Raw genomic sequence first — 114,469 nt, 5'->3', positions numbered from 1 at the left:
AGGCCGGCACCCGCCATTGGCTGCTGGGTGCGTTCTTGTATGTGTCGTATAACATCGTCGCGGGTGCGCCGATCCTGGCTATTCTGGGCGGTTCGGCCAAGGGCGAGAAAGCCGCGGTGTGGGGAGGCCTGCTCGGTGGCGCGGCGCTAGGCGGCCTGATGCTGGTGATGAGTGCCGGGCTGCTGTCGCGCCTGGACAGTGTGGCCGACCAGCCGATGCCGATGCTGTCGATTGCCAACGAAGTGTCACCACTGCTGGGGCTGGTGATGTGCCTGATCATCTTCGGCATGATCGTCAACACCGCGGTGGGCACGCTGTTTTCCTTCCTCTCGCGGCTGTTGCCGGCGGGCACGACGAAGTTCCGCTGGGGCTCGGTGGTGACCGGGGTGGTGGCGCTCGGCTGTAGCCTGGTGGGGTTCATCAGCCTGGTGGGTGAGGTGTACCCGTTCTTCGGTTACCTGGGCTTTGTGCTGATGACGGCGGTATTGCTGGCCTGGGTACGGCGGGGCAGGGCTGCGAAGGCGGTGGCTGCATAAGGGCTTGGTACAGGCGACAACAGGCATAGGCTGTTGCCGCCTGTACCCGGCGTTTAAATCCGGAAGCTGCCCACCAACTGCTTCAAACGCCCAGCCTGCTGGGCCAGCTGGTCGCAATGACGCAGGGTCTCGTTGAGGTTCTCCACCCCCTGCTGGTTCAGGGCGTTGATCTGGGTGATGTCCAGGTTGAGGCTCTCGACCACGGCGGTCTGTTCTTCGGTCGCTGTCGCCACCGACTGGTTCATGCCATCGATTTCGCCAATGCGCTGGGTCACGCTGGCCAGGCGTTCGCCGGCCTGGTTGGCCACCTGCACGGTCTGCTCGCTGGAAACCTGGCTGGTGTTCATGGTGTGCACCGCTTCGCGCGAGCCCACCTGCAGGCTGGTGATCATGCGGTGGATTTCTTCCGCCGACTCCTGGGTACGGTGCGCCAGGTTGCGCACCTCGTCGGCCACCACGGCAAAGCCACGGCCGGCTTCACCGGCACGGGCCGCTTCGATGGCGGCGTTCAGTGCCAGCAGGTTGGTCTGCTGAGAAATGCCCTTGATCACGTCGAGGATCTTGCCGATTTCGTCGGTGCTGGCGTTGAGCGTTTCGATCTGCGCGCACGACTCGCTGATCCGTTGCGACAGGGCAGTCATGGCGCTGATGGCTTCTTCAACCACTTCACGGCCACCGTGCGCCTGTTCGCTGGCACCGCTGGCATGTTGTGAAGCATCCGCGGCGTTGCGGGCGATTTCCTGGGTGGCGGCGCCCAGTTCGTTGATGGCCGCAGCGACGCTGTTGGTGCGCATGCTCTGTTCTTCAGACCCGATGATCGACGCATTGGACGCGCTGACCACTTTCTCCGAAAGGTCATGCACCAGGCGGGTGGCCGAGGACACTTCGCTGATCGAGGCATGGATACGTTCGACAAAGCGGTTGAACGAGGTAGCCAGTTCGCCGAACTCGTCCTTGTTCTGCACGGCCAGGCGGCGGGTAAGGTCACCTTCACCCTCGGCGATGTCGCGCATGGCGCGGCCCATGGTGGTCAGCGGGCTCATCAGCACCGGAATCAGCAGGCCGAGCAGGCCGGCGATGGCGGCCACGGCAATCAGCATGGCAATGATCGCCGAGGTGCGGAACTGGCTGAGCGCGGCATAGGCCTTGTCCCTGTCGATCGACAGCCCGATGTACCACTGCGCCGAAGGCAGGCCGGCCACCGGGGCGAACGAGATGATGCGGTCCTGGCCGTCGAGGGTGACATCCTGCATGCCGGCGGCAACCCGCAGGTTGCTGCCTGGGTAGATGTCCTTGAGGTTCTTCATCACCTGGTCTTTATTGGGGCTGACGATCACCTGGCCATTGGCGTCGGCCAGGAAGGCGTGACCGATGCCGCCGAAGTCGACCGAGTTGATGATCTCGACGAGGGTGTCGAGGGTCACGTCACCGCCGACCACACCGATCAGTTCGCCATTGCGCTTGCTCTTCACCGGCGTGGCGATGGTCACCATCAGGCCACCGACTGCACCCTGGTACGGGGCGGTCAGCACGGTCTGCCCGGCGTTGGCGGCGGCGCCATACCAAGGGCGCTGGCGCGGGTCGTAACCGGCGGGCATCTGGGCATCCGGGCGCTGGGTGAATTCGCCGTTGGCCTGGCCCAGGTAGGTGAACAGGAAATTACGCGTGTAGGACGGCTGCTCGATCAGCCCTGCCAGGGTGTCGCCGGCGCCTTGCTGGCCGATGTCCTGGGCCAGGTTCTCCAGCACCAGAATGCGCCCGCTCATCCAGTTCTGCACACTGCTGGCGGTCAGTGCACCGGACTGCTGCACCGAGGCTTCGATATTCTGGCGGATGGTATTGCGTTGCAGGTAGTCGTTGTAGAGCGTGAACAGGGCAAATGCCAAAACCACGACGCCGCAGGCGCTGAGCAGGATCTTGTGGCGAAATTTCAGGTTCATGTTTCGAGACCTTGAGCCAATGAGGGGAGGGCGCAGCGCGCTCATGACGCGATGCGGGGCCTATCGACCGAGATATCGGCTTGAGGGGTAAAAGATTGAAGTGCTTAGGGAAAATTCTTACAGACGTTTCGACGGACGGCAGTCACGGGTCAGCCAACTGCTCGATCAGCAGGCGTGCAGCCTGCTGCAGCGGCTGTTGTTTGCGCCACAGGATATGCACGGGCAGTTGCAATTCGTTGCGTGTATTGCGGAATGCCAGGCGCACCAGACGCCCGCTGGCCAGCAGCGGGGCGACCCGCGACAACGGCAGATCGCCCCAGCCCAAGCCAGCTTCCACCATTTGCAAAGCCAGATCGAAACTGTCGGTGGACCAGTGTGTGGCGCCGATCAGTGGGCGAGGGTCCGCCAGAGGCAGGTCGCGGCTGCGCACCAGAATCTGACGCACCTGGGTCAGGTCCTCAAGGTCGTGGATACGCCCCTCACGCAGGGCCGGGTGGGCCGGCGACAGGGTGGCTACCAGCGACTCCATGCCGATGTGCTGGAAGCCGCGACGGGCATCGACCTGCAGGCCGGCAAAGGCTATGCAGAGGTCGACACGGCCGCTGTCCAGCAAGTGCAGGGCTTCTTCCTGCGGGGCGCTGAGCAGGGCAATGTCCAGCAACGGGTGGCGCTTACCTAGGTTGGCGATGGCCGCCAGCAGCGGGCGGTGATCGATGTCGGGTACCACGGCCAGGGTCAGGCTGCTCTCCAGCCCTTGGGACAGCTCCAGGGCATGAACCTGCAGCAGCCCCAGTTGTTCGGCAATCAGCCTGGCGTGTGGCTCCAGGGCCAAGGCCTGTGCGGTTGGGCGAACTTCACGCGGGCCACGTTCGAACAGGCTGTAGCCAAGTTCTGCTTCAAGGTTGCCAATGGCCATGCTCACGGCTGAAGGCACCCGCTTGAGGGCGCGCGCGGCGGCAGAAAACGAACCGTGGTCGAGCACGGCCAGAAACAGCTGGATGTTGTCGCTGGAAAAGTTCATGGCAGCCTCCTGTCAGTTGATCTGACAGCTGCTGACTTTTGCTGTCAAGTACGTTGAAGCATGATCGCCCCGTCGCTATTTGTCTTTGGAGGTAACCTGGGTGCAGGGATTGAAACGCAAGCTGGTCTACGTGACTTTCTATGAACTGATCGGGCTGTGCATGTCGACCCTCGGGCTGGCCTACCTGTCAGATACGCAGGCGTCGCATACCGGACCGCTGGCGGTGATGATCACCACCATCGCCATGCTCTGGAACCTGATCTACAACACCCTGTTCGAGTACTGGGAGAGCCGCCAGGCCAAGCGGGGACGCAGCGTGGCGCGGCGGGTGGTGCATGCCATCGGCTTCCAATTGACCCTAGTGGTTTACTTGATTCCGCTGATTGCCTGGTGGCTGGACATGACATTGCTGGAGGCGCTGCTGGTGGATATGGCGTTCATCATCCTGGTGCCGTGCTACACCTTTGCCTACAACTGGGCGTTTGATCGTGTGTTTGGCTTGCCAAGCTCTGCCCTTGCCACAGCTTGATACAGCCTTGCGCTGCGAAAACGCCGGCACAGGCCGCCACTAAGGTGGCAGGCGAATGATCAAAGGCGCCTGCTGCTGCTCGACCTGCTGCTCCACCGGCCGCGGCGCACTGGCCAGCAAGCTGTCCTCAACCTGCCCCGACAGGTAATAGACCCCCGCCATGGCCCCGCTCTGGCGGTTCTCCATCAACTCCTGCCATTCCTGGTTCAACGCCACGTTCAGGATCACCCGCAGCTGTTCGACCATCTGCGGGTGATCACGGTCATGGGTCATCACCCCGTAACCGGCTGCAGCAATCGAAATCATCGCCCCTGCCACCTTGCCCACTGCCGATGCCACGGCACTGGCGATACCGCGTGGGGCCAGGGTGGCGCCAAGCTTTTCGCTGGCCTGGGTGGCCACCGAGTTGAGCCCGACATCGGTCCTGCCAGGGCCTTTGCTGGCCTGCTGATGCAAGTGCTGGCGCATGGCTTGCCAGGCCGGTTGTTGGTCCAGTGACTTGGCCCGCAGCAGCTGATACAGGCTGGCATTGCGCGCATCCGGTGGCCCCAGGGCGATGGCGGGGATACGGTTGAGGCGCTGGCTGAACTGCTCGGGCGGCGCGTTGTACCGGCTGATGATCGCCGGCAGTTGCTGGCCGAGCAGTTGCAGGTACAGTTCGCAGGCGCGGTCGCGGATGCCCTCTGGGTTGATCTGCTCGGCTACCGGCTCAATCACCCGCGCGTGATACTGCTCCTGCAGGTACAGGGCCAGGCGTTTTTCTGCCGGTTCCCGACCCTCACCACTGTCGAGCTTGTACCAGGCCACCTTGAGGGTCAGCCACTGCTGGGTCCAGTAACCCGTGAACCAGGGGATGAAGTCGCTTTCGGTGCGTTGCTGCACTTGCTCCTTCCACACCCGCATGGAGCGCCGGGCATAGTCGTTGGCCGAGCCGGCGGCACCGACCGAGGCATCGATCAGTTCCTGGTCGATGCGTTGCCAGGCCGCGGGGGTGAGTATTGCGGGCGGCGGCGGGGCAGGGGGGCGCTTGCTGGCACAACCGCCGAGGGCCAGCAGAAGGCAGAGCAACAGGAGGACTCGAGAACTCACGCGACCGCCTCCCTGGTAGAGGCTGGGGGGGTTCTCGAAGTATAGGGTGGGGTTATTGGGGCTGCTGTGCAGCCCATCGCCCGCTCAGCACAGATGCAAATGGTTGTGTGAGCGCGGCCTGGGGGGGAGCGATCGCGTCCGTTTGGTCGGGTTATTCCAGGTCGAGCTTTTCTTCCAGACGGTCAAGGTGCCTGTGCATCAACCCCAGCGCCGCTTCGGCATCACCTTGCTCCACGGCATCGATGATTGCCGCATGCTCTTCCCACGCGCAGTGATCGCAGCACGGCGATTCGTAGAGAGCGATGATCAGCGAGGTCATCGGCACCAGCCCATTGAGAAATCGCGCCAGTGGTGCATTGGCCGCCACCTGCGCCAGTTTCAGATGGAACTCGCCGCCCAGGCGGATCGCCGCGCAGCGTTCGCCACGCTCATGGTGCTGGCGCTCGCGCTCTACCAGTTGCCGTAACTGGCGTACCTGCGCCGGCCGGGCGCGTTGCGCAGCCAGGGTGATCAGCGTGGTTTCGGCCAGACGCCGGGCACTGAGCACCTGACGTGCCTGGACCGGGTCAGGCGCAGCCAGATGCGCGGTGTGGCTGGGGCGCTGTACCACCACCTGCTGGTCGGACAGGCGCCCGAGCACACGGCGGATCACCGTGCGGCTGACACCAAAGGCATGGCCCAGCGCCTGTTCGGGCAACAGACTGCCCGGCGGCAGGCGCTGTTCGAGAATGGCGTCGAACAGCCGCGGATAAATCTGCTCGGCCGACAGGCGGGTTTCGCCGGCCGCGAGCAGGGTAGGCAAGTGGGGGACGGCGTTCATGGGCACTCTCCTGAGGTCATGGATGCGGATGTTCGTCCGGGATATTCAGCGCGATGCCCATGCGCAGCCCTTCGGCCACGATGTGCTGACGCATCTGGGCACTGGCCTGGGCGCTGCTGCGTTCGCGAATGGCGCGCACCACCGCTTCGTTTTCCTTCAGCCGCGCGGCCAGGTGCTCGGGCGAGTTGCGCAGCATGTCGGCGCTTTGCTTCAGGGCATTGCCGGTCTGCTGCACCACGCTCTGGAAAATCGGGTTGGTGGTCAGGGCGAACAGCGCCTCATGGAAGGCAATGTAGGCTTTGACCCCGGCCTCGCTGTCATCGGCCTCCAGCGCTTCGCGCATGTCCATCAGGGTCAGGCGCAACTGGCCGATGTCCTGGCTGTTGGCCGACTGCGCCACCAGGCCGACGATGAACGGTTCGAGTGTGTAGCGCAGTTCCAGCACGTCGGCCAGGCTGGCCGCAGCGCTGGTTTCCACGCCCAACGGCTGGGCATCGGCATCCAGCACCAACACGCCCTTGCCGGGTAACGAGCGCACCAGGCCCAGTGTTTCCAGCACGGTTACCGCTTCGCGCAGGCTGGGGCGGCTGATGCCCAGTTGTTCGGCCAGTTCGCGCTGGCCTGGCAGCATGTCGCCGGTGCGCCATTGGCCGCGGGCCAGGGCCTGGCGGAGTTTTTCCACCACTGAGTTGACGACGGTTGATGAGCTGATCACGGTTCGCTCCTGGAAGGGCCGGCGTCATGCCGGCCACGTTCGCTCAGAATTCCTGTTGATGGGCGTTGGGTTGCTTGCGTGGCGTGGGGGCAAAGCCAGGCTTGCCGTCGAGCACGTTCTGCGCACGTTCCAGGTCAATGTCCTTCTCCCAACGGGCAATGGCCACGGTGGCCACGCAGTTGCCGATCAGGTTGGTCAACGCCCGGCCGATACCCATGAACCAGTCCACCGCCAGCACCAGTACCAGGCCAACCACAGGGATCGCCGGTACCGCAGTCAGGGTGGCGGCAAGAATCACCAGTGCCGAGCCTGGGATGCCGTGAGCCCCCTTGGAAGTCACCAGCGACACCAGCAGGATGGTCAGCAGGTCGGTCATTTCCAGTGGCGTGCCGGTGGCGTTGGCGATGAACACGATCGCCAGGGTGAGGTAGATGGAAAAACCATCGAGGTTGAACGAGTAGCCGGTAGGGATCACCAGGCCGACCGTGGAACTGCCGATGCCCAGGTGCTCAAGCTTGCGCATGATCTGTGGCAGTACGGCGTCGGAAGAGGCGGTGCCCAGGACGATGGTCAGCTCTTCGCGCAGGTACTTGATCAACGGCAGCAGTTTCAGGCCCGACAGGCGCATGACGGTGCCCAGCACGATCAGCACGAAGCCGGCACAGGTGAGGTAGAACAGCGCCACCAGCCCGCCCAGGTGCTGCAGCGACGCCAGGCCGTACTTGCTGGTGGTGAAGGCGATGGCACCGAACACGCCGATCGGCGCCAGGCGCACGATCATGCCCATGATGCGGAAGATCACATGGCTCAGTTCGTTGATCAGTCGCGAAATGCCGGCGGCCGAGTCACCTACCAGGTTCAGCGCACTGCCGAACAGCACCGAGAACAGCAGCACCTGAAGAATGTTGTTGTCGGCGAAGGCACCGATCACCGAGGTGGGGATCAGGTCCATGAAGAATGCCGTGGCGCCATGGATGTGCTGGCCGCGCTCGGCCAAGCCGTTGGCATCGGCGGCGGACAGTTGATCCAGGTGAATGTTGGCACCGCTGCCAATGCCACTGGTGAAGGCGAACACCAGGCCGATCACCAGCGCCAGGGTAGTCAGCACTTCGAAGTAGATCACCGACTTCAGGCCGATGCGCCCGACCTTTTTCAGGTCGCCCGCACCCGAAATGCCGCTGACCACCACGCAGAACACGATCAGGCCGATGAGCATCTTGATCAGCTTGATGAAGCCGTCGCCGAGGGGTTTGAGTTGCAGGGAGAGGTCGGGGAAGCTCAGACCGCAGGCGATGCCGAGGGCAAGGCCGAGTACGACTTGCAGGAAAATCGAACGCGAGCACCATTTGAGCATGGGAGGAGTCTCTGATCGGTGTCCTTGCTTCGGTAGCCGCACGGGGCGAAAGAGCGCAGGACTTAATTATTGTGGTCTTACCGGTTTGTTCAGCGCGAGGCCATAAAAGCGCGAAAAATCCCTGATTGCAAGGATTTTTGGCCTTACCGGTCTGACCAGTTGTGGGGCAATCCGGCCTGCCATGCTCTAGTTCGGTGCGTGCCGTGAAAGGGGGCGCGTGAAATAGCTCAGGGCTTGGCCAGTGCCTGGTCCACCGCTGCAATCAGCTTGCCAAGATCTTTGGGCGGGGCGTTGTGGATGACACCGAACAGGTAGGCGCGCTGCTCCTCTTCGTCGTCCGGTTCAGCGAAGAAGTCCTTGGGCTTGACGCCCAGCACCTGGGCAAACGCCATGATTGCATCGATGCTGGGGGTGTAGGTGCTGGTTTCGAAACGGCTGACGGTCTTGGGGTCGAAGCCGGTCCGTTCGGCCAGTTGTGCCTGGGTCAGGCCCGCCAGCTTGCGGTAGCGGCGCAGGGCGATACCCAAAGCTGATCTCGTCATCGCTTAATTCCCATTTAGAATCAAGAACTTAACGATATCTATCAATGTGGCGCAACGCCATGATCGATCACCTTTGTTTTATTTATGTGATGAATTTCGTAGAATTCATGGCTTGACCGGTCAGTCATCGTCACCTTCCTTGTACCGTTCGGCCTCGTGCCGCAACGGCAGGAAGCGCTTTTGCCCATTGGAACGGATCCTCATGAATCGGTTCCGAAGGCCGTCGATGAACTGGGTGCCGGCTTGTCATTGAATGGAGTCTCATCGTGCGCCTCAACTTGCCGGTAACCCCGGTCGAGCAACGTTTTCCCCCCCATCAGCGGCTTATTTCTGCTACCGATACCGCCAGCCTGATCACCTACTGCAACCCAGAGTTTGCCGCCATCAGTGGCTACAGCGAGGCCGAACTGATCGGCAGCCCGCACAACCTGGTGCGCCACCCGGATATGCCGCCGGCGGTGTACGAGTTGATGTGGCGCTACCTGAAAGCCGGCAAGAGCTGGATGGGTATCGTCAAGAACCGCTGCCGTAACGGCGACTACTACTGGGTCAATGCCTACGTCACGCCCATCCTCGAAGGTGGGCGGGTAGTGGGTTACGAGTCGGTGCGCGTATGCCCTACGCGCGAGCAAGTAGCCCGTGCCGAAGCCCTGTATGCGCGGCTGCGCAACGGCCAGGCGGCATTGTCGGCGCCGCGCCGGCTGAGCTTGCTGGCGCAGGCCTTGGCCTTGCCACTGGCCGGTGGGCTGCTGGCGGTGGGGGCCAACCAGCTGTGGCCTGGCCTGGTGGGGCAGGGGCTGACCCTGGGGCTGTTCGTGGCCTGCGGCCTGTGGGCGCGCAATGCCCTCGGGCGGCAGCTGCAGCAGATTGTGCAGGGTGCCGAAGGTGCCTTCGCCGACCCGATTGCGGCCTTGACCTACAGCGACCTGTCGGGTGCTGCCGGGCAGTTGCAACTGATGCTGATCAGCGAAGAGGCACGCCTGAAAACCGCCTTGACCCGGCTAAGCGACCTGGCCGGGCAAATGGCCGTGGCCGCTCGCGATGCCGGGCAGTTGTCGCGCAGCACCGAGGCGGCATTGCTGGAGCAGCGTGCCGAAACCGACCTGAGCGCCACTGCAATGAACCAGATGGCCGCCTCCATTGGCGAAGTGGCCAACCACGTGCAGTTGACCGCCGCCGAGGCACACACGGCGCACCTGCTGGCCGAGCAAGGTAGCCAGGTGGCCGATGCCAGCGGTGCGGCCATTCGTAACCTGGCCAGCACCGTGACGCAGATCAACCAGGCGGTCAGCCACCTGGCGGGTCAGACCGGCGCCATCGCCGAGGCCGCCGGGATGATCCGCGGCATTGCCGAGCAAACCAACCTGCTGGCCCTCAACGCCGCCATCGAGGCTGCCCGTGCGGGCGAGCAGGGCCGGGGCTTTGCCGTGGTCGCCGACGAGGTGCGGGCACTGGCCGACAAGACCCGCCAGTCCACCCTTCACATCCAGGCCATCATCGATGCCCTGCGCAGTGGCGCCGAGGAAGCCGTGGCGATCGCCAGCCGAGGCATCGACGGTGCCGAGCAGGGCGTTGCCCAGGTGCAGGAAGCCCGGCAGGCGCTGCATGGCATTCGTGACGCGGTACAGCGCATCAGCGATATGAGCCAGCAGATGGCCACCGCCTCGCAGCAGCAGTCGGCGGTGGCAGAAGACGTTTCGCGGCAGATCAACGGCGTAGCCGGTATTGCCCAGCACAGCGCCCATAGCGCCAACGCCGCCGCCTCGCGCGGTACCGAACTGGAACACGTGTGCGCCGGATTGCGCGCCCTGGTGGAGCGCTTCAACCGCTAAGGCAGGATGCTTTATGGATGATAACTATCGCGCGGCCGTGGACGCGGCCGCGATCTTTTCGGAAACCGACCTGCGTGGGAACATCACCTACGTCAATCAGCAGTTCTGCAGCATCTCGGGCTACAGCCGTGAGGAACTGTTGGGGGCCAACCACCGCATCCTCAATTCCGGGCTGCATGAACCGACGTTCTTTGTCGGCATGTGGCGGGCGTTGGTCGCCGGGCGGGTGTGGAAGGGCGAAATCTGCAACCGGTCCAAGGACGGTTCGTTGTACTGGGTCGACAGCACCATGGTGCCACTGGTCGATCCGCTGACAGGCCAGGTGCGCAAGTATGTGTCGATCCGCTTTGACGTCACCGAGAAGCGCCAGCTGCTGCATACCTTGCAGTGGCGGGTGGGGCACGATGTGCTCACCGGCCTGCCCAACCGCGCCTACCTGTCTGATTTGCTGAACCAGGCCTTGGCCTACTCGCGCCGCGAAGGCATCTCGCTGGCGGTGTGCATGCTCGACCTGGATGGTTTCAAGGCGGTCAATGACGGCTACGGGCATGCCGTGGGTGACCTGCTGCTGGTGGAAGTGGCGCAGCGCCTGAAGAGTATCCTGCGTGGTGGGGATGCCGTGGCGCGGCTGTCGGGCGACGAATTCGTGCTGATCCTGCGCGACGTCGACGATGAGCACCAGCTGCATGCAGCCCTGCAGCGGGTATTGCGTGCCTTGGCGGCACCCTGTGTGGTGCGTGAGCATACGCTGTCGCTCAGCGCCAGTATCGGCGTGACCCTGTACCCGCAGGATGACGAAGATGCCGACACCCTGGTGCGCCACGCCGATCAGGCCATGTATGTGGCCAAGCAGCGCGGGCGCAACCGTTACCATCTGTTCGACGTGACGCAGGAGCAGGAGCTCAAGGCCACCCACCAGACCGTGGCACGCGTGCGCCGGGCGCTGCGCAATGGTGAGCTGTGCCTTTACTACCAGCCCAAGGTCAACCTGCGCAGTGGCAAGGTACTGGGCTTTGAGGGTTTATTGCGCTGGCAGCGGCCAGGCCGTGGTGTGGTGCCGCCTGGCGATTTCCTGCCCTGGGTAGAGCAGACCGACCTGATCGTCGAAATCGGCGAGTGGGTGATCGGGCAGGCGTTGAGCCAGTTGCAGGCCTGGCAGCGCCAAGGGCAGCCCTGGTCGCTGAGCGTGAATATTGCCGCGCGGCATTTGCAGCGCAGTGACTTTGCCGAGCGCCTGCAGCAACTGCTGGCAGCGTACCCGGCGGTGGACCCGGCGCTGCTGGACCTGGAAATCGTCGAGTCGGTGGCCATCGACAACCTGCAGCATGTCAGCCGTTGCCTGGATGCCTGCCGTGCGCTGGGTGTGCGTTTCTCGCTGGACGATTTCGGCACCGGTTATTCGTCCTTGAGTTACCTGAAACGCTTGCCGACCCAGACGATCAAGATCGACCAGTCGTTCGTGCGTGACATCCTTCATGACCAGGACGACCTGGCGCTGACGGAGGCAGTGATCGGCCTGGCCCGGACGTTTGGCCGCGAGGTGATTGCCGAGGGGCTGGAGAGTGTCGAGCACGGCCGGGTACTGATGGGCCTGGGCTGCGAGCTGGCGCAGGGTTACTGCATTGCCCGGCCGATGCCCGCCAGTGACGTGCAAGCCTGGGCACAGGCCTACCGGCAGCCAGTGCAGTGGCGTGACCCTTGAAGGTCATCAGCGGGCCGTGGTCTTGACCTGCACGGGGGGGGCGCCAGCTGCTTGTCGATCAGGGGTGGCTTCGAAAACCTGCTGTGCGGCGCTTCAGGGCCAATCGATTCATCGCCCACGCAACCGCTTGTACAGTGTGGTGCGGCTGATACCCAGTCGGCGGGCCACCGCCGACAGGTTGCCATTGGCTTGCTCGACCAGGCTCTGCAGGTCCGTCTCTTCAGTCGCTATCGGCACCGGTGTTTTCGACTCGGCCAGAAAACCCGCAGGAAGGTGTTCGACGCCGACCGGCCCGTTGGCCGCCAGGGCCAACGCGACCTGTAGCACGCTCACCAGTTCGCGCAGGTTGCCCGGCCAGGGGTGTTGATCGAACAGGTCGATAATGGCCGGGGGCAGCCGCGCAGGTTGCCCGGGCTCGCGGTAGCGGGCATGCACCTGCTCAATCAGCTGGCGCCGGTCAGCGCGTTCGCGCAGGGGGGGCAGCACCAGCGTCAGGCCGGCGATGCGGTAGTACAGGTCCTGGCGAAAGCGCCCGGCGCGCACTTCTTCGGCCAGGTTGCGATTGCTCGCCGACACCACGCGGATATCCACCGGCACCGGTTCGCCACTGCCCAGCGGCTGGATGCTGCGCGACTGCAGTACGCGCAGCAGGCGGGCCTGGGTGGGCAGTGGCATGTCGCCAATCTCATCCAGAAACAGGATGCCGTGGTCGGCCTTGCGGATCAGCCCCGGGTTGCCCTTGTGGTGGGCGCCGGTGAACGCGCCTTTGTCATAGCCGAACAGTTCCGACTCCACCAGTTCGGCCGGGATCGCCGCACAGTTTACGGCGACCAGCGGCTGCCTGGCGCGGCTGCTGGCCCGGTGCAGGGTGCCGACGAACACTTCTTTGCCTACGCCTGTTTCGCCCTCGACCAACACCGGGATGTCCTTTTCCAATAGCAGGCGGGCTTGTATCAAGGCTTTATCCAGGCGCGGCTCGGTACTGCCGGCTTCGGGGCGGCGAGTGGTTTCGCGTGGGGGGTGCCACTGGCAGTGAAAGCGGTTGCGCCCGGTGGCCTGCAGAGCGAAGGGCTGTTGTCGGGGATGGCTGAGCAGCTGTTGCAGGGGTAACTGGAACAGTTGCTCGATGTTTTGCTGCAGCGGGTTTACGCCAAGCAGGCTATCGGCCCGGTGATTGGCGGCCAACACCTGCCCGCGTTCATCGAACACCAGCAAGCCGGCCCAAGGGCTGTCGAGGTTGTCGGAGGCGCTGTTGAAGATCAGTTGTGCATGCTGGTCAGCATGTTCGGCGAGGATCAGGCGGTTCTCCAGGCTCTGGCCCATCATGCGCACCAGCCCAAGCGTCTGGCTGGCCGGCAGGTAGCCGTCGCTGGCTACGTCGAGCGCCCCGACCAGCTGCCGTGCGGCGTCGAACAGGGGGGCGGCGGCGCTGGACATGTAGCGGTTCTGGCGCAGGAAGTGTTCGTCCTGGCCGACGTGAACCGCTTCGGCGCAAATCAGTGTGGTGCCCAGGGCGTTGGTACCGACGCCACGTTCGTGCCAATGGGCGCCGGCGCTGAAACCATGGTGCTGGCGCGGTTCGATGAAACGCCGCGAGCCCCAGCTGTCGAGCAGGCAGCCACTGGCATCGGCCAGCATCACCAGGTAGCTGGCGTTACCCAAGAGGTGCGCATAGTGCGGTAGCACTTCCTCGCGGGTCAGGCGCAGCAGGTTTTGGCGCCGCTCCAGCAGGGCACTGAGCTCGGCGCGGGACAGGCAGTCAAAGTCTGGCGCATGCTGCGGCTGCAGGCCGTGGGCGCGGCAGCGGTCCCAGGACGCCTGGATCAGTTGGGTGTGGGTCGAAGTGGATGCGGCCATGGGCCTGTCCTGTGTGATTGTTGTCATGGGTCGACCGCCGTTCAGTGTTGTTCACGGCTGTTCATTGTCAAACTGGCCAGTGTCCAGCTGTGCAGTGATTGTGTTCACGTGCGAGCCCGCGATTTGCCAGCGCTGCCACCCAGGCCCCGAACCAGAGCATCGGGCACGGACTGGCACGGAACTGGCTGTACCCGGCAGACAACAATCACAAAAAGGCCACGCCATGTCCCTGGTGCTGGAGGAGGTCAGCCGTAGCGTCGACAACCAGCCGTGGATCGTCGATGCGTCACTGCGTTTCGAGCCCGGCTCGTTCAATGTGCTGCTGGGTCGCACCCTGGCCGGCAAGACCAGCCTGATGCGCCTGATGGCCGGGCTGGACCGTCCGGACCGAGGGCGGGTGCTGATGGATGGCCAGGACGTCACCGGTGTGCCGGTACGCCAGCGCAATGTGTCGATGGTGTATCAGCAATTCATCAATTACCCGACCTTGAGCGTGTACGAAAACATCGCCTCACCGCTGCGCCAGGCGCGCATGGCCGAGGACCAGATCCGACGGCGGGTGCAGGAAACTGCCGAGATGCTGCGCATCGAAACCTACCTGCAACGCCTGCCACTGGAGCTCTCCGGCGGCCAGCAGCAACGCACGGCGATGGCCAGGGCATTGGTCAAGGATGGCTCGTTGATCCTCTTCGACGAGCCATTGGTCAACCTCGACTACAAGTTGCGCGAAGGCCTGCGCCAGGAGCTGCGCGAGCTGTTCGCGGCGCGCCATTGCATTGCTGTGTACGCCACCACCGAGCCCAACGAGGCGCTGGCGCTGGGCGGCACCACCACCCTTGTGCACGAAGGCCGTATCGTGCAGAGCGGGCCCACCGCCGAGGTCTATCAGCGCCCCAGCAGCGTGCTGGCTGCCGAGCTGTTTTCCGAGCCGCCGATCAACCTGGTGTCTGGCCGTATCACGGGTAACGAGGTGAGCCTGGCCCAGACCGTGCACTTTGCCCGCAATGCCGACCTGGAGCCGCTGGCCGAGGGTGACTACCGCTTCGGCGTGCGCCCCAGTCATATCGCGCTGGTGCCGGCCCACGACGATGACCTGGAGCTGGCGGTACTGGTGGAGTTGGCCGAGATCAGTGGGTCAGAAACATTTCTGCATGTGCGCAACGAATACTGGCGCATGGTGCTGCACCTTCCCGGGGTGCACGAGTACCAGGTGGACACGCCGATACGCGTGTTCATCCCCACGCACAAGCTGTTCGTTTTCGACAGCGCCGGGGTGTTGGTGCAGGCTCCGGGGCTGCGCCAGGCGAGGAGAGGGTGATGGCCGAAATCCGCCTGCGCCAGCTGGCGCACAGTTACAGCCGCCAGCCCGCCAGCGAGGCAGACTATGCCCTGCACGCACTCGAACATGTGTGGGAGCAGGGCGGTGCCTATGCGTTGCTCGGGCCGTCGGGCTGCGGCAAGTCGACCTTGCTCAATATCATTTCCGGGCTGCTGACGCCGTCTCATGGCGAGGTGCTGTTCGACGGCAAGCCGGTCAACCAGCTGTCCCCGCAGGCGCGCAATATCGCCCAGGTGTTCCAGTTCCCGGTGGTGTACGACACCATGACAGTGTTCGACAACCTGGCCTTCCCCTTGCGCAACCAGGGGCTCGATGAAGCCCGGGTGCGTGCCCGGGTGGAAGAAATTGCCGAAGTGCTCGAGCTGACTGCCGTGTTGCGCAAGAAAGCACGCAACCTCACCGCCGATGAAAAGCAGAAAGTCTCCATGGGGCGTGGCCTGGTGCGCGATGACGTGTCGGCGATCCTGTTCGACGAGCCGCTGACGGTGATCGACCCGCATCTGAAGTGGAAGCTGCGGCGCAAGCTGAAGCAGATTCATGAGCAGTTCAACATCACCATGATCTACGTCACCCACGACCAGTTGGAGGCCTCCACCTTCGCCGACAAGATCGCGGTGATGCACGGCGGACGCATCGTCCAGTTCGGCACCCCGCGCGAGCTGTTCGAGCGACCGCGGCATACATTCGTTGGTTATTTCATCGGTAGCCCGGGCATGAACTTGATCGACGTGCGTGCCGAGGCGGGCGCGGTGGTGTTCGGCGATGTCCAGCTGGTGCTGCCCGATGGCCTGTGCGAGCGCCTGGCCTCACTGGCGGGCGGGCGGCTGCAGGTGGGCATTCGCCCGGAGTTCGTGCAGCTGTGGGACAGCCCGTTCGAGGGGGCCTACCCGGCGCGGGTGCTGGACGTCGAAGACCTGGGTACCTATCGCATCGTCACCCTCGAACTGGGCGGTGTCGCGCTCAAGGCGAGGCTGGGCGAGGACCGCCCGTTGCCTGTGGACCAGGCCTGGGTCAGCCTGCCGGCGCAGTGGCTGATGCTGTATGTCGACGATGTGCTGCTGGAGACCGGGCCATGAACAACAAGGTGCCGAACAACAAGGCCTGGTGGCTGGTGCTGCCGGTGTTCCTGCTGGTCGCGTTCAGCGCGGTGGTGCCGATGATGACGGTGGTCAACTACTCGGTGCAGGACATCTTCGACCAGTCCAGCCGCTACTTCGTCGGTGCCGACTGGTACCGCCAGGTACTGCGCGACCCGGCGCTGCACGATGCATTGCTGCGCCAGTTCATTTACTCGGCCTGCGTCCTGCTGATCGAAATTCCATTGGGTATAGGCATCGCTCTGGCCATGCCAACCAAAGGCCGCATGGCCTCGGTGTGCCTGATCGTCATGGCTATCCCGTTGCTGATCCCGTGGAACGTGGTCGGCACTATCTGGCAGATTTTCGGCCGTGCCGATATCGGCCTGCTCGGCGCTTCCCTGGCCAAGCTAGGGGTCAGCTACAACTACGCCGGTGACCCGTTCGACGCCTGGCTCACCGTGCTGGTGATGGATGTGTGGCACTGGACTTCGTTGGTGGCTTTGCTGTGCTATTCGGGGCTGCGTGCGATCCCCGACGTGTACTACCAGGCCGCGCGCATCGATCGGGCCTCGGGCTGGGCGGTGTTTCGCCATATCCAGCTGCCCAAGCTCAAGAACGTGCTGGTGATCGCGTTGATGCTGCGCTTCATGGACAGTTTCATGATCTACACCGAGCCGTTCGTGCTGACCGGCGGCGGGCCAGGCAACGCGACCACGTTCCTCAGCCAGACCCTCACGCGTATGGCCGTAGGGCAGTTCGACCTGGGGCCGGCGGCAGCGTTTTCACTGGTGTACTTCCTGATCATCCTGCTGGTGTCGTGGCTGTTCTACACAGCCATGACCCATGCCGACAAGGACTAGGCCATGAGCACACGCAAATCAATGGCCCTGCTGCTGTACTTCTTCTTCCTGCTGGTGCCGATCTACTGGTTGCTGAACATGTCGTTCAAGAGCAACGCCGAGATCCTTGGCGGCCTGACCCTGTGGCCGCAGGCGTTCACGCTCGACAACTACCGAGTGATCTTCACCGACGCCAGCTGGTACAGCGGCTACATCAACTCGCTGTACTACGTGTGCCTGAACACGCTGATTTCACTGCTCGTGGCGTTGCCCGCGGCCTATGCCTTCTCGCGCTACCGCTTTCCTGGCGACCGCCACCTGTTCTTCTGGCTGCTGACCAACCGCATGGCGCCACCGGCGGTGTTCCTGCTGCCGTTCTTCCAGTTGTACTCGTCGATCGGGCTGTTCGATACCCACATTGCCGTGGCGCTGGCCCATTGCCTGTTCAACGTGCCGCTGGCGGTGTGGATCCTGGAGGGTTTCATGTCGGGCGTACCAAGGGAAATCGACGAAACCGCCTACATCGACGGCTACAGTTTTCCGCGCTTCTTCGTGAAGATCTTCATTCCGCTGATTGGCTCCGGCATCGGCGTCACGGCGTTTTTCTGTTTCATGTTCTCTTGGGTCGAACTGCTGCTGGCGCGCACCCTGACCTCGGTGAATGCCAAGCCGATTGCCGCGGTGATGACCCGCACGGTGTCGGCATCGGGCATCGACTGGGGTGTGCTGGCGGCGGCGGGGGTGCTGACCATCTTGCCGGGCATGCTGGTGATCTGGTTCGTGCGCAATCATGTGGCCAAGGGCTTCGCCCTGGGCCGGGTGTGAGGAGGGCAACGCATGGAGTGGATGGCCTGGACCCTGCCGACAGCGCTGTTCTTCGCCGCTGTGGGCCTGTTGCTGCTGGGCATGACCCTGCTTGAGCTGCGTCGCCCCTGCGTAGAGCGACGGGGCTTTTTGCCGCTGGTCACCAGCCGTGGTGACCGTTTGTTCATCGGCCTGCTGGCCAGCGCCTACCTGCACCTGCTGGTGGTCGGTGTCAGCGACTGGCCGTTGTGGGTGGCCTCGCTGCTGTCGCTGGCGTGGCTGGCGGTGGTGTTGCGCTGGGGCTGAGCGAGCGGCCCTGTGGGATAACTGAAACGGGAGATCACAATGTTCGACAACAAACACAACAGGCGACATTTGACCCTGGCCGCGTTGCTGGTACTGGCCAGCGTGCAAGGCACAGCCTGGGCCGACCAGTACGAAGAGGCGGCAAAGAAATGGATCGGCAGCGAGTTCAAGCCTTCGACCCTTACCCCCGAACAGCAGTTGGCCGAATTGCAGTGGTTCATCAAGGCAGCCGAGCCGTTTCGCGGGATGAAGATCAACGTTGTGTCGGAAACCATCACCACCCATGAATACGAATCCAAGGTGCTGGCCAAGGCTTTCAGTGAGATCACCGGCATCCAGCTGACCCACGACCTGCTGCAGGAAGGCGACGTGGTGGAAAAACTGCAGACGCAGATGCAGTCGGACAAGAACATCTATGACGGCTGGGTCAACGACTCCGACCTGATCGGTACGCACTTTCGCTACGGCAAAGTGGAATCGATCACCGACCTGATGGCCAACGAGGGCAAAGCCTATACTTCGCCGACCCTCGACCTGAAGGACTTCATCGGTATTTCCTTCACCACCGCGCCCGATGGCAAGGTCTACCAACTGCCCGACCAGCAGTTCGCCAACCTGTACTGGTTCCGCGCCGACTGGTTCGAACGGCCGGAGTTAAAGGCCAGGTTCAAAGAGAAGTACGGCTATGAACTGGGGGTGCCAGTGAACTGGTCGGCGTACGAGGACATTGCCAAGTTCTTCACCGAAGACGTCAAGGAGATCGACGGCAAGCGCGTCTACGGGCACATGGACTACGGAAAGAAAGACCCGTCACTGGGCTGGCGCTTCACCGATGCCTGGTTCTCGATGGCCGGCGGCGGCGACAAGGGCCTGCCCAATGGTTTGCCGGTCGATGAATGGGGCATTCGCGTGGAGGACTGCCATCCGGTGGGTTCCAGCGTGACCCGCGGCGGCGATACCAATGGGCCGGCCGCTGTCTATGCCACGCAGAAATACGTGGACTGGATGCGTGCCTACGCGCCCAAGGAAGCGCAGGGCATGACATTCTCCGAAGCCGGCCCTGTGCCGGCGCAAGGCAACATTGCCCAGCAGATATTCTGGTACACCGCGTTCACCGCCGACATGACGAAGCCCGGCTTGCCCGTTGTGAATGCCGACGGCACGCCGAAGTGGCGCATGGCGCCTTCACCGAAGGGGCCTTACTGGGAAGAGGGTATGAAACTCGGCTACCAGGACACTGGCTCGTGGACCTTCTTCAAGTCCACCCCCGAGAAGCAACGCTTGGCGGCGTGGCTGTACGCCCAGTTCGTCACCTCAAAGACCGTATCGCTGAAAAAGACCATCGTCGGCCTGACGCCGATTCGTGAGTCGGACATCAACTCCCAGGCCATGACCGAGTTGGCGCCCAAGCTCGGTGGGCTAGTGGAGTTCTATCGCAGCCCTGCACGGGTGCAGTGGACGCCGACCGGCACCAACGTACCGGACTACCCGCGGCTGGCACAGCTGTGGTGGAGCCATATCGCCGAAGTCGCCAGTGGCGAAAAGACCCCGCAGGAAGCCCTGGATGGGCTGGCCCGCGACCAGGACCGCATGATGGAGCGCCTGCAACGCTCCAATGCCCAGGCGACGTGTGCACCCAAGTTGAATCCGGAGAAGGACGCCCAGTACTGGTTCGACCAGCCGGGTGCGCCGAAAGCCAAGCTGGCCAACGAAAAGCCCATGGGCGAGACAGTCAGCTACAACGAACTGCTGAAGTCCTGGGAGGCGGCCAGGAAGTGATCGGCTGAACGCCGGGGTGGTTTCACCGACCGCGCGGGCCGTGCAACCGCTCGCTCGCGAAGAGTCCATTAGTCACGGGCAAAAAAAACGGCACCTGCAAAGGTGCCGTTTTCGCATCACGCGGTATTACTTGTGCAGCTCTTCTGCCGCATACAGCGTGTTCTCCAGCAGGCACGCCCGGGTCATCGGCCCGACGCCGCCCGGCACCGGTGTGATCCAGCCGGCGCGGGGCAGGGCAGTCTCGTAGACCACGTCGCCGACCAGCTTGCCGTCTTCCTGGCGGTTGATGCCCACGTCGATGACGATGGCGCCTTCCTTGACCCACTCACCCTTGACCAGGCCCGGCTTGCCGGCAGCCACGACCACCAGGTCGGCACGCCCGACGTGGCCGGCCAGGTCCTTGGTGAAGCGGTGGCAGACGGTCACGGTGCAGCCGGCCAGCAGCAGTTCCATGGCCATCGGGCGGCCAACGATGTTGGACGCGCCGACGATCACCGCGTTCATGCCGTACAGGTCCTGGCCGGTGCTTTCCAGCAGGGTCATGATGCCTTTCGGTGTGCACGGGCGCAGCAGTGGAATACGCTGGGCCAGGCGGCCGATGTTGTACGGATGGAAGCCGTCCACATCCTTGTCCGGGCGAATGCGCTCGAGCAGCAAAGAGGCGTCCAGGTGTGCCGGCAGCGGCAGTTGCAGCAGGATGCCGTCGACGGCCGGGTCGTCATTGAGACGGTCGATCAGCTCGGTCAGGGCTTGTTGCGTGGTCTCGCTGGGCAGGTCGAAAGCCTGCGAAATGAAGCCGACCTCTTCGCAGTCCTTGCGCTTGTGCGAGACATAGACTTGGGAGGCGGGGTCGGTGCCGACCAGGATCACTGCCAGGCCCGGCGTACGCAGGCCTTGCTGGCGACGCTCCACGACACGTTGAGCGATCTGCTGGCGCAGGCTGGCGGCGATAGCCTTGCCATCGATTAGGTGTGCAGTCATAGACGCGTGATTAACCATCGAGAAGGAACAATAAAGAACGTGCATTCTCGCACGACATGGGCCAAGGGCAAAGGCGGGTGGTCGGGCAAATCCTCTAACCCCTTAAATAATTTAAATTTTTTCGAAAAAGGTGTTGACGACTTTCGGGGTCGACTATAAGATTCGCCGCACTTGTCGGGCACAGCCTAGCACTGGTTGGCTAAGTCGGGCAGAATGAGTGGTTTAACAGTTCCTTGTTAGCGTCTCGTTCGGTTAGGCTTCAAGCTTAAGCGCCCGTAGCTCAGCTGGATAGAGCATCCGCCTTCTAAGCGGATGGTCGCAGGTTCGAGTCCTGCCGGGTGCGCCATTAGGCAGCTTTGGCAAGCAAGTAGGCTGTAATGCAATATGGTGGGCGTAGCTCAGTTGGTAGAGCGCTGGATTGTGATTCCAGTTGTCGTGGGTTCGATTCCCATCGTCCACCCCATATTTTTCAAGGGCGCCTCGATAGCATCTGGCGCCTTTGTTTTAAGCGTTACGCGGACGTGGTGAAATTGGTAGACACACTGGATTTAGGTTCCAGCGGCGCAAGCTGTAAGAGTTCGAGTCTCTTCGTCCGCACCATGCTTCTGTAAGGTTGTACCGCAAGACCGCAATATGGTGGGCGTAGCTCAGTTGGTAGAGCGCTGGATTGTGATTCCAGTTGTCGTGGGTTCGATTCCCATCGTCCACCCCATATTCCTGAAAGGCGCCTTGATCGTGAGATCGGGCGCCTTTTTGTTTTGGGTCTGCGTAGCGGTGATGAGCCGCGCCCCAGCCAAAACACCTCCTGCCCCTTGTAATCCACTGGTGGCACCCCAATAAAAGCTGTTAGATTTCAGCCGGTTGAAACACCGGCCCGTTTGGCCGGCAAAGGACACCACGATGATTGCAAAAGAAGCCCGTCAGGCCCTGGCGCTGCAGCGCTTTGCCGAAGCCAATCCGCAGTTGCTCGAGGAGATCCGCGAGCTGGATGCGCGTGAGCAGGCCCAGCAAATCGAGTGGGCGTTCGAGGATGCCGCCGAGGAGCAGGGTATTGAGCCTTGGGAGCTGGCGCTGCAATTGATTGCCGAGTCCCCGGAGCAGCTGCAGGCCATGCGCCTGGAAACGCACCGTGAAGTGGCCGAGGCGTTGGGGCTGGAATGGGAGGAATACTGCCAGTTCAACGACATTGATCCTCAATAAAGGAGGCAAATGCGTTGCGGGTAGTTGTTTGACAAAGTATTTCGGCTGCAGGCCGCCCCCGGCGCCGCGCAGCCCCTGTTGGAAGCAGGCCTGGCGCTGTGCCGTGCGGGCCTTGAAAGTTAATCGACCGGCGTTGTTTTCAGTCGTCCCGTGTGGGGTGACTTCTGCTGCGTGACTCACTAGAATGTTTGCCCTTGATTCTGGAGTCGGGCTAACGCCGGCTAACGTCTGTGCAACGAGGAATATCCATGCAAGTTTCTGTTGAAAACACTTCCGCTCTCGAGCGCCGCATGACCATCGCCGTTCCGGCCGAGCGCGTCGAGAACGAAGTCAACAAGCGTCTGCAGCAGACTGCCAAGCGCGCCAAGATTGCGGGCTTCCGTCCTGGTAAAGTACCGATGACCGTGATCCGTCAGCGTTTCGAGGCGGACGCCCGTCAAGAGGCTTTCGGTGACCTGGTCCAGGCCTCCTTCTACGAAGCCATCGTCGAGCAGAAGCTGAACCCGGCTGGCGCCCCGGCTGTAGAGCCCAAGTCCTTCGAAAAGGGCAAGGATCTGGAGTTCGTCGCCATCTTCGAAGTGTTCCCTGAGTTCACTGTTGCGGGCCTCGAGTCGATCAAGGTCGAGCGCCTGAGCGCCGAAGTGGCTGACAGTGACCTGGACAACATGCTGGAAGTGCTGCGCAAGCAGAACACCCGCTTCGAGGCCGTCGAGCGCGCTGCGCAGAACGACGACCAGGTCAACATCGACTTCGTCGGCAAGGTCGACGGTGAAGCGTTTGCCGGTGGTTCGGCCAAGGGCACCCTGCTGGTGCTGGGCTCCGGCCGCATGATCCCAGGCTTCGAAGAAGGTCTGGTAGGCGCCAAGGCTGGCGAAGAGCGCGTTGTCAACGTGACCTTCCCAGAGGACTACCAGAACCTGGACCTGGCTGGCAAAGCCGCTGAGTTCACCATCACCGTCAACAGCGTTTCGGCACCTGTACTGCCAGAACTGAACGAAGAGTTCTTCGCCCAGTTCGGCATCAAGGAATCGACGCTGGAAGGCTTCCGCGCCGAAGTTCGCAAGAACATGGAGCGTGAGCTGCGTCAGGCGATCAAGACCAAGGTCAAGAACCAGGTCATGGACGGTCTGCTGGCCGCCAACCCGATCGAAGTGCCAAAGGCCCTGCTGGAAAACGAAGTCAACCGTCTGCGCGTGCAGGCTGTTCAGCAGTTTGGTGGCAACATCAAGCCTGAGCAGCTGCCAGTCGAGCTGTTCGAAGAGCAAGCCAAGCGCCGCGTCGTGCTGGGTCTGATCGTGGCCGAAGTGGTCAAGCAGTTCGAGCTGAAGCCGGACGACGCCAAGGTTCGCGAGATGATCGAAGAAATGGCGTCGGCTTACCAGGAGCCTGAGCAGGTCATCGCCTGGTACTACAAGAATGACCAGCAACTGAACGAAGTGCGTTCGGTTGTGCTGGAAGAACAAGTTGTAGATACTGTTCTGCAGAAAGCGACTGTGACCGACAAGTCGGTCTCGTACGAAGAAGCCGTTAAACCAGCCGAGGCTCCTGCCGCTGCTGAGTAACGGGCTTCTCTCGTAGGAAACCTCCACAAGCCAGCCTTCGAGCTGGCTTGTGCGTATTCAAGCCATGACTATTTGGGAGTGAGCGCAGGACATGTCCCGCAATTCTTATATTCAGCAGAGCTCTGACATCCAGGCCGCAGGCGGCCTGGTCCCGATGGTTATCGAGCAGTCCGCCCGTGGCGAACGCGCTTACGACATCTACTCGCGCCTGTTGAAGGAGCGTGTGATCTTCCTGGTTGGCCCGGTAGAGGACTACATGGCCAACCTCGTCGTTGCGCAACTGCTGTTCCTTGAGGCGGAAAACCCGGACAAGGATATCCATCTGTACATCAACTCGCCGGGCGGTTCCGTCACCGCCGGCATGTCGATCTACGACACCATGCAGTTCATCAAGCCGGACGTTTCGACCATCTGCATCGGCCAGGCCTGCAGCATGGGCGCCTTCCTGCTGGCGGCAGGTGCCAAGGGCAAGCGTCATTGCCTGCCTAACTCGCGCGTGATGATCCACCAGCCGCTGGGCGGCTTCCAGGGTCAGGCCACCGATATCGAGATCCACGCCCAGGAAATTCTCAATATCAAGGCCCGTCTGAACGAGCTGCTGGCCTATCACACCGGCCAGGACCTCGAGACCATCAAGCGTGACACCGAGCGTGACAACTTCATGAGCGCCTCGCGCGCAGCCGAGTACGGCCTGATCGACTCGGTCTACGACAAGCGGCAACTGGCCTCCTGAACCGGGGGGTCAGAGCAGGTGGGCGTCGAAAGCGCCTACCTGCGGACTTGAAAAAGCCCGCAATTGCCTTCATCTTGTGTTGCAAGCCTACCGGATTGGATCGATCGAATGACTGACACCCGTAACGGCGAGGACAGCGGCAAATTGCTTTATTGCTCCTTCTGCGGCAAAAGCCAGCACGAAGTGCGCAAACTGATTGCCGGGCCCTCGGTATTTATCTGCGACGAGTGCGTCGACCTGTGCAACGACATCATCCGAGAGGAGGTGCAGGAAGCCCAGGCCGAGAGCAGCGCGCACAAATTGCCTTCGCCGAAAGAAATCAGCGGCATCCTTGACCAGTACGTTATTGGTCAGGAGCGCGCAAAGAAGGTGCTGGCCGTAGCGGTGTACAACCACTACAAGCGCCTGAACCAGCGTGACAAGAAGGGTGACGAAGTCGAACTGGGCAAGAGCAACATCCTGCTTATCGGGCCGACCGGCTCGGGCAAGACCCTGCTCGCCGAAACCCTGGCACGCCTGTTGAACGTACCGTTCACCATTGCTGACGCCACCACCCTGACCGAAGCCGGTTATGTGGGTGAGGACGTCGAGAACATCATCCAGAAGCTGTTGCAGAAGTGCGACTACGACGTGGAAAAGGCCCAGATGGGCATTGTCTACATCGACGAAATTGACAAGATTTCGCGCAAGTCCGACAACCCGTCCATTACCCGTGATGTTTCCGGTGAGGGCGTGCAGCAGGCGCTGCTGAAACTGATCGAGGGCACCGTGGCCTCGGTTCCGCCGCAGGGCGGCCGCAAGCACCCGCAACAGGAATTCCTGCAGGTTGATACCCGCAACATCCTGTTCATCTGCGGTGGTGCGTTCTCGGGCCTGGAAAAGGTCATCCAGAACCGTTCCACCAAAGGTGGCATCGGTTTTGGTGCCGAAGTGCGCAGCAAGGAAGAGGGCAAGAAGGTTGGCGAGTCCCTGCGTGAGGTCGAGCCGGACGATCTGGTCAAGTTTGGCCTGATTCCGGAATTCGTCGGCCGTCTGCCGGTACTGGCTACCCTTGACGAGCTGGATGAGGCTGCGTTGATGCAGATCCTCACCGAGCCGAAGAATGCCCTGACCAAGCAGTATGCCAAGCTGTTCGAGATGGAAAGCGTCGACCTCGAGTTCCGCAGCGATGCGCTCAAGGCCGTTGCACGCAAGGCCCTGGAGCGCAAGACTGGCGCTCGTGGCCTGCGCTCGATCCTCGAAGGCGTGCTGCTCGATACCATGTATGAGATTCCTTCGAAAAAGGATGTCAGCAAGGTGGTTATCGACGAGAGCGTCATCGAGGGCACCTCGCAGCCGCTGATGATCTACGAAAACAGCGAACCGCAAGCCAAGGCCGCGCCAGACGCCTGATTCAGGCAATGGCCGGTTCTCGGTTGCAAGCAAGAGGGGGCCTACGGGCCCCTTTCTGCTTTTCCTGTACAAGCGCTTGTAATTTCCCAAGCGTGCCCCCACATTAGGTCCAAGCATCATTTCCACCGGTTTCCGGCCATAAGGCCGCTGTAGAGGCGAAATCATGAAGACCACCCTCGACTTGCCTCTTTTGCCATTGCGCGATGTCGTTGTTTACCCGCACATGGTTATCCCGCTGTTCGTGGGGCGCGAAAAGTCCATCGAAGCCCTCGAGGCGGCGATGACGGGCGAAAAGCAGATCCTTCTGCTGGCCCAGAAGAATCCAGCCGACGACGATCCGGGCGAGGACGCCCTGTACCGTGTCGGTACCGTTGCCACCGTGCTGCAACTGCTGAAGCTGCCTGATGGCACCGTCAAGGTGCTGGTCGAAGGCGAGCAGCGTGGTGCGGTCGAGCGCTTCTCCGAAGTTGATGGGCACATCCGTGCCGAAGTCTCCCTGATCGACGAAACCGACACTGCCGAGCGCGAGTCGGAAGTGTTCGTGCGCACGCTGCTGTCGCAGTTCGAACAGTACGTTCAGCTGGGCAAGAAGGTGCCTGCCGAAGTGCTTTCTTCGCTGAACAGCATCGACGAGCCAGGGCGCCTGGTCGACACCATGGCCGCGCACATGGCCCTGAAGATCGAGCAGAAGCAGGAAATTCTTGAAATCGTCGACTTGACTACCCGTGTCGAGCACGTGCTGGCACTGCTGGATGCCGAAATCGACCTCCTGCAGGTCGAAAAGCGCATTCGCGGCCGGGTCAAGAAGCAGATGGAGCGCAGCCAGCGCGAGTACTACCTGAATGAGCAGATGAAGGCCATTCAGAAAGAACTTGGCGATGGTGACGAAGGCCACAATGAAGTCGAAGAGCTGAAGAAGCGCATCGAAGCCGCAGGTCTCCCTAAGGATGCCTTGGCCAAGGCTCAGGCGGAGCTGAACAAGCTCAAGCAAATGTCTCCGATGTCGGCCGAAGCTACCGTGGTGCGCTCGTACCTCGACTGGTTGGTGCAGGTGCCGTGGAAGGCTCAGAGCAAGGTGCGTCTGGACCTGGCCAAGGCCGAGGAAATCCTCGATGCCGACCACTATGGCCTGGAAGAGGTCAAGGAACGCATCCTCGAGTACCTTGCCGTGCAGAAGCGCGTCAAGAAGATCCGCGGTCCGGTGCTGTGCCTGGTCGGGCCACCCGGCGTCGGCAAGACCTCGCTGGCCGAGTCGATCGCTGCCGCCACCAACCGCAAGTTCGTGCGCATGGCCCTGGGTGGCGTGCGTGACGAGGCCGAGATCCGTGGCCACCGCCGTACCTACATCGGCTCCATGCCGGGTCGCCTGATCCAGAAGATGACCAAGGTGGGTGTGCGCAACCCGTTGTTCCTGCTCGACGAAATCGACAAGATGGGCAGCGACATGCGCGGCGACCCAGCCTCGGCACTGCTGGAAGTGCTCGACCCTGAGCAGAACCACAACTTCAACGACCACTACCTGGAGGTCGACTACGACCTCTCGGACGTGATGTTCCTGTGCACCTCGAACTCGATGAACATCCCGCCGGCGCTGCTGGACCGGATGGAAGTCATCCGTCTGCCTGGCTACACCGAGGACGAAAAGATCAACATCGCGGTCAAGTACCTGGTGCCCAAGCAGGTCAAGGCCAACGGCTTGAAGAAAGAAGAGCTGGAAGTCGACGTCTCGGCGATTCGCGACATCATCCGCTACTACACCCGTGAAGCCGGTGTGCGGGGTCTGGAGCGGCAAATTGCCAAGGTCTGCCGCAAGGTGGTCAAGGAACATACCGGGCAGAAGCAGGTCAAGGTCAAGGTGGCCAGCGAGCAGCTGGAGCACCTGCTGGGCGTGCGCAAGTTCCGCTATGGCCTGGCCGAGCAGCAGGACCAGATCGGCCAGGTAACCGGCCTGGCCTGGACCCAGGTGGGCGGCGAGTTGCTGACCATCGAGGCCGTGGTCATCCCCGGCAAGGGCCAGTTGATCAAGACCGGCTCGCTGGGCGATGTCATGGTCGAGTCGATTACCGCCGCGCAGACCGTGGTGCGCAGCCGCGCCCGCAGCCTGGGGATTGCCGCCGACTTCCACGAGAAGCATGACGTGCACATCCACATGCCTGAAGGCGCCACGCCGAAGGACGGCCCGAGTGCCGGTATCGGAATGTGCACCGCACTGGTGTCGGCGCTGACGCAGATTCCGGTACGTGCCGATGTGGCCATGACCGGCGAAATCACCTTGCGTGGCCAGGTATTGGCCATTGGCGGGCTGAAGGAAAAACTGCTGGCGGCACACCGTGGCGGGATCAAGACGGTGATCATTCCCGAGGAAAATGTTCGCGATCTCAAGGAGATTCCTGAAAATATCAAACAGGATCTTCAGATCAAACCGGTCAAATGGATTGACGAAGTCCTGCAAATTGCGCTGCAATACGCCCCGGAGCCCTTGCCAGATGTGGCTCCGGAGATTGTCGCGAAAGACGAGAAGCGCGACGGCGATGCTAAGGAAAGAATCAGCACGCATTAGTAGTTTTTGGCTGGGGGGCTTTCCTTGACAGTATTTTCGGCGCCTTGCTATAAAGCGGCACGTTATTGTCGCCATGCCTCCCAGCACACGTTTCATAAGCTTTTCATTACATACTTAGAAACAAACTCAATAGAGATAAGGGGACTTAGAGTGAACAAGTCGGAACTGATTGACGCTATCGCCGCATCTGCAGACATCCCGAAAGCTGTAGCCGGCCGTGCGCTGGACGCAGTCATCGAATCCGTCACCGGCGCCCTGAAGCAAGGTGACGATGTGGTACTGGTTGGCTTTGGTACCTTCTCGGTCAAGGAGCGCGCCGAGCGTACTGGCCGCAACCCGCAAACCGGCAAGGCAATCAAGATCGAAGCCGCCAAGGTTCCAGGTTTCAAGGCCGGCAAAGGCCTGAAAGACGCCGTCAACTAAGTCGTCTTTCAGCCGGACCCGGCCTGGCCTGGTCCGAGCACGGTGATGGCGGGGCGCAAACGTTCCCGCCTGACACGTTTGCTAAGAAAAGGCGCATCCTCGGATGCGCCTTTCTTTTATCAGGATTCTACCCACGCTCCGCGGTTGTCGACGCAGTGGTACAGCCGTTTCTGGGGGACGCATGCTGCAAAATATCAGGGACAATTCACAAGGTTGGATTGCCAAGACCATCATCGGCCTTATCGTCGTGTTGATGGCATTGACCGGTTTCGAAGCCATTTTCCAGGCCGCCACTCATAGCCAGGACGCCGCCAAGGTGAACGGCCAGACCATCAGCCAGAACGAACTGAGCCAGGCGGCCGACATGCAGCGCCGTCAACTGATGCAACAGTTGGGCAAGGATTTCGACCCGGCGCTGCTGGATGACAAGTTGCTGCGTGAGGAGGCACTCAAGGGGCTGATCAGCCGCAAGCTGCTGCTGCAAGGTGCTGAGGATGCCAAGTTCGCATTCTCCGAGGCCGCGCTGGATCAGGTGATCCTGCAGACCCCTGAGTTCCAGGTGGACGGCAAGTTCAGCGCTGAGCGTTTCGACCAGGTGATCCGCCAGATGGGCTACGGTCGCATGCAGTTCCGCGAGATGCTCGGCGAGGAAATGCTCATCGGCCAACTGCGCACCGGCCTGGCCGGCAGCAGCTTCGTCACCGATCAACAGGTCGATGCCTTCGCTCGCCTGGAGAAGCAGACCCGCGACTTCGCCTCCCTGACGTTCAAGGCCGACCCGGCCGCAGTCAAGGTCAGCGACGAAGAGGTCAAGGCGCACTACGACCAGCACGCCAAGGAGTTCATGTCGCCTGACCAGGTAGTGATCGACTACATCGAGCTGAAGAAGTCGGCGTTCTTCGATCAGGTCAAAGTGACCGACGAAGAGCTCAAGGCCCAGTACGAGAAGGAAATCGCCAACCTGGCCGAGCAGCGCCATGCCGCGCACATCCTCATCGAGGTCAACGACAAGGTCACCGACGCCCAGGCCAAGGCCCGCGCCGAAGAGATCGAGCAGCGTCTGGCCAAGGGTGAGGACTTTGCCGCTTTGGCCAAGGAGTTCTCTCAGGACCCAGGCTCCGCCAACACCGGTGGTGACCTTGGCTTTGCCGGCCCGGGCGTATACGACCCGGCCTTCGAAGAGGCGCTGTACAAGCTGCAGGATGGGCAGGTATCTGCACCGGTGCGCACCGAGTTTGGCTACCATCTGATCAAGCTGCTGGGCGTCCAGGCGCCAGAGGTACCGAGCTTCGCCAGCCTGAAGGACAAACTGACCCGCGATCTGAAGATGCCGCTGGTCGAGCAGCGTTATGTCGACGCCAGCAAGCAACTGCAGGATGCTGCCTACGAGGCTTCCGACCTGGCCCAGCCGGCCCAGGACCTGAACCTCAAGGTGCACACCTCCGCCGCCTTCGGCCGCGAGGGCGGTGAAGGCATTACCGCCAACCGTGCGGTGGTGCAGGCTGCGTTCTCTGAAGAAGTGCTGGATGAGGGTGCCAACAGCACCGCCATCGAGCTCGACCCTGAGACCACCGTGGTGCTGCGCGTCAAGGAACACCGCAAGCCAGAGCAACTGCCGCTGGACGCTGTGGCCAAGAATATCAGGGAGCACCTGGCCAAAGAGAAGGCGACTGCCGAACTCAAGGCCAAGGCAGACAAGCTGATTGCCGGCCTGCGTGACGGTTCCATCGCAGCAGGCAGCGTGCACGAAGGCCAAGGCTGGAAAGCCTATGAAGCCGTCACCCGTGGTGAGGACGGTATTGACCCGGCCGAACTGCAGGCACTGTTCCGTCTGGGCAAGCCGCAAGCCAAGGACAAGCCAGTGTATGGCAGCGTCGTGCTGCGTGACGGTAGCCTGGTGGTGTTGCAGCTCAAGGGCGTGAACGAAGGCGCTGCCGCCACCGACGAAGAGAAGCAGCAGATTCGCCGCTACCTCGCGTCACGTGCTGGCCAGCAGGACTTTGCCGCTTACCGCAAGCAGCTGGAAGCCAATGCAGACATCACCCGTTACTAAGGTGTTCGTTGCATGAAGAAACAGGCCGCCTCGTGCGGCCTGCTTCGTTTTCGCCAGCCGCGAGCACGGTCATTGTCGAAGGTCACAGCGCCTTCAGGGGTGGCGCCAACCAGGTGCTACCGCTTCACCCCTTCATAACTGTCCAGCGTATCGCGTGCAATCTCTCGCCCCAGGGCGATGAGCTCCGGCGCCTTGTAGAACTCGAAAAACCGGCACACCCGCTTGGGTACGTTGATCAGCACATCCGGTGGATAGCCGGCAATCTTGTACTGTGCCAGCGAAGTCTGCATGACCTCGAAGCTCTGGTTGATCAAGTCCAGGAGTGAGGCCGGCCCCACGTTGTCGATGATGAAAGAACCGGTGGCAGACTTCGGCGCGCCCTCGCGCTCCGGGGCCGCTGCCGGTTGCTGGCTTTCCGGGTCGGCGCTGTCGGCAAGCCACGGGCTTGGCGGTGCCAGCCCCTCGGCGACGATCTCCTTTTCGATGCGGATCAGCTCTTCCGCCGGTTTGCGCCGGAATGGCAAGCGTGAACCCAGCGAGCTCAACAAGGCGTCAAAGCGCATCTTGAACGCCGCCGGGCGCTCGATCACCGGCAACTGGTACTGCTTCTGGTTGGTGGCGTTTAGGTTTACCGCGATGATCAGGTCGCAATGGCTGGACACCACCGGCACGATTGGCAGCGGGTTGAGGATGCCACCGTCGACCAGCATGCGGTTGCCTTGCATCACCGGCGTGAACAGGCTGGGAATGGCCGCCGAGGCGCGCATGGCCTGATGCAGGCAACCTTCCTGGAACCAGATTTCCTGCTGGTTGGTAAGGTCGGCGGCCACTGCGGTGTAGGGTATGCGCAGTTGCTCGATGTTTATCTCGCCGACGATCTTGCGGATCTGCCCGAACACCTTGTCGCCGCGAATCGCACCGAGGCGAAAGCTGACGTCGACCAGGCGCAGCACATCGAGGTAGTCGAGGCTTTCGATCCAGTTGCGATAGTCGTCGAGCTTGCCGGCGGCATAGATACCGCCAATCACCGCGCCCATGGAACACCCCGCGACGCAGGCTATGTCGTAGCCGCGGCGCTCGATTTCCTCGATCACGCCGATGTGCGCATACCCTCGGGCTCCGCCCGATCCCAGTACCAGTGCCACACGTTTACTCATGAACATTCCCCGGCCAGTGCCATCATGGTCCTACAATGCACCCATCGCTGCCTGTGCTTCAATGTAGATCGTGCTGAGCTACTGTAATAAAACTGGCCAGGCAAAGCCGGCTGGGCATGGCACTTTCCAGCTGTCGGAGCGTCGAACAGCCACCGTTTTTCCATAGAGGTATTACTGATGAAAGCCTGGATTTGCCTTCCACTGATTGCCCTGGCCCTTGCTGGCTGCGCGGGCAAGACGGCCTACCGTGACAGCTGCGCGACCCAGCTGGATGCCGCCTGGAAGGAGCTGGACCTGGCCAAGGCCGAAGGCTTCGCCGGTGCCGTAAGTTATTCCAAGGCCTTGTCATTGCTGACCGGGGCCAAGACCCAGCAGCAGTTCGAAGGCTACGAAAGCTGTACCCGCAAAGCCGAAAAGGCGCGGTTCTACATTCGTGAATCTCGCGCCGGGCGCTGAACAGGGAGCATCGTATGTCTGCCATGCTCGACCATGTCGTTGCCCAGATACTGACCTTGCAGGTGCGCTTGCTGGCCTGTCGTGAACGCCTGGCTGCCAATACCGACAGTGAGGCCTTGCACGACTTGCGTACCACCTTGCGGCGCCTGCGCAGTCTGCTGAGGCCGCTGCGTGGGCTGCCTGGCGTGGAACAGCTGGAGGATGCTGCACGTTCGCTGGGGACCCTTACCACGCCGCTGCGTGATCGCGAGGTGCTGGCGGCCGAGCTGATCGGGCGCGGTCACACAGCAGCCGGGCAGCGGCGTCTGGAGGGGCGTGACAGGACCTTCGCCAGTGTCGCTGCCAGCCCACAGCTGGCCAGGGTATTGGCGATTCTCGACGCCTTTCCATTGTTCCTGCGGGCGGCGGGCCGGGAGGGGCTGGTCAAGTCGCTAAGCAAACGTATAGACAAGCGCTTGGTCAAGCAGTGGCGCAAGTTGCACAAAGCGTTGCAGGACCCTGCTCACGATCGCCACCGCCTGCGTTTGCTGATCAAGCGTGCACGCTATGGCGATGAGGCCTACCCGCAACTCGATCACGCTGGGAAGAAACTGCAACGTCTGCTGAAAAAGGCACAGGGCAGCCTGGGTGATTGGCACGACCGCCTGCAATGGCTGCTGCAAGCGCGCGACCATGCCGACCTGCTCCCCTGCAAGGCTGATTGGGAGCAGGAGCTGCATGGGGCGGAGCGCCAGTCGGATGTGACGCTGGACGCCCTGCAAGAGGCGCTGGCGCGGCGTTATCACGGAAAATGACCGATATGCGGGCTGATTGCCCGGCGTTTGCTGGCTAGGATGAGCGGACCTTTTTCTTTGCAGGCAGGAGCCGGCCAATGACTTTCAACCAACTGCTCGACGCCGTGCGGGCCAACCCGGATTCCGTCAGCATTCCGCCCAGCTGGGCCCAGGGGCGTGCTGCCTTTGGCGGGCTGATGGCGGCCATGGTCTATGAAACCATGCGCCTCAAGATCAGCGACAACCGCCCGGTACGCTCATTGGCCATTAGCTTCGTGGCACCCGCGGCGGCGGATGTGCCCATCCGCTTCGAGGTGGAGGTTTTGCGCGAAGGCAAGGCGGTTAGCACGTTGCTGGGCCGCGCTGTTCAGGATGGCCAGGTGGTGACTTTGGTGCAGGGCAATTTCGGTGCGGGCCGCCCTTCGGTGGTCGAAGTGCCGGCGTTACCGGCCATCGATATGCCTGCGCTCGATGAGGCGGCCCCGGAGTTGCCCTACATCAAAGGCGTTACCCCGGAGTTCATGCGGCACGTGGCCCTGCGCTGGGCAGTAGGTGGGCTGCCGTTCAGTGGCAATCAGTCGCGCAAGATGGGCGGCTGGGTGCGCTTGCGGGATGTGGTGGAAGAACAGGTGAACGAGGCGCACCTGTTGGCGTTGGTCGATGCCTGGCCGCCCAGCCTCATGCCGTTTCTCAAGCAGCCCGCTGCGGGCAGTACGTTGACCTGGACCATCGAGTTCATCCAGCCAACGGCGAAGCTGTCGACCCTGGATTGGTGCCAGTACTGTGTGGAGACCGAGCATGCGCGGGATGGCTATGGGCATGCTGCTGCGGCGTTGTGGACGGCGCAGGGCGAGTTGTTGGCGTTGAGCCGGCAGACCGTCACCGTTTTTGCCTGACCCTTGCAAGGCTGCTCACAAGCAGCGCTCCGGCAGCTGGCTCAGTGCCGGTGCTTGTGCCGCTCCCGCCAGGCCCTCCACCAGGCCCCGCTCACCACAAAGCGCGGAAAGGTGATGAACTGCTCGGTCAGTAAGCGCTGCACGGCATCCTGGCGGTTGGCGAACGGTTCGGGCTGCTGGGCTTCAAGGCGGTGGCCTTGGCGCTGCAGGCCCAACGCTGCGACCAAGGCAATCACACCCACCGCGATCTGGCCGAGGTCGAAACCAAACAGACCGGACAGCACCAGCAGTGTCCCCAGAATGAACAACGGCACAGCGATCAGGTGCAACACCAGGTTGGCCGGGTGGCGGTGATTGTGGTGGTAGCCGCGCCATTGCCAGGCGGGAAGATTGGGCAGGCGTTTGCTCATGGGGATTTCCTCTCGGTCATGCCCAAAGCTTAGTGCGGCCCCCAAGCGGGGGCCAATCGAACCTGGCTATGGTGACTATAGCTTGAGCTGGCCAATGGCCTTGTTCAGTTCGCCGGCCAGGGTCGCCAGTTCGCTGCTGGTGGTCGCCGAACCGACCGTCTGCTGCACGGTCCGCTCGGTGACATCGCGGATGCTGACCACCGCGCGGTTCATTTCCTCGGCTACCTGGCTTTGCTGCTCGGCCGCTACAGCGATCTGGGTATTGCTTTCGCGCATCTGCGCCACGGCACCGGTAATTTCCGCCAGCGCCTCACCGGCTTCCTGCGCCTGACGTACGCAGTCGTCGGCCTTGTACGAACTTTCCTGCATGAACTCCACCGCGTCGCGGGTGCCCGACTGCAGGGCCGAAACCATGGTGGTGATTTCATCCGTGGAGGTTTGCACGCGTTTGGCCAGGTTGCGCACTTCATCGGCGACCACGGCAAAGCCGCGGCCCAGGTCGCCGGCGCGCGCGGCTTCGATGGCAGCATTAAGCGCCAGCAAGTTGGTCTGTTCGGCAATACTGTGGATCACACTGACTACACCGTTGATCTTCTGGCTGTCCTCGGCTAGCTGTCGAATCATCTCGGCAGTTTGTTGCACGCCGCTGGAAAGCCCGGAAATCGAATCCTGCACTCGGCTGACCACCGCTTGGCCGCTGCCGGCCAAGGTGTCGGCGGTTTGTGACAAATCGCGGGTGGCACCGGCGTGCTGGGCAATGTGGTGCACGGTCGCCGACATTTCGTTGATGGCAGTGGCGGCCTGGTCGGTTTCACTCTGCTGGCCGAGCATGCCATGGCGTACGTCGCTCATGCTGGCGGCCAGGCGTGCAGCGCCCGAGTCCAGCTGTGCTGCGCTGTGGGCGACGGTGCTGACCACGCGGTGATAGGTGGACTGCATGGCGTTGAAGGCCCCGGCCATCTGGCCGACCTCGTCGCCACTGGCGAGCGGTACGCGGGCCGACAGGTCGCCGGTTTTTTCCACGTGCAGCATCACGTCCTTGAGGGTGTTGAGCTGGCTGAGCAGGAAGCGGATCAGCAGTTGCGAGGCGCCGAGCATGGCCAGCATCAGGATCAGCACACACACCGCGTAATTGCTGAAGCGATCGAAGAAGACCTGGCGCAGGCTGGGTGACTGGGCCAGCACAGCCAACTGCTGGTCGCCATTGCGCAATACCTGTGCGCCACGCAGCGGGTTTTCACCGAGGATCCAGGCGCTCGGCAATGCTACCCAGCCTTGGGCGTTGCGCAGGGCATCGAGCGCCTCCCCGGCGTAGGTTGGCGTTTGCCCGGTTGACCAACTGATGACGTTGGCCGGGCGTGGCAGTGCTTGCCCGGCTGGCCAGGCGGCCAGCAACTGGGCTTGCGCGGCCGCCTGGGCCTGAGCCGCCTCGGCACGTGCGCGTTGCTCCAGGTGTACTGCGTACAGCACCAGCAGCAAGGTGGTGACAAAGGCCACTGCGTTGACGGCCCAGAATTTGTACTTCAGGGAAACATTGCTAAGCCAGGCACCCATGGGCAGGTCTTCTCTGAGTTGAGCGGAAACAATATTGGCAAGGTGCCATCATTGTGCCCACATCCACCTGGACATGTGTTGATGCATATCAACTGTGTTCACCCGCCCCGCGGAAACACGCGAGATTCAGGGGAGCTGGAAAAAAGCCCGCGCCGTTGCCGTGGTATGCGCCGCCGTGTGCTCGGCTGATTCACCACGATGCAAGGCCACCTCGCGCAGTACCTCCGGCAAGAACGCCGGCTCGTTGCGCCCGCTCTTGGGCTTGGGCCGCAAGCTGCGCGGCAGCAGGTAGGGCGCGTCGCTTTCCAGCATCAGCCGGCCTTCAGGAATGTTGCCCACCAGCGGGTGCAGGTGCGTGCCGCGGCGTTCGTCGCAGATCCAGCCGGTAATGCCGATGTGCAGGTCCAGGTCCAGGTAGGCGAACAGCGCTTCGCGCTCACCGGTGAAGCAGTGCACCACCGCGCCGGTCAGGTGGTCGCGGTAGTCCTTGAGAATCGCCAGCAAGCGCTCGCTGGCATCGCGCTCGTGCAGGAACACCGGCAGGCGCAGCTGCGCAGCCAGTGTCAGCTGGGCTTCCAGGGCTTTTTCCTGCAGCGGGCGAGGGGAAAAGTCGCGGTTGAAATCCAGGCCGCATTCGCCTACCGCGCGTACGCGCGGTTCGCTCAGCAACAGTCGCAGCTGGCGCTCGCTGTCGGCATCCCAGGCCTTGGCATCATGAGGGTGCACGCCGGCCGTGGCGAACAGGTGCGCGCCGCTGGCATCCAGTTGTTGGCACAGCTCCAGCGCTTGTTCGCTGACCGCCAGGCTGGTGCCTGTCAGCAGCATTTGCGTAACGCCGGCCTCCAGTGCGCGCTCGACGATTGCGGCCTGTTGGTCGTGGAAACTGCTGTTGGTCAGGTTGACGCCGATATCGATCAGTTGCATGGTGCTATCTCGTGCCGCGGGGCGGCCAGCATAGCAAAAACCGCGTTTTTCTGAAAAAACCAAGAACTTCATGCTGTTGCCGTGGTCTTTTACCGTCGTTTATCACTTGGCGGTGCAACCCATGGATGCCGCTCACCGACCACGGACACGTTTTCGCATGCAGCGATGCTGGCTCATTTTTCTGCTGACGCTGGGGTTGGCCTTTGCCGGTCCCGCCCAGGCGCGCTCGCCGGGGCCGCAGCAAAACATACCGCCTGCCAAGGTGCGTGACCTGGCGCAGATTCGCACCAGCAAAGTACTGCGAGTGCTGGTCAACCAGAGCCGCAACAGCTCTGGTGAGGTCAAGGGCGAGCCAGTCGGCATCGAGTATTATCGCCTGCGTGCCCTGGAGCATTTCCTTAATGCTCGTACCGCCGACGACCAGCAGATCCAGCTAAAGCTCATCCCGCGGGCCAAGGAACAGTTGCTGGGCGCCCTGGCCCGCGGCGAGGGTGACCTGGCCGCGCCAGGCGAGCTGCTTGACCCCACTACGGTGAGCGGTGTCCGCGGCAGTGCACCGATACTCGACCAGGTGCCGCTGATGCTGGTCGGGCGCAAAGGCGAGCGAAGTTTCAGCAAGGTCGAACAGCTGTCAGGGCGTACCGTGGCCCTGACCAGTGCCAGTGCCGCCGGGCCGCTGATCCAGCAGGTCAACCAGCAACTGGCACTGCGCAAGCGGCCGCCGATCAAAGTGGAGTGGGTCGATTCGACGCTGGCGGTGGAGGATGTGCTGGAGATGGTACAGGCAGGCATCTACCACCTGACCGTGGTCGAGCAGCCCATTGCCCGGCGTTGGGCCCGGGTTATGCCGCGCCTGCGCCTGGACAGCCGGGTGCGCCTGGGGGCGCCGCAAGCCATGCGCTGGTATGTAGGGCGTGAAGCGCCGCAATTGCTGGCCGCAGTCGATCACTTTCTGCAAGGTTACCGCGCGCCAGATAACCAGGATGCCGCATTCGAGCGCATCTACCGCCGCCAGTACCGGGTACACAACCCGTTGGCCAGCAAGGACCGCCAGCGTCTGGCATCGGTGCGGGCGGTGTTGCAGAAGCATGGCCAGGCGCAACAGATCGACTGGCTCAACCTGGCTGCATTGGCCTTCAAGGAGTCGACGCTCAACCCGGCTGCACGCGGTACTGGCGGTGCCCATGGTCTGATGCAGATTACCCCTTCGGCGGCCCAGCGGGTGGGGGTGAGCAATACTGCGACGGTAGATGGCAATGTCCTGGCCAGTGCCCGTTACCTGGCGCTTATCCGGCGCAAGTTTTTTGCCAGTACCAAGATCAACGAGCGTGAGCGCATGGCCTTTGTGCTGGCAGCTTACAACCTCGGCCCCGAGCGGGTTCAGGCCATGCGTGCAGAGGCTCGACGGCGGGGGCTCAACGGCAACCAGTGGTTTTTCCAGACCGAACGCATCGCCATGGAGCAAGTGGGGATGGGACCGGTCAATTTCGTCAACAGCATCAACAAGTACTACCTGGCGTTCAACCGCGAACGCGCGGCACTGGAGCGTGTAGCGAAGCGTTAAGCATCGATTTTATCGATTGTTATGTTGGGTTTTTTGCGATTTTCATATCAAGAGAATTGATTATGATGGCGCCCATACCCACACAACTGCTTCACTTCAAGGACGCTTCGACATGAACAACACTACCCTCAACGCTCTGTTCTCTACACGTGCTGGCGCTGGCTTGAGCGTTATCCGCATCCTGGTCGGCATCATCTTCATGGCTCATGGTGCGCAAAAACTCTTCGGCCTGTTCGGTGGCTACGGCCTGGAAGGCACCGGCCAATGGATGGAAAGCATCGGCCTGGCGCCGGGTTACCTGATGGCCCTATTGTCCGGTAGTGCCGAATTCTTCGGCGGCCTGGCCTTGGTGGTCGGCCTGCTGGCTCGCCCGGCGGCCCTGGCGCTGACGGTGACCTTGATAGTGGCCATCGTTTCGGTGCACATCGGCAACGGCCTGTTCATGTCCAACAACGGCTATGAGTTCGCCCTGGCGCTGTTGGCCGGCACCGTTGCAGTCATGATCGAAGGCGCTGGCCGCTTCTCGCTCGACCGCCTGATCGCCCGGTAACCAGCTGCACGCTCTGAGCTACGAGACGCAGGCAAGCGCGGGCCAATACTCGGCTTGTTCTTGCTTGCGGCTTGTCGCTTGCAACTTTGGGCTCATCGCTCTAGCATACCGCCTGCGCCGATTTAAACAGCTACTTGCGGGGCGCAGGAAAGCCCCACCTCCGGGCCGTCCGAAATACCGCTAAAGCGCTGGTTCGGTGACGCCTCCCACCGCTGCCCAGCGGGATTCGCGAGGCGGAGAGAAGCTCCATGAGTTGCCCACGTACCAGTGTCTGTTTGAGCCCTTTGCCTGCCAACCAGGCGTCCCGCACACCGCGCATCCTGCTCGGCGGCCGGCATCAGCCCACCCTTTTGCGTCATCTTGAAGGCCTGTCACGGCGCAAGGGACAGGCGCGTGCCTTTCTGATCCAGTTCGCCGATAGCGACTGTCACCTCGCGCAGTATGGCAATGACCGTTTCGACCTGGCTGTGATCCAGGCGCCGGCACCGGACGAAGCCGCCGAAGTCATCGGCCATCTCACCCGCATCGCGCGTCAAGGCCTGATTACCCGCCGCTGAGGAATGCGCTATTGAGCACCAATATCATCACCACAGAAGGCCATGAGGCGCTGAAGAAAGAGCTGGACCACCTGTGGCGGGTGTATCGTCCGGAAATCACCCAAAAGGTTGCCTGGGCGGCTTCGTTGGGTGACCGCAGCGAGAACGCGGACTACCAGTACAACAAGAAGCTGCTGCGCGAAATCGACCGCAGGGTGCGATACCTGCGCAAGCGGCTTGAAGATGTGAAAGTGGTGGCGTACTCGCCCGAGCAGGAAGGCAAAGTGTTTTTCGGTGCCTGGGTTGAGATCGAGAACGACGAGGGCGAGACCATGAAGTTTCGCATTGTCGGCTACGACGAGATCTACGGGCGCAACGATTACATCTCGATCGATTCGCCCATGGCCCGTGCCTTGCTGAAGAAGGAGGAGGGTGATGAGGTGGTGGTGCATACACCTACCGGTGAAGCGACCTGGTATGTGAGCAGCATCCGTTACGGCCAGGGCGTCTCGACGGACTGACTGGCCCGTCTTGCGTCAGCTTGAGGCATGTGCTGTCCCGGCAGAAGCGCTGACAGCCAGGCCTCAAGCCTCGCGCAACACCGCCAGCGGGCTGGCATTCAACGCCCGCCGTGTTCCCAGCACCCCAGCACCACCCACCAGCAGTGCCCCCGTCAGCGGCAACACCAGCAGCCACGGGTGCGGGCTCCACTGCAAATCGAAGGCATAGCGGTACAGCACCCAGGTAATCAGTTCGCAGCCCACGGCCGCCAATAGCCCGCTGGCCGCACCCAGCAGGCCGAACTCGATTCGCCGGGCCTTGACCAGCAACGGCCGCGCCGCGCCCAGTGCGCGCAACAGTGCGCCTTGGCGAATACGCTCGTCCAGCGTGGCCTGCAAGCCGGCGAACAGCACTGCCAGCCCGGCGGCCAGCACGAACAGCAACACATACTCCACCGCCAGGGTTACCTGGGCGAGAATGCTGCGCAGTTGGTCGAGCAAGGCATCCACCTGCAGGATGGTCACCGCCGGAAACGCCCGTGACAGCGCGACGACATCCAGGTCATGCCCCGGTGCCAGGTAGAAGCTGGTCAGGTAAGTGGTCGGCAGCCCCTGCAGCGTGCCAGGCTGGAATATCATGTAGAAGTTCGGCTGGAAGCTGTCCCAATGCACGTTGCGCAGGCTGCTCACGCGGGCCTGGCGCTGCTGGCCGCCAATATCGAACGTCAGCAGGTCGCCCATCTGCAGTTTCAGGCTGCTGGCCAGCTCCGCCTCCACTGAAACCCCGGGGATGTCGTTGTCGGCTGGCAAGGCTTGCCACCAGTTGCCGGCGGTCAGCACGTTGCCTTCGGGCAACTCGGCGGCCCAGGTCAGGCTGAGGTCGCGCTGCACGGCGCGCTCGCCTGCCGAGTCCTTGCTGACCACCTGCTGTACCGGTTTTTCATTGATTTGCACCAGGCGCCCGGGCGTTACCGGGTACAGCGGCGCTGAAGCGGCATTGACCTGGTGCAGGTGTTGAATGAACGGCTCACGGTCATCTGGCAGGATGTTCAGGGCGAAGTGGTTAGGCGCATCCTTGGGTAGCTGTGCTTGCCAGGTATCGAGCAGCTCTGCGCGCAGCAGGGCGACCAAGGCCATGGCCAACAGTATCAGGCCGAATGCCAGGGCCTGGCCTGCTGCCGCCATGGGGTGGCGCAATAGCTGGCCCAGCCCCAGACGCCAGGTGAGTGGCGCACCGGCCAGCAGCTGGCGCAGGCTGCGTAAACCGAGCAACAGCAGGCCGCCGAGCAGAAGTGCGGCGACCAGGCCGCCACCGAGCAGGGCGAAGGTGAGCAGCAGATCGAGGCTCAGGCGCCACATGATCAGGCCCAGGGCGAGCAGGGCGGCGCCGTACACCAGCCAACTGCTCGCAGGTATCGGCAGCAGGTCACGGCGCAGCACGCGCAGTGGCGGCACCTGGCCCAGCGCCGCAATCGGCGGCAGGGCAAAGCCAGCCAGTGCCACCAGCCCGGTACCGATACCTGCCAGCGCGGGAACGATGCCGCCAGCGGGCACCACGCTCGGCAGCAAGCCGTGCAGCAGGCGGAACAGGCCCAGCTGAGCCAGCCAGCCGAGCAAGGCGCCGGCCAGGGCAGCGACCAGGCCGAGCATGGTCAGTTGCAAGCAATACAAGCCCAATGCCTGGTGGCGCGACAGGCCCAGGCAGCGCAGCAGGGCGCTGGCGTCCAGTCGGCGTGCAGCATAGCGACTGGCCGACAGTGCCACGGCCACGCCTGCCAGCAGCACAGCTACCAGGCTGGCCATGTTCAGGTAGCGTTCGGCTTTGCCCAGCGCGCCGCCGATCTGTTGGTTGCCATCGCGGGTGTCACGCAGGCGCTGGTTGGCGGCCAGGTCTTTTTCCACGGCCTGACGGTACTGCGCCAGCGCCTCGGCATCGCCGCGCCACAGGTCACGGTAGGTGACCCGGCTGCCCGGCTGGATCACGCCGGTGGCTTCCAGGTCGGCCAGGTTCATCATCACGCGTGGGGTAAGGCTGTAGAAGTTGTTGGCGCGGTCCGGTTCATAGGTAAGCACGCGGCTCATGCGCAGGGTTTTCATGCCCACGTCGATGCTGTCGCCGATCGCCAGCCCCAGTGCTGCCAACAGGCGCGGTTCGACCCACACTTCGCCAGGGGCAGGGCCGCCGCCGGGTGTTTCTTCGGCATAGGGTGCCAGAGCGCTGCGTACTTGCCCGCGCAACGGGTAGGCGCCGTCGGCGGCCTTTACGCTGGACAGCTGGATGCCATTGTCGCCGCCGACCACGCTGGTGAACTCGACCACGTGTGCGTGGCGCAAGCCCAGTGCCTTGCCGGCATCGAGTTGTTGCTCGCGGGCCGGGGCGCTGCCCTGCAGTACCAGATCGGCGCCCAGGAACTCGCTGGCGCGCAGCTGCATGGCGCCGTTGAGGCGGGCGCCGAAATAGCCGATGGCGGTGCTGGCGGCTACCGCCACCAACAGGGCAAAGAACAGCACGCGCACTTCACTGGCGCGAACATCGCGCAGCAACTGGCGCAGTGCCAGGCCACACAGACGGGACAGCGGCATATGACTCACCAGACCTCCATCGGCGCCACAAGGCGGCCCGCGTCCAGGCGGATCTGGCGCCGGCAGCGGCGGGCCAGGCGTTCGTCATGGGTGACCAGCACCAGGGTAGTGCCGCGCTCCTTGTTCAGCTCGAACAACAGATCGCTGATGCGCTCGCCGGTGTGGCTGTCGAGGTTACCGGTGGGCTCATCGGCGAACAGCACCGCAGGCTGCGCGGCGAAGGCGCGGGCGATTGCCACGCGCTGCTGCTCGCCGCCCGAGAGCTGCCGAGGTGTGTGGCTCAGGCGCTTGCCCAGACCGACCCGCTCCAGCAAAGTGCGGGCCTGTTCGCGGGCATCGCGGCGGCCGTCCAGTTCCAGTGGCAGCATGACGTTTTCCAGTGCATTGAGGCTGTCGAGCAGCTGGAACGACTGGAACACGAAACCCACATGTTCGGCGCGCACACGGGCACGCTGGTCTTCATCCAGTGGCCCCAGGTCGTGGCCGGCGAGCATGACGCTGCCAGCGCTGGGCCGGTCGAGGCCGGCGAGCAAACCGAGTAGGGTCGACTTGCCAGAGCCCGAGGCGCCGACGATGGCCAGGCTGTCGCCTTGGGCCAGGTCGAGAGACAGTGCGTGGAGGATGGTAAGGTCACCTTCCGCGCTGGGGACCACTTTGCTAAGGTTCTGCGCAACGAGAATGCTGGGGCTCATGGAGAATCCGATGCGAGTGTGGTGGTTGAGTGCCGGTCTGGCCCTGTATTGCCTGGCCCAGAGCGCAGCGGCAGGAACACTGCTGGTTGTTGGCGATAGTATCAGCGCCGGTTTTGGCCTGGATAGCCGTCAGGGCTGGGTGTCTCTCTTGCAGGCCCGCCTCAGGGACGAAGGTTTTGACGACAAAGTGGTCAATGCTTCGATCAGTGGTGACACCAGCGCAGGTGGCCAGGCGCGGCTGCCGGCGCTGCTTGCAGCACATAAACCGAGCCTGGTGGTGCTGGAGCTGGGCGGCAACGATGGCCTGCGCGGGCAGTCGCCTGCACAATTGCAACAAAATCTTGCCTCGATGATCGAGCATTCGCGTCAGGCAGGGGCCAAGGTGCTGCTATTGGGCATGCGCCTGCCGCCCAATTATGGTGTGCGTTACACCACCGCCTTTGCCAAGGTGTATGAACAGCTGGCAGCGGACAAACAGGTTCCTTTGGTGCCGTTTTTCCTCGAAGGGGTAGGGGGAGTGCCTGAACTGATGCAGGCTGATGGCATCCATCCGGCCCAGGGGGCTCAGCAGCGCCTGCTGGAAAATGCCTGGCCAGCGATAAAACCCTTGCTGTGAAGCTTTAAACGGGGCCGCCTTTGGGCTAATGTTGCGCCCCCCGTTTCGAGTGCTCCAAATGCCGCGCCCTGCCTGGTCCCTGTATGCCTATCAACTGATCGAGCCCGACGAGCAGCTCGACCTGTTCGCCTGCCAGGAAAGCCGCGTCCACCTCGTGGCCCGTCAGCTCGAGCTGGGCGTGCCGGTCGACCGTACTTTGTGTGGCGGCCTGCTGCCAGCCCAGCCGCGTTGGTCGGGGGTGCCGCGATCGATCTACCGCGATGGTCGCCTGTGTGAGCTGTGCCGTGCCATCCTCGATGCCCAGCGACGTGGCATGCGTCCGGTGTGGCCAGAGCTGCACGGCAGCTGAACGAAAAGCACCTTTCATCATCTGAAACGCTTGCAACGTGCCAATGCCTCCCGCTTGCATCGGCACGGGTGTACAATCGACCCTCTTGACCCACCTTTCGAAGGATTTACCGGATGTTGCCGCGCTTTCCTGCCGTCACCCGTAGCCTGTCCCTGGCCGCCCTGTTGGTAGCGGGCCCCGCTGCTGCGCTGGAGCTGCCACTGCCACCGCCCGGTGAAGACATCGTCGGCCAAGTGCATGTGATCAAGGCAAAGTACGAGGACACGTTCGCCGATATCGGCACCGCGAACGACCTCGGCTACCTGGAAATGATTGCCGCCAACCCCGGCGTGGACCCTTGGCTGCCGGGCGCCGGCACCGAGATCATCCTGCCGACCCGTTTCGTCCTGCCGCCGGGCCCGCGCGAAGGCATCGTCATCAACCTGGCCGAGTACCGCATGTACTACTTCCCCAAGGGGGAGAGCGTGGTGTACACCTTCCCGCTGGGCATTGGTCGCGAGGGGTGGGGGTCGCCGATCGCCAACACCCGGATCACCGCCAAGACGCCCAACCCGACCTGGACGCCGCCCGCTTCGATTCGCAAAGAGCACGCCGAGGACGGTGACATCCTGCCGACTGTGGTGCCGGCTGGCCCGGACAACCCGCTGGGGCCGTTCAAGTTCACCTTGGGCGTACCGGGCTACCTGATCCATGGTTCGAACAAGAAGTTCGGCATTGGCATGCGCACCAGTCACGGTTGCTTCCGCATGTTCAACAACAACGTGCTTGAACTGTCGAAGATGGTGCCGGTGGGGACTCCGGTGCGCATCATCAACGAGCCTTACAAGTTCGGTATCAGCGCTGGCAAGGTCTATCTTGAGGCGCACACGCCGCTGGATGACCAGGGTAACCCGTCGGTTGTCGACAAACACACCGCAGTTATCAATGCCTTGCTCAAGCGCGAAGACCTGGCCAATAACCTACGCATGAACTGGGACATGGTGCGTGACGTGGTGGCTGCAGAAGATGGTATGCCGGTAGAAATTGCCGTGCCGGTGGAAAACCAAGGGGCCGCACCGATGGTGACGAGCATTCCGCCCGAACTGCAGTAAGGTAATTTCGGCGTACCCAGGCCTGCCCTTAGTGCAGGCCTTTTCGTACCTGCTGACCGCGTTTGTCGGTTTCAAAGGCAATAAAAAAGCCGACCCACAAGTGGGTCGGCTTCTTAACAATCCGTGAGGATTATTACTTGCGGCTGGCTTTGTCCAGCATACGCAGGGCGCGCTCGTTGGCTTCGTCAGCGGTCTGCTGAGCCTTCTGAGCGGCTGCCATTGCGTCGTCAGCCTTACGGTAGGCTTCGTCAGCACGAGCTTGAGCGCGAGCTGCTGCGTCTTCAGTCGCAGTCAGACGAGCTTCGGTTTCTTTGGATACGCTGCTGCAACCGGTAGCCAGAACTGCGGCCAGAGCCAGAGCAGAGAATTTCAGAACGTTGTTCATCGTGTTCCCCTTCAAGGACTTTCTATTAAATAGCCATCTCTCAGGAAAGAGAAACTGGCCGGCGTACATAGTACCCATTACTTGTAGTAAGTAAACTGACAGAGCGCAAGAACTGCAAAAAAAATGTTGCTTGACTCCGCGCCGACAAGATTTGCGACGTGTCTGTGAAAAAAAACTGCAGGGTTCGCAAGCGGTTGTGGTACAGGAACTTTTTTGTTGAACTAAGGGTGACTTTAACTGTCGATCAGCGTCTTAAGCCCTAGTACATCCGGTGGCTGTTGGGCGGGCTTGGGAAAGTCGCCTACGCGGCGGTTTAGCCTTTTTTAACCGCCAGCACCTTGAGCAATCCCGCTTGCGGTGCCTACTATCTTGTCAGTGCCAGACGATCCGAACGATTACAATCGTCCAATGGTCGAAGCGGCAACAGGTGGCGTAGAGGATTCTGTGCCGGATAAACCACCATCGGTTAAGGTAAGGGTCTGCCGAGAAGACCTGCGAGGAGTAGTGATGAGCGAAGCGCTGACCATCCACCATGACCAGGCCGGTCATCAGTTCGAGACCAACGTGGACGGTCATCGTGCCTACTTGACGTACATGGATCTGGGCAAGCAGACGCTGGACATCTATCGCACCTTCGTGCCCAACGCCCTGCGCGGCCGTGGGATCGCTGCCGCCCTGACCGAGCGGGCTCTGGAGTACGCCGAGCAGATGGGCTACACGGTGATCCCGTCTTGCTCGTATGTGGAGCGTTACATGGAGCGCCAGCAGCGGCATTCGAGCAAGGCCTGAGCTGACGACAGGCGCCAGACACAACAAAAAACGCCGGGCAGTGCCCGGCGTTTTTCATTCCCGCAATGTTCAGCCGCGCTTACGCTGCGGCAGCACATCCTTGAGCTTGGCATGCATGCTGCGCAGGGTTTTCTCGGTAGCCGACCAGTCGATGCAGGCGTCCGTGATCGACACGCCATACTGCAAATCGTCCAGGTTTTTCGGAATGGACTGACAGCCCCAGTTCAGGTGGCTTTCGACCATCAGGCCGATGATCGACTGGTTGCCTTCGAGAATCTGGTTGGCGACGTTCTCCATCACCAGCGGTTGCAGGGCCGGGTCCTTGTTGGAGTTGGCATGGCTGCAGTCGACCATGATGTTGGCCTTGATCTTGGCCTTGGCCAGGTCCTGTTCGCACAGGGCGACGCTGACCGAGTCGTAGTTCGGCTTGCCATTGCCGCCGCGCAGTACCACGTGGCCGTATGGGTTGCCCTTGGTGGTGACGATCGACACGCCGCCTTCCTGGTTGATGCCCAGGAAGCGGTGCGGCTTGGACACCGACTGCAGGGCATTGATGGCAACCGTCAGGCCGCCGTCGGTACCGTTCTTGAAACCCACCGCCGAGGACAGGCCCGAGGCCATCTCGCGGTGTGTTTGCGATTCGGTGGTGCGGGCACCGATGGCCGACCAGCTGATCAGGTCTTGCAGGTACTGCGGCGAAATAGGGTCGAGCGCTTCGGTGGCGGTCGGCAGGCCCATTTCGGCCAGGTCCAGCAGCAGCTTGCGGCCGATGTGCAGGCCGTCCTGGATCTTGAACGAGTCATCCAGGTACGGATCGTTGATCAGGCCTTTCCAGCCGACGGTGGTGCGCGGCTTTTCGAAGTACACGCGCATGACCAGGTACAGCGTATCGGACACTTCTTCGGCCAGCACTTTCAGGCGCTCGGCGTATTCGTGGGCTGCCTTGATGTCGTGGATGGAGCAAGGGCCGACCACGACGAACAGGCGATGGTCCTTGCCGTCGAGAATATTGCGCACCACTTCACGGCCGGCAGTCACGGTCTGCAGGGCCTTGGCGCTGAGGGGGATTTCCTTCTTGAGCTGATCAGGGGTGATCAGGGTCTCGTTGGAGGCAACGTTCAAGTCATCGATCGGTAAATCAGCCATCGTGTTACTCGTCAGGTCACGGGTGCCGGCCGCCAACTATCCCCGTGCGGCCCAGCAGCAAGAATAATCGCAGCGGGGAGCCGAACCTTAGCGCGTTACAGATGGCACGACAATGGGCTGAACCCAGTCATTGTGGGGTTTTTACCTGAGCGAGGGTGTTGCGCGCGAATGGACTGCCCAGCGCTACGTAACCTGTGTAAAAAGAGTGCTGACCCTTTACCTGGAGATTGGCATGCATTCGCACCCCCCTCACATCGGCATCATCGGCAGTGGCGCCATCGGCGGCTTTTATGGGTTGATGCTGGCCCGGGCCGGTTTCGATGTGCATTTTCTGTTGCGCAGCGAGTACCAGGCCGTTTGTGAGCGCGGGCTGAGCCTGGACAGTGCCGTGCATGGCGCAGTGCACATGAATGTGCAGGCTTACGTCAGTGCCGCCGACATGCCGCCCTGTGACTGGCTCCTGATCGGGGCCAAGGCCACCAGCAACGAGCAGTTGGCACCGTTGATCGTCCAGGCTGCTGCGCCCGGCGCCAAGGTGGTGCTGTTGCAGAACGGCCTGGGTGTAGAGGAGCAATTGCGTCCGGCCTTGCGCAGCGACATGCACCTGCTCGGCGGCCTGTGCTTCATCTGTGTCAACCGCCAGGCTCCAGGTGTAATCCACCACCAGGCGCTGGGGGCGGTCAACCTGGGGTATCACAGCGGGCCGGCCACCGATTTCGGTGTCGCGCTGGTGAATGAAGGCGCCGGGTTGTTCCAGGCTGCGGGGATCGACTCGCAGGCCATGCCGAACCTGGCCTTGGCGCGCTGGCAGAAGCTGGTGTGGAACGTGCCTTACAACGGGCTGTCGGTGCTGCTGGGGGCCAGCACTTCGCCACTGATGGCCGACAGCAATAGCCGCGAGCTGATACAGGCCTTGATGGCCGAGGTGGTGCAGGGGGCGGCAGCCTGTGGTCATGTACTGCCCGCGGGCTATGCCGAGCACTTGTTCCAGGTGACCGAGCGCATGCCCGACTACTGGCCGAGTATGTATCACGACCATGTCCACAAACGCCCGTTGGAGCTGGAGGCCATTTACGCTGAGCCGCTGGCACGCGCACGGGCGGCAGGCTGCAGCATGCCGCGCACTGAAATGCTGTACCAAGCGCTGAGTTTCATCGACAGCAGCGACCGGCCGGCCTGAGGGTGGCCGAGGCTTCGGCGGGGCCCTCCAGCCCACGGCAGCAGCGCGCCGGACGGCAAAGCGAGCGTCCGGCGCGCTGCTAAGCTGAAGCTTGCTCTGCCGCTGCGGCAGTCGAGGAGGTCGAATGATCCGCTCCATGCTGTACGCCACCGACCTCGGTGTCTACGCCCCTTTCGTGATGCAACACGCGCTGGCCCTGGCGCGCACGTTCGGTGCCGAGTTGTATGTGATCCACGCGGTCGAGCCGATGGGCCAGTTCGCCGAATCCCTCCTGCAAAGCTACCTCGATGAGCAGACGCTCGATCAATTGCACAGCCAGGGGGTGAACACAGTGATGGCGAACATAGAGCAGCGTGTGCTGGAAAACTTTCGCGACGAGTTGGGCGAAGAGGCTGACCTGGCGGTGATCAAGGCCGTGCGTGTGCGTCAGGGCGACCCGGCGCAGGTGATTCTCGACCAGGCCCAGCGGCTCAGCGTCGACCTGTTGATATTCGGTAGCCACAGTGCCGGTGCCGGGGTGGATGTACCGCTGGGGCGCACGGCGGTGCGGCTGCTGCAGCTGTCGCCGGTGCCGGTGTACATGGTGCCCTTGGCGCAGCATCTGGGGCGTAGGAAAACGTGAAGATAGGTGCAGTCCATTTCCGCGGGCATGTAACAAAATAGTTCTAGATTTATTTCCAGAACCACTAATATAGTTATATATCGTCGCTGCCTGCTGCCGCGGACTCACCGCTGAACCGAGGGAAACCTATGAAGCTTCAACAACTGCGCTACATCTGGGAAGTGGCGCACCATGACCTCAACGTCTCCGCGACGGCGCAGAGCCTGTATACCTCCCAGCCAGGTATCAGCAAGCAGATCCGCCTGCTCGAAGACGAATTGGGTGTTGAAGTCTTTGCCCGCAGCGGCAAGCATCTGACCCGCGTTACCCCGGCCGGTGAGCGCATCATCAATACCGCAGGCGAAATCCTGCGCAAGGTCGAGAGCATCAAGCAGATTGCCCAGGAGTTCTCCAACGAGAAGAAGGGCACGCTGTCCATCGCCACCACCCACACCCAGGCGCGCTATGCGTTGCCGCCGGTTATCAGCAGCTTCATCAAGCAGTATCCGGAGGTGTCCCTGCACATGCATCAGGGGTCGCCCATGCAGATTGCCGAGATGGCTGCGGACGGTACGGTCGATTTCGCCATCGCCACCGAGGCGCTGGAGCTGTTCGGCGACCTGATCATGATGCCGTGCTACAAGTGGAACCGTTGCGTTGTGGTGCCACAGGGGCACCCACTGGCCAAGCTGCCGAAACTGACCCTGGAAGCCGTCGCCGAATACCCGATCGTCACCTACGTGTTCGGTTTCACCGGGCGCTCGAAGTTGGATGAGGCTTTCAATCACCGCGGCCTCACGCCAAAAGTGGTCTTCACCGCGGCTGACGCCGACGTGATCAAGACGTATGTGCGCCTGGGGCTGGGCGTGGGTATCGTTGCCGGCATGGCTGTGGACGCCAAGCTCGACAGTGACTTGGTGGCGCTGGATGCCAGTGAGCTGTTCGAAGCCAGCATCACCAAGATCGGCTTCCGTCGTGGCACCTTCCTGCGCGGCTTCATGTGCGACTTCATCGAGAAGTTTGCCCCGCACCTGACCCGTGAAGTGATGGCCAAGGCCATTCAGTGCCATAACAAGCAAGAGCTGGAAGAATTGTTCGAAGGCGTCGAACTGCCGGTGCACTGATTCGGGGGGTGATGGGGTCGCTGTGGGAGTAACGGCCCTTGCTCAATGTCTAAAAGCTGGCGCGATCCCTGTGGGAGCGGGCTTGCCCGCGAACACGGGCGAAGCCCGTGCCATCCACCGCGGTGTCTTCTTCGCGGGTAAACCCGCTCCTACAGGCCGCCCTAGCTATCTCAAGCCTTGCTGATCAGGTTGCCCGCATGCAACCCGCATTCCTTCTGCGTCGACTCTTCCCACCACCAGCGCCCTTCACGCTCATGCTGGTTTGGCAGCACCGGGCGGGTGCATGGCTCGCAGCCAATGCTGATGAAGCCACGCTCGTGCAGGCTGTTGTACGGCAGCTCGAGCATGCGGATATAACCCCATACCTCTTCACTGCTCATCTGCGCCAGTGGGTTGAACTTGTACAGCGTGCGCTCAGGCGTGGAAAAGGCGCTGTCGATTTCCAATGCCGCCACCTGGCTGCGGGTGCCCGGGCTTTGGTCGCGGCGCTGGCCGGTGGCCCAGGCGCTGACGGTGGCCAGCTTGCGTCGCAGCGGCTCGATCTTGCGAATGCCGCAGCACTCGCCATGGCCGTCCTTGTAGAAGCTGAACAGGCCCTTTTCCTTGACGAACGGGTCGAGCTTGGCGCGGTCGGGGCTGAGGATCTCGATGGGCAGGTTGTACTGTTCGCGTACCTGGTCGATGAACCGGTAGGTCTCCGGGTGCAGGCGCCCAGTGTCGAGGCTGAATACCTTTACCTGCTTGTTCAGCTTCCAGGCCATGTCGACCAGCACCACATCCTCGGCGCCGCTGAAGGAGATCCACAGGTCATCACCGAAGTGCTCGAAGGCAAGCTTGAGGATGTCCTGCGGGGACTTGTTGGCATAGGTCGCGGCCAGGGCGGCGACGTCGAAGGGTTGGCTCATCAGGCGGTTTCCATCTTGGCTGTGGCGCTGTGCGCTCGTAGTAGGGGGATGGTAACAAAAAAATCGTGGTCTAGATGGGCTCACAAGCCCTGCAGGGTCTGCATCAGCACCCGCACTTTTGCGATCGACTCTTCATACTCGGCCTGCCACTGCGAGTCGGCTACCACCGCGCCGCCGCCCCAGCAACTGACCTGGCCATCTTTGATCAGCAAGCTGCGAATGGCGATCGAACTGTCCATTTCGCCGCGCACATCCACATACAGCAGCGAGCCGCAGTACAGCGCGCGGCGCGCGGGTTCCAGTTCGTCGATGATCTGCATGGCGCGGATCTTCGGTGCGCCGGTGATCGAGCCGCCAGGGAAGCTGTCGCCGATCAGGTCAAGCGCATCCTTGTCGCTGGCCAGCTGGCCGGTGATGCTGCTGACCAGATGGTGCACATTGGGGTAACTCTCCAGGCTGAACAGTTCCGGTACCTTCACTGAGCCAATCTCGCACGTGCGCCCCAGGTCGTTGCGCAGCAGGTCGACGATCATCAGGTTTTCCGAGCGGTCCTTCGGGCTGTGCAGCAGCTCCTGGGCATTACGCTGGTCTTCCGCCGGGTCGCTGGCGCGTGGGCGGGTGCCCTTGATCGGCCGGGTTTCCACCTGGCCCTGGCTGACGCGGATGAAGCGCTCGGGCGAAAAGCTCAGCAGGGTACTGCCGTCGGCCAGTTGCTGGTAGCCGGAGAAGGGGGTCGGGCAGGCCTGGCGCAGGGCCTGGTAGGCCCGCCATGGATCGCCTTGGCAGGGTGCGCGAAAGCGTTGGGTGAGGTTGATCTGGTAGCAGTCACCGGCCTGGATGTAGCGTTGTACCTGGTCGAAAGCGGTTTTGTATTGCTCCGGCTCCAGGTCGCCGGCCATCGGCGCGAGCAGCCGGAAGTCGCCGGTGGTGGCGCTGGTGTCCTGGAACAGGCTGATCAGGCGTTCGCGCTCGTCGCCGGCCAGGCTCGGGTGGAACACCAGCTGGCTGGTGCCGAGCAGATGATCGCTGACCAGTGCCCAGGCATACAGGCCCAGTTGTGCGTCTGGCAAGCCCAGGTCGTCCACGGCCAGACTTGGCAGGTGTTCCAGGCGGCGGCCGAAGTCGTAGCTCAGGTAGCCGATCAGGCCCCCGGCGAAGGGCAGCTCTACACCGTTGGGCAAGTCGGCGTGGCCCAGTTGCGCCAGGCCAGCGCGCAGGCGCTGGAGGAAGACGCGGCCATCTTCATCGGGCTGCGCCTGCAGTTGTTGCAGCGGCCAGGCGCTGAGCAGGTCGAAACGCCCGCGTTCGGCACCGGGGCGCGCGCTGTCGAGCAGGATCGCACCGGGGGCCTGGCGCAGGTGGGCGAAATAGGCGGCAGGGTCGGGCTGGTAGGGCAGGGGGTGTAGCGTGCAGGTCGGCATCAGTATGGACGGCGATGTAAAAGCGAGGAGGGCGATTGTAGACCTGTGCAGGAAAAGCGCCTAGCGCTGGGTACGACATTCAACATTGTGTTTGGCCCATACGCAGCACAAGGCAGTTCCTGCAGGTTGAGCGAAGCGCATGAATCAACTGCAGTGCTTGCAAGAGCAACCTTGTGCTGCGAATGGGCTGCAAGGCAGCCCCTGTATTTCAGCGGCTGGGCACATGCCCGAACAGACCCTGTGCTACCCGTACCCGCTGCTCGGCGTCTTCGGTCACACCCTCCTTGGCCAGTGCTTCGATGTGCGCCTCGATGGCATGGGTGCGCTGAGTCAGGCCGCAATCGTTGGCAATCTGGATGTTCAGCCCCGGGCGGGCGTTGAGCTCGAGAATCAGCGGGCCCTTGTCCTGGTCAAGCACCATGTCCACGCCGATATAGCCCAGGCCGCACAGTTCATAGCAGCCAGCGGCCAGCTTCATGAAACCGTCCCAGTTCGGCAGTTGCACGCCGTCCACCGCGTTGGTGGTGTCCGGGTGCTTGCTGATGATGTTGTTCAGCCAGGTGCCGCGCAGGGTCACGCCGGTGGCCAGGTCGACACCCACACCGATGGCGCCCTGGTGCAGGTTGGCCTTGCCGCCGGACTGGCGAGTCGGCAGGCGCAGCATGGCCATCACCGGGTAGCCCATCAGTACGATGATGCGGATATCCGGTACACCTTCGTAACTGATGCTCTTGAATATCTGGTCCGGGGTCACGCGGTACTCGATCAGCGCGCGGTCGCGGTGCCCGCCGAGGGAGTACAGTCCAGTGAGGATGCTGGAAATCTGGTGCTCGATTTCCTCATGGCTGATGATCTTGCCCGACACTGTGCGGTAGCGGTCCTCGAAGCGGTCGGCGATTACCAGGATGCCGTCACCGCCGGCACCTTGCGCCGGCTTGATGACGAAATCGCTGCGGCCGCCGATGATCTGGTCGAGCTTCTCGATCTCTTTTTCGGTCTCGATGATGCCGTACATTTCCGGCACATGGATGCCGGCCGCCAGTGCGCGCTCCTTGGTGATGATCTTGTCGTCGACGATCGGGTAGAGGCTGCGCTTGTTGTACTTCAGCACATAGTCCGCGTTACGCCGGTTGATCCCCATGATGCCCCGGGCCTCCAGGGCTTTCCACGTCTTGATGAGGCCAAACATCAGGTGTCTGCCTTGTTCAGGAAGGCCTTGAAGCGCACGAGCTCGGTCAGGCGGTAGCCGCGATAACGGCCCATCGCCAGCATGAAGCCCACCAGGATCAGCAGCACCGCCGGGAAGGTGAACACGAAGTACACCAGCTCCGGCACCATCATCAGCAGGTGTGCCAGGGAGGCGGCGAACAGGGTGCCGATGGCCACTTTCATGGCATGGCCGCCACCACGCTCCTCCCAGGTGATCGACAGGCGTTCGATGGTCATGGTCAGGATCACCATCGGGAACAGCGCTACCGACAGCCCGCGTTCAAGGCCCAGCTTGTGGCTGAACAGGCTGATGGCGGCAATCAGTACCACGACGAAGGTCAAGACCACCGACAGGCGTGGCAGCATCTGCAGCTTGAGGTGTTCCAGGTACGAGCGCAGCGACAGGCCCAGGGCTGTGATCACCGTGAACAGCATGATACCGAAGCCCAGCTGGGTTTCGCGGAACGCCAGGGCGATCAGCACCGGGGTGAATGTGCCCAGGGTCTGGATGCCGATCAGGTTGCGCAGCACCAGGATCACCAGCACGCCGATCGGGATCATGACCATGATCATGAAGGTTTGCTGGGTTTGCAGCGGCAGGCCGTACAGCGAGTATTCGAGGAAGTCGGCGTCGGTGTTCTCGTCGGTCAGCTTGGCCAGGCGGATGGCGTTCATCTCGCTGTTGTTCATGCTGAAGGTGACGGTGGCCTTCTTGCCGCCATCGACGGTGATCAGGTTGTCGTCACCGGTCCACCACAGCAGGCGGTCGCTCGGCAGGCCTTGCTCACCGGTGTCCGGGTTGAAGTACAGCCAGTCGTCGCCGTTGAAGCTGCGCAGCCACAGCTCCGGGGTTTGCGGGGTGTCGGCCAGCAGGCGGATGGTGTGCACCTTTTCCATCGGCACGTGGGCGATGGACAGCAGCAGGTCGATGACCTGGGCCTTCTTCATTGCCGAAGTGTCGCCGGCCAGCAGCAGCTTGACGTTGTCGTCGTTGAGGTTGTTGACCCGCTTGATGGTCTCGCTGACGAAGGTCTCGACGTCGGCCGAGTGCTGGCGTATAGGCGCCATCAGCGCTTCAGCGGCGATCTTCTCGGGGCCTTCGACGGCCAGGCTGTCACGGAAGGTCGGGCCTTTGACCTTGGTCTTCTCGTTGCTGTAGCGCTTGGTCAGTACCAGGCGGTAGTAGAGGGTCTGGTTGCCACTGGCGCGACGTGCCGACCAGGTAACCTTGCGGTTGCCGTCGGCACGGTTGATGCTGACCCCGTAGTTGTTGGAGATGAAGCTCTCGTTGAGGCTGACGTAGTCGCGGTTCAGCGGTGGCACGAACATCTGCACCTTGACCGGGTCCTTGCTGCTGGCCACGAACTCGACCTTGGCGTCGATGTTCCACAGGTCGTCGGTTTCATCCTCGGTCACCGGGATGCCGAGCACGAAGATCTGATAAGCCGTGACCGCCACGCCCAATAGCACCAGCACGGTGATCAGGACTTTCAGATGGAGGGTAAGAGAGCGCATCGGGATTACTCTGCTTTGGGAGCGTCGGTGGCACAGGCAGGTTTGCCGGCCGCATATTTAAGGCTTGGGTCAACCAGTGCGTCGAAGTGCTTGAGTGCCTCGGAACCGATCAACAGCGGGAACTGGAACGCGCTGCGGTCGGTGAGGTTGACTTCGATGGTGCGCCTGGTCTGGCCCATGCAGATTTCGAGTTCGATGACCGGGCGGGCCGTGTAGGCCTTGCCCGATTCGGCATCATAGTCGCCGGCCCGGCGCTTGATCTTGCTGACGCGTGCCAGTGGGCGTTCGATCGGGTGCGAATGGGCCGCATCGATGGCGAGGTAGAAGCGTACCCAGCTTTCGCCATTGCGCTTGAACCGCTTGATGTCGCGGGCGCTGAGCGACGCGGTCTTGGCGCCGGTGTCGAGCTTGGCGGCCACTTCCAGGTCCAGGTCGCCCAGATGTGCGTATTCGTTGAGACCATACACGGTCTTGCCCGCAGCCTGGCCAAGGGCCGGCAGCAGGGTGAGGCATAGCAGCAATAAAACGGGTGTAAGTCTCATATTCCTGGCGCGGTGCATTGCAAGGTTCTAGGCAAGGTTCAGGTCAAGGTGACTGGCAATTACTGCGCAAGCTTCCTCGTTTATCTGTCAACAGGCACGAATGCATGACAGACAGGCTATCCATACCCCATCGGAGGCGCGGCATTCTATCACGCCGACGTCTTGACGCCAGCGGTGCGCGATCTGACAGCGTTGAAGTGGTGATAGTTCGCGATTAGACGATTGTCGACAATGTTCATTTTGTCTTTGACTTGCAGGTCTTGTTTCGCTAGTTTCTGGCCAAGAGTTTTAAAAGGTGTCGACAATATGCAGGACCTTTCCACCCCCGGCCCGGTGCTGACAGACGAAACGGAAACCCTCTCCGAAAACGTCTTCCGACGCATCCAGGCGGCCATTGTCAAGGGTGATATCGCCCCCGGCAGCAAGATTTCCGAGCCGGAGTTGGCGCGCACCTATGGCATCAGCCGCGGGCCGCTACGCGAGGCTATCCACCGCCTTGAAGGCCAGCGCCTGCTGGTGCGCGTGCCGCATGTGGGCGCGCGAGTGGTATCGCTCAACCACGCCGAGCTGATCGAGCTGTACGAAATCCGCGAGTCGCTGGAAGGCATGGCCTGTCGCCTGGCCGCCGAACGCATGAGCCAGGCCGACATCGACGAACTGCGTCGGGTGCTCGACACCCATGAGCGCGATGCCGCGTTCCAGGCCGGCCTGGGCTACTACCAGCAGGAAGGCGACTACGACTTCCATTACCGGATTATTCAGGGTAGCGGCAACCAGACCCTGGTCAAGATGCTCTGCGGCGAGCTGTACCAGCTGGTGCGCATGTACCGTATCCAGTTCTCTGCCACGCCTAACCGGCCACGCCAGGCCTTTGCCGAACACCATCGCATTCTTGATGCCATCGCCGACCGTGACGGCGAACTGGCCGAACTCCTGATGCGCCGCCACATCGGCGCGTCCAAGCGCAATATCGAGCGTCACTACCTGGACGCCCACAACAACAGCACACGAGGTGAGAAATGACAGTCAAGAGCACCCCCGGTCAGCGTTTCCGTGACGCCGTTGCCGCTGAGCATCCGCTGCAGGTGGTTGGCGCCATCAACGCCAACCATGCCCTGCTGGCCAAGCGCGCCGGCTTCAAGGCCATCTACCTGTCAGGTGGCGGCGTGGCTGCCGGCTCCCTGGGCCTGCCAGACCTGGGCATCACTGGCCTGGACGACGTGCTCACCGACGTGCGTCGCATCACCGACGTGTGCGACCTGCCGCTGCTGGTGGATGTCGACACCGGCTTCGGCGCTTCGGCTTTCAACGTTGCCCGTACCGTGCGCTCGATGAGCAAGTTCGGCGCTGCCGCCATCCATATCGAGGACCAGGTTGGCGCCAAGCGTTGTGGCCACCGTCCCAACAAGGAAATTGTCAGCCAGCAGGAAATGGTCGACCGTATCAAAGCTGCCGTCGACGCCCGCAGCGATGACAGCTTCGTGATCATGGCGCGTACCGATGCGCTGGCCGTCGAAGGCCTGAACGCCGCCCTGGACCGTGCCGAAGCGTGTGTCGAAGCTGGCGCCGACATGATTTTCCCGGAAGCCATCACCGAACTGCAGATGTACAAGACTTTCGCTGATCGGGTGAAGGCACCGATCCTGGCCAACATCACCGAGTTCGGTGCCACGCCGCTGTACACAACCGAAGAGTTGGCCTCGGTCGACGTGTCGTTGGTGCTGTACCCGCTGTCGGCGTTCCGCGCCATGAACAAAGCAGCCGAGAACGTGTATACCGCGCTGCGCCGTGACGGCACGCAAAAGAACGTGATCGACACCATGCAGACTCGCATGGAGCTTTACGATGCCATTGGTTATCACGCCTTCGAGCAGAGCCTCGATGCACTGTTTGCCCAGAAGAAGGGCTAAGCGCTAGCGCCCGAATTAGCCAGAAAGCATCCATAACAAATTCAAGAAAGGAGAAACACCATGGCCGAAGCAAAAGTACTCAGTGGCGCAGGCCTGCGTGGCCAGGTGGCCGGCCAGACTGCACTGTCGACCGTGGGCCAGGCCGGTGCCGGGCTGACCTACCGTGGTTATGATGTGCGTGACCTGGCCGCCGGTGCCGAGTTCGAAGAAGTCGCCTACCTGCTGCTGTACGGCGAGCTGCCAACCCAGGCCGAACTGGCCGACTACAAGCGCAAGCTCAAGGGCCTGCGTGACCTGCCGCAAGCCTTGAAGGAAGTGCTTGAGCGCATCCCGCGCGATGCCCACCCGATGGACGTCATGCGCACCGGTTGCTCGGTACTGGGCACCCTCGAACCAGAACTGACCTTCGAAGCCCAGCGCGACAAGACCGACCGCCTGCTGGCGCTGTTCCCGGCCGTGATGTGCTACTGGTACCGCTTCACCCACCATGGCGTACGCATCGACTGCACCACTGATGAAGACACCTTGGGTGGCCACTTCCTGCACCTGCTGCACGGCAAGAAGCCGAGCGAGCTGCACGTCAAGGTCATGAACGTGTCGCTGATTCTCTACGCTGAACACGAATTCAACGCCTCGACCTTCACTGCCCGCGTCTGTGCCTCGACCCTGTCTGACTTGTACTCCTGCGTTACCGCAGCCATCGGCTCGCTGCGTGGCCCGCTGCACGGCGGTGCCAACGAGGCTGCGATGGAGCTGATCGAACGCTTCCAGAGCCCGCAGGAAGCCACCGCCGAGCTGCTGCGCATGCTCGAGCGCAAAGACAAGATCATGGGCTTTGGCCATGCCATCTACAAAGAGTCCGACCCGCGCAACGAGGTGATCAAAGGCTGGTCGAAGCAGCTGGCTGACGAAGTGGGTGACAAGGTGCTGTACCCGGTGTCCGAAGCCATCGACAAGACCATGTGGGAGCAGAAGCGCCTGTTCCCCAACGCCGACTTCTACCATGCCTCGGCGTACCACTTCATGGGCATTCCGACCAAGCTGTTCACCCCGATCTTCGTCTGCTCGCGGCTGACCGGCTGGGCGGCGCACGTCTTCGAGCAGCGCGCCAACAACCGCATCATCCGCCCGAGCGCCGAGTATGTCGGCGTCGAACAGCGCCAGTTCGTGCCGATCGAGCAGCGCTGAATAGCTATAGAGAGGCAACCCGTTTCCCTTGAGGGAGCGGGCGTGCCCGCGAATGCACCCGGCCTTGCAACCACTGTGCACCTGCTGACGCATTCGCGGGCACGCCCGCTCCCACAGGTACGGTGAAACCTTCCGAATCCTGTGACCGAGCCTGATTCCATGATGAACACTGCATACCGCAAGCAACTGCCAGGCACCGACCTGGACTACTTCGATGCCCGCGCGGCGGTCGAGGCGATCAAGCCCGGCGCCTACGACGGCTTGCCTTACACGTCCCGCGTGCTCGCCGAGAACCTGGTGCGCCGCTGCGACCCTGCTACGCTCGACGCCTCGCTGAGCCAGCTGATCGAACGCAAGCGCGACCTCGACTTCCCGTGGTTCCCGGCCCGCGTGGTGTGCCATGACATCCTTGGCCAGACTGCGCTGGTCGACCTTGCCGGCCTGCGTGACGCCATTGCCGACAAAGGCGGCGACCCGGCCCAGGTCAACCCGGTGGTGCCGGTGCAATTGATCGTCGACCACTCGCTGGCCGTCGAGTGTGGTGGTTTCGACCCGCAGGCCTTCGAAAAGAACCGCGCCATCGAAGATCGCCGCAACGAAGACCGCTTCCACTTCATCAACTGGACCAAGAAGGCGTTCAAGAACGTCGACGTGATCCAGCCGGGCAACGGCATCATGCACCAGATCAACCTGGAGAAGATGTCACCGGTGGTCCACAGCGACCGCGGCGTCGCCTACCCGGACACCTGCGTCGGCACCGACAGCCACACGCCGCACGTTGATGCACTGGGTGTGATCGCCATCGGCGTAGGCGGCCTGGAAGCCGAAAACGTGATGCTCGGCCGCGCCTCCTGGATGCGCCTGCCGGAAATCGTCGGCGTCGAGCTGACTGGCAAGCTGGCCCCGAACATCACTGCCACCGACCTGGTCCTGGCCCTGACCGAGTTCCTGCGCAAGCAGAAAGTGGTCGGCGCTTACCTGGAGTTCCATGGCGAGGGTGCCCGCGCCCTGACCTTGGGCGACCGCGCCACCATTTCCAACATGGCCCCGGAATACGGCGCCACGGCGGCGATGTTCGCCATCGACCAGCAGACCATCGACTACCTGCGCCTGACCGGCCGTGAAGAGCAGCAGGTCAAGCTTGTGGAAACCTACGCCAAGGCCACCGGCCTGTGGGCTGACAGCCTGGGCGGCGCCGTCTACGAGCGCACCCTGAGCTTCGACCTGTCGAGCGTGGTGCGCAACATGGCCGGCCCGTCCAACCCGCATGCCCGCGTCGCCACCAGCGACCTGGCAGCCAAAGGCATCGCCGGCAGCTGGGAAGAAGTGCCGGGGCAGATGCCGGACGGCGCGGTGATCATCGCTGCCATCACCAGTTGCACCAACACCAGCAACCCGCGCAACGTGATTGCCGCAGGCCTGATTGCGCGCAATGCCAACAAGCTGGGCCTGACCCGCAAGCCGTGGGTCAAGTCGTCGCTGGCTCCCGGCTCCAAGGCCGTGCAGCTGTACCTGGAGGAAGCAGGGCTGGAGAAGGAGCTGGAGCAACTTGGCTTTGGCATCGTCGCCTTCGCCTGCACCACCTGCAACGGTATGTCCGGCGCCCTGGACCCGGTGATCCAGCAAGAAATCATCGACCGCGACCTGTACGCCACTGCCGTGTTGTCGGGTAACCGCAACTTCGACGGGCGTATCCACCCGTACGCCAAGCAGGCCTTCCTGGCCTCGCCACCGCTGGTGGTGGCGTATGCCATTGCCGGTACCATTCGTTTCGACATCGAGAAGGATGTGCTGGGGGTGGTCGATGGCAAGGAAATCCGCCTCAAGGACATCTGGCCCAGCGACGAAGAAATCGATGCGGTGGTGCGTGCAGCGGTCAAACCGGAGCAGTTCCGCAAGGTGTACATCCCGATGTTCGCCATCGAGGAAGACCGCGGGCCGAAAGTTGCGCCGCTGTATGATTGGCGCCCGATGAGCACCTACATCCGCCGCCCTCCCTACTGGGAGGGTGCCCTGGCCGGCGAGCGCACGTTGCGTGGCATGCGCCCGCTGGCGGTGCTGCCGGACAACATCACCACCGACCACCTGTCGCCGTCCAACGCCATCATGCTCGACAGCGCCGCCGGTGAATACCTGGCGAAGATGGGCCTGCCGGAAGAAGACTTCAACTCCTACGCTACCCACCGTGGCGACCACCTGACCGCCCAGCGCGCCACCTTCGCCAACCCCAAGCTGTTCAACGAAATGGTGCGCAATGACGATGGCAGCGTGAAACAGGGCTCGCTGGCGCGTATCGAGCCGGAAGGCAAGGTTACCCGCATGTGGGAGGCGATCGAGACCTACATGCAGCGCAAGCAGCCGCTGATCATTGTCGCCGGTGCCGACTACGGCCAGGGTTCGTCCCGTGACTGGGCGGCCAAGGGCGTGCGTCTGGCCGGTGTCGAGGCGATCGTGGCCGAAGGCTTCGAGCGTATTCACCGCACCAATCTGGTAGGCATGGGCGTGCTGCCGCTGGAGTTCAAGCCGGGCACCGACCGCAAGACCCTGGGCCTGGATGGCAGCGAAACCTATGACGTGCTGGGTGCGCGTACGCCACGGGCGACCCTGACCCTGGTGGTTACCCGTGCCAATGGCGAGCGCCTTGAGGTACCGGTGACCTGCCGTCTGGACACCGCCGAGGAAGTGTCGATCTACGAAGCGGGCGGGGTGCTGCAGCGCTTTGCCCAGGACTTCCTCGAAGCGACCGCCTGAGCATGAATCGGGGGCCGCTTTGCGGCCCTTTCGCGACACAAGGCCGCTCCCACAAAGGGCGGCGCAGTACCTGTGGGAGCGGCCTTGTGTCGCGAAAGGGCTGCAAGGCAGCCCCAGGGTATTTCACCGGACTATCAGGATGCCCAAGAAAATGGCACATGTACCCCAGATCAAAATCCCCGCCACCTACATCCGCGGCGGCACCAGCAAAGGCGTGTTCTTCCGCCTGCAGGACCTGCCCGAGCAGGCGCAAATTCCAGGTCCCGCTCGCGATGCGCTGCTGCTGCGGGTAATCGGCAGCCCCGACCCTTACGGCAAGCAGATCGACGGCATGGGCGGCGCCACGTCGAGCACCAGCAAGACCGTCATCCTGTCGCAAAGCATCAAGCCCGAGCACGATGTCGACTACCTGTTCGGCCAGGTCAGCATCGACAAGGCCTTCGTCGACTGGAGCGGCAACTGCGGCAACCTGTCCGCTGCGGTCGGTTCGTTTGCCATCAGCAGTGGCCTGGTCGACCCGGCGCGTATTCCGCGCAACGGTATCGCCACCGTGCGTATCTGGCAGGCGAATATCGGCAAGACCATCATCGCCCACGTTCCGATCACTGAAGGTGAAGTGCAGGAAACCGGCGACTTTGAGCTGGACGGAGTCACCTTCCCGGCGGCCGAGGTGCAGCTGGAGTTTCTTGACCCTGCAGCCGATGAAGACGGCGGTGGCGGTGCCATGTTCCCCACTGGCAATCTGGTCGATGACCTGGAAGTGCCGGGGGTCGGTACGTTCAAGGCGACCTTGATCAATGCCGGTATCCCGACCATTTTTGTCAATGCTGCCGATATCGGCTACACCGGTACCGAACTGCAGGACGCCATCAACGGCGATCCGCAGGCGCTGCTGCGCTTCGAGACCATTCGCGCCTATGGCGCCGTGCGCATGGGGCTTATCGACAACGTCGACCAGGCTGCCGGGCGTCAGCACACGCCGAAAGTGGCGTTCGTCGCGCCGCCGAGCACCTACACTGCCTCCAGTGGCAAGGCGGTGCAGGCCGGTGAGATCGACCTGCTGGTGCGGGCCTTGTCGATGGGCAAGCTGCACCATGCCATGATGGGTACGGCTGCGGTGGCAATTGGCACTGCGGCGGCCATTCCGGGCACGCTGGTCAACCTCGCCGCTGGCGGAGGCGAGCGCAGCGCTGTGCGTTTCGGTCATCCTTCGGGCACCCTGCGGGTCGGGGCCGAGGCACGCCAGGTGAATGGTGAGTGGACGGTAACCAAGGCAATCATGAGCCGTAGTGCTCGCGTGCTGATGGAGGGCTGGGTTCGCGTGCCTGGCGACAGCTTCTAACGCACCACTGGCGCTCGGCTTTAGTTCGTTGGGGCCGCCAAGCGGCCCTTCGCGGGCTCGCCCGCTCCCACAGGTTGACCACAGCACTCAGAACTTGTGGTTACCCTGTGGGAGCGGGCAAGCCCGCGAAGGGCTGCACAGCAGCCCCGGCAATTCTGAAGGGAGCTGGATATGAGCGCCAACGTAGACCTCAACGACCGCCCGGATTACGACCGGGTGCTACAAACCCTGGCCGATTACGCCCTCGGCTACCGGGTCGAATCCCTCGAGGCCCTGGACACCGCGCGCAACTGCCTGATGGACACCCTCGGTTGCGGCCTTCTCGCCTTGCGCTTCCCTGAGTGCACCAAGCTCCTTGGCCCCCAGGTGGAAGGCACGCTGGTTCCGAATGGTGCTCGCGTCCCCGGTACCTCCTATCGCCTCGACCCGGTCAAGGCCGCCTGGGACATTGGCTGCACGGTGCGCTGGCTGGACTACAACGACACCTGGCTGGCCGCCGAATGGGCTCATCCCTCGGACAACCTTGGCGGCATCCTGGCAGTGGCTGACCACCTGTCACAGAAACGGGTTGCCGCGGGTGAAAAGCCACTGCTGATGCGTGATGTGCTCGAGGCCATGGTCATGGCGCATGAGATCCAGGGCGTGCTGGCGCTGGAAAACGCCTTCAACCGTGTCGGCCTCGATCACGTGATTCTGGTGAAGGTCGCCTCGACCGCCGTGTGCGCCAGGCTGATGGGGGCCAATCGTGAGCAGATGCTCTCGGCCTTGTCCCACGCCTTCGTCGACGGCCAGGCCCTTCGTACCTATCGCCATGCGCCCAACGCCGGTTCGCGCAAGTCCTGGGCTGCGGGTGACGCCTCCAGCCGAGGTGTGCGCCTGGCCGACATCGCCTTGCGTGGGGAAATGGGCGTGCCGGGCGTGCTCACGGCGTCGCAGTGGGGGTTCTACGATGTTTCGTTCAGCCATACCAACAAAGACCTGGCGCTCAAGCCCGCCGGGCAGTACGAGCTGCGCCTGCCCCAGGCGTTGGGCAGCTATGTGATGGAGAACGTGCTGTTCAAGGTCAGTTTCCCTGCCGAGTTCCATGCGCAGACCGCGTGTGAAGCAGCAGTCACCCTGCATCCACTTGTGCGTAATCGTCTGCATGAAGTCGACCGCATCGTCATCACCACCCAGGAATCAGCGATCCGCATCATCTCCAAGAGCGGCCCACTGGCCAATGCCGCCGACCGTGACCACTGCCTGCAGTACATGGTGGCCGTGCCACTGATCTTTGGTCATCTGGTGGCCGAGCATTATGAGGACGCCTTCCATGCCAACCACCCCAGTATCGACCGCCTGCGCGAGAAGATGGAGGTGGTGGAAGACCCGCGCTTCAGTCGCGAGTACCTGGAGCCGGACAAGCGTTCGATCGCCAACGCGCTGCAGGTGTTCTTCAAGGATGGCAGCAGCACCGAGCAGGTGGTGGTGGAGTACCCGATCGGGCATCGTCGGCGGCGCGGGGAGGGGATACCGTTGCTGGAGGCCAAGTTCAGGGCCAACCTGGCGACCCGCTTTGCCCGGCAGCGGTGTCAGCAGGTTTTCGAACTGTGCAAGGACCAGCAGAAGCTGGAAGGCACGGCTGTGCACAGGTTCGTGGACTTGTTTGTGATATGAGGTGGCCTGTGCCGGCCGCTTCGCGGCTAAAGCCGCTCCTACAAGGGCATGCGCAGGTCTCGAACACCGTGGGGGCCCTGTAAGAGCGGCTTTAGCCGCGAAGCGGCCGGCACAGGCCAAAACAACAAAGCCCCGGCATCGCTGCCGGGGCTTTGTTTACAACGTGTAACTCAGCTTACGCCTGGACCACCGGGATCTTGGCGTTGGCTGCCGCTTCGCGGAACTCGGCGATCTGGTCGAAGCTCAGGTAGCGGTAAACGTCGGCAGCCATGCTGTCGATGTCTTTCGCGTACTGCATGTACTCTTCGACGGTCGGCAGTTTGCCGATGATCGAAGCGACAGCGGCCAGCTCGGCCGATGCCAGGTACACGTTGGTCGCGTCGCCCAGACGGTTCGGGAAGTTACGGGTCGAGGTGGAGACCACGGTCGAACCGGTCTGCACACGTGCCTGGTTGCCCATGCACAGCGAGCAGCCTGGCATTTCCATGCGTGCACCGGCCTTGCCGTAGATGCCGTAGTAGCCTTCTTCGGTCAGCTGGTGAGCGTCCATCTTGGTTGGCGGAGCCAGCCACAGACGGGTCGGAATGCCACCCTTGACCTTCTCCAGCAGCTTGCCGGCAGCGCGGAAGTGACCAATGTTGGTCATGCACGAACCGATGAACACTTCGTCGATCTTCTCGCCTTGTACCGAGGACAGCAGGCGGGCATCGTCCGGGTCGTTCGGCGCGCAGAGCACAGGCTCCTTGACGTCGGCCAGGTCGATTTCGATGATTTCGGCGTATTCGGCATCGGCGTCGGCCGACAGCAGCTCAGGCTTGGCCAGCCAGGCTTCCATGGCCTGGGCGCGGCGCTCCAGGGTGCGGGCATCGCCGTAGCCTTCGCCGATCATCCAGCGCAGCAGGGTGATGTTGGACTGCAGGTACTCGGCGATGGCCTTTTCCGGCAGCTTGATGGTGCAACCGGCAGCGGAACGCTCGGCCGAGGCATCGGACAGCTCGAATGCTTGCTCGACGGTCAGGTCGTCCAGGCCTTCGATTTCCAGGATGCGGCCGGAGAAGGCGTTTTTCTTGCCTTTCTTCTCGACGGTCAGCAGGCCCTTCTGGATGGCGTAGTAAGGGATGGCATGAACCAGGTCACGCAGGGTGATGCCTGGCTGCAGTTTGCCCTTGAAGCGCACCAGGATCGATTCTGGCATGTCCAGCGGCATGACGCCGGTGGCGGCAGCGAAGGCCACCAGGCCGGAACCGGCTGGGAACGAGATGCCGATCGGGAAGCGGGTGTGCGAGTCGCCACCGGTACCTACGGTGTCAGGCATCAGCATGCGGTTCAGCCAGCTGTGGATGATGCCGTCGCCCGGGCGCAGCGACACGCCGCCACGGGTGCGGATGAAGTCTGGCAGGGTGTGGTGGGTGGTGACGTCGATCGGCTTCGGATAGGCCGCGGTGTGGCAGAACGACTGCATGACAAGGTCAGCAGAGAAGCCCAGGCATGCCAGGTCTTTCAGTTCGTCGCGCGTCATCGGGCCAGTGGTGTCCTGGGAGCCGACGGTGGTCATTTTTGGCTCGCAGTAGGCGCCTGGGCGCACGCCCTGGCCTTCTGGCAGGCCACAGGCACGGCCGACCATTTTCTGCGCCAGGGTGAAGCCCTTGCCGGAATCGGCAGGCTGCTCTGGTTTCTTGAACAGGTCGGAAGCACCCAGGCCCAGCTCGGCACGGGCTTTTTCGGTCAGGCCACGGCCGACGATCAGCGGGATACGGCCGCCAGCGCGGACTTCATCCAGCAGCACTTCGGTTTTCAGCTCGAAGGTGGTGACCAGTTCGTCGCTGTCGTGACGGCGTACTTCACCTTTGTATGGGTAAACGTCGATGACGTCGCCCATGCCCAGGTTGGTGCAGTCGAATTCGATCGGCAGGGCGCCGGCGTCTTCCATGGTGTTGTAGAAGATCGGGGCGATCTTGGTGCCGAAGCAGAAGCCACCGGCGCGCTTGTTCGGCACGTAAGGGATGTCGTCGCCGAAGAACCACAGTACCGAGTTGGTAGCGGATTTACGCGAGGAGCCGGTACCGACAACGTCGCCGACATAGGCCACCGGGAAGCCCTTGGCCTTGACGGCTTCGATCTGGGCCAGCGGGCCGACCGAACCAGGCTGCTGCGGCTCGATGCCGTCGCGGGCCATTTTCAGCATGGCCAGGGCGTGCAGCGGAATGTCAGGGCGCGACCAGGCGTCCGGGGCAGGCGACAGGTCGTCGGTGTTGGTTTCGCCAGGCACCTTGAACACGGTCAGGGTGTACTTGTCGGCGATGGCCGGGCGCGAGGTGAACCACTCGCCGGCAGCCCAGGATTCCAGGACGGCCTTGGCGTGCGTGTTGCCGGCCTTGGCTTTTTCGGCCACGTCGTGGAAGGCATCGAACATCAGCAGGGTGTGCTTGAGCTGTTCGGCCGCGACGGCGCCCAGTTCGGCGTCATCCAGCAGTGCGACCAGCGTTTCGATGTTGTAGCCGCCCTGCATGGTGCCCAGCAGTTCGGTGGCGTGCTTGCGGTCGATCAGTGGCGACTTGGCTTCGCCCTTGGCGACGGCGGAGAGGAAAGCGGCCTTGACGTAGGCAGCTTCGTCGACCCCTGGCGGTACGCGGTTGGTGATCAGGTCTACGAGGAAGGCTTCTTCGCCGGCCGGCGGGTTTTTCAGCAGCTCGACCAGGCCTGCAGTTTGTTCGGCGTTCAGCGGCTGGGGAACGATACCCAGGGCGGCGCGCTCTTCGATGTGTTTGCGGTAGGCTTCAAGCACAGTTATTTCCCTCATCAGTGGTCCCTAAAGGGGGTCCGGGACGCTTATCCAGCATTCAATGCACCCATGCGCTGCCGCGGCTTTGTGGGCCGCCCAACCAGGGTCGCAAGGAATCCTTACAGAAGCTGCTTTCAAAGTTTTACGCCTGCAGAACGGGGACTGATGAGGGCTGGCGCGGGCATGCGAGGGATGCATGGCCCGGGCCAACGCCGTTCTACCGGATCAACTGTGCTCGTGACGCTTTGAAAACAGCTTCCAACGGACATTGTTGCCTTTGAAAAGGCCGGGTGATTCTACGGTAAAAAAAGCCTGAAGGTAAGGCGGTGTTCATGACTTTAACGAGTGACCCTGGTTAGACAAAGGGCTAACATGGGCCTGTGTTCCATCGCCAAGCTGTTGTTTTTCATGTCCAACAAGTCCATCAAAACCCCTTGCGTCGGCCTGTGCTCCACGGTGTACGGAGACACGGTGTGCCGTGGCTGCAAGCGTTTTCACCACGAAGTGATCAACTGGAACGGCTACGACGACACGCAGAAGCGCGCCGTGTGGTTGCGCCTTGAGCAGCTGCTGGTGCAGGTGATGATGGCCAAGCTTGAGGTGTTCGACAAAGGCCTGCTGCGCCAGCAACTGGAGCAGCGCTCCATCCGCTTTGTCGAGCAGCAGTCGGCGTATTGCTGGGCTTACCAGCTGATTGCCCGCGGGGCGCGGATGATCCGTGACCTGGAGGCCTATGGCATGGTGTTGCTGCCGGAGTTCCGTGACTGGGAACTGCCCCAATTGCGCGATGCGATCGATCGCGAGTTCTTCCTGCTTTCAGAGGCGCACTACCAGCGCTACATCGCCCCCAGCTTCCTGCGCGATGCCATGGGCAGCGCGCAGGGCCAGTGAGCCGGGCGAATCAGTCGCCGGTGTATTCGCAACCGCTGGTGCAGGTTTCGTGGATGCGAACCTTGGACAGCTCCGGCATCAGCGGCTTGACCTGGTCCCAGATCCACTTGGCGATCACTTCGCTGGTGGGGTTTTCCAGCCCGGGGATGTCGTTCAGGTAGTTGTGGTCCAGCTGATCATAGATCGGCTTGAAGATCGCCTTGACCTCGGCGAAGTCGCGGATCCAGCCCGTGTGCGGGTCGAGCGGGCCGGTCAGGTGCAGTCCGACCTTGAACGAGTGGCCATGCAAACGGCCGCATTTGTGCCCTTCAGGGACGTGGGGCAGGCGGTGGGCCGATTCGAATGTGAATTCCTTGAAAATTTCCACGCTGTCATAACTCTGTGTGAATCAATAATGCGCGCAGTCTACCAGCATGGCCGCTACAAGGCTTGCAGGCGTTCATGCAGCCGCCCGGTGGCGGTCAGTTCCAGCAGTTCATCCCCCAGGCGCTGGCTTTCGGCAATGGCCTTGTACCAATAGCGCTTGCGCCCTGGCGCATCGCCCATGAAGCGCTTGAAGTCGTTGCGGTCGGGCAGCTTGCCGTAGGGCAGGGCGGCCAGGTATTGCGGCGAAGGCGTCATCAGCAGCACGTTTTGCAGGCGGGTGGCATCGCCCTTGCGCCAGGGCAGGGCCTTGTCGAACCAGCCGGGTACCACCTTGTCGGTGAAGTGCGGGTACAGCACCAGGTCGTCGCCGCGATAGGGCAGGTCGAGGTGATAGTCGAGCAGGCCGCCGTCGCGGTAGGTGCCGGCGCCGGCGCCGGGGATGTCTTTCACGCCCTGCATGACCATCGGTATCGACCCGGAAGCGAGCAGGGCGTGGCGCAGGTTGGTCAAGTCCAGCGGCAGGTAGCGTGAGGGGAAGTCGGTCAGCGTGTCGAGCGGAGGCGCGGCGCGCCCATCGTGCAGAATGATGCGCTCGAAGTGACGGGCCAGGCGCGAACGGCCCAAAAGGTTACTGGCAACCACCGAGCCCAGGCCCAGCCCCAGGCGGCCGCGATGGTCGTGAGCGAGCTGGCCATGGCTTTTCACCACCAGGATGTTCAGGCGGTAGTGCGGGTTGGCCAGCAGCTGGCCGTCGCGGCCCTCCAGCAGGTCATCGAGCATGCGTTGGCAACTGCGGCTGATTTCGGCCGGGGTGACGCCCTTGGCGAAATCCTGCTCGGTGTATAGCTCGCCCAGGCGACGGATGCCGGCGACCGGGTCGTCGAGGCAGGCGCTGGCGAAGCGCCAGGCACCGATCGATGCGCCGATCAGGGCACGCTGACGGGGTGCCGAGGGTAGCCACTCGCCGAACAGCGCCAGGTCCAGGCCCTGGATGCCCAGCGGCTTCGGCCCACCCGCCGCGCCCGGCAATACCCCGACATCGGCCGCCTGCAGGCCGCGCTCGCGGATGTGTCGCAAGGCACGCTGGCCGGCCTTGAAGGTGAGGGCGGGGTATTTGATGTGGATGGCGCTCATGGCGGGTCTCTTGGGCATAGGAGCAGCCTTGTGCTGCGAGGGGGCCATTACAGATAACACACCTGTAGGTGCCTGTATTGGCCCTTTCGCAGCACAAGGCCGCACCTTGCACTGGGCCGAGTCGGGTTGGCGGCGTAACTGCGCTATCATGCCGCCAGCTGTTTTCAGGTTGAATTAAGGACCGCTGGTTAATCTTAACCCCGTAGACAACTTGCACAGTTCTCAGGAGAGAAGAACGATGAAAACCATGACTGCCCTGATCACCGCCGCTGCCCTCGCCCTGGGCGCCAATGCCGCCTTCGCCAAGGACGTTCAGCCTGACGAAGTGGTCAAACTGGTCAACGCCAAGACCATCAAGTCGCTGGACGAGCTCAAGGCCGCTGCCGTGGCCAAGCACCCAGGCGCCACCGTCACTGACTCGGAGCTTGAAGACGAGTACGGCCGCTACATCTACAAGGTCGAACTGCGTGATACGCAGAACGTCGAATGGGACGTCGACATGGATGCCAAGACCGGTGAGGTACTCAAGGACGCACGAGACAACTGATGATCCATGTATCCCGGACGGCACGTTACCTGGCGCTCTCGCTGCTTGCCGTCTGCTCCTTGGCTGTTGCCCGCGACCTGGACCAGGATGAAGCCCTGAAGCTCCGTCAGAAGGGCATCATCCTGCCGCTCGAACAACTGCTCGAGACCGCCCTGGGGCGTCACCCCGGGGCGCGTCTGCTGGAAGCCGAGCTGGAAGAAGACGATGATCGCTACGAATATGAAGTCGAGTTGCTGACGACTGAAGGTGTGGTACGCGAGATCAAGCTCGATGCCAGCACCGGCGCCCTGCTCAAAGACGAGGAAGATGACTGAATGCGCCTGTTGCTTGTCGAGGACAACGTACCGTTGGCCGATGAACTGACCGCCGGCCTGCAGCGCCAGGGCTATGCCGTGGACTGGCTGGCTGATGGCCGTGACGCGGTTTACCAGGGGCAAAGCGAGCCTTACGACCTGATCATCCTGGACCTCGGCCTGCCTGGCTTGCCCGGCCTGGACGTGCTGGCCCAGTGGCGTGCCGCTGGCCTGGCCACACCGGTATTGATCCTCACCGCCCGCGGCTCCTGGGCCGAGCGCATCGAAGGGCTGAAGGCCGGGGCTGACGATTACCTGAGCAAACCCTTCCACCCCGAAGAGCTGCAACTGCGCATCCAGGCGTTGCTGCGCCGCGCCCGGGGCCTGGCCAATCAGCCGAAGCTGGAAGCGGCCGGCCTGCACCTTGACGAAAGCCGTCAGTGCGTGAGCCGCGACGGGGTGGATGTGCAACTGACCGCCGCCGAGTTCCGCCTGCTGCGCTACTTCATGCTGCACCCGCAGCAGATCCTGTCCAAAAGCCACCTGGCCGAGCACCTCTACGACGGTGAAACCGAGCGCGACTCGAACGTGCTGGAGGTCCACGTCAACCATTTGCGCCGCAAGCTGGGCCGCAGTGTGATCGAAACCCGTCGCGGGCAAGGCTACATCTATGCCGGGAGCGGCGAGTGAAGTCGATCCAGGCGCGCCTGAGCCTGGGCCTGGTGGCGGTACTGGTGGTGGTCGGCGTGGTGCTGGCGCAACTGACCTTGTGGCTGTTCGAGGCCGGCCTGCAACGTTATCTGGAAAACGGCCTGCGCAACGAAAGCGAGAACCTTCTGGTGGCATTGGTGCGCGGGCCTTCGGGCCTGCAGCTGGATGAGCGGCGCATCTCGGCTGCCTATCAGCGGCCGTTTTCCGGTTACTACTTCCGCATCGATTTCGACCAGGGTACCTGGAGGTCTCGTTCGCTGTGGGACCTGGACATGCCCAAGCCCGCAGCGCCCGGGCTTTCCGATAGCCATGAACTCGGCCCCGAAGGCCAGCAGCTGCTGGCCCTGCGTGCCGACTACCGGCGCCTGGGCCAGGACATTTCGATCAGTGTGGCTCAGGACTATTCACCGGTGCGCGAAGGTTTCCGACGCTTGCAGCAGATCGGCCTGGGCATGGGCCTGGTGGCGCTGATCCTGATTCTGGTGCTGCAGCGCATCACGGTTACCCGCTCGCTGCGGCCGCTGGAGCGGGCGCGCCAGCAGATCGCCCAACTGCAGCAGGGGCAGCGCTCGCAGCTGGATGCCGAGGTGCCCAGCGAGTTGGTACCGCTGGTGGGGCAGATCAACCACTTGCTTAGCCATACCGAAGACAGCCTGCGCCGTTCACGCAATGCCCTCGGTAACCTCGGCCATGCGCTGAAGACGCCGCTGGCGGTGCTGCTGAGCCTGGCTTCCAGTGAACGCCTGCAGGATCTGCCGGAGGTGCGCGCGCAAATGCGCGAGCAGTTGCAGCAGATTCAGGAACGCCTGGCGCGCGAGCTGAACCGTGCGCGCCTGGCAGGTGATGCGCTGCCGGGCGCGCAGTTCGATTGTGATGCCGAACTGCCGGGGTTGCTCGGGACCTTGGGCATGATTCATGGCGAGGGCCTGCTGCTGGCAAGTGATGTGCCGCCCGGGCTGTTGTTGCCATGGGACCGCGAGGACGTTCTGGAACTGTTGGGTAATCTGCTGGACAACGCCTGCAAGTGGGCAGACAGCGAAGTGCGCCTGGGTATCGCGCCGAGCGCCGAGGGCTACCGGCTGTGGGTTGATGACGATGGCCCGGGTATTGCGCAAGACCAGCGGCAGCAGGTGCTGGAGCGTGGTTCGCGGCTGGACGAACAGGTGGCTGGGCATGGGCTGGGGTTGGGCATCGTGCGCGATATCGTTGATGCCTGGGGAGGGCGCCTGGCCTTGCTGGAGAGCCCGCTGGGCGGCCTGCGGGTGAGCATCGACCTGCCGCGCAAGGCTCGTTAATGCCGGGGCCGCTGTGCGGCCCATCGCGACACAAGGCCGCTCCCACAGGTGTACGCAATCCCCTGTGGGGCCTTGTGTCGCGAAAGGGCGCGCAGTGCCCCTTTGGCCCTATCAGTACTGCAAAAAAATTGCAGTACAGCCGCAGTTTTTTGAATTAGCCCAAATTCCCCCCACCCGGCAAAATCCTCCCCACGAAACCCTGCGGTTTCCATCTCTCCACGGACGGAGCCCCTTGTGGTATTGCATGCGCAATACGAGGCCCAGGCCAACTCGGCTGGGCTTTCTTTTTGAACAGAAAAACCAAAGATCCCGATTGCCCAAATGTCTGCCTCGCGTTCCGAAAGTCGTCTGCAGCGGCTGTTGCCGGCCTCCCTCAACATCCCCCCGAAAGAATGGTTGCGTGCCGGTATCGGTGCGCTGCTTGGCCTGTTCCTCGCGGGCTGGCTGACCAGCCTGGCCTATGGCTCCAGCATCGCCCTGCACTTGCTCGGCCCGCTGGCTGCTTCGGCGGTACTGGTGTTTGCGGTGCATTCCGGCCCCTTGGCCCAACCTTGGCCGGTGTTGGGCAGCTACGCCCTGGCGGGTGCAGTGGGGCTGGCCATGCGCGAAGGCTTCGGCCCCGAGCTGTGGGTGGCTGCTGCGGCGCTCGGCATCTCGATCCTGGTCATGTGCCTGTTGCGCTGCCTGCACCCGCCGGGTGGCGGTGTGGCAGTGAGCGCGGTGCTGGCCGACCCGGGGTTGACCGCCCTGGGCGATCACCTGCTGGAGCCGGTGCTGCTCAATGCGCTGATCCTGGTGACAGTGGCAATCGCCTACAACCGTTTGACGGGTGTGCGCTACCCGAAAGGCACGGTGCCACGCAAAGACCTGCACCACACCCATGACCCGCTGCCCGGCGAGCGGGTCGGCATCCGCAGTGAAGACCTGGACCAGGCCCTGGAAGAGCTGGGCGAGTTCGTCGATGTCACCCGTGACGAGCTGGAGCGCATCATCCTCGCCACCGAGCAGCACGCCCTGCAGCGCAGCCTTGGCGGTATCACCGCGGCCTCGGTGATGTCCCGCGATGTGCAGTTCGTCACGCCTGATACCACGCTGGAGCAGGCCTGGAAAATGCTCGCCAGCCATCACCTGAAAACCCTGCCAGTCCTGCAGCACGGCAAGCTTGTAGGCATCGTCAGCCTCAGCGACCTGGTTGGCCCGGCGATGCAGCGTGGGCGTTTCAGCTGGCGCGGTCTGTTCGGCCGCCAGGCGGTGCGCATGGCGCAAGTGATGAGCAGGCGGGTTGTCAGTGTCAGCAGCCAGCACCCGTTGGAACGCCTGCTGCCCTTGTTGTGCGAACAAGGCCTGCACTGCTTGCCGGTGCTTGATGCCGACAAGCTGGTGGGGGTGATCACCCAGACCGACCTGATCGCCGGCCTCAAGCGTCAGTTGCTCAGCAAGACCGAGGCTTCAGATAACCGGGTCCCAGCGTTGTGACCAGTCGCTGGCGCCGGCAGCTACCAGCCGACGCAGGATCGCGAAGGCCTGTTGCAGGGCTTCGCTGTCACGTTTACGCGGGTACACCAGAAAGGTCGGGTAGGTGAACTCCGGTGCCTGCGGTACCCGCTCGAACACGCCGCTGTCCAGATAGGCCTGCACCACCCGCGTGCGGAAGTAGCCACTGCCACCTTGGTCGAGTATGAACTGCAGGGCCAACGGGCCAAGGTTGAAGCTTAGCGCCGGGCGCGCGCAGTCGGGCAGGGCCGCATCATGCTGGCGGCGGAAGGCCTCGCCCCAGTCGATGTAGATGTACGGCTCGGGCCGCTCGACCCGGCGCACGCGAATCAGCTTCTCTTCCATCAACTGCTCCACCTGCAGGCCTGGACCGTAGGTCGGCTGGTAGACCAGCGCGGCGTCCAGCAAGCCCATCTCGACCTTGCGCAGCAGCGACTCTCCATCGCTGACTTCGCTGCGGATGGCATGGCTGGGCAGTTCACGGTGCAGGGCACTTACCCAGTCGAGCATCATCGGGTTGCCCAGGCTCACCTCGCCGCCCACATGCAGCACCTGCTGGCAACCTTCAGGCAACGGCAGGTCGCGGCGCGCGGCTTCCCAGGTTTGCACCAACTGGTTGGCATAACTGACGAACGCTTCGCCATCGCTGGTCAGGCTGGCGCCGCTGCGGCTACGCACGAACAGCTGGCAACCCAGTTGCTGTTCCAGGCGCTGCACGCGCGCGGTGATCGCGGTTTGTGACACGAACAGGCGTTCGGCCGCGGCGACCAGGCTGCCGCAACGCACAATTTCCAGGAAGGTACGGGCCTGCTCGATGTCCATGGGCTGCTCGGTGGTTGAAGGGGAGGCCTATTCTAGAGGCTTTGCACCGTTATGGGGCGTAATTGCGTTGTCTGCAAATTTGCAGGTCGGTTGTGACTTTAGTCCCATGGCGGCGTGGGTATAGCGGTCCATACTCAAGTTTCGCCCTTCAATAACAACAAGTACCGGGTTTCTAACGACATGAGCTACCAGCACAGCTACGCCCATTCCATTTCCGACCCTGCCGCTTTCTGGGCGGAACAGGCCGCACACCTGGCCTGGCACCGCAAGCCTGCCCTGACCCTGCAAGCTAACGCCGACGGTACTCACCGCTGGTTCGCGGATGGCCGCCTGAACAGCTGTTACCTGGCCCTCGATCACCAGATCGAGCAGGGCCGGGGCGAGCAGTTGGCGCTGATCTACGATTCGCCAGTGACCGGCGTGCAGCAGACCTACACCTACAACCAGTTGCGCGACGAGGTGGCACGCCTGGCCGGTTTGCTGCGCCAGCTGGGGGTGAACAAGGGCGATGGCGTGATCATCTACATGCCCATGGTGCCGCAAGCGGCCATGGCGATGCTGGCCTGCGCGCGGATCGGCGCGGTGCATTCGGTCGTGTTCGGTGGCTTTGCCGCCAACGAGTTGGCCCTGCGCATCGATGACGCCCGGCCCACCTTGTTGCTGACGGCATCGTGCGGGCTGGAGTTCGACCGGGTCATTGCATACAAACCGCTGGTTGACCGTGCCCTGCAACTGGCCCGGCACCAGCCGCGCAATGTGCTGGTGCTGCAGCGGCCACAGGCGCACGCTGAACTGCTGCCAGGCCGCGACCTGGACTGGCAGGCGGCCTTGGCCGACGCCGAGCCGGTGGCGCCCGTCGAGCTTGATGCCGGCGACCCGCTGTACATCATGTATACCTCAGGCACCACCGGTAAGCCCAAGGGTATCGTCCGGGAAAACGGCGGCAATGCCGTAGCGCTGTGTTACGCCATGCGCCATATCTATGGGATGCAGGCCGGCGATGTGTGGTGGGGCATTTCCGACGTCGGTTGGGTGGTCGGCCACTCATTGATCGTCTACGGGCCGTTGATGAGCGGCTGTACCACCGTGTTCTACGAAGGCAAGCCAATCCGCACCCCGGATGCTTCGGCCTATTGGCGGGTGGTGGAGCAGTACCAGGTCAACGCGCTGTTCTGTGCACCTACGGCCATGCGCGCCATCCGCAAGGAGGACCCGGAGGGCGACCTGATTCGCAAACATGACCTCAGCTCGCTGCGGCAACTGTTCCTGGCGGGGGAAAAGCTGGATTCCAGCACCCATGAATGGCTGGAGCGGGTGAGTGGCAAGCCGGTGCACGACCACTGGTGGCAGACCGAGACCGGCTGGCCGGTCACCGCGCCTTGCGTCGGGCTGGAGGGCAGTGCGGCGAAGCCAGGGTCGAGCAACCGGGCGGTGCCGGGTTACAACGTTCGCGTACTGGATGACGAAGGCCACTTGCTCGGCGCCAACCATCAGGGTTCGATCGTGATTGCCCTGCCATTGCCACCCGGTTGCAGTCAGACGCTGTGGGGGGATCACGAGCGCTACCTGCAGGCCTATCTGCGCACGTATCCGGGGTACTACCACACGGGTGACGGCGGCTATCTGGACGATGATGGCTTCGTCTACATCATGGGGCGCACCGATGATGTGATCAACGTTTCCGGTCATCGGTTGTCCACCGGCGAAATGGAAGACCTGGTCGCCCGGCACCCGGCGGTAGCGGAGTGTGCTGTGATCGGCGTGCATGACGAAATCAAGGGCCAGGTACCGCTGGCGCTGGTGGTACTCAAGGATGGAGAGGGCATTGCCGAGGCGCAGTTGCTGGTGGAGCTGGTGGGCAGCGTGCGCGAGGAAATTGGCCCGCTGGCCTGTTTCAATCGGGTACGGCTGGTGAAGCGCCTGCCCAAGACCCGTTCCGGCAAGATTCTGCGGGCGGTGCTGCGCAAGATTGCCGATGGGCAGGATTATGTGCCGCCTTCGACCCTGGATGACCCTGCAGTGCTGGGAGAGATCGAAGCGGTGCTGGCGGATTTGCCCAGGGCGGGTTGATGGTTTGACCACGATGGCCCTTTCGCGGGCGGGACGCGCAACGGTGGTTCGGCAGAGGCCGTGGACACACATTGGTGATTGGGCGCAGTCCAGGTCGTCGTAGGAGCGGGTTCACCCGCGAAAGGGCCGTTTCAGGCATTGCAGGCTCAGGGGGCAATCTGGTGCAGTTGCCCCAACCGGCTGCGGGTACGCATCAGGTCGGCCAGCGGGCCGCCCAGGCTCTCTTCCAGCGGACGTTTACCTATGACAATCACCCGCCGATCCTGGTCATACAGCACATCCACCAGGTTGACGAAGCGCTGCTGAGCCGCCAGCGAACACGCCGAGAGGTCATCCAGCCCATCGATCACCCACTCGTCATACTCCCTGGCCAGCACCAGGTAGTCGATGACCGCGGTGGCCTTCTCGCACAGATCGTCAAAGCCAAGCACCACCCGCCGGCCATCGATGGCCAGCGCCCGCAGCGGGCGCTTGTTCACGTCCAGTATCACCGGTTGTTCGCTCGGCACATTCAGCGCCTGGCGCTGCGCCGCATCACCCGGCCAGACATAATGGCCCTGGGTAAAACGCTGATGCTCGCGGTTGGCCGGCAAGCTGCGAAAATCCGTGTCGCCACCGACTTCGAGCACGTGCATCGAGCTGTTGATCAGGCGAATGACCGGCAGAAAACGCTCGTGATACAGCGGGTTGGGCAACAGCCCTTCGGGCGCGTAGTTAGAGGTCACCAGCAGGTACACGCCACGGGCGAACAAGGCGTTGAACAGCCGGGTGAGCAGCATGGCATCGCCTATGTCATGCACGTGGAATTCGTCGAAGCACAGCACCCGGCAACCACCCACCAGCTCGTCCAGCGTTGCGCCCAGCGCGTCGTCCAGCGCCCGGTGGCGGTGCATGCCCTGGTGCAGGCGTGCAAAGAAATCATGAAAATGCAGGCGCAGCTTGGCGGCTATCGGCACGGCCTGGAAAAAGCCATCGAGCAGCCAGCTTTTACCCCGGCCGACCGAGCCGTACAGGTACAGACTGCGCGGTTGACCTTGTTCAAGCTGCGTCAGTTGTTCGGCCATGCAGTTGATTACCCGCCGCTGACCGTCACTCAGCTGATAACCGCGGCTGTGCGCCTTGTCCTCGAACCAGCCGAGCAGCTCGCTCTGTTGATTGGCGGTGCCGCGCAAGCGTTGGCCAAGCTGGCGCAGCGGGGTAGGGATCCAGGCAGACAAAAGCAACGCTCCTTGGGCGATGGCGGGGCAGCCTGCAGCTTGCCCGAGAGCGGCCATTTTGACTAATAGAGAAAGTGCCGGGCAATCATCACTTCTTGCGATAGGTCTGGCCGCCTCTTGTGCCTCTACGGGCTATGCCTTTCGCTCCAGCTGGCGTTCGATCATGTACTTCACCGCCAGGCGACGCTCCTTGAGGTGGCGCAGGTCTTCATCGACGAAGTTACCGGCCGATATCGATTCGGCAGCCAGCACCTGGTTGTCGATGTCCACGTACTCGTCCAGCAGGCGATCCAGCGCCTTGTCCTGCTGGCGGCGCTGCTGGACGATTTCGCGCGGGTAGTGCAGGTCCTGGTAGAGGTCGTGAGAGACAGGCATGGGGTCCTCCTTGGTCAATGCAATGGGCTTATCTGATTGGAAGTGCGGAATGCGATTGTGTTGAAGCGAGGCGGGCGGAAACCGACGGACGGTCGCTGCACCAGCAGCGAAATGACTAACTCGCTGTTTTTTGGCAATTTTTTTTATCAGGGGGGTTCACAGACCGAAAGTTTGTTGTTAAAGTGCCGCGCATTCCAAGACAACAACCCAGTTGTCACTCAGTTGGAATTGTCAGAGCAGCAAATGCTGCATCCGATACAGGGGCGTCGCCAAGCGGTAAGGCAGCAGGTTTTGATCCTGCCATGCGTTGGTTCGAATCCAGCCGCCCCTGCCATTTTTCAAGATTCAAACGTATTCAACCCGGTGCCAGGAAAGATGAGCACTGGGTTTTCGCGTTTTTGTGATTTTGCGCGCCTCCGCGCCTCCTGAGCGCGGGTCGTGCCGTACCGGGTTACCCGGAAATCCCCAGCATTTCGTTCAGCGCCCTGGCCAGTTCATCAGCCTGCACCGGCTTCTGGATCACCAGGCTGCCCGGCAGTTCCAGCCCCTGCAACTCCGCATAACCGGTAAGAAACACCACCGGCAGGCGGGGGTACCGTTCGCGGGCAGCCAGCGCCAGTTGTGCACCATTGAACTCGGGCATGGCGAAATCAGTCAGCAGCAGGTCAATGTCGTCATCCAGCAAGGCCAATGCCTGCTCGCCGCTGTGCGCCTGGCGCACCTGGTAGCCGTATTGGCGTAACACATCGCCTAGCATGTCGCGCACCAGATGGTCGTCGTCCACCAGCAGCACTGTGCGGTTATGGCCGCTTTCGCTGATCGACTGACTGAGCACTGCTGGCACGGGTTCGTTCACCATCTCCTCTTTTACCGCCGGCAGGTATACCGCCACTTCGGTACCGCGACCGAGTGTGGTGTCGATGCGCACACCGCCACCGGACTGCTTGGCGAAGCCGAACACCTGGGCCAGGCCCAGGCCCGAACCTTTGCCGATGTCCTTGGTGGTAAAGAAAGGCTCGAATACCTTGGCCAGCACCTCTTCGCTCATGCCGCAACCCGTATCGCGGATGCTCAGCATCACGTACTCGCCCGGGTCCGGGTCTTCCGGGCGTTGCGGGCGCTGGTCGATATGGGTGTTACGCGTTGTCAGGGTCAGCTGACCGCCGTCGGGCATGGCATCGCGGGCATTGATCGCCAGGTTGAGGATGATCATCTCGGTCTGGGTGGGGTCGGTCAGTGCCTGCCACAGGGCCAGGTCAAGGTCCAGACGCACCGAGACGTTGCCACCCAGCGTGCGGCGCAGCAGCTCTTCCAGGCCGGCCAGGGTACGGTTGAGGTTCAGCGGCACCGGCTCCAGACGCTGGCGGCGGGAGAAGGCCAGCAACTGCGAGGTCAGCTTGGCACCACGCTCGCCCGCTTCGCGGATATGGGTGAGGCGAGTGCGGGCCTTGTCCAGGTCGGCCTTGGCCAGATCGCGCTCCAGAAAGCTGGCACCTGTGAGTATCACCGTCAGCAGGTTATTGAAGTCATGCGCCACGCCAGCCGTCAGTTGCCCAACCGCTTCCAGCCGCTGCATCTGCTGCAGAGCGGCCTCGATGCGCTCGCGCTCGTTGATCTGTTCGCGCAGCCGGGCGTTGGCATCTGCCAGGCCCAGGGCGGCTTCGCGCTCGCTGGTGATGTCGCGTGCCACCACGTACAGCAGGGTGTCCTCCGGCACCACCACCCACGACAGCCAGCGCTGTTGGCCGCCGGCATGCAGGATGCGGCCGACAAAGCGTGCGCTGGTGCGGCCGTGGGCGAGGGCGGCCAATTCGGTGAGTAACTGTTCCTGGTCGTGCTCAGGCAGCAGGTGCAGCAAGGAGGACTGGCTCAGGCGTTCGCGTGAGAAGCCCAGGCTGGCTTCCCAGGCGGGGTTCAGGGCGACCGGGGTCAGGTCTTTGTTCAGCACGGCCAGCAAATCCTGCGACAGCTCCCAGGCACGATCGCGTTCGCGGGTACGGCGTTCGACCCGCTCGCCAAGCATCTCGTTCAGCTGACGCAGCGCCTGGGTGGCCTGGCGTTGCGCGTGGATGTCCTGCAGTACGCCGGAGAAGCGAACGCACTGATCATCGACGAACTGGCTTTGGCCGCTGCTCAGCAACCAGCGAGGCTCCAGGCCATTGGGTTGCGCGATCCGAAACTCCACGCGGTAATGACCGTCACTTTCCGGGCGCATGGCATGTTCCACCGCCTCGCGCACCAGTGGCAGGTCGTCGGGGTAGATGCCGGCGTAGAACACTTCAAGGCTCATTTCGGTGCTGGTGGGCAGGCCGAACAAGGTCTTGCAGCGGTCATCCCACAGCAACAGGCCCTCTTGCGGGCGCAGGTCCCAAGTGCCCATGCCGGCGGCGTCGATGGCAATGCGAGCACGTGCTTCGACGTCCGCCAGGGCCTCTTCGGCGCGGCGACGGCGCTGGCGTTCCTGTACTTCGCTCAGGGCGCGGCGCACGGCTTTGGGCAGCAGTGGCAGGTTCTTCTTCAGCACATAGTCGGTCGCGCCCAGGCGGATCATTTCCACCGCGTGCTCTTCGCCATAAATGCCGGACAGGAATATGAACGGGATGTCGGGTGCCAGGCGTTGGGCGATGGCCAGCACTTCTGTGCCGGACGAGCCTGGTAGCACGCAGTCACACAGGATCAGGTCGTAGCGGGCCTGGCGCAGGGCATGTTCGACACCCGCATGGTCGAATACCAGCTGCGACTGCACATGCAGCCCGCTGCGCTCCAGGCGCATCAGGGTAAGCTCGGCGTCCATCGAGCTGTCTTCGACCATCAGTAGTTTCAACGGCGTTTGCTGCATCGTCGCGGCGGCCTCAGTTGCTACCGCGACGGTTCAGTCGCAGTGAGCCGGGTGGCGGTTCGTTTAGCACTGCCCAGAATACCCCGAGGTCGGAGATGGCGGTGACGAATTCCTTGAACTCCACGGGTTTGACCACATAAGCGTTTACCCCCAGCTCGTAGGCACGCAACAGGTCGGGCTCTTCGCGCGAAGAGGTCAGCATCACGGTGGGGATGCTGCGCAGCTCGGCAGTGGCGCGCACTTCCTTGAGCACTTCCAGGCCGTCGACCTTGGGCAGTTTCAGGTCGAGTAACAGCACGGCAGGGTTGCCGTCATCGCGCTTGGCATAGGCGTTGCGGCGCAGCAAGTAGTCGAGGGCATCGGCGCCGTCACGCAGCACGATGACCTCGTTGGCCAACTGGCTGCGCTCCAGGGCCAGCAGGGTCAGCTCCAGGTCTCGGGGGTTGTCTTCGACCAGCAGAATGGGCTTGAGCATGATGGTAGCGATGCCTCAGGTAGCAGTGTTTCGGGGTAGGGTGAAGTGGAAGCTGGCGCCCTGGTCGACCTGGCCAGTGGCCCAGACTCGACCGTCGTGGCGCTCGATGATGCGGCGTACACTCGCCAGGCCAATGCCGGTGCCTTCGAAATCTTCCATGCGGTGCAGGCGCTGGAAGACGCCGAACAGCTTGTTGGCGTAGGCCATGTCGAAGCCCACGCCATTGTCGCGGATGCAGACCTCGGTTTCTTCAGGGTGCTGTACGGCACTGATGCCGATGCGAGCAGGATTGCGGCCGCGAGTGTACTTGATGGCATTGGCTATCAGGTTGTGCAAGGCCATGTTGATGAATGCCGGGTCGCCGATCACCTTGGGCAGTGGGGCGATATCCCAAACGATTGCGCGGCCTTCGTAATCGGGGGCCAGCTCGCTGCGAATGGCCTCGACCAGGGCGTTGAGGTCGACGTCGGACAGGCGCAAGGCCGAGCGGCCCATCTGCGAGAAGTTGAGCAGGTTGTCGACCAGGCTGCCGGCAAAGTGCGCCGCTTCACCGATATGCTGCAGGAAGCGCTTGCCGCGTTCGCTCAGGCCCTGGCCTTCGATTTCGCCAAGCAGTTCGGTATAGCCGGCGATGTGCCGCAGCGGGGCGCGCAGGTCGTGGGAAACACTGTAGGAAAACGCTTCGAGCTCCTTGTTGGAACGGCGCAATTCGCCAGCCAGTTGTGCCAGCTCTTCCGCCTTGCGCAGGACAATGCCCAGCACAGCGCTGCGCAGCTCCATCACGCCCTCGATCACCAGTGGGTCCCACGCCTGACAATAGCCGCGCAGTTCTTCCTGCCAGCGTTCAAAACTGTGCCGTGGGTCGAGGTTGCCCTGTGGCCCGACCTGCTTGGTCGGCTGCCCGGCCCAGTTGACCGTGCGTATCTGCTCGGGGCGGAACCACAGCAGGTAGTGCGAGTGGATCTGCGAGATGGCCACTGCCAGCACCCCGCCAGCATGGTTTGCCAGCTCGGGCAGCTCAGTGATGTCGCGGCGCAGGTTGTCGCTATGGAACACGCTGTCTTCGTCACGTTGGCCTAGCCAGTGCACCAGCGCCGTAACCTGGGCCTCAGGCGGGGTCTGGCCGATCAGGTCACAGCGCTCGGCCGAGATCACTGCCGCGCCCTGGGCGTCGGCGAAGGCCAGCAGCACGTGGGGCAGGTCGCGCAAGCCGTCACTGACGCTGTCGTGGTCGGCCATGGACGAGATCATGCGTACGATGTGCTGGCGCAGCGCCAACAGCTTGCGCGTGCTGGCATGGGACTCGCGGGACTCTATCTGCAACGACAGCACGCTGGCCAACAGCTCGCAGGCCGTGCGGGTGCGCAGGTCCACCGGGCGTGGCTGCTGATGGTGGCAGGAAATCAGCCCCCACAGCTCGCCGTCGACCACGATCGACAGCGACATCGAGGCCAGCGTGCCCATGTTGCGCATGTACTGCAGGTGCACAGGTGACACGCTGCGCAGTACAGCGAAACTCATGTCCAGCGCCTTGCCGGTGCGCGGGTTGGTGGCGGGCAGCAGTGGCGAGGGCTGATAGTTGGCATCCTCGATCACGCGGATACGGTTGACCCGGTACAGCTCGCGCGCCTGGCGCGGGATGTCTGCAGCCGGGAAGCACAGGCCTGCGTAGCTGGGGTAGCCCGGGTCGGCCACCTCGGCCAGCACCTGGCCATTGCCTTCGGCATCGAACCGGTAGGCCTTGACCCGCCCAAAGCCGGTGATGCGCTTGAGCTGCAGCACCGCTTGTTGCAGCAGGTCTTCGATACTGCCGGCCAGTTGCAGACTGGCGACAAAGCTGCGCACCAACGGGTAGTAGTCGCCTTGCCCGACCAGGTCTGCTGGCAGGCGGGGCGGTTCGAACTCGGCAATCAGTACCTGATCGTGGCAATGGACCAGCATGTGCAGCAGGGCACTGATGGGTGCGCCCTGGCGCAAGCGCACGTCGCCAATGTGGAAGGGGAAGACTTCGTCTTCGGGAAGCCGTGTGAGGTGCGCGTGCAGGTCAAAGCCCTCGTGAACCAGGTCGGCGAAGTGGCAACCGATCAGTTCGCGGGCTGGCAAGCCCAACCAGTGCTCGACATTTTCACTGGCCTGCAGCACGCACAGGTCGGTGGCATCCAGCACCAGCAGAAAGCCGTGAGGCTGGATGCTGCCCGGAACCTGGATCGGTTCTTGGGCACAGCGCTCCATGGCGTCTGCCAGTGAGTTGTCTGCAGTCATGATTGAAAAAGCTCCTGTCATGTCCGTCCGTGTACGGCACAGGTGTCTGGCGCGGGACGAATACGATTCACCCTAACAGAATCCCGGCGAATTTACCGGCTCCTGGCCATTGGAGGCACGGGGTGGCCACGGGTTCTGTGCGGTACAGGCTTTTTTTGATGCCACGGTATCGCTTTGTCGCTAATACAAAAAAAATGGCTTTATGCCACATCGGCTGCGCCGCCTCACTGCTACGCTCAGTTCAAGACGTTTCGATAAGGATAACAAGGTGACGGAGCGCATGCTGGCCGCGCTGTTCGGCCTGTTGTTCAGCGGCACTACCGTGGCTGCGGATTTTCTCGTGGAAGTGCGGGTACTGGTGCAGCGTGGCTGCATGCTGGTCAACCAGACCCGCGATGCGGGAGCTCAGGCCCTGGGACGTATCGACCTAGGGGCGACGGCGCGCCTGGATGGCCCTGGCGCGCCCTTGAGTGGTGTGCTGTTGAGCCAGCGTCCGCCGCGCCTGGAGTGCAACCCGGATACGCCCTATCAGGTGCGCGTCGATGGTGGCCAGCATGGTGGCATCGGCGAACTGCGCTACCTGGCCAGCGACGATCACCTGGCGCGGCCCATTCCTTACCGCTTGTACCGTGACGCTGCCTGGCGTGAGCCGCTGGCAGTGGGGGTAGCCCAATCGGCGCGTGTACCGGGCAGCGGTTCGGTGGAATTGCCGCTGTATGCACGTATCGACAAACTGGCCTGGGTGCCGGATGCAGGGGTTTATGCCGATCTGCTGAAAGTCACCGTCACCTGGTAAGGACGCCACCATGCACAAGGACGCCATGCCATGAGCCGCACTTCGATCCTGTTGCTCACCCTCGGCCCGCTGCTGGTCCCCGGCGGTGCGGTGCATGGCAGCACCACCGGTTTCATCCAGGCGCGGCTGGTGATCAGCGCGTCTTGCCAGATCAGCAGCAACGAGACGCAACCGGCCGTGCTGGGTGACCCAGGCGTACTGGACTTTGGCGAGCGCGGTCCGAACTGGGACCAGCCGTTGCGCAGCCAGGTGGACGAAGTGGGCGGTCAGGGTAGCCTGCAGATCAGTTGCACGCCTGAGGTTCGGGCCTTCAACGTGCGTATCAATGGTGGCCTCAATGGCGACGATGGCATTCGCCGCCTGAGCAACGGCCGTGAACTGATTCCATACCAGCTGGCGGTTGACCCAGGCGGCAGCAGCCGCTACGGCGTCGGCCAGGCACGGGCCTTCACTATCAGCAGCAGCCAGCAAGTACCGATTCCCATCTACGGTGTGGTAGTGGCGCAACCGCGTGCGCTGCCGGCCGGGCTTTACCGCGACACCCTCAGAGTGACCCTGGACTGGTAACCACGCAAGGAGACTCCGATGCGAACGAACCTTTCATATTGCGTCCTCGCAGGCCTGGGCCTGGCGTTGGCTTCCCAGGCCCAGGCGGCCACGGTGACGGGGAGTATCAGCTCGACCCTGACGCTGACTGCGGCGTGCCAGGTCAATGGCACATCGGGCACGTCGGGGCTTAACTTCGGAGCCCTGGACTTCGGTACCCAGGATGCCTTGTTCGTTACCGCCGATGCCCAGGTGCTGGGAGGCGGGGGAGGCGCCATGAGCATCCTGTGCTCGGCAGGTACGGTGCCTGTGATCAAAGTGCGTGCCGGCCTGCATGACGGCCAGTCGAGCGGCGGCTCCCGTGCGCTCGCCGATGGTTCTGGCAACTTTGTGCCGTATGACCTCTATACCGACGCTGGGCGTACGGCGTTGCTGGCGGTCGACGACACCATCACCCTGCCGACCAGTACCGGCGCCGCTCAGACGGTCAACCTTTACGGCAAGGCCGTCGGCAAGGCAGGCCTGCCCGCAGGGGTCTACAGCGACACGATCTCGGTCGAGCTGTCGTTCTGACCCATGCGCGGCTGGCTGGCAGGGGGCCTGACTGGCGTCAGCATGTTGTTGGCCGCCCCATTGGGGGCAGTGACCACCAGTACCTTCACGGTGACGGCGCAGGTTGTCGCCGGGTGCCTGGTGGTGGGGGGTGTCACCAGCTACGGCACGCTCGATTATGGCTCGCAGTCGGCGCTGTCCACGGGCCTGCTCAGCACATCGCTGGGTGGTTCTACCGTGACGTTCCAGTGCACGCCGGGCGTGGCCATGAGCATGAGCCTGGACGGCGGGCAAAACAGTGCCAGTGGCACACGCAACCTGAAGCGCACCAGTGGCACGCAAGTGCTGGCCTACCAGTTGTACCGGGACGCCGCCTATAGCCAGGCCTTGGGGATCGGTCAGAGCGTGGCGGTGAGCTATTCCGACCCGACGGCGATCAAGCTACCGGTGTACGGGCGGGTTCAGCTGACCGGCACGCAGCCGGCAGGGACCTACACCGATGTGGTGCAAGTGACGGTGACCTGGTAACGGCCAGCGCCACCCATGACAAGTGTCTAAGGAGAGCTGCATGCGGGCAGGCGCGAAGTGGACGCGTGGATTGACTGGATTATTGTCGCTGGCAAGCCTGCCGGCCTGGGCGGCCACTTCGGTGCTGATCTGGCCGATCGACCCGGTGCTGGAGGCCGACCAGAAGGCAGGTGCGTTGTGGCTGGAAAACCGTGGCACTGCGCCGGCAAACCTGCAGGTGCGAGTATTCGCCTGGCGCCAGGGTGATTACCAGGAGCAGTTCCAGGCGCAGCGCGAGATTATCGGCAGCCCGCCGGTCGCCAACATTGCACCCGGGCAGAAGCAACTGATCCGCCTGACCCGTACCGGCCCTTCACCGGCCGGCCAGGAGCAGGCCTACCGCATCATCATCGACGAGATTCCTCCCGCCATCCCGGTCGACAAGGCCGAGCCCGGCGCGACGGCGGCCATTCGTTTGCAGATGCGCTATTCGGTGCCGCTGTTCGTCTACGGCGAAGGGCTGTGGGGCAAGGCCGACCCTGAAGGCAGACGCAATGCCGAGGGCGTGGGCAAGCCGCAGCTCAGTTGGCGCCCGGTGACGGTGCAGGGCAAGCCCTACATTGAACTGCGTAACACGGGCCCGGTACATGCGCGGCTGACCGATGTGGTCGTGCAGCAAGGTAGCCAGAGCAAGCCACTGGCTGAAGGCCTGCTGGGTTATGTGCTGCCGGGGGCAAGCATGCGCTGGCCGGCTCCCGTGGCATCCGGCAACGGCAGCGTGCTCATGGGCAGGGTCAACGGTCAGCGCTCGGCGGACGCGATCCGCCAAGGCCAATGAGCCAACGACTGAATGAAGTGCAGGGGCCAGGGAGGACCCGGCAATGGTTGGAAACCGTGTGTGAAATGGCTCTCGGCGACGACGTGCCGCTGGTGCCTGGGGCTGGCCATGGTCAGCCCCGCGCTGGTACTGGCCGACGACTTGCCCCCACCGCCCACGGAGATGTCCGCCATCGCCGAGGCCACCCTTTACCTCGACCTGGTGGTGAACCAGATGCCCAGGGTTGACCTGATACCGGTGCAGCAGCGGGCCGGGCGGTTTTACCTGGACAGCGACGTATTGCGTGCAGCCGGCGTCTCGCTGCCGGGCAACCCTCAGGGGGAGGTGGCCCTGGACAGCATCGCGGGGCTGCACACCGACTACGACAGTCAGAACCAGCGCCTGCTGCTGCAGGTTCCGCCAGCCTGGTTGCCAGAACAGCAAGTGGGTGATCGCAACCTTTACCCGGCCAGCGATGCGCGCAGCAGTTTCGGCGCCTTGTTCAACTACGACCTGTATCTCAACGACACCGATGAAGGCGGTACCTACCTGGCCGCCTGGAACGAGCTGCGCCTGTTCGACAGCTGGGGTACCTTTTCCAGTACCGGGCAGTGGCGTCAGTCTTTCAATGGCGCACAGGTGGACGATACCCGCCGTGGCTTCATGCGTTACGACACCACCTGGCGCTTCACCGACGAGCAGCGCCTGCTGACCTACGAAGCCGGTGACTTCGTGACGGGCGCCTTGCCCTGGAGCAGTTCGGTGCGGGTGGGCGGAGTACAGCTGTCACGCGACTTCGCGGCGCGTCCGGATCTCGTCACTTACCCGTTGCCTGCGTTCGCCGGCGAAGCGGCGGTGCCGACGTCGCTCGACCTGTTCATCAACGGTTTCAAGTCCAGCACCACCGAACTGCAGCCAGGCCCATACACCCTGACCAACGTGCCGTTCATCAACGGTGCCGGGGAGGCGGTGGTGGTCACCACTGATGCCCTTGGCCGTCAGGTGTCGACCACCTTGCCGTTCTACGTCACCAGCAGCCTGCTGCAGAAGGGCCTGTCGGACTACTCGGTGGCCGCCGGCAGCCTGCGCCGTGATTACGGTGTACGCGATTTCAGCTATGGGCCGGGTATCGCCTCGGGCAGCCTGCGCTATGGGCTCAGTGACATGTTCACCCTGGAAACCCACGCCGAAACGGCGGAGTCGCTGATGCTGGGTGGGCTGGGCGGCAACATGCGCGTGGGCAACTTCGGCGTGCTCAACGCTGCCTTGGCGCAAAGCCGGTTCGAGGGCGACAAGGGCCACCAGGTCGCCCTTGGCTACCAATACAACAGCCAGCGCATCGGCTTCGGTTACCAGCGCCTGCAACGCCATGGCGATTATGCCGACCTGAGCCGGGTGGGCTCCCCGGACATGCAACTGAGCAAAAGCAGCGAACAGGTCACCCTCAGTGTCAACCTGAACGAGTACGGCAGCATTGGCGCTGGCTACTTCGATGTGCGCGCCGGTGACGGTACGCGTACCCGGTTGATCAACCTGAGCTACAGCAAGCCGCTGTGGGGCAGCAGCAGTGTGTACCTGTCGGCCAACCGTGAAGTGGGTGACAGCCAGTGGGCGGTGCAGGCGCAGCTGGTGATCCCGTTCGACCTGCACGGCACCCTGGCGCTGAGCATGGAACGCAGCAATGAAGGCGAGACCCTGCAACGGGTCAACTACAGCCGTGCGGTGCCAGCCGGTGTCGGCGTCGGTTACAACCTGGGCTATGCCGCAGGCAGCGACCGTGATGCCTATCGCCAGGCCGACGTCACCTGGCGCCTGCAATCGGTGCAATTGCAGGCCGGTGTGTATGGCAGCAGCGGCGAGATGACCCGCTGGGCCGACGCCAGTGGTTCGCTGGTGTGGATGGATGCCGGCGTGTTCGCCGCCAACCGTATCGATGATGCCTTCGTGGTGGTCAGCACCGCAGGTTACGCCGATGTACCGGTGCGTTATGAAAACCAGGAAATCGGCCGTACCGATGCCAAGGGGCACTTGCTGGTGCCTTACAGCAGCGGTTACTACCGGGGCAAGTACGAGATCGATCCCATGAACCTGCCACCGGATGTCCTCGCGCCGGACGTTGAGCAGCGTGTGGCGGTACGACGGGGCAGTGGCTACTTGCTGGAGTTCCCCCTCAAGCGCGTCATGGCGGCCAGTGTCGAATTGGTGGATGGCAATCAGCAGGTGCTCAAACTGGGTAGCCGTGTTACCCACGCAGAGAGTGGCACCCAGGCGGTGGTGGGGTGGGACGGGTTGGTGTATCTGGAGAACCTGTCGTCGCATAACCGCCTTCAGGTGGCGCTTGAAGGGGGTGGGCATTGCGAAGTGGCGTTCGACCTGCCCGAAGCGCAAGGCTCGATCCCTTTGATCGGTCCGTTGGTGTGCCGATGAATGCCTGGCGGCGGGGCCTGGTGGCGAGCGTGCTGCTGTTGCCGAGCAGTACGGCCTGGGCGCTTTGCTCGTCGGTGGCCACCTTGCCGGCAGCGTTTGGCAGCCTTAATTCAACGCAGGTTCGCAACACGGTACAGACGGCTTCCAGCCTCAACTCGGGGTTGCAGTGCACCGGTTCGCTACTGACCTTGCTTAGCAGCGGTGATCATTTCTACGCCACGATCACGCCCGCCTCGGGTGGGCTGGTCGGCCCGACAGGCGATGTCATTCCCTACACGCTGTATGCCGACAACACCACCCGCTACCCGATTACCCGGGGTGTGGCCTACGACTTCGCCCGCAACGGTATCCTCGACTTGCTGGGGCTGCTCGGCGGTACCACGCCCAAGGCGGTGCCGATCTACATGCGCACCCAGATTGGCAGCAATGTCGCGGCCGGGTTGTATCAAGAGGCCCTGACCGTGGCCTGGAGCTGGGATTATTGCTCGGGGATTGGCGCGTTGGGGATATGCCTTGGGCGCGACATCGGCTCGGGTAGCCAGCTCTTGAACGTGAGCCTGACGGTGACCAACGATTGCCAGATCACCACGCCTGACATCAGCTTCGCCAGTGCGCCGGTGGTGGCGGGGTTCGGCACGGTGAGCCAGGGCATAAACGTGTCATGCACCAAGGGCAGCAGCTACACGGTAGGGCTGGGTGACGGGCAGAACGTGTCCGGTGGGCGGCGGCGGATGAAGTCTTCGGCCAACAACTACCTGGCCTATGACATTTTCAAAAGTGCCGGTACCGTGCGCTGGGGGGCGTCAGGGGCTGCCAGGCGTTCCAGTACGGATGCCGACATCAACCCCGGCGTAGGTACCGGCACGGGTAGCCAGGTGTTCAACTACAACGCCAAGGTCTATACCGATCAGGCGACACCGCCGGCTGCGACCTATACAGACAGTGTGATACTGGATGTGCAGTTCTGAACGGCGATCAATACCCCCGAAGCAGCCGCCGCGTGTCGCGACGGGCTGCTCCTGCAGGGGCTGCGCAAGGCGAGGTTCAGCGCAAATCGCCTACCATCCTGGCCAAGGTCTCCAGCACCGCCCCGGCCAGTGCCTTGGAGCGCGCCCCCGACCACCCGGTGATTGCATCGGGCGCATCGTCATGGTCCTTGAACGGCATTTCCAGCGTCAGTGACAGGCAGTCATGGGCCATGCCCACCGCATTGCAGGCCAGCGTCGTATTCGCCTGTCCGGGTTCGTCACGGGTATAGCCATGCACTGTCTGGAAGTCGCGGGTCAGGCTGCACAAGGTGCTACGGAACTGCTCTTCGAGTTTGGCCAGCCGAGGGGTGTAACCCGGGTTGCCCTCGCATGCGGCCGTGAACACGTGGGGGATCTCTTCGTCACCGTGCACGTCGATGAAGGCATCCACACCGTACTGCTTCATCTGCGCTTGTGCAAAGAACACTTCCGGGCTGAATTCGACGCTGGCGTCCTGCCAGGCGCGGTTGAGGTCCTTGCCCTTGAAGTTGGTGCGCAGGTGGCCGAGGAAGGCGCCGTCGGGGTTCATGTTGGGGATCAGGTAAAGGTCGGCCTTGGCCAGCAATTGCTGGACCACCGTATCGTTGGCCTGCAGGCGGTCGATCACGCCTTCCATGAACCATTCGGCCATGTGCTCGCCCGGATGCTGCTGGGCAATCAGCCACAGCTTGCGCTTGCCTTCGGCACCGTCGCCTGCCCGCAGCAGTGGGATATCGCGGCCCTGGACACTGCGGCCGCTGGCCAGCAACTCGACCCCTGGGAGTTGGCAGGCACGTTCGATCAGCTGGTTGTGGCGGGCACGCGGGTAAGGCTCGAAGTAGGCGAACCAGATCTGGTCCTGTTCAGCCTTGACCTCGAACGATAGCGCCGTACCGTCGAACTGGCTTGGCACACGGAACCAGCGCTGCTGGTCGTAGCTGGCCACAGCGTTGTAGCCGCTCCACGCATTCTTGTACGAGGAGCCAGAAGCGTTGTCCAGGCTGAAGCGATGGACCTGCCCCGGTGTGAGCCCGCTGACCTTGAAGTGGAACCACTGATAGTGGCCGCTGTGGGTGTCCGGGCGAATGGCCAGGTGTACCTGGGCCGGGTTGCTGGCATCCAGTACCTGTATGTTGCCGGAGTCGAAATCGCAGTCGATCTGCAGGGGGGACAGCGTCACGGTCATGTGCCGGGCTCCTTTGCGGGCATTGTTGTAGGGGTACTGTATACGGCTTGGCGGGGATGCTGTGCAAGAACAGGCAGGGCGAGCCCTCAGCGGACAGCCCGTATGCGGCGGGCCAGTGCCGGCAAATGCGTGGACTTCAGGTTATCTGAAGAACTGACTGGGCGTGGTACCGAACTGGCGCTTGAACATGCTGGCGAAGGCACTTGGGCTGTCATAGCCCAAGGCCCCCGCCACATCGATGATTCGCTCGCCCAGGGCAATCCGCTCCAGTGCCTGCATCAGCCGCGCCTGCTGGCGCCACTGGCCGAAGGTCATGCCGGTTTCCTTGCGGAACAACCGCTGGATGGTCTTTTCGTCCACCCCCAGGCGCAGGCCCCAGTCGGCAACGGTGGCATTATCGTCGGGCCGTTCATGCAATGCCGTGCAGATCACCCGCAGGCGCTGGTCGCTGGGCTGCGACAGTTTCAGCGGCAAGGTCGGCAGTACGCAGATTTCGTCGAGGATGAGGCGCATGACCCGGGCTTCGCGCGAGTCCTCGGCAAACGGTGCGGTGAACCCCACCGAGGCCTTGATCAGTTCGCTGAGCAAGGGCGAGATGCTGATGGCCTTGCTCTGCAGGGGCAGGCCGGTTGCCGCGTCGCTGCGCACGAACACACTGCGCATCTTCACGTCGCCGACACAGCGAATGGCATGCACCTGCCCGCAAGGCATCCACACACCGCGGCTGGGTGGCACCGTCCAGCATTCGTTTCCGGACTCGACGATCATCAGGCCTTTGATGGCATAGATCAGTTGATGCTTGGTATGGCTATGGGGCTCGATGAACCAGTCGCTTGGGTAGTCTGTCGCACGGCTACCCACTTCCCAGGTCCACTCATCGACCTCCACCAGCAATTCACGCTGCGGCTTTACCATCGTGACCTCGTATCGAAGCAGCCTGGCAGCGCCACTTTAGCAGCAACGGCCAGGGCGGGCCTGCGAGCGGGTGGCCGGTAGCAAGGCGGTGGCCAACCCGAGCAGCGGCAGGAACGCGATGGCCTGGTACACCCACTCGATGCCATGCCGGTCGGCCAGTGCGCCCAGGCCGGCTGCACCCAGGCCGCTGATGCCGAACATCAGCCCGAACATCACCCCTGAAACCATGCCGACCCGGCCCGGCACCGCCTCCTGGGCATACACCACCAGGGCAGCGAATGCCGAGGACATCACCAGGCCGATGGCCACCGCCAGCACGGCTGTCCAGGCAAGGCTGGCATGGGGCAGGGCCAGGGCGAAGGGCGCCACACCGAGGAACGAGACCCAGATCACGGCCTTGCGCCCGATGCGATCACCCACCGGGCCACCGGCAAAGGTGCCCAGCGCAACGGCTGCGAGGAACACGAACAGGTACAGCTGGCTGTGCTGCACACTCAGGCCGAAATGCTCGATCAGGTAGAAGGTGAAGAAGTTGGTGAACGAAGCGATGTAGACGAACTTGGCGAACATCAGCACGGCGATCACCGCCACAGCGCGCCACATGGCACCCCGCGACAGGCCGGGGGCCTGTTGGCCAGCGAAGGTCTTGAGCCGGGCCTGGCCGTGGCGCACGCTCCAGCCCGTCACCCGCAGCAGCACCAGAACAGCCAGCGCAGCGGCCAGCATGAACCAGGCAATGGCCGGTTGGCCGTGCGGAATGATGATGGCAGCAGTGAGCAGCGGGCCGAGGGCCGAGCCGGTATTGCCGCCGACCTGGAAGGTGGATTGCGCGGTCCCGAAGCGCCCGCCGGAGGCCATTCTGGCCACCCGCGAGGCCTCTGGGTGGAAGGTGGCCGAACCCACGCCGACCACGGCGGCGGCCACCAGCAGCATTTCATAGCTGCCGGCAAAGGCGAGCAGGGCGATGCCCACCAGCGTCACCAACATGCCGGCAGGCAGCAGGTAGGGTTGTGGGTGCTTGTCGGTGAACATGCCGACCCAGGGTTGCAGCAGGGAAGCGGTCACCTGATAGACCAAGGCGATCCAGCCGATCTGGGCGAAGCTCAGCGCGAAATCGCTTTTCAGCATGGGGTAGATCGACGGCAGTACGGCTTGAATCAGGTCATTGAGCAGGTGGGCGAATGCAGCAGCACCGACGATGCGCACGACAAAGCCCTGAGGCTGGTCGGCAGGCGTGGCGGCGGCTACGGAGGCGGCGGAGGTTGTCATGGGCAAGGTTCTTCTATGGCAAGGGAGCAAGGCGTTGCCGCAGCAGGTTATCCAGTGCCGAGGTTGCCTGTCTCACGCCGAACAGGCAGCCAATGTCGCGTTTCGGGCATCCGTGCCCACAGCCTGACAGGAGAACGGAGGCGCTCCTGCAGGTGATTGCCTTCAGGCCATATCGGCTGCGGTCTTGCCGGCGACCTTGTTGCGCCCGCCCAGCCATACCAGCAACAGCCCCGCAGCCGCCAGCACACCTCCGGCCATTGGCACGGCGGCGTAGCCCAGGTTCAGGCTGATAACCGCACCACCCAGCGCCGCGCCCACGGCGTTACCCAGGTTGAACGCACCCACGTTGATCGACGATGCCAGGCCTGGCGCCTCGATGGCGGCAGTCATTACGCGCATTTGCAGCGGCGGTACCACGGCGAAGGTGAACATGCCCCAGACCAGCAGGGCGATGGCAGCGCCGATGTGGCTACCCAGTACCAGGGGCATCGCCAGCATGATCAGCGCCAGCATGGCGAGGAAGATCTTCGCCGCGCCATCCAGTGACCAGTCGGCCAGGCGGCCACCCAGGCTGTTGCCAAGGGTGAAGCCAACCCCGATCAGTACCAGTCCCAAGGTTACGAAGCCGTCCGAGGCCCCGGTCAGTTCGGCCAGCACCGGCGCCACGTAGGTGTACAAGGTGAACATGGCGCCGGCACCGAGCACGGTGGTGGCCATTGCCAGCAGCACGCTGGGGCGGGCAATGACCGCCAGTTCCTTGCGCACATGTGGCACGCTGCCGCGTTCACCCTTGGGCAGGGCGTACCACAGTGCGGCCATGGCCAGCAGGCCGAGTACGGCGGTACCGGCAAATGCCATGCGCCAGCCAATCTGCTGGCCGATCCAGGTGGCGGCCGGCACGCCGCCGATGTTGGCGATGGTCAGGCCCATGAACATGGTGGCCACGGCGCTGGCCTGTTTCTCCTTGGGCACCACGCTGGCTGCCACCACGGCTCCCAGGCCGAAGAACGCACCATGGTTGAGGCTGGTGACCAGTCGCGAGGCGAGCAGGGTGTAGTAGTCCGGCGACAGTGACGACAGCAGGTTGCCAAGGGTGAAGATGGCCATCAGCGCCATCAGCGCAGCGCGCTTCCCAAAGCGGCTGAACAGCAGGGTCATGATCGGCGCGCCGATCATCACGCCAATGGCATAGGCGGTGATCAGCATGCCGGCGCTGGGGATGCTCACCTCCACGCCCTGGGCGATGACTGGCAGTAGCCCCATCGGGGTGAACTCGGTAGTGCCGATGCCAAAGGCGCCAATGGCCAACGCGAAGAGCACGCGGCCGGGTCTCATTGTTTGAGCAGTCATCAGTGTCAGTCCCAGGTTGGCGCCAGGCCGTCAGGGCTGACCTCGCGGCCATTGCGCTCCAGCTTGGCGATGCGTGCCATGTCGTCGCTGTCCAGCTTCAGGCCACGGGCAAGCAGGTTGCTGGCCAGGTTTTCACGCTTGGTCGACGACGGGATCACGGCATAGCCCAGTTGCAGGGCCCAGGCCAGGGCAACCTGGGCGACGGTAGCCTTGTGCTTGGCGGCGATCTGGGCCAGTACCGGGTCTTTCAGCACTTTGCCGTAGGCCAGGGTCATGTACGAGGTCACGGTGATCCCTTGTTCCTTGAGGAACGCGGTCAGCTTGCTGTTCTGCAGATAGGGGCTGAGCTCGATCTGGTTGGTGGCGATTTCCCCTTTGCCGACCACGGCAATGGCTTGCCTGGTCAGCTCGATGTTGAAGTTGGAAACGCCGATCTGGCGAGCCAGGCCTTGCTGCTTGGCGTCGGCCAGGGCCTTCATGTACTCGGGCAGTTCTACGCCGTTGCCCGGCGCTGGCCAGTGGATCAGCAGCAGGTCGACGTAGTCGGTGCGCAGTTTCTGCAAGCTGTCACGCAGGCTGGGGATCAGCTTGTCGGCGGCGTAATTGTCGACCCAGATCTTGGTGGTGATGAACAGCTCGCTGCGCGGCACGCCGCTTTCGGCGATGGCCTGGCCGACTTCGGCTTCGTTCTTGTAGATCTGTGCGGTATCGATGACACGGTAGCCGACTGCCAGGGCAGACTTGACCGAGTCGATGACGGTTTGGTCGGTGAGGCGGAAGGTGCCAAGGCCGAAGGAAGGAACGCTCATGGGGTTGCTCCTGAATAGGGGGAGGATCATGTGGTGCCCAGTGTGCAGGTTTGAACGGCAGCGAATAAGCCGCTACGGCGCCAAAGTCATTTGACCTGTAGGCACAAATACATTTTCAAGCTGTGCATTCACTACATAAATAGGGCCAGAGGGGATTGGAACCTTGTTCAGCTAGCGCTTTTTATCAAGCGTTGAGGCTGCCCATGACCCCTTCAGTAATACCCGCCGACTCCATCGATGCGCTGATTGCCCGTCAGTTGCCAGGCTGGCTCAAGCGCGCGTCTGCCCAAGAGCTGACAGGGCTGCGCGCCGCTGCTTTGCGCCAACAGCGGGCGCAGGACCAAGTAGACGCCTGGTTAGGGGCCATAACCCCCTTGGATGAGTTCGCCGAGTCGTTGCTCAAAAGCGCACTTGAGGCCCATTCGATCAGGCAGGTAGACCTGCGCCAGGCTCAGCTCAAGCTGGTGACCCTGCAGCCAAAACCGTCGATATCACCTGCCTTGCCAAGCACTTCGACACGCATCGTCAGCACCCAGACGCTGCTCTCGGCGGCACTGCACAACTTCCACGAAAAGGAAATGCAGCCTGGCTGGTTCGCGACCGGGTCGCAGTTGGTCACTGCCAGCGGGCACCTGCTGCCGCTAAGTGCGCAAGCCTTTGTCCGCCTTTGCAGAGACCTTGATATCGGCGGGCGTTATCAAAGCCATTTGCAATCGAAGCTTGAAGGCGAGGGGGTGGCCGTCGAGAGCACCCTGGAGGAGGCGTTGAGCGCCAACCTGGCGCTTGCTGCAATCGCCGCAAGGATCAAGGGTGAAATCGATGAGCAGACCTGTCAGTGGATCAACCAGGTTGTGGGCACCGCGTCTTTCCTGCCAGCCGCCAACACCATGTTGAAGTGTCACACCCTGCGGCTGTTGGGCAAGGAGGTCATTGGTGCACTGGTGATCGAAGTGCGTCAGAACGCCCGCCTGCTTGGTGTTATCGCGTGGTTGCCTGAGGACCCGTATGCCCCGGTGAGTTGGCACACCAGCTGGGAGCTGCTGTACATGACGCTTGGCATACGCTTGCGTAATGAGGCCTATCGGCGGTACTTCCAGCGCTTCGTCGCAGAGCGTGATCGCGTCACCTTCTGCGCGGCCCTGAACGCACTGCTCAGCCACGGTAATACTGTTCTTCCGCTTGAGCTGGATGGCCGCTGTTTTGCGATCGAGGGCGACGTGTTCGTCGCGCTGCGCCAAGCCCGGATCGAAAAAATGCTGGATGACGCGAGGGTATTGGCGGTTTCGACAGAGGATGAAGATGTCGCCGACCGCCGCGCACGTTTGCAGGGCTATCTGGATTTGGGGTTGAGCGTGGCAGGCCTGGCAGCGCTGTTTGTGCCTGTGTTGGGGCAGGCCCTGCTGGGGCTTACGGTGGTGCAACTGGCGGGTGAGGTGTACGAAGGCTACCAGGATTGGCAGTTGGGTGATCGCGACGCCGCATTGGGCCACTTGTTCAACGTGGCCGACACGGTCGTGATGGCGGCGGTGACGGCGGCCGGAGCGACGGCACTTGGCAAGCTGGCACAGCGAGTGGCGCGGGTGGATGCCATGGTGCCGGTAAGCCTGGGCGATGGCCAGTTGCGGCTGTGTGATCCGTCCTTGTCGGGCTATCAGCGTGAGGGCGTCGATCTGATGGTAGGCCAGGCCGTGAATGAAACTGGCCGTTCGCTGAGGCGCCTGCACGATGCTGTCTATGAGGTGAGCGAGGGGGACGATGGCGCATGGCGTATTCATCACCCATCAAGGCCAGGGGCGTATTCACCGGCACTTGAGCACAATGGTGCCGGGGGATGGGTGCATGAGTTCGAGCAACCGCAGCGCTGGCATGACCCCGCCTACATGGTGCGCCGCCTTGCCAGCCGCACGGCGCAGGTGCCCGATGAGGCGGTATCTGTAGCGCTGCAGACCACCGGTTTCGAGGCTGACTGCCTGCGCCGTTTGCTGTTGGAAAATGCGCCCGCGCCGGCACGCTTGCTCGATGCCATCGAACGCCAGCAATTGCACCGTGATTTCCCGATGTTGCGGGGTGACGCTTTCGAGGAGGTCTTCAACGAGCGACAGATCAATCCGCAAGCAGCGGACCGCGTATTGATGCGGGACTTCCCAGGCCTATCCCACCGCTGCGCACGGGAAATCGTCGAGGGGGCCAGCAGCGTCGAGATGGAGAGCCTGACGGGTGCAGGCCGGGTACCCCTGGCGTTGGCGGAGCGTGCCCGCTGGGCAATACGCGACAGCCGGATAGACCGTGCCTGCGCAGGGTTGCGCCAGGCCGCCGCAGAAAATGACGATACCGGTAAGCTCGCGCTGGGCCTGATCGATGCCATCGCCCCTTGGTCGGCTGGGGTCAACGTTGAGCTGCCTGCCGCGGGCAGGGGTGGGTTGCTGCAGACGTTGAGACGGCAGTTGGACAGCCGCCAGCGACAGTTGCTTGGTGTTAGCCAGATGACGGATGACGCACTGGGTGAGCGGCTTGGGCGTGAGGCGCTCGCTGACCGTGAAGCGGCGGCCCGAATGATTGGGCTGGCCCGTGTGGGGCAGGGGATTCGCCCTCCTGTACGGTTGTTCGATGGGCGGTTGGGCTACCCGCTCAGTGGCCACCTGACAGGGACTCGCCAGGCACTGCGGCGCACGTTGAACCACGTGTATCCGGTGATGAGCAGTGAGCAGCTGGAGGTCTACCTGCAAGACCTGGCTTGGCGGGGAGTGGACCCCTGGAACCATGTGAGCCAACTGTTACAGGCCAAGGTCAGCCTCAAGCAGGCATTGCAAGCCTGGCGAAACGACGCAGGACTGAACATTGTTCGCCGCCTGCGTCGTATCAAGGTTGCCAGGCGTATTACGGCAAGCTGGCAGCGCTTTACCCCAGGGGAGGTGGCGGGTGACTACCACCTGACCCTCATGGGTGAGCGGGTGGGTGACCTGCCAGCGTTGCCTGATAATGTGAGTTTCGACCACATCACGCACCTGACCCTGCGCGATATGCAGGTGACGAGCCTTGATGCGGGCTTTCTTGGTCGCTTCAGCAAGGTGCGTAACCTGGACTTGCGGAACAACCAGCTGACGCGCCTTCCCGCAGGTATCGAGCAACTGACCGAACTGAGGACCCTGCGCCTTGGCGGCAACCAGATCGTGCTTTCCAGCGAGGATAACCTGCGTTTGAGCCAGCTTGTGGAGCTGCGCCGCTTGGAGCTCAACGGTAACCCGGTCGGCTTGCTGCCACCCTTGGCGTCTTTCCCCCTGCTGCGCCGGCTGTCCTTGCGCAACACCGGGCTGGGCGATCTGCCCGCTGATCTGGCCAGGCACGGTAATCTGGAGTTGCTGGACATGCGTGACAACCAGATCCAGACGCTGCCTGAAGCGCTGTCTTTAGTGCCGCTTCGCTTGTTGCGGGGCCTGGAGCTGCACGACAATCCACTCTCGGACGAAACCTTGCAGCGCTTGCAGTTGGCCAGGGCGTCGGCCGGGGCCGTTGAGCGTCGACGTGCAGCTCATGCCACTTCGATCCCGAACGCTGCAGCCCCTTGGTTTTCAGGATTCACGCCAGCCCAGCGCGAGGTGCGATTGGCGAGCTGGAACCGCTTGAGCCAGGAAGCCGGGGCGCAGGATCTGTTCCGCTTTTTCTCTGATTTACGCGCCCTGCGTGAATACGACGCACAACCGCGCGACCTGCAGGCCCGGGTGTGGCATATCCTCGAGGCCTGCGAGCAGCACGCTGAAGTACGCGCGAGCCTGTTCGAGCAAGTTGCCCGGCCGCGCAGTTGCAGTGACGAGTTGCTGCTGACGCTCAGCGAGCTGGAGGTTGGCGCGCTGGTCGCCAAGGCCGGTACAGCCGGTACCGGGTTACAGAAGGAGCGGGCGCTGGTCAGGCTGGGGCGTTCGTTGTTCCGCCTGGACAAAGTCAACGCAATTGCCGCGCGGCATATTGCGGATTACTTTTCGAACGATCCCGTTGAGGTTTACCTGACCTATCGCGTCAGGCTGGCAGATAGTCTCGACCTTCCCGTGCAGCCCAGCCATCTTTCGTACGAGAGTTTCAGTGGGGTTGGCCGTGAAGACCTGGACGCCGCGCGCAGCGAGGTGCTGCGGCAGGAAACGCCACAAGCCTTGGCGCAGGCGCTGGCAGATCGAACCTTCTGGCAGGACTACCTGCAGGAGCAGCAGGCGGCGCGCTTCAGCCGCTTGGACGAGCCTTTTCAGCAGCGCCTGGATGCGTTGCTCGAGCAATCGAAAACGCTGAGTGATGGCGACTATTTTGCCCAGGTCGAGCATATCTGCGCAGCGCGTGAGGTCGCGAAACGGCAGCTTTTGCTTGAGTTGAGCCGTGAGGCAATCCAGCGCCACGGCCTGTGAACGAAACAGCCCGCCGAGAGGCGGGCTGTTCGCTGGGGCGGGACGATCAGCGGCGGCGGAACAGCGGCAGCGGTTCGTCGGTGGCGGCCTGGTAGGTCACCGAGAAGTCCTTCAGGCTTTGCAGCGCGTCTTCCGGGTCCTTGTCGGCACGGATGGCGAATGCGTCGAAGCCGCAGCGGGCCATGAAGAACAGCTGGTCGCGCAGCACATCGCCGATGGCGCGCAGTTCGCCCTTGAACTTGTAGCGGTCACGCAGCAGACGCGCATTGGAGTAGCTGCGGCCGTCGGTGAATGCCGGGAAGTTCAGGGCGATGACCTGGAAGTGGTGCACGTCTTCACCGATTTCCTCCGCTTCCTGGTCGCTGTCCAGCCATACGCCCAGGCCGCCATCGCGGGCCTTGAGCACGTGGGCATGGTCGCGCCACATCTGCAGCGGCACGATGTAGTCGTCGCAGTTGGTCAGCTCGTCGAACGAGGTTTCCTTGGGCAGCAGGTGCCAGGTTTCGTCGACGATCTGGTTGTTCTTAATGATTCGCTGCATAGACGCGTTCCTTGAAGGGGTCGATGCCGATACGCTGGTAGGTGTCGATGAAACGCTCTTCCTCGGTGCGTTGCTCGACGTACACGGCGATCAGCTTCTCGATCACATCGGCCATGTCATCCTGCGCGAAGGACGGGCCAAGGATCTTGCCCAGGCTTGCGCCGCGTGCGGCGTTGCCGCCCAGCGACACCTGGTAGAACTCCTCACCCTTCTTGTCCACGCCGAGGATGCCGATGTGGCCCACGTGGTGGTGGCCGCAGGCGTTCATGCAGCCGGAGATGTTCAGGTCGATTTCGCCGATGTCGAACAGGTAGTCCAGGTCGTCGAAGCGGCGCTGGATGGACTCGGCAATCGGGATCGACTTGGCGTTGGCCAGCGAGCAGTAGTCGCCACCCGGGCAGCAGATGATGTCGGTCAGCAGGCCGATGTTCGGGGTGGCGAAGCCGCTCTCGCGCAGTTCAAGCCACAGCGCGTGCAGCTGGCGCTGCTCGACGTCGGCGAGGATGATGTTCTGCTCGTGCGAGGTGCGCAGGAAGCCGAAGCTGTAGCGTTCGGCCAGGTCGGCCACGGCGTCCAGCTGCTTGTCGGTCACGTCGCCCGGGGCAACACCGGTAGGCTTGAGTGACAGGGTCACAGCCACGTAGCCCGGGCGCTTGTGGGCGCGGGTGTTGCGCGAGCGCCAGCGGGCGAACCCTGGGTGCTCGGCATCCAGGGCGGTGTAGTCGACGTTGTCGAGTGCCAGGTACTCGGGGTCGACGAAGTGGCGCGAGACGCGCTGCACTTCGGCTTCGGTCAGGGTGGTGGTGCCGCCACGCAGGTGGACCATTTCGGCCTCGACCTTTTCGGCGAACACTTCCGGGGTCAGCGCCTTGACCAGGATCTTGATCCGCGCCTTGTACTTGTTGTCACGGCGACCGTAACGGTTGTACACGCGCAGGATGGCGTCGAGGTAGCTGATCAGGTCCTGCCACGGCAGGAACTCGTTGATGAACGAGCCCACCACCGGGGTACGGCCCAGGCCACCACCGACCAGCACACGGAAGCCCAGTTCGCCGGCAGCGTTGCGCACCGGCTCAAGGCCAATGTCGTGCACTTCGATGGCGGCGCGGTCTTCCTGCGAGCCGTTGATGGCGATCTTGAACTTGCGTGGCAGGTAGGCGAATTCCGGGTGGAAGGTGGTCCACTGACGGACGATTTCACACCACGGGCGCGGGTCGACGATTTCGTCTGCGGCCACACCGGCGAACTGGTCGGTGGTGGTATTGCGCAGGCAGTTGCCGCTGGTCTGGATCGCGTGCATCTGCACGGTGGCCAGTTCGGCGAGGATGTCGGGGATGTCTTCCAGCGCCGGCCAGTTGAACTGCACGTTCTGGCGGGTGGAAATGTGGGCATAGCCCTTGTCATAGTCGCGAGCGATCTTGGCCAGGGTGCGGACCTGGTTGGCGTTCAGCTGGCCGTACGGCACCGCGACACGCAGCATCGGCGCGAAACGTTGGATGTAAAGGCCGTTCTGCAGGCGCAGAGGGCGGAATTCTTCTTCGCTCAGCTCACCGGCCAGGTAGCGGCGGGTCTGATCACGGAACTGCTTGACGCGGTCCTCGATGATCCGCTGATCGTACTCGTCGTATACGTACATAAAAGTCCTGTCTCAGGCATGCAGCTATTCGCGCGCACGGCCGCGCACTCCGGTACGGAGCCGGGGAACGATAGCAGGTTGCGGTTATGCGCTAAAGTGATGTTTTTGCATATGAAAAGAACCAAATGGACTATGTGAGATTGACTGCCATTTGTGCGCGGAGCATCGCCAGGCGTTTATAATCCGGCGTTTGCTTCGCAGAGATGTGACCCCATGCTCAAGGCCCTGTGCCAAAGCTTGTGCCTTGTCTTGCCATTGGTGGCAAATGCGCAATCGGCTTCGGTGGTGTTCCTCAACCCGGGGCTGTCCAACGAGACATTCTGGACCAGCTATACCCGCTTCATGCAGGCCGCCGCGGACGAGCTGGGCATGACCCTGCAGGTGCAATACAGCGAGCGCCGCGCCGACCTGGCACTGACCCAGGCCCGGGCGATCCTGAGCGCGCCGCAGCGGCCGGATTACCTGGTGCTGGTCAACGAGCAGTACGTGGCACCGGAAATCCTGCGCCTGTCGCGTGGCACCGGGGTGAAGCTGCTGCTGGTCAACAATGGCCTGACCGCCAGCCAGCGCCTCAGTATCGAGGGCCAGCCCGACAAGTACGCCGAGCCACTGGGTACCTTGATTAGCAACGACGAGCAGGCAGGCTTCCAGATGTTGCACCTGTTGCTCGCACAACTGCCTCGCGACGCAGGGCCGGTGGATCTGGTGGCTTTTGCCGGGGTCAAGACCACCCCGGCCTCGCAGTTGCGCGTTGAGGGCATGCGCCGCGCCCTGGCCGATTTCCCTCAGGTGCGCTTGCGGCAAGTGGTATATGGCGGCTGGAACCGCCAGCGCGCGTACGAGCAAGCGAAGCAGTTGCTTGAGCGTTACCCGGCCACCCGGCTGGTGTGGTCGGCCAATGACCAGATGGCCTTTGGTGCCATGCAGGCGTTCGAGGAGGCCGGGCACACGCCGGGGCGTGACGTGCTGTTCGCTGCCGTCAACAGCTCGCCCGAAGCCTTGCGCGCGCGTATCGATGGGCGCTTGAGCGTGCTGATGGGTGGGCATTTCACCCTTGGCGGTTGGGCCATGGTGATGCTGCACGATGATGCCCACGGGCTGGCGTTGAACCGCGACGGCGTGCGCGAGCGCCGTGTTCCGGTATTGCAGGAAATCGATCAGGCCAAGGCCAGGCGTTGGCTGAAGCTGTTGGAAAGGGACGACTACGGCGTCGATTTTCGGCGTTACAGTGCCGAAGGGCGGCCGCCCGGGTACCGTTACCCGTTTCTGGCGTCACCGGTCGAATATTGAATGACCCTGCTTGAGGGAAGGGCATTGCTCGTCTTAACTGCTGGTGGTGAAGTGCATTCCCATAACCACTACAAGAGGCAATGCAATGGGAAACTCAACCAAGGTCCGCAAAGCTGACAGCAGCGTCGATGCCTGGGCGATCCTCTGCCTGATCGTTCTGGTGGTGGTCACTGCCGTGTATTGGGTCAGCCACCAGTGACTTGCAACTCAAGACCGTGATGTAGCAGGGGCGTCTGCGGGAGGGAATCTCGCAGGCGCTTTATTATTGCCTGTGGCCGCCTCTTCGCGGTGAAAACATATCCCTTGAGAATGTCGCAGGACCGTCGTAGGAGCGGGTTTACCCGCGAAAGGGCCGGCCCTGCTGGCCAATCTCCACCTTCCGTTCACCGTTGTGGCCGCGACCATATTCGCGGGTAAACCCGCTCCTACACAGATCGGTAGTGGACACAGGTCGGTGGTTGGACACAGGCCCTCGTAGGAGCGGGTTCACCCGCGAAAGGGCCGGGACTGCTGGCCAATTTCCACCCGCCGTTCACCGTTGCCGCCGCACCGGATCGGTGGTGGACACAGGTCGGTGGTTGGACACAGGCCCTCGTAGGAGCGGGTTCACCCGCGAAAGGGCCGGGCCTGCTGGCCAATTTCCACCCGCCGTTCACCGTTGCCGCCGCACCGGATCGGTGGTGGACACAGGTCGGTGGTTGGACACAGGCCCTCGTAGGAGCGGGTTCACCCGCGAAAGGGCCGGGCCTGCCGGCCAATTTCCACCTGCCGTTCACCGTTGCCGTCGCGACCGTATTCGCGGGTAAACCCGCTCCTACGCCTGATCGAGGGTGGACACAGGTCGGGGGTTGGGCATAGGCCCTGTAGGAGCGGGTTCACCCGCGAAGAGGCCGGCACAGGTTAGCGGGTCAGGTGCAGCGCCAACTGCACCAGGCCGATCAATACCGCAATGAACACCAGGGTGAACAGCCCCCCCAGCGCAATGAAATGGCTGGCCTTGCCGTGGGTGAAGTCGCGTGCGCGGTTTTTGCCGCTTTGCACGCCGAAGGCGGCAGCGAGGATGCTGTGCAGCATCTGCCAGAAGGTCGGGGGTTTGCCCTGGCTGGAATCGTCCATGGTGGCTCCTGGGGAAATCAGAGGCAATCAGGGACAGTGTAGGCAATGGTTGTGAGGTTGCCCGTGCCGGCCTCTTCGCGAGGAAACCCGTTCCAACAGGTAAATGACTGCCCTTGAGGGCTGTTTCTTACCTGTGTGGGCAAGCCCGCGAAGAAGCCAGCGCAGTCGTTTAGCTGTCATACCCCAGGTTAGGCGCCAGCCAGCGCTCGCTCACGCTGATATCCTGGCCTTTGCGTGCGCTGTAACGTTCGATCTGATCCTTGTCGACCTTGCCTACGGCAAAATACTTCGCCTGCGGGTGGGCGAAGTACCAGCCGCTGACCGCCGCCGCCGGGAACATCGCGAAGTGCTCGGTGAGGTACACCCCGCTCGGCCCGGTTTCACCGATGGCGGTGCCATCGAGCAGGCGGAACAGGGTTTCCTTTTCAGTGTGGTCGGGGCAGGCCGGATAACCCGGCGCAGGGCGGATGCCGCTGTACTGTTCCTTGATCAGCGCCTCGTTGTCCAGGTGCTCGTCGCGGGCATAGCCCCAGTGCTCTTTACGCACCTGCTCGTGCAGCCATTCGGCACAGGCTTCGGCCAGGCGGTCGGCCAGGGCCTTGACCATGATCGAGCTGTAGTCGTCGCCCTTGTCCTGGTAAGCCTTGGCCACTTCCTCGGCACCGATGCCGGCGGTGGTGATGAAACCACCTACGTAGTCGGTAACGCCACTGTCTTTGGGTGCGACGAAGTCGGCCAGCGACCAGTTGGGCTTGCCGTCCGGCTTGATGGTCTGCTGGCGCAGGTGGTGCAGGGTGGCCAGTGCCTGGCCGTCTTCGCCGTAGACTTCGATGTCGTCATCGTCCACCTGGTTGGCCGGCCAGAAGCCGAATACCGCGCGGGCGCTGATCAGCTTCTCGTCGATCAGCTTGTCGAGCATCTCGCGGGCATCCTTGTACAGCGCCGTAGCAGCCTCACCAACCACCTCGTCGGTGAGGATGCGCGGGAACTTGCCGGCCAAGTCCCAGGAGATGAAGAACGGGGTCCAGTCGATGTACTCGGCCAGGGTGCGCAAATCGATGTCTTCCAGCACCTTGACGCCGGTGAAGGAGGGCACCGCTGGCTGGTAGCTGGCCCAGTCGTACTGCGGCTTGGCAGCGATCGCCTGGGAGTAGCTGAGGCGCTCGGTGCGGGCGCTGCGGTTGGCGGTGCGCTCGCGCACGTCCACGTATTCCAGGCGGGTCTTCTCGACGAAGCCCGGCTTGAGTTCTTTGGACAGCAACTGGGTGGCCACGCCGACCGCGCGCGAAGCGTCGGTGACGTAGATGACCGCGTCGTTGCTGTACTTGGGCTCGATCTTGACCGCCGTGTGCGCCTTGGAGGTGGTGGCGCCACCGATCATCAGCGGCAGTTCGAAGCCCTGGCGCTGCATTTCGCGGGCAACGTGGACCATTTCGTCCAGCGACGGGGTAATCAGGCCGGACAGGCCGATGATGTCGCACTTCTGCTCGCGGGCCGTCTGCAGGATCTTCTCCGCCGGTACCATCACGCCAAGGTCGACGATGTCGTATCCGTTACAGCCCAGCACCACGCCGACAATGTTCTTGCCGATGTCGTGCACGTCGCCTTTCACCGTGGCCATCAGGATCTTGCCCTTGGCTTCTGGCTTGTCGCCTTTTTCGGCTTCGATGAAGGGGATCAGGTGAGCAACGGCCTGTTTCATCACCCGGGCCGACTTGACCACCTGCGGCAGGAACATCTTGCCCGCGCCGAACAGGTCGCCGACCACGTTCATGCCGTTCATCAGCGGGCCTTCGATCACTTCGATGGGGCGCGCGCACTGCTGGCGGCATTCTTCGGTGTCTTCGACGATGAACGCGGTGATGCCCTTGACCAGCGCGTGCTCCAGGCGTTTTTCCACCGGCAGCGAGCGCCACTCTTCGTTTTCCACTTCCTTGGTTGCGCCGCCACCCTTGTAGTCGTCGGCGATGGCCAGCAGTGCATCGGTGCCATGCGGGGTGCGGTTGAGCACCACGTCCTCGACCTTTTCACGCAGCTGGGCCGGGATCTCGTCGTAGATCTCCAGCTGGCCGGCGTTGACGATACCCATGGTCAGGCCGTTCTGGATCGCGTGGTACAGGAACACCGAGTGGATCGCTTCACGCACCGGGTTGTTGCCACGGAACGAGAACGACACGTTGGACACGCCACCCGAGCTCAGGGCGTGGGGCAGGTGGTCGCGGATATAGGCACAGGCCTCGATGAAGTCGACGGCGTAGTTGTTGTGTTCTTCGATACCGGTGGCGACAGCGAAGATGTTCGGGTCGAAAATGATGTCTTCTGGCGGGAAGCCCACCTCGTTGACCAGGATGTCATAGCTGCGCTGGCAGATTTCCTTCTTGCGCGCGGCTGTGTCGGCCTGGCCGACTTCGTCGAAGGCCATGACCACCACGGCAGCGCCATAGCGCTTGCACAGGCGGGCGTGGTGCTTGAACTGCTCGACGCCTTCCTTCATGGAAATGGAGTTGACGATGCCCTTGCCCTGGATGCACTTGAGGCCGGCTTCGATCACTTCCCACTTGGACGAGTCGATCATGATCGGTACGCGCGAAATGTCCGGCTCACCCGCGATCAGGTTGAGGAACCGGACCATGGCCGCCTGGGAGTCGAGCATCCCTTCGTCCATGTTGATGTCGATTACCTGGGCGCCGGCCTCGACCTGCTGCAGGGCGACTTCCAGGGCTTCGGTATAGTTCTCTTCGCGGATCAGCCGGGCGAACTTGGCGGAACCGGTGATGTTGGTGCGCTCACCGACGTTGACGAACAGCGACTGGCGGTCGATGGTGAACGGCTCCAGGCCCGACAGGCGGCAGGCCTTGGCGATTTCCGGGATCTCGCGCGGCTTGTACTTGGCCACGGCTTCGGCAATGGCCTGGATGTGCCCCGGCGTGGTGCCGCAGCAGCCGCCAATGATGTTGAGGAAGCCGCTGGCCGCGAATTCTTCGACCACCGCGGCCATCTCGGCCGGGGTTTCGTCGTACTCGCCGAAGGCGTTCGGCAGGCCGGCATTGGGGTGGGCGGACACATGGGTATCGGCCTTGGTCGCCAGTTCTTCCAGGTACGGGCGCAGGTCCTTGGCGCCGAGGGCGCAGTTCAGGCCCACGGAAATCGGCTTGGCGTGACGCACCGAGTTCCAGAACGCTTCGGTGGTCTGGCCCGACAGGGTACGGCCGGATGCGTCGGTGATGGTGCCGGAGATCATGATCGGCAGTTCGACGTTGTCGTCCTCGAACACTTGCTGCACGGCGAAGATCGCCGCCTTGGCGTTGAGGGTGTCGAAGATGGTTTCGATCAGGATCAGGTCGGCGCCGCCTTCGATCAGGCCGCGGGTGGCCTCGATGTAGTTTTCTACCAACTCGTCGAAGGTGACGTTGCGAAACCCTGGGTCGTTGACGTCCGGGGAAATCGAGCAGGTTCGGCTGGTAGGGCCGAGCACGCCGGCAACGAAGCGCGGCTTGTCCGGCGTCTCCAGGGTCTTGGCATCGGCAACCTGGCGAGCGATGCGCGCGCCTTCGACGTTCAACTCGTAAACCAGCGACTCCATGCCGTAGTCGGCCTGGGAAATCTGCGTGGCATTGAAGGTGTTGGTTTCGAGAATATCGGCACCGGCATCCAGGTAGGCCTTCTCGATGGCGGCGATCACGTCCGGGCGGCTGAGCAGCAAAAGGTCGTTGTTACCCTTCACATCGCTTGGCCAATCGGCAAAACGCGTGCCACGATAGTCGTGTTCCTCCAGGCGGTAGCTTTGGATCATAGTACCCATGCCGCCGTCGAGGATCAGGATGCGCTCTTTGAGTGCGTTCTGGAGTGCTTGGAGACGAGCGCTGCGGTCGGACATAGGAACTACCTGGTCGGGCGAATATCAGAAGGTGCCGAATCATAACAAAGCTGCGCGGTTTTTAGGCATGTCGCCCATTTGCATGAAAACTGCTCATGTTGGGCGGGTGGAGGCAGCGCGAAGCACCCAGGACGACCAGGCAACAAATCGTGATGGCTTTCAAGAACCAGGACTTTCCGCACATGGTGCATCGTATCCTTGCCGGCGCCTTCGCCCTGCTCATCAGCGGCGCGGTATTCGGGCAGGCCCCCCAGTCGAGCCCGGCTATTTCCTACACCCGGGACATTCAACCGATCTTCACCGAGAAGTGCGTGGCCTGCCATGCCTGCAACGACGCCGCCTGCCAGCTCAAGCTGGAAAGCCCTGAAGGCGCGGTACGCGGGGCCAGCAAGGTCCCGGTGTACCAGGGCGAGCGGAGCAAGGCGGTGCCCACCACGCGGCTGTTCTACGACGCACACAGCGAAGAGCAATGGCGCAAGAAGGGCTTCTACTCGGTGCTCGACAACCAGGGCGGTCAGGCCGCGCTGATGGCGCGCATGCTGGAGTTGGGCCACAAGACCCCGCTTACGCCCAACGCCAAGCTGCCCGAAGAGATCGTCCTGGGCCTGAGCCGCAACAACATGTGCCCGTTGCCCCATGAATTCGACGCCTATGCCGGCGCACACCCCAAGGAGGGCATGCCGCTGGCGGTGACCGGGCTGACCGACAAGGAATATGCCACCATGCGCCGCTGGCTGGCCGCTGGTGCGCCGGTGGAGTACCAGCCGATCCAGCCGAGCGCGGCCGAAGCCAGGCAGATCGCAGAGTGGGAAGAACTGCTCAACCGCCCGGGTTCTACCGAGGCGCTGGTGGGACGCTGGCTGTACGAGCACCTGTTTTTGGCGCACATCCATTTCGCTGGCGGCGAGCAGGGCCACTTCTTCCAGTGGGTGCGCTCGCGCACGCCAAGTGGCAAGCCGGTCGATATCATTGCCACCCGCCGCCCCAACGACCCGCCAGGCACGGACTTCTACTACCGGTTGATCCCGGTGCAGGGCGTGATCGTGCACAAGACGCACATCACCTACCCGATGGGGCCGCAGAAGCTCAAGCGCGTGAAGCAGCTGTTCTATGCCGGCGACTGGCATGCCGCCGCGCTTCCGGGCTACGGCCCGCGCCACCGGGCCAACCCGTTTGAAACCTTCGAGGCGATCCCGGCCGTGGCGCGCTACCAGTTCATGCTGGATAACGCCGAGTACTTCGTGCGCACCTTCATCCGTGGCCCCGTGTGCCGCGGGCAGATTGCCACTGACGTGATCCGCGACAACTTCTGGGCGCTGTTCCAGGAGCCGGCCTTCGATCGCTATGTCACCGATGCCGAGTACCGGGGCGAGGCTACCCCGCTGCTGGCCATGCCTGGTCAGATCGATGACGTGGGCAGTGTGCTGAGCCTGTGGCACGCCTATCGTGACAAGCGCAACGACTACGAGAAACTGCGCCGTGAAGCCTATGCCGAAATGCCGGCACCGAGATGGTCGACGCTGTGGGCCGGCAACGACAATGCGCTGCTGAGCATCTTCCGCCACTTCGACAGCGCATCGGTGACCAAGGGCCTGGTGGGGGATGTGCCGCTGACCGTGTGGCTGTTCGACTACCCGTTGTTCGAGCGCACGTATTACCAGTTGGCGGTCAACTTCGATGTGTATGGCAACGTATCGCACCAGTTGCAGACGCGCCTGTACTTCGACCTGATCCGCAATGGTGCCGAGGTCAACTTCCTGCGCCTGATGCCGGCCGACCAGCGCAAGGCGATCCTTGGCGACTGGTACCAGAACAGTGGCAAGGTGAAGATGTGGATGGATTATGAAGACATCGACACCGACACCCCGAGTGGCATCAAGCTCGACCCGCGCAATCCCAAACGCGACTTTGGCCTTAAGCTGCTGCAGCGCACCGGCAGCCTGAATGCCGCGCCGGACCCGATCAACCGCTGCCAGGGCGCGTTCTGCTCACGGCCGCAGATGAGCGAAGAGTTCCGCAATGCCGAGCAGTCGCTCAGCCGACTGGTGTCGCGCCCGGCGGCCGGGCTGAAGGTGATCAACCAGTTGCCCGAGGCGACCATGCTGCGTATCGAAGGGCAGGACGGCCAGCGTCAGGTGTACAGCCTGCTGCGCAACCGCGCGCACAGCAACGTGGCGTTCCTGCTGGGTGAGGCGTACCGCTACCAGCCGGGGCTGGATACCCTGACCCTGTACCCGGGGGTGCTCAGCAGCTACCCGAACTTCATCTTCAACATCCCGACCACGGATGTGCCGGAGTTCGTCGAGGACATGGAGTATGCCAAAGATGACGCGGCGAAGTTCGAGCGCATTGTCATGCGCTGGGGTGTGCGCCGCAGTCACCCAGCGTTCTGGCGCTACTTCCACGACCTGAACAGCTATATCAAGGAGACCGAACCGGTCGAGGCGGGCGTGCTGGACATGAACCGCTACCAGAACCTCTGATCGGGTTGGCTGACCTTTCCGATTTGCCTGCGGTCGGACACGGTAGGTGGTCTGGATCGATTGCTGGGGGCTGCTTTGCAGCCCTTCGCGGGTGAACCCGCTCCTACGACAGGTACGGCGCTGCTTTCAAGGCTGGCGCTGGCCTCTGCACTCGATACGGGCCTCAATGCACCGCCAAGCGCAGGGTATTCCATGCTGTATTCGCTTCAGGCATTGCGGGCGTTCGCCGCCTGGGTGGTGGTCTGCCACCATTTCATGCAGATCTTCTTCGACTTCCACGCCACCGGCCCCATCGGCCAACTGCTTACCGACCGTGGCGCCGTAGGTGTCGACATCTTTTTCGTCATCAGCGGGCTGGTCATCTACCTGTCGACCCGCGACAAAACCATCGAGCCGCGCCAGTTCCTCCTCAATCGGGCGCTGCGCATCGTCCCTGCCTACTGGTTCTACACAGCCCTGATGGCCATGTTGCTGCTGGCATTCAGCCAATGGATGCCACATCAGGCGTTTGACTGGCGGCACCTGTTCCTGTCGCTGCTGTTCATCCCGGCGGAAAACCCAGGTGGTTATGGCCTTTACCCGACCCTGAACGTGGGCTGGACGCTGAACTTCGAGATGTTCTTCTACCTGCTGTTCGGCCTGGCGTTCCTGGTACGCCAACGGCATCACCTGCTGCTGGTGACTGCCGCTCTGTTGCTGGTCAGTGAGGTACTGGGGCGCATGGGCGTGGTCAGCCGCTTCTACAACAACGACATCATCTACGAGTTTCTGTTGGGCATTGGTGTCGGTGTACTGTACCGCCGCGGGCTGATCCGCCAGGGCCGGTGGTTGCCGCTGGCGTTGCTGGGTGTGGCGGGCATGGCGATCTACTGTCTGGACGCTTCCCAGCGCTTGCTGCACTGGGGGTTACCGAGTGCGATGGTCGTCCTGGCCTTCGTGGCCATGGAGCCGCTGTTCCAGGGCAATCGGCTGCTCAAGGCCCTTGGCGACTGTTCGTACTCGGTGTACCTGATACATGTGCTGGTGCTGTATGCCGGTTGGTTCGCCAGTGAGCGCCTGCATCTGAACCCGTTCCTGACATTTGCCCTGTGCGTGCCGTCCATTGGACTAATGTCGTGGTTCAGCTACCAGTGGCTGGAGCGCGGCCTGTACCGGCGAATGCAGGCCTGGCTGGCGGCGCAACGGGGGCCGGCCCCTGAATATGCGCTTTCCCGAGTCAATTGCTAGGACTTTGTTCGAAGGCTGGGTTGGCGTACACTTGGCCGCAAGTCTGTGAGGAACCTACATGAGCGCTATAACCATTACCGACGCCGCCCATGACTACCTGGCCGATCTGCTCTCCAAGCAGAATACGCCCGGCATCGGCATTCGCATTTTCATCACCCAGCCGGGCACCCAGTACGCCGAGACGTGCATCGCCTACTGCAAGCCGGGCGAAGAGAAGCCTGACGACACCGCCGTGGGTCTGAAAAGCTTCACTGCCTACCTGGACGCCGTCAGCGTACCGTTCCTGGAAGACGCGATGGTCGACTACGCCACCGACCGCATGGGTGGCCAGCTGACCATCAAGGCGCCAAACGCCAAGGTGCCGATGGTCAACGAAGACAGCCCGATCAACGAACGTATCAACTACTACCTGCAGACCGAGATCAACCCCGGCCTGGCCAGCCATGGCGGCCAGGTGAGCCTGGTGGACGTGGTCGATGACGGCATTGCCGTGCTGCAGTTCGGTGGTGGCTGCCAGGGTTGCGGCCAGGCCGATGTCACGTTGAAGGAAGGCATCGAGCGCACCCTGCTCGAGCGTATTCCGGAGCTGAAGGGCGTGCGTGACGTGACTGACCACAGCCAGAAAGAAAACGCCTACTACTGAGTTGAAGGCGGCTCCCTTAGCAACAAAGTGTTACGGTTTCAACCCCTGCGACAACAGGCCGCAGCCCGTATTCAAAGGGCTGCAGGCCATACCCGCCATGGTCGGGTAGAACCCCTCTGGGTGTCATGCCAGAATGCCCCGGTTTTTCGACCGGCCCGTCCCGAGGGCCGGCACCTTCCCTGTAAAGGATGGTTTCATGAATGATCTTT

96 protein-coding genes, 5 tRNA genes and 3 pseudogenes (2 of these 104 running past the window's edge) are annotated in these 114,469 nt (G+C 62.8%); 63 read left to right on the top strand and 41 right to left on the bottom strand.

Annotation, left to right across the window (positions count from 1 at the left end; all coding sequences use genetic code 11):
• Positions 1-536, top strand: partial view of a YkvI family membrane protein gene (locus AC3RCM_RS18440; protein WP_010953224.1) — the 3' portion only. 529 nt of this gene lie to the left of the window's left edge; 536 of the gene's 1,065 nt are visible here — the last part of the coding sequence; its start codon lies off the left edge, out of view; it ends in the stop codon at positions 534-536.
• Positions 537-589: 53 nt separating this feature from the next.
• Here the strand turns inward: AC3RCM_RS18440 and mcpA (AC3RCM_RS18435) are convergent.
• The 3 genes and pseudogenes from mcpA (AC3RCM_RS18435) to AC3RCM_RS18425 all read right to left on the bottom strand — a co-directional run.
• A pseudogene (gene mcpA / locus AC3RCM_RS18435) lies at positions 590-1,186 on the bottom strand (methyl-accepting chemotaxis protein McpA); the annotation flags it as partial.
• A gap of 258 nt (positions 1,187-1,444) precedes the next feature.
• A pseudogene (mcpA, locus tag AC3RCM_RS18430) lies at positions 1,445-2,476 on the bottom strand (methyl-accepting chemotaxis protein McpA); the annotation flags it as partial.
• A gap of 142 nt (positions 2,477-2,618) precedes the next feature.
• Positions 2,619-3,497: a LysR family transcriptional regulator gene (locus tag AC3RCM_RS18425; RefSeq protein ID WP_064491795.1), complete on the bottom strand. Its 879-nt coding sequence runs from the start codon at positions 3,495-3,497 to the stop codon at positions 2,619-2,621.
• Between the two features lie 100 nt (positions 3,498-3,597).
• Here AC3RCM_RS18425 and AC3RCM_RS18420 point away from each other — a divergent pair, with 100 nt between their 5' ends.
• The gene (locus AC3RCM_RS18420) at positions 3,598-4,026 is read left to right on the top strand and encodes a PACE efflux transporter (protein ID WP_014861849.1); all 429 of its coding nucleotides are present in this window, start codon (positions 3,598-3,600) and stop codon (positions 4,024-4,026) included.
• Positions 4,027-4,065: 39 nt separating this feature from the next.
• Here AC3RCM_RS18420 and AC3RCM_RS18415 read toward each other — a convergent pair whose 3' ends face one another.
• The 5 genes from AC3RCM_RS18415 to AC3RCM_RS18395 all read right to left on the bottom strand — a co-directional run bounded on the left by AC3RCM_RS18415 (position 4,066) and on the right by AC3RCM_RS18395 (position 8,546).
• Positions 4,066-5,115, bottom strand: coding sequence for a hypothetical protein (locus AC3RCM_RS18415; RefSeq protein WP_409322591.1), 1,050 nt, complete (start codon positions 5,113-5,115; stop codon positions 4,066-4,068).
• Between the two features lie 151 nt (positions 5,116-5,266).
• Positions 5,267-5,935: a GntR family transcriptional regulator gene (locus tag AC3RCM_RS18410; RefSeq protein ID WP_492629051.1), complete on the bottom strand. Its 669-nt coding sequence runs from the start codon at positions 5,933-5,935 to the stop codon at positions 5,267-5,269.
• 16 nt (positions 5,936-5,951) lie between these two features.
• On the bottom strand, positions 5,952-6,650 hold the full coding sequence (locus AC3RCM_RS18405) for a FadR/GntR family transcriptional regulator (protein WP_064493436.1): 699 nt from the start codon (positions 6,648-6,650) through the stop codon (positions 5,952-5,954).
• A gap of 43 nt (positions 6,651-6,693) precedes the next feature.
• A complete protein-coding gene (locus tag AC3RCM_RS18400) occupies positions 6,694-8,004 on the bottom strand; it encodes a C4-dicarboxylate transporter DctA (protein WP_012053078.1) in 1,311 nt (436 codons plus the stop codon).
• A gap of 227 nt (positions 8,005-8,231) precedes the next feature.
• The gene (locus AC3RCM_RS18395) at positions 8,232-8,546 is read right to left on the bottom strand and encodes a helix-turn-helix domain-containing protein (protein ID WP_492629050.1); all 315 of its coding nucleotides are present in this window, start codon (positions 8,544-8,546) and stop codon (positions 8,232-8,234) included.
• A gap of 266 nt (positions 8,547-8,812) precedes the next feature.
• On the opposite strand from AC3RCM_RS18395, the pseudogene AC3RCM_RS18390 reads away from it, so the two are divergent.
• The 3 genes and pseudogenes from AC3RCM_RS18390 to AC3RCM_RS18380 form a co-directional block, all read left to right on the top strand.
• Positions 8,813-9,094: pseudogene (locus AC3RCM_RS18390) on the top strand (PAS domain-containing protein); the annotation flags it as partial.
• 408 nt (positions 9,095-9,502) lie between these two features.
• The gene (locus tag AC3RCM_RS18385) at positions 9,503-10,378 is read left to right on the top strand and encodes a methyl-accepting chemotaxis protein (protein ID WP_371264237.1); all 876 of its coding nucleotides are present in this window, start codon (positions 9,503-9,505) and stop codon (positions 10,376-10,378) included.
• A 13-nt stretch (positions 10,379-10,391) separates the two neighbouring features.
• Positions 10,392-12,080, top strand: a complete 1,689-nt coding sequence (locus tag AC3RCM_RS18380; protein WP_409319991.1) for a putative bifunctional diguanylate cyclase/phosphodiesterase — start codon at positions 10,392-10,394, stop codon at positions 12,078-12,080.
• 108 nt (positions 12,081-12,188) lie between these two features.
• Here the strand turns inward: AC3RCM_RS18380 and AC3RCM_RS18375 are convergent, their stop codons facing one another.
• Positions 12,189-13,937: a sigma-54-dependent Fis family transcriptional regulator gene (locus AC3RCM_RS18375; protein WP_104887335.1), complete on the bottom strand. Its 1,749-nt coding sequence runs from the start codon at positions 13,935-13,937 to the stop codon at positions 12,189-12,191.
• A gap of 223 nt (positions 13,938-14,160) precedes the next feature.
• Between AC3RCM_RS18375 and AC3RCM_RS18370 the strand changes: the two genes are divergently transcribed.
• From AC3RCM_RS18370 to AC3RCM_RS18345, 6 genes are read left to right on the top strand one after another with little or no spacing between them, the layout of a single operon-like run.
• Positions 14,161-15,255 carry an ABC transporter ATP-binding protein gene (locus tag AC3RCM_RS18370; RefSeq protein ID WP_492629049.1) on the top strand — a complete coding sequence of 365 codons (1,095 nt, stop codon included), beginning with the start codon at positions 14,161-14,163 and terminating at the stop codon, positions 15,253-15,255.
• On the top strand, positions 15,255-16,352 hold the full coding sequence (locus tag AC3RCM_RS18365; protein ID WP_064493432.1) for an ABC transporter ATP-binding protein: 1,098 nt from the start codon (positions 15,255-15,257) through the stop codon (positions 16,350-16,352). Before AC3RCM_RS18370 ends, AC3RCM_RS18365 begins: the two co-directional genes overlap by 1 nt.
• Positions 16,349-17,215, top strand: coding sequence for a carbohydrate ABC transporter permease (locus tag AC3RCM_RS18360; RefSeq protein WP_003250226.1), 867 nt, complete (start codon positions 16,349-16,351; stop codon positions 17,213-17,215). The genes AC3RCM_RS18365 and AC3RCM_RS18360 overlap by 4 nt, the downstream gene beginning before the upstream one ends.
• A gap of 3 nt (positions 17,216-17,218) precedes the next feature.
• Positions 17,219-18,019, top strand: coding sequence for a carbohydrate ABC transporter permease (locus AC3RCM_RS18355; RefSeq protein ID WP_104887337.1), 801 nt, complete (start codon positions 17,219-17,221; stop codon positions 18,017-18,019).
• A gap of 12 nt (positions 18,020-18,031) precedes the next feature.
• Positions 18,032-18,304 carry a DUF2160 domain-containing protein gene (locus tag AC3RCM_RS18350; RefSeq protein ID WP_003250230.1) on the top strand — a complete coding sequence of 91 codons (273 nt, stop codon included), beginning with the start codon at positions 18,032-18,034 and terminating at the stop codon, positions 18,302-18,304.
• A 39-nt stretch (positions 18,305-18,343) separates the two neighbouring features.
• Complete coding sequence (locus tag AC3RCM_RS18345) at positions 18,344-20,083, top strand: ABC transporter substrate-binding protein (protein ID WP_003250232.1); 1,740 nt, start codon at positions 18,344-18,346, stop codon at positions 20,081-20,083.
• Positions 20,084-20,209: 126 nt separating this feature from the next.
• On the opposite strand, the gene folD is transcribed toward AC3RCM_RS18345, so the two are convergent.
• Positions 20,210-21,064, bottom strand: a complete 855-nt coding sequence (gene folD / locus AC3RCM_RS18340; RefSeq protein ID WP_003250234.1) for a bifunctional methylenetetrahydrofolate dehydrogenase/methenyltetrahydrofolate cyclohydrolase FolD — start codon at positions 21,062-21,064, stop codon at positions 20,210-20,212.
• Between the two features lie 269 nt (positions 21,065-21,333).
• Here folD and AC3RCM_RS18335 point away from each other — a divergent pair.
• The 11 genes from AC3RCM_RS18335 (at position 21,334) to AC3RCM_RS18285 (ending at position 30,987) form a co-directional block, all read left to right on the top strand.
• Positions 21,334-21,410, top strand: a tRNA-Arg gene (locus AC3RCM_RS18335).
• Between the two features lie 41 nt (positions 21,411-21,451).
• Positions 21,452-21,527 (top strand) — tRNA-His (locus tag AC3RCM_RS18330).
• Between the two features lie 52 nt (positions 21,528-21,579).
• Positions 21,580-21,664 (top strand) — tRNA-Leu (locus AC3RCM_RS18325).
• A 36-nt stretch (positions 21,665-21,700) separates the two neighbouring features.
• A tRNA-His gene (locus tag AC3RCM_RS18320) sits at positions 21,701-21,776 on the top strand.
• Positions 21,777-21,964: 188 nt separating this feature from the next.
• The gene (locus tag AC3RCM_RS18315; RefSeq protein ID WP_003250236.1) at positions 21,965-22,264 is read left to right on the top strand and encodes a DUF6388 family protein; all 300 of its coding nucleotides are present in this window, start codon (positions 21,965-21,967) and stop codon (positions 22,262-22,264) included.
• A 248-nt stretch (positions 22,265-22,512) separates the two neighbouring features.
• Positions 22,513-23,826 (top strand): trigger factor, encoded by a 1,314-nt coding sequence (gene tig, locus AC3RCM_RS18310; protein ID WP_014753846.1) that lies wholly within the window; start codon positions 22,513-22,515, stop codon positions 23,824-23,826.
• A 91-nt stretch (positions 23,827-23,917) separates the two neighbouring features.
• Entirely contained in the window at positions 23,918-24,559 is a 642-nt protein-coding gene (gene clpP, locus AC3RCM_RS18305; protein WP_003259400.1) for an ATP-dependent Clp endopeptidase proteolytic subunit ClpP, read from the top strand.
• 108 nt (positions 24,560-24,667) lie between these two features.
• On the top strand, positions 24,668-25,951 hold the full coding sequence (gene clpX / locus AC3RCM_RS18300) for an ATP-dependent Clp protease ATP-binding subunit ClpX (RefSeq protein ID WP_003250242.1): 1,284 nt from the start codon (positions 24,668-24,670) through the stop codon (positions 25,949-25,951).
• Between the two features lie 163 nt (positions 25,952-26,114).
• Entirely contained in the window at positions 26,115-28,511 is a 2,397-nt protein-coding gene (gene lon, locus AC3RCM_RS18295) for an endopeptidase La (protein ID WP_014591679.1), read from the top strand.
• A gap of 150 nt (positions 28,512-28,661) precedes the next feature.
• Positions 28,662-28,934, top strand: a complete 273-nt coding sequence (hupB, locus tag AC3RCM_RS18290; protein ID WP_003250246.1) for a nucleoid-associated protein HU-beta — start codon at positions 28,662-28,664, stop codon at positions 28,932-28,934.
• A gap of 181 nt (positions 28,935-29,115) precedes the next feature.
• Positions 29,116-30,987: a SurA N-terminal domain-containing protein gene (locus AC3RCM_RS18285; protein ID WP_019438678.1), complete on the top strand. Its 1,872-nt coding sequence runs from the start codon at positions 29,116-29,118 to the stop codon at positions 30,985-30,987.
• A gap of 116 nt (positions 30,988-31,103) precedes the next feature.
• Here AC3RCM_RS18285 and AC3RCM_RS18280 read toward each other — a convergent pair whose 3' ends face one another.
• Entirely contained in the window at positions 31,104-32,144 is a 1,041-nt protein-coding gene (locus tag AC3RCM_RS18280; RefSeq protein ID WP_026031953.1) for a patatin-like phospholipase family protein, read from the bottom strand.
• Between the two features lie 177 nt (positions 32,145-32,321).
• On the opposite strand from AC3RCM_RS18280, the gene AC3RCM_RS18275 reads away from it, so the two are divergent.
• The 3 genes from AC3RCM_RS18275 (at position 32,322) to AC3RCM_RS18265 (ending at position 34,269) form a co-directional block, all read left to right on the top strand.
• Positions 32,322-32,600 carry a lipoprotein gene (locus AC3RCM_RS18275; RefSeq protein WP_003250254.1) on the top strand — a complete coding sequence of 93 codons (279 nt, stop codon included), beginning with the start codon at positions 32,322-32,324 and terminating at the stop codon, positions 32,598-32,600.
• 14 nt (positions 32,601-32,614) lie between these two features.
• Complete coding sequence (locus tag AC3RCM_RS18270; protein WP_336088547.1) at positions 32,615-33,394, top strand: CHAD domain-containing protein; 780 nt, start codon at positions 32,615-32,617, stop codon at positions 33,392-33,394.
• A 77-nt stretch (positions 33,395-33,471) separates the two neighbouring features.
• A complete protein-coding gene (locus tag AC3RCM_RS18265) occupies positions 33,472-34,269 on the top strand; it encodes an acyl-CoA thioesterase domain-containing protein (protein ID WP_198747898.1) in 798 nt (265 codons plus the stop codon).
• A 41-nt stretch (positions 34,270-34,310) separates the two neighbouring features.
• On the opposite strand, the gene AC3RCM_RS18260 is transcribed toward AC3RCM_RS18265, so the two are convergent.
• From AC3RCM_RS18260 to AC3RCM_RS18250, 3 genes are all read right to left on the bottom strand, one after another.
• Positions 34,311-34,679 (bottom strand): Mpo1-like protein, encoded by a 369-nt coding sequence (locus AC3RCM_RS18260; protein WP_004576795.1) that lies wholly within the window; start codon positions 34,677-34,679, stop codon positions 34,311-34,313.
• 75 nt (positions 34,680-34,754) lie between these two features.
• Positions 34,755-36,233, bottom strand: a complete 1,479-nt coding sequence (locus AC3RCM_RS18255; RefSeq protein ID WP_198747897.1) for a methyl-accepting chemotaxis protein — start codon at positions 36,231-36,233, stop codon at positions 34,755-34,757.
• Positions 36,234-36,359: 126 nt separating this feature from the next.
• Entirely contained in the window at positions 36,360-37,157 is a 798-nt protein-coding gene (locus tag AC3RCM_RS18250) for a TatD family hydrolase (RefSeq protein ID WP_104962142.1), read from the bottom strand.
• Between the two features lie 157 nt (positions 37,158-37,314).
• Between AC3RCM_RS18250 and AC3RCM_RS18245 the strand changes: the two genes are divergently transcribed.
• The 4 genes from AC3RCM_RS18245 (at position 37,315) to greB (ending at position 40,328) form a co-directional block, all read left to right on the top strand.
• Positions 37,315-38,721 (top strand): MltF family protein, encoded by a 1,407-nt coding sequence (locus tag AC3RCM_RS18245; protein WP_019438673.1) that lies wholly within the window; start codon positions 37,315-37,317, stop codon positions 38,719-38,721.
• Positions 38,722-38,833: 112 nt separating this feature from the next.
• A complete protein-coding gene (locus AC3RCM_RS18240) occupies positions 38,834-39,271 on the top strand; it encodes a DoxX family protein (RefSeq protein WP_010953281.1) in 438 nt (145 codons plus the stop codon).
• Positions 39,272-39,519: 248 nt separating this feature from the next.
• A complete protein-coding gene (locus AC3RCM_RS18235; protein WP_064493426.1) occupies positions 39,520-39,828 on the top strand; it encodes a hypothetical protein in 309 nt (102 codons plus the stop codon).
• Positions 39,829-39,839: 11 nt separating this feature from the next.
• Positions 39,840-40,328, top strand: coding sequence for a transcription elongation factor GreB (gene greB, locus AC3RCM_RS18230; protein ID WP_010953283.1), 489 nt, complete (start codon positions 39,840-39,842; stop codon positions 40,326-40,328).
• Positions 40,329-40,391: 63 nt separating this feature from the next.
• On the opposite strand, the gene AC3RCM_RS18225 is transcribed toward greB, so the two are convergent.
• On the bottom strand, positions 40,392-42,899 hold the full coding sequence (locus AC3RCM_RS18225) for an ABC transporter permease (protein WP_198747895.1): 2,508 nt from the start codon (positions 42,897-42,899) through the stop codon (positions 40,392-40,394).
• A complete protein-coding gene (locus AC3RCM_RS18220; RefSeq protein WP_020192892.1) occupies positions 42,896-43,582 on the bottom strand; it encodes an ABC transporter ATP-binding protein in 687 nt (228 codons plus the stop codon). The genes AC3RCM_RS18225 and AC3RCM_RS18220 overlap by 4 nt, the downstream gene beginning before the upstream one ends.
• 10 nt (positions 43,583-43,592) lie before the next feature.
• On the opposite strand from AC3RCM_RS18220, the gene AC3RCM_RS18215 reads away from it, so the two are divergent.
• From AC3RCM_RS18215 to AC3RCM_RS18205, 3 genes are all read left to right on the top strand, one after another.
• On the top strand, positions 43,593-44,198 hold the full coding sequence (locus AC3RCM_RS18215; RefSeq protein WP_020192893.1) for an arylesterase: 606 nt from the start codon (positions 43,593-43,595) through the stop codon (positions 44,196-44,198).
• Positions 44,199-44,256: 58 nt separating this feature from the next.
• Positions 44,257-44,547 (top strand): hypothetical protein, encoded by a 291-nt coding sequence (locus tag AC3RCM_RS18210; RefSeq protein ID WP_014591666.1) that lies wholly within the window; start codon positions 44,257-44,259, stop codon positions 44,545-44,547.
• Positions 44,548-44,660: 113 nt separating this feature from the next.
• A complete protein-coding gene (locus AC3RCM_RS18205) occupies positions 44,661-45,638 on the top strand; it encodes a L,D-transpeptidase family protein (protein ID WP_020192894.1) in 978 nt (325 codons plus the stop codon).
• 133 nt (positions 45,639-45,771) lie between these two features.
• Here AC3RCM_RS18205 and AC3RCM_RS18200 read toward each other — a convergent pair whose 3' ends face one another.
• Positions 45,772-46,023 carry an Lpp/OprI family alanine-zipper lipoprotein gene (locus AC3RCM_RS18200; RefSeq protein ID WP_003250288.1) on the bottom strand — a complete coding sequence of 84 codons (252 nt, stop codon included), beginning with the start codon at positions 46,021-46,023 and terminating at the stop codon, positions 45,772-45,774.
• Positions 46,024-46,530: 507 nt separating this feature from the next.
• Here AC3RCM_RS18200 and AC3RCM_RS18195 point away from each other — a divergent pair.
• Positions 46,531-46,812 (top strand): GNAT family N-acetyltransferase, encoded by a 282-nt coding sequence (locus tag AC3RCM_RS18195; RefSeq protein WP_003250290.1) that lies wholly within the window; start codon positions 46,531-46,533, stop codon positions 46,810-46,812.
• A 69-nt stretch (positions 46,813-46,881) separates the two neighbouring features.
• Here the strand turns inward: AC3RCM_RS18195 and AC3RCM_RS18190 are convergent, their stop codons facing one another.
• Positions 46,882-47,958: a 3-deoxy-7-phosphoheptulonate synthase gene (locus AC3RCM_RS18190; RefSeq protein WP_014591663.1), complete on the bottom strand. Its 1,077-nt coding sequence runs from the start codon at positions 47,956-47,958 to the stop codon at positions 46,882-46,884.
• 232 nt (positions 47,959-48,190) lie between these two features.
• Between AC3RCM_RS18190 and AC3RCM_RS18185 the strand changes: the two genes are divergently transcribed.
• The 3 genes from AC3RCM_RS18185 to cysB all read left to right on the top strand — a co-directional run bounded on the left by AC3RCM_RS18185 (position 48,191) and on the right by cysB (position 50,863).
• Entirely contained in the window at positions 48,191-49,138 is a 948-nt protein-coding gene (locus tag AC3RCM_RS18185; protein WP_064493423.1) for a putative 2-dehydropantoate 2-reductase, read from the top strand.
• 124 nt (positions 49,139-49,262) lie between these two features.
• Positions 49,263-49,760: a universal stress protein gene (locus AC3RCM_RS18180; protein WP_003250295.1), complete on the top strand. Its 498-nt coding sequence runs from the start codon at positions 49,263-49,265 to the stop codon at positions 49,758-49,760.
• A gap of 128 nt (positions 49,761-49,888) precedes the next feature.
• Entirely contained in the window at positions 49,889-50,863 is a 975-nt protein-coding gene (gene cysB / locus AC3RCM_RS18175) for an HTH-type transcriptional regulator CysB (RefSeq protein ID WP_010953293.1), read from the top strand.
• A 170-nt stretch (positions 50,864-51,033) separates the two neighbouring features.
• Here cysB and AC3RCM_RS18170 read toward each other — a convergent pair whose 3' ends face one another.
• From AC3RCM_RS18170 to rloA, 5 genes are all read right to left on the bottom strand, one after another.
• Entirely contained in the window at positions 51,034-51,768 is a 735-nt protein-coding gene (locus AC3RCM_RS18170; protein ID WP_003250299.1) for a phosphoadenylyl-sulfate reductase, read from the bottom strand.
• 80 nt (positions 51,769-51,848) lie between these two features.
• The gene (pabB, locus tag AC3RCM_RS18165; protein ID WP_104887345.1) at positions 51,849-53,189 is read right to left on the bottom strand and encodes an aminodeoxychorismate synthase component I; all 1,341 of its coding nucleotides are present in this window, start codon (positions 53,187-53,189) and stop codon (positions 51,849-51,851) included.
• 208 nt (positions 53,190-53,397) lie between these two features.
• Entirely contained in the window at positions 53,398-54,378 is a 981-nt protein-coding gene (locus AC3RCM_RS18160; protein WP_064493421.1) for an alpha-L-glutamate ligase-like protein, read from the bottom strand.
• A complete protein-coding gene (gene rloB, locus AC3RCM_RS18155) occupies positions 54,378-55,913 on the bottom strand; it encodes an osmotic stress tolerance membrane protein RloB (protein WP_014591660.1) in 1,536 nt (511 codons plus the stop codon). The genes AC3RCM_RS18160 and rloB overlap by 1 nt, the downstream gene beginning before the upstream one ends.
• A 5-nt stretch (positions 55,914-55,918) precedes the next feature.
• Positions 55,919-56,455 (bottom strand): retropepsin-like aspartic peptidase RloA, encoded by a 537-nt coding sequence (gene rloA, locus AC3RCM_RS18150; RefSeq protein WP_010953297.1) that lies wholly within the window; start codon positions 56,453-56,455, stop codon positions 55,919-55,921.
• 306 nt (positions 56,456-56,761) lie between these two features.
• On the opposite strand from rloA, the gene AC3RCM_RS18145 reads away from it, so the two are divergent.
• The 6 genes from AC3RCM_RS18145 (at position 56,762) to prpD (ending at position 65,302) form a co-directional block, all read left to right on the top strand.
• On the top strand, positions 56,762-57,478 hold the full coding sequence (locus tag AC3RCM_RS18145; RefSeq protein WP_003250308.1) for a GntR family transcriptional regulator: 717 nt from the start codon (positions 56,762-56,764) through the stop codon (positions 57,476-57,478).
• On the top strand, positions 57,475-58,365 hold the full coding sequence (prpB, locus tag AC3RCM_RS18140; protein ID WP_012053054.1) for a methylisocitrate lyase: 891 nt from the start codon (positions 57,475-57,477) through the stop codon (positions 58,363-58,365). Before AC3RCM_RS18145 ends, prpB begins: the two co-directional genes overlap by 4 nt.
• A 60-nt stretch (positions 58,366-58,425) precedes the next feature.
• Positions 58,426-59,553 carry a bifunctional 2-methylcitrate synthase/citrate synthase gene (gene prpC / locus AC3RCM_RS18135; RefSeq protein WP_003250313.1) on the top strand — a complete coding sequence of 376 codons (1,128 nt, stop codon included), beginning with the start codon at positions 58,426-58,428 and terminating at the stop codon, positions 59,551-59,553.
• A 162-nt stretch (positions 59,554-59,715) separates the two neighbouring features.
• Complete coding sequence (acnD, locus tag AC3RCM_RS18130; protein WP_064493420.1) at positions 59,716-62,304, top strand: Fe/S-dependent 2-methylisocitrate dehydratase AcnD; 2,589 nt, start codon at positions 59,716-59,718, stop codon at positions 62,302-62,304.
• Positions 62,305-62,455: 151 nt separating this feature from the next.
• The gene (prpF, locus tag AC3RCM_RS18125; RefSeq protein WP_017147771.1) at positions 62,456-63,646 is read left to right on the top strand and encodes a 2-methylaconitate cis-trans isomerase PrpF; all 1,191 of its coding nucleotides are present in this window, start codon (positions 62,456-62,458) and stop codon (positions 63,644-63,646) included.
• 171 nt (positions 63,647-63,817) lie between these two features.
• Positions 63,818-65,302, top strand: coding sequence for a 2-methylcitrate dehydratase (gene prpD / locus AC3RCM_RS18120; RefSeq protein ID WP_409307310.1), 1,485 nt, complete (start codon positions 63,818-63,820; stop codon positions 65,300-65,302).
• A gap of 175 nt (positions 65,303-65,477) precedes the next feature.
• Here prpD and acnB read toward each other — a convergent pair whose 3' ends face one another.
• Positions 65,478-68,087, bottom strand: a complete 2,610-nt coding sequence (gene acnB, locus AC3RCM_RS18115; RefSeq protein ID WP_064493418.1) for a bifunctional aconitate hydratase 2/2-methylisocitrate dehydratase — start codon at positions 68,085-68,087, stop codon at positions 65,478-65,480.
• A gap of 405 nt (positions 68,088-68,492) precedes the next feature.
• On the opposite strand from acnB, the gene AC3RCM_RS18110 reads away from it, so the two are divergent.
• A complete protein-coding gene (locus AC3RCM_RS18110; protein WP_162490568.1) occupies positions 68,493-68,975 on the top strand; it encodes a DUF1289 domain-containing protein in 483 nt (160 codons plus the stop codon).
• A 10-nt stretch (positions 68,976-68,985) separates the two neighbouring features.
• Here AC3RCM_RS18110 and queD read toward each other — a convergent pair whose 3' ends face one another.
• On the bottom strand, positions 68,986-69,342 hold the full coding sequence (gene queD, locus AC3RCM_RS18105; protein WP_003250327.1) for a 6-carboxytetrahydropterin synthase QueD: 357 nt from the start codon (positions 69,340-69,342) through the stop codon (positions 68,986-68,988).
• Positions 69,343-69,395: 53 nt separating this feature from the next.
• A complete protein-coding gene (locus AC3RCM_RS18100) occupies positions 69,396-70,475 on the bottom strand; it encodes a patatin-like phospholipase domain-containing protein (protein ID WP_004573881.1) in 1,080 nt (359 codons plus the stop codon).
• Positions 70,476-70,713: 238 nt separating this feature from the next.
• Between AC3RCM_RS18100 and AC3RCM_RS18095 the strand changes: the two genes are divergently transcribed.
• From AC3RCM_RS18095 to AC3RCM_RS18075, 5 genes are all read left to right on the top strand, one after another.
• Positions 70,714-71,022: a PepSY domain-containing protein gene (locus AC3RCM_RS18095; protein ID WP_003250340.1), complete on the top strand. Its 309-nt coding sequence runs from the start codon at positions 70,714-70,716 to the stop codon at positions 71,020-71,022.
• Positions 71,022-71,336: a PepSY domain-containing protein gene (locus AC3RCM_RS18090; RefSeq protein WP_003250344.1), complete on the top strand. Its 315-nt coding sequence runs from the start codon at positions 71,022-71,024 to the stop codon at positions 71,334-71,336. Before AC3RCM_RS18095 ends, AC3RCM_RS18090 begins: the two co-directional genes overlap by 1 nt.
• Complete coding sequence (locus AC3RCM_RS18085; protein ID WP_010953307.1) at positions 71,337-72,005, top strand: response regulator transcription factor; 669 nt, start codon at positions 71,337-71,339, stop codon at positions 72,003-72,005.
• Positions 72,002-73,321 (top strand): ATP-binding protein, encoded by a 1,320-nt coding sequence (locus AC3RCM_RS18080; RefSeq protein WP_492629048.1) that lies wholly within the window; start codon positions 72,002-72,004, stop codon positions 73,319-73,321. The genes AC3RCM_RS18085 and AC3RCM_RS18080 overlap by 4 nt, the downstream gene beginning before the upstream one ends.
• A 321-nt stretch (positions 73,322-73,642) precedes the next feature.
• A complete protein-coding gene (locus AC3RCM_RS18075) occupies positions 73,643-74,797 on the top strand; it encodes an HPP family protein (protein WP_409322059.1) in 1,155 nt (384 codons plus the stop codon).
• On the opposite strand, the gene AC3RCM_RS18070 is transcribed toward AC3RCM_RS18075, so the two are convergent.
• Positions 74,771-75,637 carry a LysR family transcriptional regulator gene (locus AC3RCM_RS18070; protein ID WP_010953310.1) on the bottom strand — a complete coding sequence of 289 codons (867 nt, stop codon included), beginning with the start codon at positions 75,635-75,637 and terminating at the stop codon, positions 74,771-74,773. The two genes, AC3RCM_RS18075 and AC3RCM_RS18070, sit on opposite strands and share 27 nt — an antisense overlap.
• 180 nt (positions 75,638-75,817) lie before the next feature.
• Here AC3RCM_RS18070 and AC3RCM_RS18065 point away from each other — a divergent pair, with 180 nt between their 5' ends.
• Positions 75,818-77,707 (top strand): propionyl-CoA synthetase, encoded by a 1,890-nt coding sequence (locus tag AC3RCM_RS18065; RefSeq protein ID WP_064493414.1) that lies wholly within the window; start codon positions 75,818-75,820, stop codon positions 77,705-77,707.
• Between the two features lie 146 nt (positions 77,708-77,853).
• On the opposite strand, the gene zapE is transcribed toward AC3RCM_RS18065, so the two are convergent.
• Both zapE and AC3RCM_RS18055 read right to left on the bottom strand, forming a co-directional pair.
• Positions 77,854-78,924: a cell division protein ZapE gene (gene zapE, locus AC3RCM_RS18060; RefSeq protein ID WP_492629047.1), complete on the bottom strand. Its 1,071-nt coding sequence runs from the start codon at positions 78,922-78,924 to the stop codon at positions 77,854-77,856.
• Between the two features lie 132 nt (positions 78,925-79,056).
• The gene (locus AC3RCM_RS18055; protein ID WP_020193386.1) at positions 79,057-79,299 is read right to left on the bottom strand and encodes a hypothetical protein; all 243 of its coding nucleotides are present in this window, start codon (positions 79,297-79,299) and stop codon (positions 79,057-79,059) included.
• 259 nt (positions 79,300-79,558) lie between these two features.
• Between AC3RCM_RS18055 and AC3RCM_RS18050 the strand changes: the two genes are divergently transcribed.
• Positions 79,559-79,633 (top strand) — tRNA-Gln (locus tag AC3RCM_RS18050).
• Between the two features lie 117 nt (positions 79,634-79,750).
• Here the strand turns inward: AC3RCM_RS18050 and AC3RCM_RS18045 are convergent.
• Genes AC3RCM_RS18045 through AC3RCM_RS18035 form a run of 3 tightly spaced genes read right to left on the bottom strand, consistent with a single transcriptional unit; the run spans position 79,751 to position 84,875 of the window.
• The gene (locus AC3RCM_RS18045) at positions 79,751-82,138 is read right to left on the bottom strand and encodes a hybrid sensor histidine kinase/response regulator (RefSeq protein ID WP_064493412.1); all 2,388 of its coding nucleotides are present in this window, start codon (positions 82,136-82,138) and stop codon (positions 79,751-79,753) included.
• Between the two features lie 13 nt (positions 82,139-82,151).
• Positions 82,152-82,613: a response regulator gene (locus AC3RCM_RS18040; RefSeq protein ID WP_020191520.1), complete on the bottom strand. Its 462-nt coding sequence runs from the start codon at positions 82,611-82,613 to the stop codon at positions 82,152-82,154.
• 15 nt (positions 82,614-82,628) lie between these two features.
• Entirely contained in the window at positions 82,629-84,875 is a 2,247-nt protein-coding gene (locus AC3RCM_RS18035; protein WP_020191521.1) for an ATP-binding protein, read from the bottom strand.
• Between the two features lie 268 nt (positions 84,876-85,143).
• Between AC3RCM_RS18035 and AC3RCM_RS18030 the strand changes: the two genes are divergently transcribed.
• The 7 genes from AC3RCM_RS18030 to AC3RCM_RS18000 all read left to right on the top strand — a co-directional run bounded on the left by AC3RCM_RS18030 (position 85,144) and on the right by AC3RCM_RS18000 (position 91,488).
• The gene (locus tag AC3RCM_RS18030; protein WP_274145519.1) at positions 85,144-85,671 is read left to right on the top strand and encodes a Csu type fimbrial protein; all 528 of its coding nucleotides are present in this window, start codon (positions 85,144-85,146) and stop codon (positions 85,669-85,671) included.
• Between the two features lie 30 nt (positions 85,672-85,701).
• On the top strand, positions 85,702-86,238 hold the full coding sequence (locus AC3RCM_RS18025; protein WP_064493411.1) for a Csu type fimbrial protein: 537 nt from the start codon (positions 85,702-85,704) through the stop codon (positions 86,236-86,238).
• Between the two features lie 18 nt (positions 86,239-86,256).
• Positions 86,257-86,790: a Csu type fimbrial protein gene (locus AC3RCM_RS18020; RefSeq protein ID WP_064493410.1), complete on the top strand. Its 534-nt coding sequence runs from the start codon at positions 86,257-86,259 to the stop codon at positions 86,788-86,790.
• Between the two features lie 3 nt (positions 86,791-86,793).
• The gene (locus AC3RCM_RS18015; RefSeq protein WP_020192458.1) at positions 86,794-87,297 is read left to right on the top strand and encodes a Csu type fimbrial protein; all 504 of its coding nucleotides are present in this window, start codon (positions 86,794-86,796) and stop codon (positions 87,295-87,297) included.
• A 40-nt stretch (positions 87,298-87,337) separates the two neighbouring features.
• Entirely contained in the window at positions 87,338-88,114 is a 777-nt protein-coding gene (locus AC3RCM_RS18010) for a fimbrial biogenesis chaperone (protein ID WP_020192457.1), read from the top strand.
• Positions 88,115-88,222: 108 nt separating this feature from the next.
• Positions 88,223-90,520, top strand: a complete 2,298-nt coding sequence (locus AC3RCM_RS18005; RefSeq protein ID WP_492629695.1) for a fimbria/pilus outer membrane usher protein — start codon at positions 88,223-88,225, stop codon at positions 90,518-90,520.
• Positions 90,517-91,488, top strand: a complete 972-nt coding sequence (locus AC3RCM_RS18000; protein WP_020192455.1) for a Csu type fimbrial protein — start codon at positions 90,517-90,519, stop codon at positions 91,486-91,488. The genes AC3RCM_RS18005 and AC3RCM_RS18000 overlap by 4 nt, the downstream gene beginning before the upstream one ends.
• A 76-nt stretch (positions 91,489-91,564) precedes the next feature.
• Here the strand turns inward: AC3RCM_RS18000 and AC3RCM_RS17995 are convergent, their stop codons facing one another.
• From AC3RCM_RS17995 to dkgB, 5 genes are all read right to left on the bottom strand, one after another.
• Positions 91,565-92,713, bottom strand: coding sequence for a M14 family metallopeptidase (locus AC3RCM_RS17995; RefSeq protein ID WP_064493408.1), 1,149 nt, complete (start codon positions 92,711-92,713; stop codon positions 91,565-91,567).
• A gap of 141 nt (positions 92,714-92,854) precedes the next feature.
• Positions 92,855-93,628 (bottom strand): AraC family transcriptional regulator, encoded by a 774-nt coding sequence (locus AC3RCM_RS17990; RefSeq protein WP_064493407.1) that lies wholly within the window; start codon positions 93,626-93,628, stop codon positions 92,855-92,857.
• A gap of 36 nt (positions 93,629-93,664) precedes the next feature.
• Positions 93,665-94,897, bottom strand: a complete 1,233-nt coding sequence (locus AC3RCM_RS17985; RefSeq protein WP_064493406.1) for an MFS transporter — start codon at positions 94,895-94,897, stop codon at positions 93,665-93,667.
• A 162-nt stretch (positions 94,898-95,059) separates the two neighbouring features.
• Positions 95,060-96,232 (bottom strand): MFS transporter, encoded by a 1,173-nt coding sequence (locus AC3RCM_RS17980; RefSeq protein ID WP_064493405.1) that lies wholly within the window; start codon positions 96,230-96,232, stop codon positions 95,060-95,062.
• A 20-nt stretch (positions 96,233-96,252) separates the two neighbouring features.
• Entirely contained in the window at positions 96,253-97,056 is an 804-nt protein-coding gene (gene dkgB, locus AC3RCM_RS17975) for a 2,5-didehydrogluconate reductase DkgB (RefSeq protein ID WP_492629046.1), read from the bottom strand.
• 203 nt (positions 97,057-97,259) lie between these two features.
• On the opposite strand from dkgB, the gene AC3RCM_RS17970 reads away from it, so the two are divergent.
• Positions 97,260-101,447, top strand: coding sequence for an NEL-type E3 ubiquitin ligase domain-containing protein (locus AC3RCM_RS17970; RefSeq protein WP_492629045.1), 4,188 nt, complete (start codon positions 97,260-97,262; stop codon positions 101,445-101,447).
• Positions 101,448-101,493: 46 nt separating this feature from the next.
• Here AC3RCM_RS17970 and AC3RCM_RS17965 read toward each other — a convergent pair whose 3' ends face one another.
• Positions 101,494-101,988, bottom strand: coding sequence for a DUF934 domain-containing protein (locus AC3RCM_RS17965; protein ID WP_003250391.1), 495 nt, complete (start codon positions 101,986-101,988; stop codon positions 101,494-101,496).
• Positions 101,972-103,624 (bottom strand): nitrite/sulfite reductase, encoded by a 1,653-nt coding sequence (locus tag AC3RCM_RS17960; protein WP_010953329.1) that lies wholly within the window; start codon positions 103,622-103,624, stop codon positions 101,972-101,974. The genes AC3RCM_RS17965 and AC3RCM_RS17960 overlap by 17 nt, the downstream gene beginning before the upstream one ends.
• 213 nt (positions 103,625-103,837) lie before the next feature.
• Between AC3RCM_RS17960 and AC3RCM_RS17955 the strand changes: the two genes are divergently transcribed.
• Positions 103,838-104,914 (top strand): ABC transporter substrate-binding protein, encoded by a 1,077-nt coding sequence (locus tag AC3RCM_RS17955; RefSeq protein ID WP_064493401.1) that lies wholly within the window; start codon positions 103,838-103,840, stop codon positions 104,912-104,914.
• A 900-nt stretch (positions 104,915-105,814) separates the two neighbouring features.
• Here the strand turns inward: AC3RCM_RS17955 and AC3RCM_RS17950 are convergent.
• Together AC3RCM_RS17950 and metH are read right to left on the bottom strand one after the other, a co-directional pair.
• A complete protein-coding gene (locus AC3RCM_RS17950; protein WP_020193229.1) occupies positions 105,815-106,030 on the bottom strand; it encodes a DUF2970 domain-containing protein in 216 nt (71 codons plus the stop codon).
• Positions 106,031-106,199: 169 nt separating this feature from the next.
• Complete coding sequence (metH, locus tag AC3RCM_RS17945) at positions 106,200-109,907, bottom strand: methionine synthase (RefSeq protein ID WP_104887361.1); 3,708 nt, start codon at positions 109,905-109,907, stop codon at positions 106,200-106,202.
• Between the two features lie 182 nt (positions 109,908-110,089).
• On the opposite strand from metH, the gene AC3RCM_RS17940 reads away from it, so the two are divergent.
• The 4 genes from AC3RCM_RS17940 to AC3RCM_RS17925 form a co-directional block, all read left to right on the top strand.
• Positions 110,090-112,390, top strand: a complete 2,301-nt coding sequence (locus AC3RCM_RS17940) for a fatty acid cis/trans isomerase (RefSeq protein ID WP_104887878.1) — start codon at positions 110,090-110,092, stop codon at positions 112,388-112,390.
• 192 nt (positions 112,391-112,582) lie between these two features.
• Positions 112,583-113,617, top strand: coding sequence for an acyltransferase family protein (locus AC3RCM_RS17935; protein WP_104887362.1), 1,035 nt, complete (start codon positions 112,583-112,585; stop codon positions 113,615-113,617).
• Between the two features lie 58 nt (positions 113,618-113,675).
• The gene (gene nfuA / locus AC3RCM_RS17930; protein ID WP_104887363.1) at positions 113,676-114,260 is read left to right on the top strand and encodes a Fe-S biogenesis protein NfuA; all 585 of its coding nucleotides are present in this window, start codon (positions 113,676-113,678) and stop codon (positions 114,258-114,260) included.
• A gap of 196 nt (positions 114,261-114,456) precedes the next feature.
• A protein-coding gene (locus AC3RCM_RS17925; RefSeq protein WP_003250418.1) for an SCO family protein crosses the window boundary here: on the top strand, positions 114,457-114,469 show its start. The gene runs 596 nt beyond the window's last position; only the first 13 of its 609 coding nucleotides appear in the window; it begins with the start codon at positions 114,457-114,459; its stop codon lies beyond the right edge, outside the window.

It is taken from the genome of Pseudomonas sp. GW823-FHT05G12, from assembly GCF_058795575.1.
Note: the sequence above shows the minus strand (reverse complement) of the source record. Positions and strands in the feature narration are given on the sequence as shown.

Bases quoted from the DNA above. Each gene is read 5' to 3' on its own strand.
- nfuA (WP_104887363.1), top strand. From the start codon at position 113,676: ATGAGCGCTATAACCATTACCGACGCCGCCCATGACTACCTGGCCGAT.
- prpC (WP_003250313.1), top strand. From the start codon at position 58,426: ATGGCCGAAGCAAAAGTACTCAGTGGCGCAGGCCTGCGTGGCCAGGTG.
- AC3RCM_RS18055 (WP_020193386.1), bottom strand. From the start codon at position 79,299: ATGCCTGTCTCTCACGACCTCTACCAGGACCTGCACTACCCGCGCGAA.
- prpB (WP_012053054.1), top strand. From the start codon at position 57,475: ATGACAGTCAAGAGCACCCCCGGTCAGCGTTTCCGTGACGCCGTTGCC.
- AC3RCM_RS18070 (WP_010953310.1), bottom strand. From the start codon at position 75,637: ATGGACATCGAGCAGGCCCGTACCTTCCTGGAAATTGTGCGTTGCGGC.
- AC3RCM_RS18180 (WP_003250295.1), top strand. From the start codon at position 49,263: ATGATCCGCTCCATGCTGTACGCCACCGACCTCGGTGTCTACGCCCCT.
- AC3RCM_RS18245 (WP_019438673.1), top strand. From the start codon at position 37,315: ATGCAGCGATGCTGGCTCATTTTTCTGCTGACGCTGGGGTTGGCCTTT.
- AC3RCM_RS18025 (WP_064493411.1), top strand. From the start codon at position 85,702: ATGAGCCGCACTTCGATCCTGTTGCTCACCCTCGGCCCGCTGCTGGTC.
- metH (WP_104887361.1), bottom strand. From the start codon at position 109,907: ATGTCCGACCGCAGCGCTCGTCTCCAAGCACTCCAGAACGCACTCAAA.
- AC3RCM_RS18410 (WP_492629051.1), bottom strand. From the start codon at position 5,935: ATGAACGCCGTCCCCCACTTGCCTACCCTGCTCGCGGCCGGCGAAACC.
- AC3RCM_RS18195 (WP_003250290.1), top strand. From the start codon at position 46,531: ATGAGCGAAGCGCTGACCATCCACCATGACCAGGCCGGTCATCAGTTC.
- AC3RCM_RS18170 (WP_003250299.1), bottom strand. From the start codon at position 51,768: ATGAGCCAACCCTTCGACGTCGCCGCCCTGGCCGCGACCTATGCCAAC.
- AC3RCM_RS18040 (WP_020191520.1), bottom strand. From the start codon at position 82,613: ATGCTCAAGCCCATTCTGCTGGTCGAAGACAACCCCCGAGACCTGGAG.
- AC3RCM_RS18235 (WP_064493426.1), top strand. From the start codon at position 39,520: ATGAGTTGCCCACGTACCAGTGTCTGTTTGAGCCCTTTGCCTGCCAAC.
- AC3RCM_RS18215 (WP_020192893.1), top strand. From the start codon at position 43,593: ATGCGAGTGTGGTGGTTGAGTGCCGGTCTGGCCCTGTATTGCCTGGCC.
- AC3RCM_RS18065 (WP_064493414.1), top strand. From the start codon at position 75,818: ATGAGCTACCAGCACAGCTACGCCCATTCCATTTCCGACCCTGCCGCT.
- AC3RCM_RS17965 (WP_003250391.1), bottom strand. From the start codon at position 101,988: ATGCAGCGAATCATTAAGAACAACCAGATCGTCGACGAAACCTGGCAC.
- AC3RCM_RS18200 (WP_003250288.1), bottom strand. From the start codon at position 46,023: ATGAACAACGTTCTGAAATTCTCTGCTCTGGCTCTGGCCGCAGTTCTG.
- AC3RCM_RS18400 (WP_012053078.1), bottom strand. From the start codon at position 8,004: ATGCTCAAATGGTGCTCGCGTTCGATTTTCCTGCAAGTCGTACTCGGC.
- AC3RCM_RS18375 (WP_104887335.1), bottom strand. From the start codon at position 13,937: ATGGCCGCATCCACTTCGACCCACACCCAACTGATCCAGGCGTCCTGG.
- AC3RCM_RS18005 (WP_492629695.1), top strand. From the start codon at position 88,223: ATGGTCAGCCCCGCGCTGGTACTGGCCGACGACTTGCCCCCACCGCCC.
- AC3RCM_RS18145 (WP_003250308.1), top strand. From the start codon at position 56,762: ATGCAGGACCTTTCCACCCCCGGCCCGGTGCTGACAGACGAAACGGAA.
- AC3RCM_RS18275 (WP_003250254.1), top strand. From the start codon at position 32,322: ATGAAAGCCTGGATTTGCCTTCCACTGATTGCCCTGGCCCTTGCTGGC.
- AC3RCM_RS18385 (WP_371264237.1), top strand. From the start codon at position 9,503: ATGCTGATCAGCGAAGAGGCACGCCTGAAAACCGCCTTGACCCGGCTA.
- pabB (WP_104887345.1), bottom strand. From the start codon at position 53,189: ATGCCGACCTGCACGCTACACCCCCTGCCCTACCAGCCCGACCCTGCC.
- AC3RCM_RS18035 (WP_020191521.1), bottom strand. From the start codon at position 84,875: ATGACTGCAGACAACTCACTGGCAGACGCCATGGAGCGCTGTGCCCAA.
- AC3RCM_RS18000 (WP_020192455.1), top strand. From the start codon at position 90,517: ATGAATGCCTGGCGGCGGGGCCTGGTGGCGAGCGTGCTGCTGTTGCCG.
- prpD (WP_409307310.1), top strand. From the start codon at position 63,818: ATGAGCGCCAACGTAGACCTCAACGACCGCCCGGATTACGACCGGGTG.
- AC3RCM_RS17985 (WP_064493406.1), bottom strand. From the start codon at position 94,897: ATGACAACCTCCGCCGCCTCCGTAGCCGCCGCCACGCCTGCCGACCAG.
- AC3RCM_RS18255 (WP_198747897.1), bottom strand. From the start codon at position 36,233: ATGGGTGCCTGGCTTAGCAATGTTTCCCTGAAGTACAAATTCTGGGCC.
- AC3RCM_RS18370 (WP_492629049.1), top strand. From the start codon at position 14,161: ATGTCCCTGGTGCTGGAGGAGGTCAGCCGTAGCGTCGACAACCAGCCG.
- AC3RCM_RS18100 (WP_004573881.1), bottom strand. From the start codon at position 70,475: ATGAGCGCCATCCACATCAAATACCCCGCCCTCACCTTCAAGGCCGGC.
- tig (WP_014753846.1), top strand. From the start codon at position 22,513: ATGCAAGTTTCTGTTGAAAACACTTCCGCTCTCGAGCGCCGCATGACC.
- dkgB (WP_492629046.1), bottom strand. From the start codon at position 97,056: ATGAGCGTTCCTTCCTTCGGCCTTGGCACCTTCCGCCTCACCGACCAA.
- AC3RCM_RS18205 (WP_020192894.1), top strand. From the start codon at position 44,661: ATGTTGCCGCGCTTTCCTGCCGTCACCCGTAGCCTGTCCCTGGCCGCC.
- AC3RCM_RS18365 (WP_064493432.1), top strand. From the start codon at position 15,255: ATGGCCGAAATCCGCCTGCGCCAGCTGGCGCACAGTTACAGCCGCCAG.
- AC3RCM_RS18345 (WP_003250232.1), top strand. From the start codon at position 18,344: ATGTTCGACAACAAACACAACAGGCGACATTTGACCCTGGCCGCGTTG.
- AC3RCM_RS18095 (WP_003250340.1), top strand. From the start codon at position 70,714: ATGAAAACCATGACTGCCCTGATCACCGCCGCTGCCCTCGCCCTGGGC.
- AC3RCM_RS18085 (WP_010953307.1), top strand. From the start codon at position 71,337: ATGCGCCTGTTGCTTGTCGAGGACAACGTACCGTTGGCCGATGAACTG.
- clpP (WP_003259400.1), top strand. From the start codon at position 23,918: ATGTCCCGCAATTCTTATATTCAGCAGAGCTCTGACATCCAGGCCGCA.
- AC3RCM_RS17955 (WP_064493401.1), top strand. From the start codon at position 103,838: ATGCTCAAGGCCCTGTGCCAAAGCTTGTGCCTTGTCTTGCCATTGGTG.
- AC3RCM_RS18020 (WP_064493410.1), top strand. From the start codon at position 86,257: ATGCGAACGAACCTTTCATATTGCGTCCTCGCAGGCCTGGGCCTGGCG.
- cysB (WP_010953293.1), top strand. From the start codon at position 49,889: ATGAAGCTTCAACAACTGCGCTACATCTGGGAAGTGGCGCACCATGAC.
- clpX (WP_003250242.1), top strand. From the start codon at position 24,668: ATGACTGACACCCGTAACGGCGAGGACAGCGGCAAATTGCTTTATTGC.
- AC3RCM_RS18260 (WP_004576795.1), bottom strand. From the start codon at position 34,679: ATGAGCAAACGCCTGCCCAATCTTCCCGCCTGGCAATGGCGCGGCTAC.
- lon (WP_014591679.1), top strand. From the start codon at position 26,115: ATGAAGACCACCCTCGACTTGCCTCTTTTGCCATTGCGCGATGTCGTT.
- AC3RCM_RS18360 (WP_003250226.1), top strand. From the start codon at position 16,349: ATGAACAACAAGGTGCCGAACAACAAGGCCTGGTGGCTGGTGCTGCCG.
- acnD (WP_064493420.1), top strand. From the start codon at position 59,716: ATGAACACTGCATACCGCAAGCAACTGCCAGGCACCGACCTGGACTAC.
- AC3RCM_RS18190 (WP_014591663.1), bottom strand. From the start codon at position 47,958: ATGGCTGATTTACCGATCGATGACTTGAACGTTGCCTCCAACGAGACC.
- AC3RCM_RS18240 (WP_010953281.1), top strand. From the start codon at position 38,834: ATGAACAACACTACCCTCAACGCTCTGTTCTCTACACGTGCTGGCGCT.
- AC3RCM_RS18280 (WP_026031953.1), bottom strand. From the start codon at position 32,144: ATGAGTAAACGTGTGGCACTGGTACTGGGATCGGGCGGAGCCCGAGGG.
- AC3RCM_RS17935 (WP_104887362.1), top strand. From the start codon at position 112,583: ATGCTGTATTCGCTTCAGGCATTGCGGGCGTTCGCCGCCTGGGTGGTG.
- rloB (WP_014591660.1), bottom strand. From the start codon at position 55,913: ATGCGCTCTCTTACCCTCCATCTGAAAGTCCTGATCACCGTGCTGGTG.
- AC3RCM_RS18315 (WP_003250236.1), top strand. From the start codon at position 21,965: ATGATTGCAAAAGAAGCCCGTCAGGCCCTGGCGCTGCAGCGCTTTGCC.
- prpF (WP_017147771.1), top strand. From the start codon at position 62,456: ATGGCACATGTACCCCAGATCAAAATCCCCGCCACCTACATCCGCGGC.
- folD (WP_003250234.1), bottom strand. From the start codon at position 21,064: ATGACTGCACACCTAATCGATGGCAAGGCTATCGCCGCCAGCCTGCGC.
- AC3RCM_RS18185 (WP_064493423.1), top strand. From the start codon at position 48,191: ATGCATTCGCACCCCCCTCACATCGGCATCATCGGCAGTGGCGCCATC.
- AC3RCM_RS17995 (WP_064493408.1), bottom strand. From the start codon at position 92,713: ATGACCGTGACGCTGTCCCCCCTGCAGATCGACTGCGATTTCGACTCC.
- AC3RCM_RS18210 (WP_014591666.1), top strand. From the start codon at position 44,257: ATGCCGCGCCCTGCCTGGTCCCTGTATGCCTATCAACTGATCGAGCCC.
- AC3RCM_RS18395 (WP_492629050.1), bottom strand. From the start codon at position 8,546: ATGACGAGATCAGCTTTGGGTATCGCCCTGCGCCGCTACCGCAAGCTG.
- AC3RCM_RS17940 (WP_104887878.1), top strand. From the start codon at position 110,090: ATGGTGCATCGTATCCTTGCCGGCGCCTTCGCCCTGCTCATCAGCGGC.
- AC3RCM_RS18090 (WP_003250344.1), top strand. From the start codon at position 71,022: ATGATCCATGTATCCCGGACGGCACGTTACCTGGCGCTCTCGCTGCTT.
- AC3RCM_RS18110 (WP_162490568.1), top strand. From the start codon at position 68,493: ATGTCCAACAAGTCCATCAAAACCCCTTGCGTCGGCCTGTGCTCCACG.
- AC3RCM_RS18045 (WP_064493412.1), bottom strand. From the start codon at position 82,138: ATGCAGCAAACGCCGTTGAAACTACTGATGGTCGAAGACAGCTCGATG.
- AC3RCM_RS18220 (WP_020192892.1), bottom strand. From the start codon at position 43,582: ATGAGCCCCAGCATTCTCGTTGCGCAGAACCTTAGCAAAGTGGTCCCC.
- AC3RCM_RS18160 (WP_064493421.1), bottom strand. From the start codon at position 54,378: ATGTTTGGCCTCATCAAGACGTGGAAAGCCCTGGAGGCCCGGGGCATC.
- AC3RCM_RS18380 (WP_409319991.1), top strand. From the start codon at position 10,392: ATGGATGATAACTATCGCGCGGCCGTGGACGCGGCCGCGATCTTTTCG.
- AC3RCM_RS18350 (WP_003250230.1), top strand. From the start codon at position 18,032: ATGGAGTGGATGGCCTGGACCCTGCCGACAGCGCTGTTCTTCGCCGCT.
- rloA (WP_010953297.1), bottom strand. From the start codon at position 56,455: ATGAGACTTACACCCGTTTTATTGCTGCTATGCCTCACCCTGCTGCCG.
- AC3RCM_RS18265 (WP_198747898.1), top strand. From the start codon at position 33,472: ATGACTTTCAACCAACTGCTCGACGCCGTGCGGGCCAACCCGGATTCC.
- AC3RCM_RS18010 (WP_020192457.1), top strand. From the start codon at position 87,338: ATGCGGGCAGGCGCGAAGTGGACGCGTGGATTGACTGGATTATTGTCG.
- AC3RCM_RS18250 (WP_104962142.1), bottom strand. From the start codon at position 37,157: ATGCAACTGATCGATATCGGCGTCAACCTGACCAACAGCAGTTTCCAC.
- AC3RCM_RS17980 (WP_064493405.1), bottom strand. From the start codon at position 96,232: ATGAGACCCGGCCGCGTGCTCTTCGCGTTGGCCATTGGCGCCTTTGGC.
- AC3RCM_RS18425 (WP_064491795.1), bottom strand. From the start codon at position 3,497: ATGAACTTTTCCAGCGACAACATCCAGCTGTTTCTGGCCGTGCTCGAC.
- AC3RCM_RS17950 (WP_020193229.1), bottom strand. From the start codon at position 106,030: ATGGACGATTCCAGCCAGGGCAAACCCCCGACCTTCTGGCAGATGCTG.
- AC3RCM_RS17960 (WP_010953329.1), bottom strand. From the start codon at position 103,624: ATGTACGTATACGACGAGTACGATCAGCGGATCATCGAGGACCGCGTC.
- AC3RCM_RS18355 (WP_104887337.1), top strand. From the start codon at position 17,219: ATGAGCACACGCAAATCAATGGCCCTGCTGCTGTACTTCTTCTTCCTG.
- AC3RCM_RS18015 (WP_020192458.1), top strand. From the start codon at position 86,794: ATGCGCGGCTGGCTGGCAGGGGGCCTGACTGGCGTCAGCATGTTGTTG.
- AC3RCM_RS17990 (WP_064493407.1), bottom strand. From the start codon at position 93,628: ATGGTAAAGCCGCAGCGTGAATTGCTGGTGGAGGTCGATGAGTGGACC.
- AC3RCM_RS18285 (WP_019438678.1), top strand. From the start codon at position 29,116: ATGCTGCAAAATATCAGGGACAATTCACAAGGTTGGATTGCCAAGACC.
- AC3RCM_RS18270 (WP_336088547.1), top strand. From the start codon at position 32,615: ATGTCTGCCATGCTCGACCATGTCGTTGCCCAGATACTGACCTTGCAG.
- AC3RCM_RS17970 (WP_492629045.1), top strand. From the start codon at position 97,260: ATGACCCCTTCAGTAATACCCGCCGACTCCATCGATGCGCTGATTGCC.
- AC3RCM_RS18075 (WP_409322059.1), top strand. From the start codon at position 73,643: ATGTCTGCCTCGCGTTCCGAAAGTCGTCTGCAGCGGCTGTTGCCGGCC.